At 61.6% G+C, this 115,343-nt stretch carries 99 protein-coding genes and 1 tRNA gene; 44 read left to right on the top strand and 56 right to left on the bottom strand.

Translation table 11 applies throughout. The features are described from left to right. Window positions 1-3 precede the first annotated feature (3 nt). Window positions 4-2,745, top strand: coding sequence for a TonB-dependent receptor (locus BUB62_RS08690; protein WP_159437427.1), 2,742 nt, complete (start codon window positions 4-6; stop codon window positions 2,743-2,745). Between the two features lie 254 nt (window positions 2,746-2,999). Here BUB62_RS08690 and BUB62_RS08685 read toward each other — a convergent pair whose 3' ends face one another. The 8 genes from BUB62_RS08685 to xseA form a co-directional block, all read right to left on the bottom strand. Further along, window positions 3,000-3,398, bottom strand: a complete 399-nt coding sequence (locus BUB62_RS08685) for a response regulator (protein ID WP_073108823.1) — start codon at window positions 3,396-3,398, stop codon at window positions 3,000-3,002. Next, window positions 3,395-4,210 (bottom strand): sensor histidine kinase, encoded by an 816-nt coding sequence (locus BUB62_RS08680; RefSeq protein ID WP_073108820.1) that lies wholly within the window; start codon window positions 4,208-4,210, stop codon window positions 3,395-3,397. The genes BUB62_RS08685 and BUB62_RS08680 overlap by 4 nt, the downstream gene beginning before the upstream one ends. Continuing rightward, window positions 4,207-4,896 carry a hypothetical protein gene (locus tag BUB62_RS08675; protein ID WP_143164091.1) on the bottom strand — a complete coding sequence of 230 codons (690 nt, stop codon included), beginning with the start codon at window positions 4,894-4,896 and terminating at the stop codon, window positions 4,207-4,209. The genes BUB62_RS08680 and BUB62_RS08675 overlap by 4 nt, the downstream gene beginning before the upstream one ends. A gap of 182 nt (window positions 4,897-5,078) precedes the next feature. Then, a complete protein-coding gene (locus BUB62_RS08670; protein WP_073108814.1) occupies window positions 5,079-5,771 on the bottom strand; it encodes a hypothetical protein in 693 nt (230 codons plus the stop codon). 103 nt (window positions 5,772-5,874) lie between these two features. Continuing rightward, window positions 5,875-6,579 (bottom strand): hypothetical protein, encoded by a 705-nt coding sequence (locus BUB62_RS18970; protein ID WP_143164090.1) that lies wholly within the window; start codon window positions 6,577-6,579, stop codon window positions 5,875-5,877. Window positions 6,580-6,596: 17 nt separating this feature from the next. Beyond that, window positions 6,597-6,914 carry a hypothetical protein gene (locus BUB62_RS08660; protein ID WP_073108809.1) on the bottom strand — a complete coding sequence of 106 codons (318 nt, stop codon included), beginning with the start codon at window positions 6,912-6,914 and terminating at the stop codon, window positions 6,597-6,599. A gap of 182 nt (window positions 6,915-7,096) precedes the next feature. Next, window positions 7,097-7,333 carry an exodeoxyribonuclease VII small subunit gene (gene xseB, locus BUB62_RS08655; protein ID WP_073108806.1) on the bottom strand — a complete coding sequence of 79 codons (237 nt, stop codon included), beginning with the start codon at window positions 7,331-7,333 and terminating at the stop codon, window positions 7,097-7,099. After that, the gene (gene xseA / locus BUB62_RS08650; RefSeq protein ID WP_159437426.1) at window positions 7,330-8,856 is read right to left on the bottom strand and encodes an exodeoxyribonuclease VII large subunit; all 1,527 of its coding nucleotides are present in this window, start codon (window positions 8,854-8,856) and stop codon (window positions 7,330-7,332) included. Before xseA ends, xseB begins: the two co-directional genes overlap by 4 nt. A gap of 186 nt (window positions 8,857-9,042) precedes the next feature. Here xseA and BUB62_RS08645 point away from each other — a divergent pair, with 186 nt between their 5' ends. Further along, window positions 9,043-11,151 carry a M13 family metallopeptidase gene (locus BUB62_RS08645; protein WP_073108800.1) on the top strand — a complete coding sequence of 703 codons (2,109 nt, stop codon included), beginning with the start codon at window positions 9,043-9,045 and terminating at the stop codon, window positions 11,149-11,151. 194 nt (window positions 11,152-11,345) lie between these two features. Next, on the top strand, window positions 11,346-11,777 hold the full coding sequence (locus tag BUB62_RS08640) for a hypothetical protein (RefSeq protein WP_073108797.1): 432 nt from the start codon (window positions 11,346-11,348) through the stop codon (window positions 11,775-11,777). A 33-nt stretch (window positions 11,778-11,810) separates the two neighbouring features. Here BUB62_RS08640 and BUB62_RS08635 read toward each other — a convergent pair whose 3' ends face one another. After that, entirely contained in the window at window positions 11,811-12,545 is a 735-nt protein-coding gene (locus BUB62_RS08635; RefSeq protein ID WP_073108794.1) for a peptidylprolyl isomerase, read from the bottom strand. A gap of 460 nt (window positions 12,546-13,005) precedes the next feature. Continuing rightward, the gene (locus BUB62_RS08630; protein WP_073108791.1) at window positions 13,006-14,214 is read right to left on the bottom strand and encodes a zinc dependent phospholipase C family protein; all 1,209 of its coding nucleotides are present in this window, start codon (window positions 14,212-14,214) and stop codon (window positions 13,006-13,008) included. Between the two features lie 229 nt (window positions 14,215-14,443). Between BUB62_RS08630 and BUB62_RS08625 the strand changes: the two genes are divergently transcribed. Continuing rightward, window positions 14,444-15,469 carry a hypothetical protein gene (locus tag BUB62_RS08625; protein WP_084538986.1) on the top strand — a complete coding sequence of 342 codons (1,026 nt, stop codon included), beginning with the start codon at window positions 14,444-14,446 and terminating at the stop codon, window positions 15,467-15,469. Between the two features lie 26 nt (window positions 15,470-15,495). Here BUB62_RS08625 and BUB62_RS08620 read toward each other — a convergent pair whose 3' ends face one another. Together BUB62_RS08620 and BUB62_RS08615 are read right to left on the bottom strand one after the other, a co-directional pair. Next, window positions 15,496-16,023 carry a CinA family protein gene (locus tag BUB62_RS08620; protein ID WP_073108785.1) on the bottom strand — a complete coding sequence of 176 codons (528 nt, stop codon included), beginning with the start codon at window positions 16,021-16,023 and terminating at the stop codon, window positions 15,496-15,498. Window positions 16,024-16,171: 148 nt separating this feature from the next. After that, the gene (locus BUB62_RS08615; RefSeq protein WP_073108781.1) at window positions 16,172-17,464 is read right to left on the bottom strand and encodes a metal-dependent hydrolase family protein; all 1,293 of its coding nucleotides are present in this window, start codon (window positions 17,462-17,464) and stop codon (window positions 16,172-16,174) included. Window positions 17,465-17,619: 155 nt separating this feature from the next. Here BUB62_RS08615 and BUB62_RS08610 point away from each other — a divergent pair, with 155 nt between their 5' ends. Further along, on the top strand, window positions 17,620-17,880 hold the full coding sequence (locus BUB62_RS08610; RefSeq protein WP_073108778.1) for an acyl-CoA-binding protein: 261 nt from the start codon (window positions 17,620-17,622) through the stop codon (window positions 17,878-17,880). A gap of 172 nt (window positions 17,881-18,052) precedes the next feature. Here the strand turns inward: BUB62_RS08610 and BUB62_RS08605 are convergent, their stop codons facing one another. The 3 genes from BUB62_RS08605 to BUB62_RS08595 form a co-directional block, all read right to left on the bottom strand. Beyond that, window positions 18,053-18,277: a CDGSH iron-sulfur domain-containing protein gene (locus tag BUB62_RS08605; RefSeq protein WP_073108775.1), complete on the bottom strand. Its 225-nt coding sequence runs from the start codon at window positions 18,275-18,277 to the stop codon at window positions 18,053-18,055. Between the two features lie 187 nt (window positions 18,278-18,464). Then, window positions 18,465-18,962, bottom strand: a complete 498-nt coding sequence (locus tag BUB62_RS08600) for a nuclear transport factor 2 family protein (RefSeq protein ID WP_073108772.1) — start codon at window positions 18,960-18,962, stop codon at window positions 18,465-18,467. A gap of 51 nt (window positions 18,963-19,013) precedes the next feature. Next, window positions 19,014-19,532 (bottom strand): GNAT family N-acetyltransferase, encoded by a 519-nt coding sequence (locus BUB62_RS08595; RefSeq protein WP_073108769.1) that lies wholly within the window; start codon window positions 19,530-19,532, stop codon window positions 19,014-19,016. 142 nt (window positions 19,533-19,674) lie between these two features. Between BUB62_RS08595 and BUB62_RS08590 the strand changes: the two genes are divergently transcribed. Next, window positions 19,675-20,406 carry a DUF6565 domain-containing protein gene (locus BUB62_RS08590; RefSeq protein WP_073108766.1) on the top strand — a complete coding sequence of 244 codons (732 nt, stop codon included), beginning with the start codon at window positions 19,675-19,677 and terminating at the stop codon, window positions 20,404-20,406. Between the two features lie 47 nt (window positions 20,407-20,453). Here BUB62_RS08590 and BUB62_RS08585 read toward each other — a convergent pair whose 3' ends face one another. Then, window positions 20,454-20,897: a hypothetical protein gene (locus BUB62_RS08585; RefSeq protein WP_073108763.1), complete on the bottom strand. Its 444-nt coding sequence runs from the start codon at window positions 20,895-20,897 to the stop codon at window positions 20,454-20,456. A 288-nt stretch (window positions 20,898-21,185) separates the two neighbouring features. Here BUB62_RS08585 and BUB62_RS08580 point away from each other — a divergent pair, with 288 nt between their 5' ends. Continuing rightward, window positions 21,186-21,809, top strand: a complete 624-nt coding sequence (locus BUB62_RS08580; protein WP_073108760.1) for a deoxynucleoside kinase — start codon at window positions 21,186-21,188, stop codon at window positions 21,807-21,809. A gap of 181 nt (window positions 21,810-21,990) precedes the next feature. Here the strand turns inward: BUB62_RS08580 and BUB62_RS08575 are convergent, their stop codons facing one another. The 4 genes from BUB62_RS08575 to BUB62_RS08560 form a co-directional block, all read right to left on the bottom strand. After that, window positions 21,991-22,656, bottom strand: a complete 666-nt coding sequence (locus BUB62_RS08575; protein WP_073108757.1) for a DUF2461 domain-containing protein — start codon at window positions 22,654-22,656, stop codon at window positions 21,991-21,993. A 112-nt stretch (window positions 22,657-22,768) separates the two neighbouring features. Further along, window positions 22,769-23,566 carry a DUF547 domain-containing protein gene (locus BUB62_RS08570; protein WP_073108754.1) on the bottom strand — a complete coding sequence of 266 codons (798 nt, stop codon included), beginning with the start codon at window positions 23,564-23,566 and terminating at the stop codon, window positions 22,769-22,771. Between the two features lie 221 nt (window positions 23,567-23,787). Beyond that, the gene (locus tag BUB62_RS08565; RefSeq protein ID WP_073108751.1) at window positions 23,788-24,600 is read right to left on the bottom strand and encodes an MOSC domain-containing protein; all 813 of its coding nucleotides are present in this window, start codon (window positions 24,598-24,600) and stop codon (window positions 23,788-23,790) included. Between the two features lie 50 nt (window positions 24,601-24,650). Next, a complete protein-coding gene (locus tag BUB62_RS08560; RefSeq protein WP_073108748.1) occupies window positions 24,651-25,673 on the bottom strand; it encodes an alkaline phosphatase D family protein in 1,023 nt (340 codons plus the stop codon). 310 nt (window positions 25,674-25,983) lie between these two features. On the opposite strand from BUB62_RS08560, the gene BUB62_RS08555 reads away from it, so the two are divergent. The 3 genes from BUB62_RS08555 to BUB62_RS08545 all read left to right on the top strand — a co-directional run bounded on the left by BUB62_RS08555 (window position 25,984) and on the right by BUB62_RS08545 (window position 32,223). Beyond that, a complete protein-coding gene (locus BUB62_RS08555) occupies window positions 25,984-27,246 on the top strand; it encodes a carboxypeptidase-like regulatory domain-containing protein (RefSeq protein ID WP_073108745.1) in 1,263 nt (420 codons plus the stop codon). Between the two features lie 83 nt (window positions 27,247-27,329). Continuing rightward, a complete protein-coding gene (locus BUB62_RS08550) occupies window positions 27,330-30,122 on the top strand; it encodes a cation-translocating P-type ATPase (protein WP_200799909.1) in 2,793 nt (930 codons plus the stop codon). A gap of 484 nt (window positions 30,123-30,606) precedes the next feature. Then, window positions 30,607-32,223 carry a T9SS type A sorting domain-containing protein gene (locus BUB62_RS08545; protein WP_073108743.1) on the top strand — a complete coding sequence of 539 codons (1,617 nt, stop codon included), beginning with the start codon at window positions 30,607-30,609 and terminating at the stop codon, window positions 32,221-32,223. Window positions 32,224-32,395: 172 nt separating this feature from the next. Here BUB62_RS08545 and BUB62_RS08540 read toward each other — a convergent pair whose 3' ends face one another. From BUB62_RS08540 to BUB62_RS08505, 8 genes are all read right to left on the bottom strand, one after another. Further along, a complete protein-coding gene (locus tag BUB62_RS08540) occupies window positions 32,396-32,602 on the bottom strand; it encodes a heavy-metal-associated domain-containing protein (RefSeq protein WP_073108740.1) in 207 nt (68 codons plus the stop codon). A 192-nt stretch (window positions 32,603-32,794) separates the two neighbouring features. Further along, on the bottom strand, window positions 32,795-36,070 hold the full coding sequence (locus tag BUB62_RS08535) for an efflux RND transporter permease subunit (RefSeq protein ID WP_073108737.1): 3,276 nt from the start codon (window positions 36,068-36,070) through the stop codon (window positions 32,795-32,797). A 127-nt stretch (window positions 36,071-36,197) separates the two neighbouring features. Continuing rightward, window positions 36,198-37,346 carry an efflux RND transporter periplasmic adaptor subunit gene (locus tag BUB62_RS08530; protein ID WP_073108734.1) on the bottom strand — a complete coding sequence of 383 codons (1,149 nt, stop codon included), beginning with the start codon at window positions 37,344-37,346 and terminating at the stop codon, window positions 36,198-36,200. Continuing rightward, entirely contained in the window at window positions 37,330-37,977 is a 648-nt protein-coding gene (locus BUB62_RS08525) for a hypothetical protein (RefSeq protein ID WP_073108731.1), read from the bottom strand. Before BUB62_RS08525 ends, BUB62_RS08530 begins: the two co-directional genes overlap by 17 nt. Continuing rightward, the gene (locus BUB62_RS08520; protein ID WP_073108728.1) at window positions 37,974-39,227 is read right to left on the bottom strand and encodes a TolC family protein; all 1,254 of its coding nucleotides are present in this window, start codon (window positions 39,225-39,227) and stop codon (window positions 37,974-37,976) included. The genes BUB62_RS08525 and BUB62_RS08520 overlap by 4 nt, the downstream gene beginning before the upstream one ends. 108 nt (window positions 39,228-39,335) lie before the next feature. Continuing rightward, window positions 39,336-40,166 carry a DUF305 domain-containing protein gene (locus tag BUB62_RS08515; RefSeq protein ID WP_073108725.1) on the bottom strand — a complete coding sequence of 277 codons (831 nt, stop codon included), beginning with the start codon at window positions 40,164-40,166 and terminating at the stop codon, window positions 39,336-39,338. A 50-nt stretch (window positions 40,167-40,216) separates the two neighbouring features. Continuing rightward, the gene (locus BUB62_RS08510; protein WP_073108723.1) at window positions 40,217-41,161 is read right to left on the bottom strand and encodes a heavy metal-binding domain-containing protein; all 945 of its coding nucleotides are present in this window, start codon (window positions 41,159-41,161) and stop codon (window positions 40,217-40,219) included. A 195-nt stretch (window positions 41,162-41,356) separates the two neighbouring features. Next, on the bottom strand, window positions 41,357-41,812 hold the full coding sequence (locus tag BUB62_RS08505; protein WP_073108720.1) for a hypothetical protein: 456 nt from the start codon (window positions 41,810-41,812) through the stop codon (window positions 41,357-41,359). 402 nt (window positions 41,813-42,214) lie between these two features. Between BUB62_RS08505 and BUB62_RS08500 the strand changes: the two genes are divergently transcribed. Together BUB62_RS08500 and BUB62_RS08495 are read left to right on the top strand one after the other, a co-directional pair. After that, window positions 42,215-44,488 carry a heavy metal translocating P-type ATPase gene (locus tag BUB62_RS08500; RefSeq protein ID WP_073108718.1) on the top strand — a complete coding sequence of 758 codons (2,274 nt, stop codon included), beginning with the start codon at window positions 42,215-42,217 and terminating at the stop codon, window positions 44,486-44,488. Between the two features lie 260 nt (window positions 44,489-44,748). Beyond that, on the top strand, window positions 44,749-45,126 hold the full coding sequence (locus tag BUB62_RS08495; protein WP_073108716.1) for a cupredoxin domain-containing protein: 378 nt from the start codon (window positions 44,749-44,751) through the stop codon (window positions 45,124-45,126). Between the two features lie 246 nt (window positions 45,127-45,372). Here the strand turns inward: BUB62_RS08495 and BUB62_RS08490 are convergent, their stop codons facing one another. The 8 genes from BUB62_RS08490 to BUB62_RS08455 form a co-directional block, all read right to left on the bottom strand. Next, entirely contained in the window at window positions 45,373-46,446 is a 1,074-nt protein-coding gene (locus tag BUB62_RS08490) for an AI-2E family transporter (RefSeq protein WP_073108713.1), read from the bottom strand. Window positions 46,447-46,592: 146 nt separating this feature from the next. Further along, window positions 46,593-47,642: a response regulator gene (locus BUB62_RS08485; RefSeq protein WP_073108711.1), complete on the bottom strand. Its 1,050-nt coding sequence runs from the start codon at window positions 47,640-47,642 to the stop codon at window positions 46,593-46,595. A gap of 457 nt (window positions 47,643-48,099) precedes the next feature. Beyond that, window positions 48,100-48,510 (bottom strand): DUF6691 family protein, encoded by a 411-nt coding sequence (locus BUB62_RS08480; protein ID WP_073108709.1) that lies wholly within the window; start codon window positions 48,508-48,510, stop codon window positions 48,100-48,102. Window positions 48,511-48,523: 13 nt separating this feature from the next. Further along, window positions 48,524-49,084, bottom strand: coding sequence for a YeeE/YedE family protein (locus tag BUB62_RS08475; RefSeq protein ID WP_073108706.1), 561 nt, complete (start codon window positions 49,082-49,084; stop codon window positions 48,524-48,526). A 263-nt stretch (window positions 49,085-49,347) separates the two neighbouring features. Continuing rightward, a tRNA-Leu gene (locus tag BUB62_RS08470) sits at window positions 49,348-49,429 on the bottom strand. An 18-nt stretch (window positions 49,430-49,447) separates the two neighbouring features. Continuing rightward, a complete protein-coding gene (locus BUB62_RS08465; RefSeq protein ID WP_073108704.1) occupies window positions 49,448-49,984 on the bottom strand; it encodes an iron-sulfur cluster co-chaperone HscB C-terminal domain-containing protein in 537 nt (178 codons plus the stop codon). 27 nt (window positions 49,985-50,011) lie between these two features. Beyond that, the gene (locus tag BUB62_RS08460; RefSeq protein ID WP_073108702.1) at window positions 50,012-50,317 is read right to left on the bottom strand and encodes a putative quinol monooxygenase; all 306 of its coding nucleotides are present in this window, start codon (window positions 50,315-50,317) and stop codon (window positions 50,012-50,014) included. Between the two features lie 152 nt (window positions 50,318-50,469). Continuing rightward, window positions 50,470-51,231, bottom strand: a complete 762-nt coding sequence (locus tag BUB62_RS08455) for an SAM hydrolase/SAM-dependent halogenase family protein (protein WP_073108700.1) — start codon at window positions 51,229-51,231, stop codon at window positions 50,470-50,472. Window positions 51,232-51,369: 138 nt separating this feature from the next. Here BUB62_RS08455 and BUB62_RS08450 point away from each other — a divergent pair, with 138 nt between their 5' ends. The 13 genes from BUB62_RS08450 (at window position 51,370) to BUB62_RS08390 (ending at window position 66,427) form a co-directional block, all read left to right on the top strand. Next, window positions 51,370-52,476, top strand: a complete 1,107-nt coding sequence (locus BUB62_RS08450; RefSeq protein ID WP_084538937.1) for a PhoH family protein — start codon at window positions 51,370-51,372, stop codon at window positions 52,474-52,476. 120 nt (window positions 52,477-52,596) lie between these two features. Then, window positions 52,597-53,037: a GNAT family N-acetyltransferase gene (locus BUB62_RS08445; RefSeq protein WP_073108698.1), complete on the top strand. Its 441-nt coding sequence runs from the start codon at window positions 52,597-52,599 to the stop codon at window positions 53,035-53,037. Window positions 53,038-53,305: 268 nt separating this feature from the next. Beyond that, window positions 53,306-55,540, top strand: a complete 2,235-nt coding sequence (locus BUB62_RS08440) for a ComEC/Rec2 family competence protein (protein ID WP_073108696.1) — start codon at window positions 53,306-53,308, stop codon at window positions 55,538-55,540. Between the two features lie 176 nt (window positions 55,541-55,716). Then, window positions 55,717-56,526, top strand: coding sequence for an enoyl-CoA hydratase/isomerase family protein (locus tag BUB62_RS08435; RefSeq protein ID WP_084538936.1), 810 nt, complete (start codon window positions 55,717-55,719; stop codon window positions 56,524-56,526). 117 nt (window positions 56,527-56,643) lie between these two features. Beyond that, a complete protein-coding gene (locus tag BUB62_RS08430) occupies window positions 56,644-57,138 on the top strand; it encodes a sterol desaturase family protein (protein ID WP_073108695.1) in 495 nt (164 codons plus the stop codon). A gap of 12 nt (window positions 57,139-57,150) precedes the next feature. Continuing rightward, complete coding sequence (locus tag BUB62_RS08425) at window positions 57,151-58,053, top strand: MerR family transcriptional regulator (protein WP_073108692.1); 903 nt, start codon at window positions 57,151-57,153, stop codon at window positions 58,051-58,053. Window positions 58,054-58,384: 331 nt separating this feature from the next. Next, window positions 58,385-58,900 (top strand): sigma-70 family RNA polymerase sigma factor, encoded by a 516-nt coding sequence (locus tag BUB62_RS08420; protein ID WP_073108691.1) that lies wholly within the window; start codon window positions 58,385-58,387, stop codon window positions 58,898-58,900. 178 nt (window positions 58,901-59,078) lie between these two features. Beyond that, the gene (locus BUB62_RS08415) at window positions 59,079-60,572 is read left to right on the top strand and encodes a phytoene desaturase family protein (RefSeq protein ID WP_234988658.1); all 1,494 of its coding nucleotides are present in this window, start codon (window positions 59,079-59,081) and stop codon (window positions 60,570-60,572) included. Window positions 60,573-60,675: 103 nt separating this feature from the next. Then, window positions 60,676-61,518: a phytoene/squalene synthase family protein gene (locus BUB62_RS08410; protein WP_073108689.1), complete on the top strand. Its 843-nt coding sequence runs from the start codon at window positions 60,676-60,678 to the stop codon at window positions 61,516-61,518. Window positions 61,519-61,662: 144 nt separating this feature from the next. Further along, on the top strand, window positions 61,663-62,127 hold the full coding sequence (locus tag BUB62_RS08405) for a hypothetical protein (protein ID WP_073108688.1): 465 nt from the start codon (window positions 61,663-61,665) through the stop codon (window positions 62,125-62,127). A gap of 291 nt (window positions 62,128-62,418) precedes the next feature. Further along, window positions 62,419-63,267 (top strand): 4-hydroxy-3-methylbut-2-enyl diphosphate reductase, encoded by an 849-nt coding sequence (locus BUB62_RS08400; protein WP_073108686.1) that lies wholly within the window; start codon window positions 62,419-62,421, stop codon window positions 63,265-63,267. A gap of 77 nt (window positions 63,268-63,344) precedes the next feature. Then, complete coding sequence (locus BUB62_RS08395) at window positions 63,345-64,097, top strand: fatty acid desaturase (RefSeq protein ID WP_073108684.1); 753 nt, start codon at window positions 63,345-63,347, stop codon at window positions 64,095-64,097. 383 nt (window positions 64,098-64,480) lie between these two features. Continuing rightward, window positions 64,481-66,427, top strand: coding sequence for an ATP-binding protein (locus BUB62_RS08390; protein WP_073108683.1), 1,947 nt, complete (start codon window positions 64,481-64,483; stop codon window positions 66,425-66,427). Here the strand turns inward: BUB62_RS08390 and BUB62_RS08385 are convergent. Then, complete coding sequence (locus BUB62_RS08385; protein WP_073108681.1) at window positions 66,378-67,118, bottom strand: LytR/AlgR family response regulator transcription factor; 741 nt, start codon at window positions 67,116-67,118, stop codon at window positions 66,378-66,380. The two genes, BUB62_RS08390 and BUB62_RS08385, sit on opposite strands and share 50 nt — an antisense overlap. 280 nt (window positions 67,119-67,398) lie before the next feature. On the opposite strand from BUB62_RS08385, the gene BUB62_RS08380 reads away from it, so the two are divergent. Beyond that, window positions 67,399-67,974, top strand: a complete 576-nt coding sequence (locus tag BUB62_RS08380) for a hypothetical protein (RefSeq protein ID WP_143164088.1) — start codon at window positions 67,399-67,401, stop codon at window positions 67,972-67,974. A gap of 69 nt (window positions 67,975-68,043) precedes the next feature. On the opposite strand, the gene BUB62_RS08375 is transcribed toward BUB62_RS08380, so the two are convergent. Continuing rightward, window positions 68,044-68,433, bottom strand: coding sequence for a heavy-metal-associated domain-containing protein (locus BUB62_RS08375; RefSeq protein ID WP_073108678.1), 390 nt, complete (start codon window positions 68,431-68,433; stop codon window positions 68,044-68,046). Between the two features lie 82 nt (window positions 68,434-68,515). Beyond that, complete coding sequence (locus BUB62_RS08370; protein ID WP_073108676.1) at window positions 68,516-70,819, bottom strand: TonB-dependent receptor; 2,304 nt, start codon at window positions 70,817-70,819, stop codon at window positions 68,516-68,518. A gap of 306 nt (window positions 70,820-71,125) precedes the next feature. Between BUB62_RS08370 and mraZ the strand changes: the two genes are divergently transcribed. The 13 genes from mraZ (at window position 71,126) to ftsZ (ending at window position 87,989) form a co-directional block, all read left to right on the top strand. After that, entirely contained in the window at window positions 71,126-71,602 is a 477-nt protein-coding gene (gene mraZ / locus BUB62_RS08365; RefSeq protein WP_073109664.1) for a division/cell wall cluster transcriptional repressor MraZ, read from the top strand. Beyond that, window positions 71,599-72,522 carry a 16S rRNA (cytosine(1402)-N(4))-methyltransferase RsmH gene (gene rsmH / locus BUB62_RS08360; protein WP_073108675.1) on the top strand — a complete coding sequence of 308 codons (924 nt, stop codon included), beginning with the start codon at window positions 71,599-71,601 and terminating at the stop codon, window positions 72,520-72,522. Before mraZ ends, rsmH begins: the two co-directional genes overlap by 4 nt. A gap of 119 nt (window positions 72,523-72,641) precedes the next feature. Further along, window positions 72,642-73,358 (top strand): FtsL-like putative cell division protein, encoded by a 717-nt coding sequence (locus tag BUB62_RS18730; protein WP_073108673.1) that lies wholly within the window; start codon window positions 72,642-72,644, stop codon window positions 73,356-73,358. Then, on the top strand, window positions 73,358-75,667 hold the full coding sequence (locus BUB62_RS08350; protein WP_084538933.1) for a penicillin-binding protein: 2,310 nt from the start codon (window positions 73,358-73,360) through the stop codon (window positions 75,665-75,667). The genes BUB62_RS18730 and BUB62_RS08350 overlap by 1 nt, the downstream gene beginning before the upstream one ends. 24 nt (window positions 75,668-75,691) lie before the next feature. Continuing rightward, window positions 75,692-77,194, top strand: a complete 1,503-nt coding sequence (locus BUB62_RS08345; protein ID WP_394333419.1) for a UDP-N-acetylmuramoyl-L-alanyl-D-glutamate--2,6-diaminopimelate ligase — start codon at window positions 75,692-75,694, stop codon at window positions 77,192-77,194. A 217-nt stretch (window positions 77,195-77,411) separates the two neighbouring features. Then, complete coding sequence (mraY, locus tag BUB62_RS08340; protein WP_073108670.1) at window positions 77,412-78,632, top strand: phospho-N-acetylmuramoyl-pentapeptide-transferase; 1,221 nt, start codon at window positions 77,412-77,414, stop codon at window positions 78,630-78,632. Between the two features lie 115 nt (window positions 78,633-78,747). Continuing rightward, entirely contained in the window at window positions 78,748-80,106 is a 1,359-nt protein-coding gene (murD, locus tag BUB62_RS08335; RefSeq protein WP_073108668.1) for a UDP-N-acetylmuramoyl-L-alanine--D-glutamate ligase, read from the top strand. A 126-nt stretch (window positions 80,107-80,232) separates the two neighbouring features. Further along, complete coding sequence (locus BUB62_RS08330; RefSeq protein ID WP_200799908.1) at window positions 80,233-81,414, top strand: FtsW/RodA/SpoVE family cell cycle protein; 1,182 nt, start codon at window positions 80,233-80,235, stop codon at window positions 81,412-81,414. 120 nt (window positions 81,415-81,534) lie between these two features. Then, window positions 81,535-82,680 carry an undecaprenyldiphospho-muramoylpentapeptide beta-N-acetylglucosaminyltransferase gene (gene murG, locus BUB62_RS08325; RefSeq protein WP_073108667.1) on the top strand — a complete coding sequence of 382 codons (1,146 nt, stop codon included), beginning with the start codon at window positions 81,535-81,537 and terminating at the stop codon, window positions 82,678-82,680. Window positions 82,681-82,750: 70 nt separating this feature from the next. Next, window positions 82,751-84,199, top strand: coding sequence for a UDP-N-acetylmuramate--L-alanine ligase (gene murC / locus BUB62_RS08320; RefSeq protein WP_073108664.1), 1,449 nt, complete (start codon window positions 82,751-82,753; stop codon window positions 84,197-84,199). Next, on the top strand, window positions 84,183-84,947 hold the full coding sequence (locus BUB62_RS08315; RefSeq protein WP_073108662.1) for a cell division protein FtsQ/DivIB: 765 nt from the start codon (window positions 84,183-84,185) through the stop codon (window positions 84,945-84,947). Before murC ends, BUB62_RS08315 begins: the two co-directional genes overlap by 17 nt. A gap of 85 nt (window positions 84,948-85,032) precedes the next feature. Beyond that, window positions 85,033-86,400 (top strand): cell division protein FtsA, encoded by a 1,368-nt coding sequence (gene ftsA / locus BUB62_RS08310; RefSeq protein WP_073108660.1) that lies wholly within the window; start codon window positions 85,033-85,035, stop codon window positions 86,398-86,400. Window positions 86,401-86,504: 104 nt separating this feature from the next. Then, complete coding sequence (ftsZ, locus tag BUB62_RS08305) at window positions 86,505-87,989, top strand: cell division protein FtsZ (RefSeq protein ID WP_073108657.1); 1,485 nt, start codon at window positions 86,505-86,507, stop codon at window positions 87,987-87,989. Between the two features lie 241 nt (window positions 87,990-88,230). On the opposite strand, the gene BUB62_RS19285 is transcribed toward ftsZ, so the two are convergent. The 11 genes from BUB62_RS19285 to BUB62_RS08255 form a co-directional block, all read right to left on the bottom strand. Continuing rightward, window positions 88,231-88,404, bottom strand: coding sequence for a hypothetical protein (locus BUB62_RS19285; protein ID WP_159437425.1), 174 nt, complete (start codon window positions 88,402-88,404; stop codon window positions 88,231-88,233). A 93-nt stretch (window positions 88,405-88,497) separates the two neighbouring features. Next, complete coding sequence (locus BUB62_RS08300) at window positions 88,498-89,382, bottom strand: acyltransferase family protein (protein ID WP_073108655.1); 885 nt, start codon at window positions 89,380-89,382, stop codon at window positions 88,498-88,500. Between the two features lie 87 nt (window positions 89,383-89,469). Beyond that, a complete protein-coding gene (locus BUB62_RS08295) occupies window positions 89,470-90,615 on the bottom strand; it encodes a cytochrome-c peroxidase (RefSeq protein WP_073108653.1) in 1,146 nt (381 codons plus the stop codon). Window positions 90,616-90,742: 127 nt separating this feature from the next. Then, window positions 90,743-91,738, bottom strand: a complete 996-nt coding sequence (locus BUB62_RS08290; protein WP_073108650.1) for a transporter — start codon at window positions 91,736-91,738, stop codon at window positions 90,743-90,745. A gap of 49 nt (window positions 91,739-91,787) precedes the next feature. Continuing rightward, window positions 91,788-92,843, bottom strand: coding sequence for a cytochrome-c peroxidase (locus BUB62_RS08285; protein WP_073108648.1), 1,056 nt, complete (start codon window positions 92,841-92,843; stop codon window positions 91,788-91,790). Window positions 92,844-92,856: 13 nt separating this feature from the next. Beyond that, the gene (locus BUB62_RS08280; RefSeq protein WP_073108647.1) at window positions 92,857-93,636 is read right to left on the bottom strand and encodes an MbnP family protein; all 780 of its coding nucleotides are present in this window, start codon (window positions 93,634-93,636) and stop codon (window positions 92,857-92,859) included. A gap of 107 nt (window positions 93,637-93,743) precedes the next feature. Further along, on the bottom strand, window positions 93,744-94,124 hold the full coding sequence (locus BUB62_RS08275; protein WP_073108645.1) for a hypothetical protein: 381 nt from the start codon (window positions 94,122-94,124) through the stop codon (window positions 93,744-93,746). A gap of 82 nt (window positions 94,125-94,206) precedes the next feature. Then, a complete protein-coding gene (locus BUB62_RS08270; RefSeq protein ID WP_073108643.1) occupies window positions 94,207-94,734 on the bottom strand; it encodes an NADPH-dependent FMN reductase in 528 nt (175 codons plus the stop codon). A 186-nt stretch (window positions 94,735-94,920) separates the two neighbouring features. Next, on the bottom strand, window positions 94,921-95,676 hold the full coding sequence (locus BUB62_RS08265; RefSeq protein ID WP_073109657.1) for a succinate dehydrogenase/fumarate reductase iron-sulfur subunit: 756 nt from the start codon (window positions 95,674-95,676) through the stop codon (window positions 94,921-94,923). A 140-nt stretch (window positions 95,677-95,816) separates the two neighbouring features. Beyond that, window positions 95,817-97,751 (bottom strand): fumarate reductase/succinate dehydrogenase flavoprotein subunit, encoded by a 1,935-nt coding sequence (locus BUB62_RS08260; RefSeq protein WP_073108640.1) that lies wholly within the window; start codon window positions 97,749-97,751, stop codon window positions 95,817-95,819. Window positions 97,752-97,772: 21 nt separating this feature from the next. Then, window positions 97,773-98,444, bottom strand: coding sequence for a succinate dehydrogenase cytochrome b subunit (locus BUB62_RS08255; protein ID WP_073108638.1), 672 nt, complete (start codon window positions 98,442-98,444; stop codon window positions 97,773-97,775). A 234-nt stretch (window positions 98,445-98,678) separates the two neighbouring features. Between BUB62_RS08255 and BUB62_RS08250 the strand changes: the two genes are divergently transcribed. Continuing rightward, window positions 98,679-101,543 carry a T9SS type B sorting domain-containing protein gene (locus BUB62_RS08250; RefSeq protein ID WP_073108635.1) on the top strand — a complete coding sequence of 955 codons (2,865 nt, stop codon included), beginning with the start codon at window positions 98,679-98,681 and terminating at the stop codon, window positions 101,541-101,543. 221 nt (window positions 101,544-101,764) lie between these two features. Continuing rightward, a complete protein-coding gene (gene fabD / locus BUB62_RS08245; protein WP_073108633.1) occupies window positions 101,765-102,649 on the top strand; it encodes an ACP S-malonyltransferase in 885 nt (294 codons plus the stop codon). Between the two features lie 473 nt (window positions 102,650-103,122). On the opposite strand, the gene folK is transcribed toward fabD, so the two are convergent. Next, window positions 103,123-103,608 (bottom strand): 2-amino-4-hydroxy-6-hydroxymethyldihydropteridine diphosphokinase, encoded by a 486-nt coding sequence (gene folK / locus BUB62_RS08235; protein WP_073108627.1) that lies wholly within the window; start codon window positions 103,606-103,608, stop codon window positions 103,123-103,125. A 248-nt stretch (window positions 103,609-103,856) separates the two neighbouring features. Beyond that, window positions 103,857-104,735, bottom strand: a complete 879-nt coding sequence (locus BUB62_RS08230; protein WP_073109655.1) for an alpha/beta hydrolase family protein — start codon at window positions 104,733-104,735, stop codon at window positions 103,857-103,859. A gap of 164 nt (window positions 104,736-104,899) precedes the next feature. Here BUB62_RS08230 and BUB62_RS08225 point away from each other — a divergent pair, with 164 nt between their 5' ends. Then, window positions 104,900-105,880 carry a polyprenyl synthetase family protein gene (locus BUB62_RS08225; RefSeq protein WP_073108624.1) on the top strand — a complete coding sequence of 327 codons (981 nt, stop codon included), beginning with the start codon at window positions 104,900-104,902 and terminating at the stop codon, window positions 105,878-105,880. A gap of 28 nt (window positions 105,881-105,908) precedes the next feature. Here BUB62_RS08225 and BUB62_RS08220 read toward each other — a convergent pair whose 3' ends face one another. After that, window positions 105,909-106,676 carry a TerC family protein gene (locus BUB62_RS08220; RefSeq protein ID WP_073108621.1) on the bottom strand — a complete coding sequence of 256 codons (768 nt, stop codon included), beginning with the start codon at window positions 106,674-106,676 and terminating at the stop codon, window positions 105,909-105,911. Window positions 106,677-106,771: 95 nt separating this feature from the next. Next, window positions 106,772-107,083, bottom strand: a complete 312-nt coding sequence (locus tag BUB62_RS08215; RefSeq protein WP_073108619.1) for a hypothetical protein — start codon at window positions 107,081-107,083, stop codon at window positions 106,772-106,774. Between the two features lie 168 nt (window positions 107,084-107,251). Between BUB62_RS08215 and BUB62_RS08210 the strand changes: the two genes are divergently transcribed. Next, a complete protein-coding gene (locus BUB62_RS08210) occupies window positions 107,252-108,676 on the top strand; it encodes a cytochrome P450 (protein ID WP_073108616.1) in 1,425 nt (474 codons plus the stop codon). A 6-nt stretch (window positions 108,677-108,682) separates the two neighbouring features. On the opposite strand, the gene BUB62_RS08205 is transcribed toward BUB62_RS08210, so the two are convergent. Further along, window positions 108,683-110,008: a TlpA disulfide reductase family protein gene (locus BUB62_RS08205; protein WP_073108613.1), complete on the bottom strand. Its 1,326-nt coding sequence runs from the start codon at window positions 110,006-110,008 to the stop codon at window positions 108,683-108,685. A 159-nt stretch (window positions 110,009-110,167) separates the two neighbouring features. On the opposite strand from BUB62_RS08205, the gene BUB62_RS08200 reads away from it, so the two are divergent. Continuing rightward, complete coding sequence (locus BUB62_RS08200) at window positions 110,168-112,450, top strand: aconitate hydratase (protein WP_073108611.1); 2,283 nt, start codon at window positions 110,168-110,170, stop codon at window positions 112,448-112,450. A gap of 88 nt (window positions 112,451-112,538) precedes the next feature. Here BUB62_RS08200 and BUB62_RS08195 read toward each other — a convergent pair whose 3' ends face one another. After that, complete coding sequence (locus BUB62_RS08195; RefSeq protein WP_073108608.1) at window positions 112,539-115,124, bottom strand: T9SS type A sorting domain-containing protein; 2,586 nt, start codon at window positions 115,122-115,124, stop codon at window positions 112,539-112,541. Window positions 115,125-115,343 lie beyond the last annotated feature (219 nt).

The following is a 115,343-nucleotide window of genomic DNA, read 5'->3' as shown; positions in this document are numbered from 1 at the left end:
CGCATGAAACACACCTTACTCACCTTTTTGCTTACCTGTCTGGTCGTGCTGAGCGCGACGGCCCAGGGCACATTCTCCATCAAAGGCCGGGTGCTCGATAAGCTCAGCGGCGAAACCCTGCCCGGCGCCACGGTGCAAGTGACTGGCAACGGCGTGAACACCGGAGCCGGCGCCGACGGCAACGGCACCTACGTGGTGCCCAACCTGCAGCCCGGCACCTACTCGGTGAAGGCCTCCTTCATTGGCTATAAGCTCACCGAGCAGCGCGTCACCATCGGCACCCAGAATGCCACCGCTACCTTCTCGCTGGCCGCCGACAATGCCACCCTGAACGAAGTGCAGGTGGTAGGCTCGCTGGGCATTGCCGTGGAGCGCGAAACACCCGTGGCCTACTCGGCCGTGAACGAGGTGAAGCTGCGCGAAACTCTCTCCAACCGCGACCTGCCCCTGATTCTGAACGAAACCCCCGGCGTGTATGCCACCCAGCAGGGCGGCGGCAGCGGCGACTCCCGCATCAGCATCCGCGGCTTCGACCAGCGCAATGTGGCCGTGATGGTGAACGGCGTGCCCGTGAACGACATGGAAAACGGCAACGTGTTCTGGTCCAACTGGGACCTGGGCGACGTGACCAAATCCATGCAGGTGCAGCGCGGCCTGTCGGCCTCGCGTATTGCGGTGCCCTCGGTAGGCGGCACCATCAACGTGCTGACCCGCGGCATCGACGACAAGAAAAGCGTGCTGGGCCGCATCGAAGGCGGTTCCAATGGCTTCCGCAAAGCTTCGCTCATGCTCAGCAGCGGCACGCTGAAGGGCGACTGGGCTTTCGTGGGCTACGGCTCGCGCCGTGTATCCGATGGCTGGGTAGATCAGGCGTTTGACGATGCCTGGACGTATTTTGGCAACGTGAGCAAGAAAATGGGTGCGCACCGCTTCTCCCTCACCGCTATGGGCTCGCCGCAGAGCCACGGTCAGCGCAGCTTCGCCAGCAAGATTGGGGTGTATAGCAATAAAAAAGCGCGGGAAATGGGGGCTGACCCCGTATCCAACGGTGACCGGGGCTTCCAGTACAACCCGAACTGGGGCTACCTGCGCCGCTACCGCCTCGAAGGCACGGAGCGCGTGTATGAAACCGCAGAAAGCGAAGTGGTGAATGACCGGCTGAACTACTACCATAAGCCGCAGATCAACTTGAACCACTACTGGAATGCTTCCGACCGGCTGTTCTTTTCCACGGTGGTATATGCTTCTTTCGGCTCAGGGGGCGGGGCGTCGCCTTTCAGCACCATTAACCCGGACCCCAACACTGGCCAGTCCAACATCCAGGCGGTGTTCGACCTGAACAGCAACGCCGTTGCCGCTTCGCCCAACCCGACCCGCCAGTCGACCAACTTCCTGCGCAACAACGTGAACAACCACCGCTGGTATGGTTTTATCACCGGGGCCGACTACAAGCTGACCGACAAGCTGACGCTGGCCGCCGGCATTGATGGCCGCACGTACTACGGCGAGCATTACTCCGAAATCCGGGACCTGCTGGGCGGCGAGTATGCCTTGAACACGAGTGCCACCACCCGCAACTTCAACCGGGATGTGAATACCCGCCTGAAAGTAGGCGACAAGCTTAGCTTCAACTACGACGGCAAAACCAACTGGGTGGGCGGCTACGGCCAGCTTGAGTACAAAACTCCGGTCATATCGGCTGTGCTCAGCGGCACCGTATCGCAGATTGCCTACAAGCGCATCGACCACTTCAAGGCCCGCGAGGTAGACGTGGACGGCCAGATCCGGCCCATTGCCTTTGGCCAGGTATACAAAGCCGCCGATGGCCGCGAATACACCAACGCCGATGGCAAACGGGTGGAAACCGACTGGGCCCGCCTGACGGGCTACAGCCTCAAAGGCGGCCTCAACTACAACCTGACGGAGCACAACAACCTGTTCGCCAATGTGGGCTACATCAGCAAGGTGCCGTTCTTTAACTTCGTTTTCGATCAGAATACGGGTCGCAAGCTGAAGGACATCCGCAACGAGGGCATTGCCTCGCTGGAGCTGGGCTACGGCGTTTCGTACTCTTCGCTGAAAGCCAACCTGAACGGCTACATCACCAACTGGACCAACAAAAGCAGCTCCAGCACGGGTATCGTTGATGGAACTCCCGTGTACAACAACGTGCGCAATGTGAATGCCCGCCACATGGGCATCGAGCTGGATGTGGCCCAGGAAATCAGCCGCCGTGTGCAGCTGAATGCGGCCATCTCCATTGGCGACTGGCGCTGGAGCTCTACCGGCAGCCTCACGCAGGTGAATGAAAACAACGACGTGCTGATTGACGATAAACCCATTTACATCAAAGGCGTGCACGTGGGCGACGCGGCCCAGAATCAGTTCCAGATGGGCCTGCGTTACGAGCCCTTCACGGGCTTCTATGTGCGCCCATCGTTCCTGCTGTTCTCCAAGTACTACGCGGGCTTCGACCCAACCACGCTGCTCTCGGAAGAAAACCGCACCGACTCCTACCGCATTCCTACCAGCCGCAACCTCGACCTGCACTTCGGCTACGATGCCCGGCCCATCCGCGACCGGTATCGGATTTCCTTCAAAGCCTCGGTGCTGAATGTGTTTGACCAGTACTTCATCACCGATGTACCGGCCCGTAGTGTAGTTGACCCCACCAAAGTCAACTCGCTGGAGGCTTTCTTCAACCGCGGCCGCACGTTCACCATGGGCATGTCGCTGGCGCTGTAAGCCGCCCGGCCTCTGCAAAATCCCCCACGCAAAAGCGCCGGCCTCCCGAGGGAAGCCGGCGCTTTTGCGTGGGGACGAGCGTCACCTCAATTACTAACATATTACCCTGCCGGGGCCACTATGCCATAGTTTACAACTTACTATGGTTTTAAGGTTGATGAAAAGATCGTCTGGCTCCCCTCTCCCCAAGGAGAGGGGCCGGGGGTGAGGTCAGGCAGCAGCGACTGGTACAACCGGAGAATGGCCCTGGTTATTTAAAGCGAAGCTACTTTGGCGCTTGGCGCGGCGGCCATGATGGCTCCGCGGACTTCTTCGGGGTTGGCGTTTTTGAGCAGGTAGCCGTGGGCTCCTTCCGTGTGCAGGCTGTCAATCAGCTCGGGCTCATCGTGCATGGAGATGATGACCACGCGCACGCTGGGGTACTGCGCCCGCAGCAGGCGTACGGTTTGCAGGCCGTCGAGCACGGGCATCTGCAGGTCCATTAGTATCACGTCGGGCACGGTGCCCTGGTCGAGGTGTTCGAGCAGTTCCTGCCCGTCGCCAGCCTCGAAAAGCACTTCCATGCCCGCGAAGCCGCTGATAAGCGCCCGTAGGCCCTTGCGGAACAAAATGTGGTCATCAACCACGGCCAGACGGATAGTTGGGTTACTCATAAGGCGGAAACTGAGGTAGGAGCCTGATCGGCAGGAATATACGGAATTGGGAAAGAAATCCAGATGCGGCTGCCGGCCCCTGGGGCCGACTCGTGGCGGAGCGTGCCGCGCAGCACGGCCACGCGGCTGCGCAGGTTGGTGAGGCCCAGCCCGGTGCGGCCGCCCGGCGCGGGCTGCACGTCGCTGGTTTCGGGGTCGAAGCCCACGCCGTTGTCGAGGTAGTGCAGCGAAAGGTAGTCGGGGCCAAAATCGACGCTGACGTTGATGGTTTCGGCGTGGGCGTGGCGCAGGCCGTTGCCCAGCAGCTCCTGCACTACGCGGTACACAATCAGCTCCCGCTTGGGGTCGAGGCGGCGGGGGTGGCCGTGCTGCTCAATGAGCACCTGCGTGGGGCCATCGGCGGGCACGGTGCGGGCCAGCGCATCCAGCGCGAAGGGCAGCCCGAATTTCTGCAGGGCCGCCGGTAGCAGATTGCGCGAGATGCGCCGCACCTCACTGATGGCCTGATCGAGCAGGGCGGTGGCTTCCTGGGTGAGGGCGGGCTGGTTGAGCGTGCTCAGGTGCAGCTTCACAATGGCCAGGGTGGTGCCCACGCCATCGTGCAGGTCGGCGGCAATGCGGCGGCGCTCTTCTTCCTGGGCCAGCAGCGCGGCTTCCAGGGCCTGCTGCTGGGAAGCATCGCGCACCTGCCGCAGCTGTTCCTGCTGGCGCAGCAGCCGGCGCTGGTAGCGCAGCACGAAGGCCACAATGCCCAGAGCCAGCAAGAGCAGAACCGGCGTGGCCAGCATCACGGGAAGGAGCCAGCCGCTCATATCCGCGGCGAAACCTGGGGCGTGCGGCCGGTATACCAGAAAGCCAGCGCGAAAAGGAAATACTTAATCAGATTGACCACGGCATTAAGCGTATTAATCACTTGCTGGCTGGCCTGATCGGCGGGGGTAGCAAGCTTATTCATAAACACGTACAACAAGACGGTACCCGAAAAATACAACACTACCGCGGCACTTACCAAAAAAAGTGGGTCGCGCTCCAGGCGCGTCACGTGCAAATCGTTGAGCAGCTGCTCGAAATACAAAAGCGCCAGGCCAATCAGCAAGGCGCTCTGGGCTACGTGGGTGTACGAATTCACCTGGTGCAGCCCCTCCAGGTACAGCGAATCGAGCAGGGCGAAGGCCGTGAAGGCCACGGCGACGGCCACAATGCCGCGGCGGATGGCCCGCGAGCTGAGCGTGAGGTAGTAGAGGCGAAAGAACAGCAGCGTCTGTACTATGGTGAAAAAGTGCCACAGGCCATACATCCAGCCGGGCCGGTAGAGGCTGATCAGGCTGGAAGTCAGCAGTACCAGCTCCGTGAAAATCAGCGAGGCCGCCAGCACCCGCAGCGGGGCCGACAGCCAGCGCCAGCGCCAGAAAGCCAGCCCCAATGGCAGCAGCACTACCAGGCTGGCCAGGTGTTCCATGTAAGCACAGATCGTAATGAGCCACGAAGGGATGTGCATAGCGGAGTGGTGGCGAGGGCGCGGGACAGAGCAGAATTCGGATGCGAGTGAATGATACGAATTTAACGCGAAACGCGGGGCGGCCTTCGGTTGTCTTGCGCGCCGGCGCACTCCGAAAACCCGACCGGCAGCTGGTGGGCGCGACTCCCGCGCCGGCTCAGCCCAAGGCCCTACAGCGCTGCTCACGAAGCCGGCCTGGCAGGCCGGTTCGCATTCCAGAGAGCCAGCGTGAGGAAGCCGTTGAAAACCATAAGCAGCACGGCTTGAATAATATACATCGTCCAGATTTCATCTATCTGGTGGAGGCGCTGCATACTGTTTTCCAGCAGAAAGATCATCAGCGTGCCGGCGTAGTACAGCATCACGCCCACGCTGATGAGAAACATCGGGTCGTGCTCCAGCCGGATGGTGTGCAGCTCGCGCAGCAGGTGCTCAAAATACAGCAGTGCAAAGCTCAGCAGCACAAAGGTTTGAACGGTATGCGCGTAGGCGTTTTCGCCCCGCCAGAAGCCGTGCCAGTACACCGACTCGGCCACGAACACGAGCCCGAATACGCCCAGCGCCCCCAGCAGAAACAGGCGCGTACGCGGCGAATCCAGCGCGTACCAATAGGCCCAGCCCAGCACCAGGGTTTCGGCCAGCACGGTGAGGCGTAGGGGCGCAATGTTGTTGCGAAACACATAGCGGCCTATTTCGGAGGCCAGGCCCAGCACGCAGCCCGGCCCCAGGGCAAACCACACCAGCGGCCGGTGCGCTACCGCCAGCCGCCGCCACCGCCAGAGTCCCACGGCCAGCGGCACCAGAAACGTGAGCAGCGCCAGAATATTCAGCTTCTTCGCCAAATTCGCCCACCACACGATGTCGGCTGCTGGCATAAAATAGGAGGGAGGGAAAACAAAATAAGCCGGCCTGGCCCCACATGCTGAGGCGGCCGACATGAAAAGTGACGAACGAAACGAAAACTACAAAATAGTCGGCTCAGTAGGTTGCCGAGCGTATCACGGGATTTTCCTTCTTGCTGGCCCGATATAAGGCCAGCGCCAGCAGCGCGTTGAAACCAATAAGCAAAACCGACTGGATCATGTACATCGTCCAGATCTGATTGGTCTGTTGGTGCTTGTGCATAGAATCCTCCATGACAAAAACCATGAGTGTGCCGGAATAGTAAAGCGTAACTCCGACGCTAACCAGAAACATGGGGTCACGTTCCAGCCGGATGTTGCGCAATTCTTGTAGCACTTGCTCGAAGTACATCAGAGCAGCTCCTAAAAGTAAGATGCTCTGCGCTATGCGAGTGTATGTTTTGGTCCAGTATAAACCACTCCAATTTAAAAACTCGACCAAAGCTATAAGGACAAAAAGTAGAACAGCTGCGATAATTATCCGTTGGCTGCGTCGATTATGAAAAGCTTTAAAGTAAGTATAAACGAGAAAAAGCGTTTCTGTCCATATAATAAGATAATTATATACAAGGTTGTTGTGCCATACCTGCCGTCCTACTTCTGATAATGTATTGAGTAACAAAGTAGTGGAAAGCGCAAAAAGGAGGAGCGTACGGTAAGGGGAGGAAAGAAAATGCCAACGCCAGATGCACGCTAGTACTGGAACACTATAGGAAACAACTGAAATAGTATTCAATTGCTTCGCTATACTGACCAGACTCGCGCTATCTAGTGTTGGCATATCCAAGAGAGTGGCTATTATTCGTTCAATGGGCTGTTTGCTGCACAGCACGTAGGGCAATCTGGCCCATTGGCCAGCAGCTTCCCTTCATACAGGTCACTCTCATCGGCCACGGCACCCACGAGGATGAAGCCTTTGTTGCCGTCGGCATCAACGGAGTTGTAAATGCGCACCCCCAGGCAGTCGGGGTCTTCGTTGAATATCGCCTGGATGTTGTCTTTGCCGAAAAACTGGGCTTTGAAGGCCATAGCGCCGGGCTCGGCGCGGTAGCGGGCCGTGTCTGCCTTGGCGGTTTCGAGGTCGATGAATTCTCCGTCGGTAGCGTGTAGTGGCATGTAATGGGTGTGAGAGAGTTGGAAAAGAAAGAAGAAAGAATTGGACAAATCTACCTCATTATTGAGGCATTCAAATATAGCGCAATCAGTTCCGGATGCAAGCATCCTGGTTGAGCATATGCTTAAAAGGAGTGTCCGGGGGCAAAATCGGAAGTGGCCCCGCGGCCGCCCCAATCGGGCTACTAAGTCACGTTTTCCTCAAATTCATCTGTCTCCTCATCGTCCTCCAGGCTTTCAAATACCTGGTCAATAGTGGCTTCCGCGTTGCGCAGCTTCTGGCGGCACAGCCGGATCAGCTCGGCGGAGCGCTGCACGCGGGCCGTCAGGTCGTCCACGTCCACGGTGTCGGTTTCGAGGGCGCGCAGAATGGTTTCCAGCTCTTCAATGGCCTGGCGGTAGGTGGTGTCGTTGGTGGTCATGCGGGGAAAAGGGGAGAAGCGGGAGCGGAAAGCGGGGAAACCGGCACACTGGCCGTAATCTGAGCCGTGAGGGTGGTAGCGGGCAGCACCAGGCGCACCGTGTCGCCGGGGCGCGGCACGGCGGTATGGGAAGGCGTGAGCAGCTGCACGTAGCCGTGGCGGGCCAGCGTGGCGGACTCGGGCAGGGCGCGGGCATCCAGCGTGAGCAGGTGCAGCTGGGCGCGGTGCAGGCGGCGCTCAGTGGCCAGCTGCAGCTGGTAGCGCTGGCGCAGCAGCTGCTCGCGCCGCCGCCGGTGCAGCCGCCGAAACCGCTGGCTGAGCCCTTGCCCCAGCGTGCGTAGCCGCGTCTGATGGCCTAGCAGCTGGCGGCGGGCGGCGCGAGGCAGCGCGTGGGCCAGGCGGGCCAGCTGCCGCTGCTGCTCGCGCACGCGCTGCCGGGGCACCACGGCCGCGGCCCGCAGCTGCTGCCGTAGCGCGGACTGGTGAGCGGCCAGCTGAGTCTCGGCGGCCTGCCGGGTGAAGCGGCCCAGGCGGCTGAGCTGCCCGGCACGGTCCGCCAGCTGTTGCGCGGCCACTTCCCGGATGCGTTCGGCGTAGCCGCCGAATACGGCGTCGAGGCGGCCCAGGCGCTCGGCCAGGAAAGCGGCCACGGCCGTGGGCGTTTTCAGGGCCGTGTGAGCGGCCAGGTCGAGCACGGCCTCGTCGCGCTCGTGCCCGATACCGGTGATGACGGGCAGCGGAAACGCGCCCACGGCCGCGGCCAGGCCGTAGTCGTCGAAGGCGAGCAGGTCGGTTTTGGAGCCGCCGCCGCGGATGATGATAACGGCATCGAAGGCGCGGCGGCGGGGCCGGATCTGGTCGAGGGCGGCGCGGATGCTGGCCGGCGACTCGGTGCCCTGCATGGCGGCCGGAAACAGGCTCACGGCAAAATCATAGGCCGACTCGCTGAGCTGCTGCACGAAATCCTGGAACCCGGCCGCCGTGGGCGACGAAACGACCGCCAGCCGCTGCGGACCCAGCGCCAGGGCCAGCTTTTTCTGCCGCTCCAGCAAGCCCTGCGCTTCCAGTCGGCGCACCGTTTCGAGGCGCTGCCGGGCCAGCTCGCCCACGGTGTAGGTGGGGTCGATGGTGAGTACATCCAGGCTCAGGCCGTACTGCTCGTGAAACTTGACCTGCACGCGCAGCATCAGCTTGAGGCCCACGCGCAGCTCTTGGCCAGTTTGCTCGGCGAAGGCCGGAGCCAGCTGCTGGTAGCGCTGGCTCCAGATGGTGGCCCGCGCCTGGGCCTTGAGCTGCGCCCCGCGCCCGGTGGTGTGCTGATCGGTAAGCACGAGGTAGCAGTGGGCACCGTCGAAGCGGGGCAGGGTGAGGTCGGCAATTTCGGCCAATACCCAGTAGGAGTCGGCGAAGCGGGTTTCCAGGGTCTGGCGCACGCGCACCAGCAGCTCGGCCAGCGGCAGCGCTACCGGGGGCAGCGACGAAGGCAGGCCCGGCTCGGGGCGACGATTGAACAGCGGCGGCATGGGCGGCAAGGTACGGAATTCGGGGGGGCAGCGCCAGCAAAGCGGGTGGCGGTGGTCGAACAACCCGCGGCGCGGCGCCTTGTTCAGCTTCGGGTGCTGCGCTCCGGATTTTCCCGGTGGGCAGCACGGAACAGCCATTTTCGCTTACCTTTCCGGCCGAAAACCTTCCCATTCAACCTGCTTCCTATGAAAAACCGAAACCAGCTGACGCTGGCCACGCTGGCCGCCGCGGGGCTCACGCTGGCGGGCTGCGCTTCCAGTAAAACGCCCGCCGCCACCACCGATGCTCCGGCCGCCATGACTACCGCCGCCGTGTCTGCCCCGGAGCAGTCCACCCCGAAAGGTATCGGGCTGGACGTAGCCCACATCGACCAGTCGGTGCAGCCCTGCGACAACTTCTTTCAGTATGCCTCGGGCAACTGGCTGAAAAACAACCCGATTCCGGCCTCGGAAGCCAGCTGGGGGAGCTTCAACGAGCTGATCAATAAGAACCAGGCCGTGCAGCGCCAGATTCTGGAAGAAACCGCCGCCAACACCGGCGCCGCCAAGGGCTCCAACGCCCAGAAAGTAGGCGACTACTACGCCTCGGCCATGGACTCGATGGCCATTGAGAAGGCCGGAATTGAGCCGTTGCGACCGGAACTGGCCCGCATTGAGGCCATCAAGGACCTGAAGGGCCTGCAGCTGGCGCTGGCGCATCAGCAGAATATTGGCACCGGCTCGGTATTCAGTATGGGCGTGGGGCAGGATGAGAAAAACAGCTCCCAATACGCGGTTCAGATTTATCAGGGCGGCCTGCGCCTGCCCAACCGCGACTATTACCTGAAGGACGACGCCCGCTCGAAAACCATTCAGGCGGCCTACGTGACGTACATCACGAACATGTTTAAGCTGATGGGCGACGCGCCGGCCGTGGCGGCCAAAAACGCGGCGGCCGTCATGCGCATCGAAACGCGGCTGGCCCGGGCCTCCAAGAGCCCCGTGGACCTGCGCGACCCGTACGCCAACTACAACAAGATGACCACGGCGGACCTGCAGAAGCAGTATCCGAACCTGGGCATTCCGGTTATTCTGGCCCAAAACCAGCTGGGCGCGGCCAAATCGGTGATTGTGGGGCAGCCGGCCTTTCTGAAGGAAGCCAACACGATGCTGAAAGCCGAGCCGCTCGGCGACTGGAAAACCTATTTGCGCTGGCACCTGGTGTCGTCGGTGGCGGGGGCGTTGCCGAAGGCGTACGTGGAGGAAAACTTCCGCTTTTCGCAGGTGCTCAGCGGGGCCAAGCAGATGCAGCCGCGCTGGAAGCGCATGCTGCGCTCGACGGACGGCGCGCTGGGCGAAGCCTTCGGCCAAGTGTACGTAGACAAGGCTTTCACGCCGGAGGCCAAGCGGAAGGCGCTGGAACTGGTGAACAACTTGAAAGCGGCCTTTGCCGAGCACATTCAGCAGAACACTTGGATGAGCGCTGCCACCAAGCAGGAAGCCCTGAAAAAGCTGAACGCCTTCGTGGTGAAAATCGGCTACCCGAATAAGTGGAAAGACTATTCAGCCTTGAGCATCTCGCGCGAGTCGTACCTGAAAAACGTGCTGGCGGCCCGCGAATGGGCTTCCGCCGACGAAAACAAGAAATTCGGCAAGCCGATTGACCGCAACGAATGGGGCATGACGCCGCCCACGGTGAATGCCTACTACAACCCGCCGATGAACGAAATCGTCTTCCCGGCCGGCATTCTGCAGCCGCCCTTCTACGACCCCAAGGCCGATGATGCGGTAAACTACGGCGGCATCGGGGCCGTTATCGGTCACGAAATGACCCACGGCTTCGACGACGAGGGCCGGCAGTACGACTCCGAAGGCAACCTGCGCGACTGGTGGACTAAGGAAGACGCGGCCAACTTCACCAAGCGCGCCGACGTGGTGGGTGCCCAGTATTCGGCCTTCGCGCCCCTGGATTCGGTGTATGTGAACGGCAAGCTCACGATGGGCGAAAACCTGGCCGACCTCGGCGGCCTCACCATTGCCTACACGGCCCTGCAAAAGACGCTGGCCGGCAAGCCGAAGACCAAAATCGACGGTTTCACGCCCGAGCAACGCTTTTTCCTGTCGTATGCGCAGGTGTGGCGCACCAATTCCCGGCCCGAATTCCTGCGTCAGCAGGTGCTCTCCGACCCGCACTCCCCGGCCCAGTTCCGCACCAACGGCCCGCTGATGAACATGCCCGAGTTCTTCGAGGCCTTCGGCTGTAAGGACGACGCCAAGATGGTGCGCGCCCAGGAGTCCCGCGCCAAGATCTGGTAGCCGCCTGTCATTGCGAGCAACGCGAAGCAATCCGTCCTCTGAAATGTAAAAAGCTCCTTTTCAGCAGAAAGCCCTGACGCAAGCATACGTCAGGGCTTTTTTGTTTACAAAGCTTGGCTCATTGTCCAGGACGGATTGCTTCGCTTCGCTCGCAATGACAAACGTACCTTTGCCACGAACTATACGCCTGACTTATGCGCCACCTGCTTCCTCTTTCCTCCGCTCTGTTTCTGCTGCTGGCCGCAGGCTGCAATAAGTCGAAGCCCGACGGCGGGCAGGAGCAGGCTGCCCCGGCTTCCGCCGCCGCTCCCGACTCGGCGGCGGCCTTGCGGGCGCAGGTGGCCGCGCCCCAGGCCGGCGACGTGTACGTAGTGCAGTTTCAGCCGCCGGGCGCGGCGCAACGGCGGTATTTCTTCTACCACGTGTTCCGCGTCACGCCCGACAGTGCCTACCTGCACCCGGCCCGCAAAGACGCGGCCGACGCAGCAGCCGACCTAGCCCAGCCGGACTTTCAGGCTTCCGCCAACACCATGGCCTACTCGCGGGCCGAGCTGGCCGAGCTGCTGCAGGAGCAGCCCGGCGACGTGAACAAGGCGCGGCTGGTGCAAGTGCGTCGGGCGCAGTAAGCGTGCTTGCGGCTTCAGACTTCCGCCAAGGCTTTATTTCAGCACCTCCACTTTTATCTCAACATCCTTTTTCGGCCATTTGTCGGTGCCGACGGGCTCGGCGGCAATCTTGTCGATAACGTCGAGGCCTTCCACCACTTCGCCGAACACGGTGTATTTGCCATCCAAGGAAGGCGCGCCGCCCTGGGTGGCATACACCTGCTGCTGCGCCGGCGTGAGCGGTCGGCCCGCCATCGCCGCCGACTGCGCGGGCGTGAGCTTTTCGCCCTGCACGATATAGAAATCGGAGTTGGAGGAGAGCTTGCCGGGGTTCTGGTCGTCGTCGTAGCGGGCCATGCCCAGGGCGCCGCGCTTGTGGAAGTGCTGGGGCACGATTTCGGGCGGCAGGTGGTAGCGGTTGATGCGAATGGTGCGGTGGTCGGAGCGGCCGCCCTGAATGGCGAAGCCTTTCACCACGCGGTTGAACACGGTTTCATCGAACACGCCTTTACGGGCCAGCAGCAGGAAGTTGGCTTTGTGCACCGGCACGTCGTCGTAGAGCTTCACGCGCATATCGCCCAGGCGGGTGTGCACGATGACTTCGGAAGCCGGAAACTCCCGGCCGTACTGCGTGAGCAGGGCCGTGGCGTTGGTATCGGTGAGGGCCGAAAGGCTGGGGCCGGGTACGGGCGGTGGGGGCGCGGGGGCAGTAGCCGCCGGCTTTTCGGGCTGGCCACAGCTGGCCAACAGTCCGGCCAGTAGGAGCGAAAACAACAAGGACGCTTTCATACCGCAAAAAACAAGGAAAAAAGCGGAGTTGTGCAGCATAACCTTTATGCCTAACCAACTCAAGGTGCGGAGTATCGAACAACAGCCCCAGCGGGGCGAAATATTGGTAGTCATAACCGGCACAATGCAGCCGGAGCCCCAGCGGGGCGGCACCAATCGTTGAACAAGGTGTCGCCCCGCTGGGGCTGTGGTGCTACTTGCAGCTCGTTTTGCTACCGATATTTCGCCCCGCTGGGGCTGCTGGGCCGTCTTGGGTTTGTATACCCTTACCACTGCTCCTTCAAATGGGCCGAACAGCCGCAACGCGGCGACAGGTTTGTAGCATGAAAGGTAACGGCACGAAAAAGCCGCGTAGCGGTGGCAGAAACGCTCGAACGGCTCTGTCACCGCTACGCGGCTTGTTGTTCTTCGGGACGTTGATGCTACAAACCTGACGCCGCGCTGCGGCTAGTCAAGGCCGTTAGTTCCAGCCATCGTTTTCCTTCTTCTCCTCCTTCTTCTTCTTCTCCTTGCGCTTGCTGGTGCCTTCCTCGGTTTTGGTTTTCACCTTCACTTTCTCCGGGCTGGCGGCCGGCGCGGCGGGCGTAGCGGCGGGGGCAGGGGTGGGTGCCGGAGCGGCGGCGGCTTCTTCCACTACGGGGGCCATATCCTTGGCCGAGTTGATCTGGTCGGCTTTTTCTACTCTTTTCTCCTTATGCGAGGCCAGGAGCAGATCCTGGGTAATCAGCTCGTTTTTGTCCCAGGCTTTCAGCTCGGCGGCCAGCTTTTCCTTTTCCTCCTTGCTGGGTTTGCGGCCCAGCAGCGCGTCCAGGTCGGGCTTGCCGGCATCTTGCCAGGCCGTGAGCCACAAAGAGGCCACCATGGTGGGGGCCTGCTTGAGGCGATAGGCTACCTGCGCGCCCACTTCCTTGTTGTAGGCATCGGCGAAGGCGTCGGAGTAGGAGCGGCGGGTTTTGCCGTATTTGTGCGAGAAAACGTACTTGGTTTCCGGCGTGAAGGTGCGGGTCACTTTCTCCTCCATATCGAAGGTGGCGCCCAAAAAGCCGTATGACTCCTGCACCACCTGCCAGATGGCGCGCTGCGGGTCTTTTAGGTAGTCGCCCTTCTCTGAGTCCAGCTTCCACTCAGCCATATGGCGCTCCGGAATCTTCGATTCCCAGAGGCTGTGCAGGCCCTGCTGGTTGGTGAGCTGCCCATCGTAGTTGATGGTGGTGTGCAAGGGCACATAAGCATCGGCCATGTAGTGGCCCAGGTCGGCGGAGAGGGTGATGATGGCCGTGGAGTCGCGCTGGCGGAAGGCTTCGGTGAGCTTTTCCTTCACGTCCATAATCACCCACGGCACGGTGCCGTACTTGCGCAGCGTGTCGGCCGAGTATTTGGCCTGGGCCTTTTCCCACAGCTTGGGCATCATCCCGAAGGGGTCGTCGCCGTAGTGGTCCATGTCGATGAAGTGCTTGTTGGCTTCCGTGGGGTCGTCTTCGCGGCGCTCATCGGGGGCAGTGGCCAGGCGTACTATCTCGGGCATGTGCCGAAAGTAGAAGCCCTGCATGGCTTTGGGCAAAGCATACACCGCTACCTGATTGATGGTGCGGTGCGCCAGAAAGCCCCAGCCGGGCGACATAATGGGGCACAAAAGCACCAAAGCCAGTAGAATTACCTGTTTTTTCATGACGAAGAGATAAGCAGCCGTTTGTGGCCCCGCGAAGTTCGGGATTTTTTTCGCTGCTTGGTAGCGCCCGTTTGTTATGCGCCAGCTGTCACCCTGCGCCACCTGTCATCCTGAGCAGAGCGAAGGACCTTATTCCGAAAGAACGACAAGCGTAGCAATGACTCGTTTCCATCCTACAAGGTCCTTCGCTCTGCTCAGGATGACAGAAGATTTAACACCCAATACCTTGATGATATCCAAAAAGAAGCTGCACTACCCCATTCAACCGCCCTTGCGCGACTACCTGCGGCACTACGACCGCGAAACACCGCTGCCGGTCAGCTACCGCGACCTGCGCCAGATCAGCGGCGCGTTTCCGCTCATCGACCGGCAGGGGCGCGATACGCTCTGGGAAACCGTGTTTTATGAGCCCCAGGCCCTGCGCGAGCTGAGCGCGGGCCTCACGCAGGTGTACGCGCTGCTCAAAACCGGCAGCGACCTGTCCTTTACCGACCACCTGCAGGCCGACCGCATTGACTACTGCCGCTTCGGCAACTCCAACCCGTTTCGGGTGCGCATCGTGAACCTGCTCAACGACAACTACGACTACTTCTACGTGAAGCAGGCCGATGCCTCGCGGGTGTACGGCCTGGAGCTGGAGCACCTGCTTTCGCCCAATCGCCTGAGCTACCTAGTGAGCGGCGACACGCTGGTGGAAGAGCACATTGCCGGCATCCCCGGCGACGATTTTATCCGCACGCGCATGCCCCAGCAGCACTTCAACCAGGTGCGCATTGCCAAGGAGTTCGTCAAGTTCAATGAGCGCTGCTTTGCCCGCCTGCTCGGCGATATGCGCTCCTATAACTACGTCATTGTCGTCACGCCCGACTTCGAGGACGACCAGTACCGCGTGCGGGCCATCGACTTCGACCAGCAGAGCTACGAGGGCCGCAAAACGATGTACCTGCCGCAGTATTTCAAGGACAATCTGCCCGTGATTGAGATGTGCAGCAAGTTTCTGAAGCCCGAGGCCATCCGCCAGTACCAGACCGAGGAGCGCGTGCTGATGATGCGCCGCGTGCGCCTGGAGCGCTACCGCCTCAAGGCCCTGCTCGACTGCATGCGCCGCGACGAGCTGGCTCCCGCCGCCAAAACCGACCAGCTAAAGGCCGAGCTGAACCAGCACCACTGCACCACCGCCTTCAGCCGCTGCCACAGCATGGGCGACGTGGTGCGCCTGAACCTGCGCCTGATGCTGGGCCCGCCCCCGCGCTAGTAGGCCGCGCGGCAGCTGGCCCGGGCTCAGGCTTTGGCGGTAGAAAGCGGGGTGTTCAGCGCTAGCTCCTGGCGCTGCCGGAGCAGGTGCGCGAGCTGGCCGTAGATGAAATCGGCAGCCAGGGCGCCGAATTTTTCGGGGCTGCCCTTCAGCTCCTCGCGGTATTCGTGGGCGCGGCCCTCGAAGAGAATGGTGACGAAAATGGTGCCCACGGGCTTCTGCTGCTGCTCCGAGGCGCCCGCCCCAAACAGCCCCGTCACGGCCACGCACACATCGGCGGTGGGCAGCAGCCGGTGCAGGCCCTGCACCATCTCGTTGGTGGTCTGCTGGCTTTCGGCCGAGTATTCGAGCAGGGTTTTCTTCTTCACGCCCAGCAGCCGCTGCTTGGCTTCGGCCTGATACGTGACCACCGAGCCCAGCAGCACTTCGCCGATGCCCTCGGTGGGGGCCAGCTGGGCCGCTACCAGCCCGCAGGTGCAGCTTTCGGCCAGGGCCAGGGAAAGTTTCTGCTGAAGAAATTGCTTGATCAGCGCGTTCAGATCCGTTGTTTTCATAGCGTAGCACCGAACAGGAGAAAGAAAAACAGCCTTTCCATACGCCGGAGCGCTAGGCCCGGGTTGCAGTCGAGCTGCGCGGGCAGTGGCGCGGGGCCCTATTTTGGTAGGGACCGGGCAGCCTGATTTCTATCCGCATCAACTGCCGCTACTCCTGCCGGTATACCACGCCCTGCTTCATCACGAAGCGCACCCGCTGCATGATTTTGATGTCCTGGAGCGGGTCGCCGTCTACGGCCACCAGGTCGGCCAGCTTGCCGGGCTCCAGCGTGCCCAGGTTCTCCGATTCGCCCAGCAGCTCGGCGGCCGATACGGTGGCCGCCCGCAAGGCTTCGTAAGCGGGCATTCCGGCCTCCACCATGTACTGAAACTCCAGCGCATTCACGCCGTGCCGGTACACGGCCGCATCGGTGCCGAAGGCAATGCGGACGCCCGCCTTGTAGGCCCGCCCGAAATTGGCCTGCAGCTTGGGACCAATGGCCAGGGCCTTGGGCGTAACCAGTGGCGGGTAGTAGCCCGGAATCCGGGCTGAGTCGGCCACCGATTTGCCGGCCGTGATGGTGGGCACGTACCAGGTGCCGTATTTTTTCATCAGCTGCATAGTTTCATCATCCATCAGCGTACCGTGCTCGATGCTCTGCACGCCAGCCCGGATGGCGCGCTTCATGCCCTCGGCCCCGTGGGCGTGGCAGGCCACGCGCAGGCCCAGGTCGCGGGCGGTTTCCACCACGGCCCTTATTTCCACCTCCGTCATCTGGGCGCTGCTGCCGTCTTTGGCCACGCTCAGCACGCCGCCGGTGCTGGCAATCTTGATCAGATCCACGCCGCGCTTGTACTGCTCGCGCACGGCCTGCCGACACTGGTCGGGGCCGTTGGCCACGCCCTCGGCCGGGCCGGGCACGCCCATCAGGTCCTCGCGGTAGCCGTTGGTGGGGTCCATGTGGCCGCCGGTGCCCGATATGGCCTTGCCCGCCGTGAAGATGCGCGGCCCCACTACCTGCCCGGCATTCACAGCGTTGCGCAGGGCTACGTTCACGCCCGAGCCGCCCAGGTCGCGCACGGTGGTGAAGCCCGCCAGCAGGGTTTTGCGGGCGTAGCCCAGGGCACTGAAGGCTACGTCGGCGGGGTTCTGGGTGAACTCCTGCAGGAACGCGGCCTTGCTGGTTTCATGCTCCAGGTGCACGTGGCAGTCAATCAGGCCGGGCAGCACGGTGCGGCTTTGCAGGTCGATAACTTTATCGGCGGCGGTGCCGGTGGTGTAGCCCGGCTGCACGGCCGTCACGCGGCCTTTTTCCAGCACCAGCGTCACTTCGGTCTGGGCTTTGGCTGAGCGCATATCCAGCAGGCGGCCGCATTGCACGTACGTTTTCTGAGCCACGGCCAGCGGGGCCGTAAGCAGGGTAGCGGCCAGCAAGGCCAGCGTGGGTAGCGGTTTGATCATGAGGGGAAAGTGGGAGCGTGGGCGCTCAAGATACAACATAGCGGCGCGCGCCCCGCGCGGGCGTATCGGCCGGAATATGTACCTTCCCGCGCTGGCCGGGCCTGTTTCGGCCGGCATTCCATACTCTTCTCACCCCAAACTACTCCTTCTTTCGCATGGCTACCCCCGAAGAATTTGAAGCTGCCGCCGTTCGCGCTCAGCAATTGCCCTCCAAGCCCAGCAACATGGTGCTGCTCCAGATGTACGCCCTCTACAAGCAAGCCTCCGAAGGCGACGTAACCGGCGACCGGCCCGGCGGCTTCGACTTCAAAGGCATTGCCAAATACGATGCCTGGGCCAGCCTGAGCGGCAAAAGCCAGGAAGCCGCCCGCCAGGAATACGTCGACCTGATCAGCTCCCTGTTCGAAAGCGCGTAGCTGAACAAACTGTCATTGCGAGCAACGCGAAGCAATCCGTCCTCTGAGATGTAGAAACCTCCTTTTCAGCAGAAAGCCCTGACGCAAGCATACGTCAGGGCTTTTCTGTTTACAAAGCTTAGCGCATTGTCCAGGACGGATTGCTTTGCTTCGCTCGCAATGACAGCTTGCGCTATACTTTCGGGGCCGGCAGGTCGAAGGCTTCGGCGTTGTGCTCGAAGTGGCCTTTGTGCGAGCCGTCGCAGAAGGGCTTGTTTTTGGAAAGGCCACAGCGGCAGATGCTGATTCGCTCGCGGCCGGCCAGGCCGTAGGGCTGGCCCTGGGCATCCACGAGTTCGAAATCACCCTCTACGCGGAGGGACCCGTTGCTGAGCACGGTAAGTTTGGTAGCAGCCATGGAAAGGGGGTTTGGGAAGATGAGGGTTAGTTGAAGTGGGGCGTCATGCTGAGCGAAGTCGCATGCAATATGCTTGTCATCCTGAGCAGAGCGAAGGACCTTATGGGATAAGAACGATAATCGTAACAACGACTCGTTCTACCGTAACAAGGTCCTCCGCTCTGCTCAGGATGACAGGTCGGAGAGCCTACCGGCACGAATTGCCCGAGCAGGACATGGGCGTGTAAATGGCCGAAAACATCAGCCAGGCGTTGTTTTCGTATTTCCACATCAGCCAGTATTTGCCGATGACGCGGTTTTTGGTCTGGTCCTGGGTGTCGGTCCAAGCTTCGGCCCACTCGCCAGTTTCGTAGGCCACGTTGCCCAGGCTGCTGACTTCGGTGGTCAGGCCGCGGTTCATCCAGGTAATATCGGGGCGCTGGCGAAACAGCTGGCGGAAGCTCTGGCGCACGGCGGCGGCCCCGCTCTGGCTGCCCTGGGTCTGGCTGAGCGTGAAGCCGGGGTGCAGCAGGCCGCCCAGCGCCGTGGTGTCGCGGCTGTTGAAGGCCTTGTTCCAGGTGGCGCTGCGGGCCTGAATCAGCTCCAGATGCTTTTGCTTCATAATTTGCCCGAAGCTGAGCTGGCTCAGCAGCAGCAGGGCCACCGCGCCCACGCGGGCCACGGCAAAAGGAGTAGAGAAACGCATACGCGGGAAAATCAGGGAAAAAGGAGGCGCGGCGAACCAACCGCTCCGCAATTACGCGAGTTCTTTGCGCATCACGTAATCATTCATCCAGTAGGGGCCAATGGCAATGTCGACTTCCTGGTGGCGCTGGAAGCCCAGGCGCTCATAAAATGCCAGGGCGGGGTTGTGGCGGTTCACGTTCAGCTCCAGCACGGTGCCGCCGGCTTCGCGCACGGCGCTTTCCACGGCTTCCAGCAGGTGCTGGCCCAGCCCCTGGCCCTGGTGCGAGGGCAGCAGGTAGATCTTGTTCAGGTGGTAGGTGCCGGCGGGCTCTTTGGCCGAGTAGGAGGCAAACCCGCAGGCGTGGCCCTCGGCCGAGAGCAGCAGAAACCGGTGGCCGTTGTCCACCATCTGCCGCCGCAGCGAGGCCGGCGTGTAGATGACGCGGTACATATACTCCAGCTGCTCCCGCGAGATGATGAAGCGGTAGGTAGGCTCCCAGGTAGCCTCGGCCAGGGCCACGATGGTCGGAATATCGGCCAGGGTGGCGGGCTGAACGGCAATGGGGGCGGTAGCAGAGGAAGGCGGCATAAGCTACAAAAGTGCGGTTTTTTGGCTATAAAACGAACCCTGCCGGCCAGTGGCTACGTTTTGGGCCATAATTTGCCAGGCTGCCGCCATACGCCCGGCACCGGGCCCGGCGTTGTCTGCTCATCCCTCTCGCCCCAAACCCATGAAAAACCTCCTGCTTCCCCTGAGTTTTGTGGCTTTCAGCCTGCTGAACACCCCGCTGGCGGCTACCGCCCAGATGGCTCCGGCCCCCAAAGCGCCGGTCAAAACGCCCACGCCCGCTGCGAAGGCCCCGGCCGCCAAAACCCCGCCGGCCCGTTCGCAGGAGCCCATCCTGACTACGCCCAAATCCTTGGAGCGCGACCTGGACGTGTTCAGCAGCTGGGTCAATGAAAGAATCAGCCAGGCCGAAAGCACCGTGCGCCGCGAGCTGCCGCGGATCAAAGAGGACTTCGACCGCCAGAGCAAGCGCATCGATGCGGCCGTGGACAGCCTTTCGGGCCAGAGCAAGCGCGAGTACACCACCCAGAAAGTGCGCTACGAAAAGTGGGCTTCCAAGCAGGATAGCCTCGATGCCGTGGCCCGCCGCCCCGAAACGGCCGCCGAAACCCAGCGCCGCCTGCTGAACGAAACCGTGGTGATAAGCACCGCCCGCGCCACCGAGCTGCCCGACCTCTACGGCCGCCTGCTGGAGCACACCCGCGACAACCGCCGCCAGTGGAGCCAGGCCGACTGGAGCGCCGCCAGCGCCGTGCTCGAGCGCCTGAATGCCCGCTACGAAGTGGTGCGCGAGCAGCTCAGCCTCGACGACCGGATTCGGGTACGCTCGCTGCAAACCGAGTTTCGCACACTGGAAAAAGCCCGCGATGTGAAGGACCTAGTGAACGACAAGTAGCCTCTCGGGCCTGCTTTCCTCATCTGCGCCGCCAGCCCGCCGCTCGCTCAGGCGGCGGCGTGCTGGCGGCGCAGCCATTCCCAGGCCGTGCTCACGTCATAAAACAGCTGGATGGGAAGCTGCTTGCTCACGCGCTCCGCAAATTCCAGGCTGATAATCTGGTTCTGCATATCGGGCGAAAACACGTAGGCAAATGCCCGCAGCCCTTCTGCCAGCGCCTGCGGCAGCCACTCATACTCCAGCCACGGCAGCGCCTCCGACCAGTCGCCGGTGGCATCGGTCTTGTCGTTGAGCAGCAGCGGGCAGTGCAGCTCCTGCTGAATGGCTCCGCCCGCCATGGCCACCCGAATCACCTCTTTGCCGGTCAGGTTGCCGCTCCAGCGAATGTAGAGCAGCTGCTCGTTGGGGTAGTGGCGGAACGACGCAATCAGGCGGCCGTGCTCATCCAGCACGGTTTGCAGGTCGGTGTAGGAAGTAGACAGGGCAGCCATCAGCAGCAAAAAATGCCCGCCGCGGCACCAATGGCCGGCTTCAGGCTTGAAAAAAGCAATAAGCTGCTAAAGCCGGGAAGAAGGAAATCTGCCGGGGGAAGAAGCCTGATTGTAACATACAAATTAACGAATATACCGTGCCGAGTCAATTTATTGTTGACCTTATTTTGCTGGTAGCGCCCCAGCTGCCGCGCGGCGGGGCGCGGGCATTTTAGCGGCCGAGGTTCCGCTGGTTTCCCTTACTTTTGCGGGCACTTTTTTCGTATCGTCCCTTCCCGCACCTCACTCATGCATATTGCAATCGTCGGCAACATTGGTGCTGGCAAAACCACGCTGGCCAACAAGCTGGCCCATCATTTCAACTGGGAAGTTTTTCTGGAAGACGTGGACCACAATCCGTATCTGAAGGATTTCTACGACGACATGCCCCGCTGGTCGTTTCATTTGCAGGTGTATTTCCTGAACAGCCGCTTCCGCCAGACCCAGCACATCAAAAAGCTGCAGCAGGCCAGCAAAGGCGTTATTCAGGACCGCACGATCTACGAAGATGCCCACATCTTCGCCGCCAACCTGCACGACTCGGGCCTGATGACCGAGCGTGACCACCAGAACTACCTGAACCTGTTCGAGTCGATGATCAGCATGGTGGATGCGCCCGACCTGCTGCTCTACCTGCGCGCCGACCTGCCCAAGCTCATCCAGCAAATCGACAAGCGCAACCGCGACTACGAGAACAACATCAAGATTGAGTACCTCAAAAATCTCAACGAAAACTACGAGCGCTGGATCAGCAACTACAAATCCGGCAAGCTGCTCATCGTGGACGTGAACAATCTCGACTACGTGAACAACCCGGAAGACCTGGGCATCATCATCGAAAAGATTAATAGCACGCTTTTCGGCCTGTTTTAAGGAAATGCGGCCCTGTCATTGCGAGGACGAAGGACGAAGCAATCCGTCCCGGACAATGAGCTGAGCCTTGATTAAGCACAAAGCCCTGACGTAGCGCATACGTCAGGGCTTTTCTGTTTACAAAGTTTGGCGCATTGTCCAGGACGGATTGCTTCGTCCTTCGTCCTCGCAATGACAGGCGTTACTCCTCCATTGCTTCATTCAGAAACCGCACAAACGGCTGCGCGGCCTGAAACGTCTCGGTGACGCGGGCCACGAAATCTGCGTGCCGCACCTCGGCATCGGTGAAGGATTTGGTGACCACGAAGTCCTTGAATTTGAGCAGCTCGATGTCCGGGTCATCCTTTTCGTAGCCTTTCGGTGGGCGCAGCAGCCGGTCGCCCTCTAGGCCGGCGGGGAAGTGGCGGCGGAAGTCGTCGGTGGCGCGCAGGGCGTGGAAAGCCGGGCCGCTGTAATGAATTTCCTGGCGGATGCGGGCCAGCGCGGCGGGCTCGGGGTGCCATTTGCCGGCGCCCACCCAGGTTTCACCGCCGGGCTGCACGGCCAAGAAGTAGCCAGCCCGCGGCGCGTGCCGGCCGCCCTGCGTGAGGCTGGCCCCCATGTGGCGCTTGTAGGGCTCCTGGCTCTGCTGAAAACGGTCGTTTTTGTTGATGCGAAACATGGTTTCGGGCACCGTGAGGCCCAGCAGCGCGGGCTCGAAGCGCTGGGTGCCTTCGAGCACGGCCTGCACCAGCCCGCTGAAAACGGCGCGGGCACGGTGGTAGTCGGCGCGGTGCTCATCCATCCATGCTTTGTGATTGTTGGCGGCGAGGTCGCGCAGAAAATCCAGCAGAAATTTAGAATCCATAAGAGAGTTAGCGGCGAAGAAAAAGGCCGGGCCCGACCCAAGCGGGCACGAAAAAGCCCCGGCTGCTACTAACAGCGCCGGGGCCGATTTGATGCCCGCCAAAGGTGAAAGCCTAACGCAGCGCCTGGTTTTCGGCCTGCCGCGAACGGTCGTTCAGGGCCCAGTCGAAGGGCAGAAAGTCTACTTTGGCCGTGGGCGCAATCTTGACGGTGGCGTAGCGGTTTAGCCAGGCAATCAGGGCGTTGCCTTCGCCAAACTCGGCCGAGTACCAGTCGAATACGCTGGAAAGCCGCACGTGGTCGGGAGCCAGCTGGTTGAACCGGACGGTATTGAGAAAGCGCCGCGCCTGATCGTCGAGCTGCTGGTTGAGGCGGGCCCCGTCGTAGGCCTCGTTGAGCAGGGGCGGACAGGTTTCGGCGGCGCACACCAGGGCAAAATGCACCCGCGGGTCCTGAAACTTAGTGCGTAGCACCTCGCGCTCAATCTGGTTGAGCGAGTACTGGCGGGTGCCCACCGTCACGCTGGGCGCTTCCCACGCCGACTTGCTGCCTTTCAGGGTTTTAACCTTGATTTCGTTCATGCTCGTCACCGGGTAGTATTGCAATACCATGTACACGGTGGCGGCATTGTACACGTTCAGCCAGTAGGCCTGCTGGTCGTTGCGGCTCCAGGCTTGCTCATCGGGCGGCGTTTTGCGGATGGTTTGCAGGTAGGCATCCAGCTTGTCCTCGTCGTCCAGGAAACCAGCGTAGTCTACGTGACCATCGTTGGTTATATGCTTGGCCAGAAGCTCATTCCAGGTATGGTGCAGCTGCCGGCTGCTGACATTGGCGGCCCGGAGCCGTTGCGGTACAAGCAGCCCCAGACAAACTATCAGCAACAGCCAACGCAAAGGAGAGAACAGACGCATGAGCAACAGGTAGGGAGGGCGGGATGAGAATAAGAGCAGAAAACCAGGCTGCTGCCAGGCAAGAATCCGGGAAGCAGATAAAGAGAGATTTGTACTATTTGTGTTTAAATTTATTTTTCAAATCTACTATAAATTTACGGTGTGAGCAAAATGCAACATGCCGGATTCGTTAGTAACGGCTGCGGCGCAGATGGTATAATCAGGCGACGGGTAACCCGGTTCTAGCTTCGGCTCAAAACCGTCACTGCGTCGCCTACGCGCACTATTCCCCGGCCCGGCCCGGTCACGTTCTGGCCGAACATGACCTTGTTGCCGCTGGTGCGGTAGGTGGCCAGCGTGCGCAGCGGCTCGGCACTCTTCTGGGCCGTGTGCTGGTCGATGGTGGTGACCACGCACCGGCCGCAGGGGCGCACACCCACGAAAGGCTGCCCGGCCACGGCAAAATCGCGCCATGTTTCTTCCTCATAAGGAGTGCCGCCGCTGAAGACCAGATTGGGCCGGAAGCGGTTCATGGGCACGGGCTCAGCCAGGCGCGTATTCAGATCATCGAGCGAGGCCTGGCCGATAACCAAAAAAGGGTAGGCATCAGCGAAACTCACGTCACCGTCGGCCGCGCCGCCGTCGGTGGCCCGCATCACCATATCCGACATATATACCAGCCGGCAGACGCGGCCCAGCGCCTCACTCAGCCACTCGTCGGCGGCGGGGGTGCCGCGCCAGGCAAACACCATATCGTCCCAGACGGTGACGAACAGCGTGCGCTCGGGCGTGGCCTCGAAGGGCACGTAGAGCGGCAGCAGCTCGGGGCGGGCAGCGTGGCTGAGCAGGAAGCCATTGTAGGCGGGCGCTACTTTCAGATGGGCCATCTCGGCGGTCTGCCGCTGGGTCATGAACTGGTTGCGCTCATCCACAATCAGCCAGCGGCGGTCGTGGCGCAGGCCGCGGGGCTCCACCACGGCCTCCGTCACGCGGATGCCGCCCAGAGACTTGACGGGGTAAATGTAGAGGTCGGTGAGAAGGAGAGGTGCAGCCATGTGGCAAAGATACTCGGCGGCGAGGGTGAATCGGCCCGCCCGCGCCTCGTTCACTTCTTTACCGCAATTTCCTGTGAATAAAATACCTGGTCGTATTCGCCCTTGAGCTGGGCCGTGACCAGCAGCCGGCCCCGCTGCTCGCGGAAGCGGAACAGGCCGTAGTGCTTCTCATTCACGAGCGGCCCCACGCGCAGGTCGTTGGGCTCGCCGCTATTTTGGGAGGACGGGTGCGTGAGGCCGCTCGACGTGACCTCGTAGACCGGATACGGCACGCCCGGCACGCTGGCCCGGGAAATCTCGCCGATGTGCCGGTCGCCGCTGATGAGCAGCACACCTTTGGCGTGGGTGGCGGCCAGCAGCCGGAGCAGGCGCCGGCGGGCGGCCGGAAAGTTGCTCCACTTCTCGTAGGCGTGCTGCTGGGGCAAAAACTGAATGCCCGAGGCAATGATGTGGGCATCGGCGCGGCTGGTGCGCAGCTGCTGCTCCAGCCACTGCCACTGGGCCTCGCCGAGCAGGTCGCCACTCAGGTTAGGCTGATACACTTTCTGCGCGTCGCGGTAGAGCGAATCCTGAAAATACCGGTCGTCGAGCAGCAGCACCTTCACTGTTTTGGTGTTCACGGCATAGTCGTAGGCGGCGTAGATGCCCTCCTGGCGGCGGCGCGGGCTGTCGGCGGGCTCCTGCAGAAAGTCGAGGGCCGCCTGCTGGCTCTGACGCTTGAAGGGGTAGGATTTGTTGCCGTCGTTGCGGCCGTAGTCGTGGTCGTCCCAGGTGCCGATGATGGCGGGCACCTGCTGGCGGAACTGGCGGTAGTCGGGCTGGTTGAGCTGGTCGTCGTACTTCTGGCGCAGCACCGTCATATCGTTCGTGTCGCCGTAGATATTGTCGCCGAGCCAGATCCAGACATCGGGCCGTTGGGCCGCAATGTCGTCCCAGAGCGGCTGGGCCATATCCTGACGGTTGCAGGAGCCGAAGGCAATGGTCAGCTCCCGGTCGGATGCCTCGTGAATCACGGTGGCCGGGTGACACTGCTGCAGCCCTAGGGCCAGCGCGCAAAGCAGATACTTGTTCATGGGGGTGAAGGTAGCGGATGGGCGCGGGCAGGCTGGCATTAAATGTGTCTGGCGCACCGAGCCGTCTGTCACTTTAAGCCGTCTGTCATCCTGAGCAAAGCGAAGGACCTTATGGGATGAGAACGAGTCGTTGGTACGATAGTCGTTCGGCCGTAATAAGGTCCTTCGCAAGCTCAGGATGACAGATGGCGTAAGAGGACAGCTACCCCGCCGCACTTCCAATTTGGCTATTTTTGCGGCGCGTATATCCTCCGGCGGCTTCGCGCCGTTATCCGGCTTTGCTCGACCGCTCACTTCACGTTCTACTGCTTTGGCTTTTCCGACCTTCTTTTCCGCCCGCTTCCGCCGCCCGGCCGGCCTGCTGCTGCTGCTGGCGCTGCTCACGCTTTCGGCCCGGGCTCAGGTGCAGCTGCGCGGCACCGTCATCGACAAAGACACGAAGGAAGTGCTGCCGTTTGCCAGCGTTTCGGTAAACAAAACCACCATCGGCACCACTACCAACGTGGAGGGCGAGTTCACGCTGAGCGTGCCTAAGCTGCCCGTCACGCTGATTTTGTCGGAGCTGGGGCACCTGCGCGACACGCTGCGCGTGACCAGCAACGCCGAGCTGCTGCGCATTCCGCTGGCCGCCGCCGTGGTGGCCCTGCCCGAGGTGAAAGTGGGCAGCTACCCGTTTCAGCTGGTGGGGCAGGCTTACCGGCAAATGGAGCGCAACTACGGCCATAAATACTACGGCAAGGCTTTTTACCGCCAGATTACGCGCATTGCCAACGAGCCCACGGAGCTGCAGGAAGTGGTCTGGAACGTGAAATCCAGCAATGCCCGCATCGAGGGCACCACCATGGCGCAGGGCCGCTACGCCGCCAAAACCAGCCTGACCAGCTTCGCCAACTTCTCCCTCTACACCAAATCCTACGGTCTGTATGATGCCAATGGCGACACCACCAAATCGTTGGCGCTGCTGAGCCCGAGCGTGGTGAAAAACTACCTGCTGGAGCTGAAAGGCGTGCTTTCCGGGGCCGACTCGACCAAGGGCGGCATTGCCGAAATTGCCTTCGAAACCCGCCCCGAGCTGACCAAGTACCGCGCCGAGGGCACCATCTGGATTGACATCGACTCGTACCGTGTGGTGCGCTACCACATGAGCACGCCCAACTTCACGGCCTCCACCAACAACGTGAACCAAAAATTCCGCAACACGAAGCTGGCCATCGAAATGGCGTTTCAGAGCACCGAGGCCCCGGTGGCGCCGCTCGAATACGTGAAGGTGAGCCTGAACGCGGAGCTGCTCACGCCGGGCAAGCCCGTGGCCCCGCTCAGCGTGTCGTCGTTCACGTTCTTCTACGACACCAGCACCACGCCTACCAACCTGCCCTACGCCCGCGTGAGCGTGCGCGACCGGGACTTGGAGGCCATTAAAAGCGTGAAGTACGACCCCGAATTCTGGGCCAATAACCCCGTGGTGAAGCGCACGCCGGTGGAAGACGAGGTGATTCAGTCCTTCGAGAAAAAAGGCGCTTTTGGCACTATGGTGAAGCCTGCGGAGAAAAAGCCTGCCCAGCGGCGGCGGTAGCGCGGGCCCGCCGCCGCTGGCCAAATGGGCTGGGAGCCTTGGTCAGGATATCGTATATTGACTATGATATCCCGAGCGGCGGGATGTGCAGATCGTGCGGCCGGCCCTCCGGATCGGCTTTTCGGGGCCCGGAGGGTGAAGTGGTGCCGGCAGGCCTGCCGGCTTCGGGTGGCATCGGTGGTCTGCTCACGAATGCGGAAGCCCCAGCCATGACGAAGCACGCGCCTCAAGACCCCGCCTGGTACAGCCTTAGCCCCCAGGAATGCCTGCAGCGGCTGGCCACCACTGCCGAGCAGGGCCTGAGCCCGGCCGAGGCGGCGCGCCGACTGCGCGAATACGGCCCCAACCAACTGACCGCCCGGCCGCCGCGCCCGGTGTGGCGGAAGTTTCTGGATCAGTTCAAAAATGTGCTGGTGCTGGTGCTGCTGGCCACCACGGTCCTGGCCGCCGCCGTCGGCGACGTGAAAGACGTGGTGGTAATTCTGGTGGTGGTTGTGTTCAATGCTACGCTGGGCTTCTACCAGGAGCACCGCGCCGAGGCCACGCTGGCCGCCCTCAGCAAAATGCTGGCCCAGCACGCCCGCGTACGGCGTGAGGGCCGGCCCCAGGAAATAGCGGCCGAGCAGCTGGTGCCGGGCGATGTGGTGCTGCTGGAAGCCGGCGACCGGGTGCCGGCCGATGGGCGCGTGCTGGTAGCGCACAACGCGGAAGTGGCTGAGGCGGCCCTCACCGGCGAGTCGCAGGCGGTGGGCAAGCAGGTCGGGACGCTGCCGCCCGGCACGCCCGCGCTGGCCGAGCGCGTAAACATGGCCTTCATGAACACGGTGGTGACGCGGGGCCGCCTGGAGCTGGTGGTCACGGCCACGGGCATGACCACCGAGATGGGCCGCATCAGTGGGCTGCTGGCCGCGGCCCCCGAGCACCCCACGCCCCTGCAGGCGCAGCTCGACGGGCTGGGCAAGCGCCTGGCCCTCATTGCGGGCGTGGTAGTGGCCCTGATTTTCGGGCTGGGCATATTGCGCGGCGCGCCGCTGCTCCAAACCGTTATGACCTCCATTGCCCTGGCCGTGGCCGCCATCCCGGAGGGGCTGCCAGCGGTGGTGACGGTAATTCTGGCCATCGGCATGAAGCGCATTATGAAGAACCGAGCCATTGTGAAGAAGCTCTCGGCAGTCGAGACGCTGGGCTCCACTACGGTCATCTGCTCCGACAAAACCGGCACGCTTACCCTGAACCAGATGACGGCCTGCCGGCTGTTTTACCAGGGCCGGCACTTTGCCGTGAGCGGCGAAGGCTACTCCGGCCAGGGAGCTATCCATGCCGAAAACAACGCCGCGCTGCCTGATTTTCAGCCCCTGCTGTTGCCCGCCGCCCTTTGTGCCGACTCCCGCATTCACGAAGGCCAGCTGCTGGGCGACCCCACCGAGGGCGCTTTGCTGGCGCTGGCGGCCAAGGGCGGCATAGCCCAGGATGCCGCCACCGCGCAGCACCCGCGCCGAGCCGAAATTCCCTTCGACTCGGCCCACAAGTTTATGGCCACCTTTCACCCCGCTGGCGGGCAGGTGCACATGCTGGTGAAAGGGGCTCCCGATGTGCTGCTGGCCCGAGCCGGCAGCGTGCTGGGCGCTACGGGCGAGGTAGTGCTGGATGAAGCGGCCCGCGCCGGTTTCGAGGCCGCCAACACGGCGTTTGCCGGGCAGGCGCTGCGCGTGCTGGCCGTGGCCCGGCGCACCATTCCGGCCGCCGAATTCGACCCCGCCGCCCCGCTTATGCCCTGGGCCGATAGCCTGTGCCTGGTCGGGCTGGTCGGCCTCATCGACCCGCCCCGGCCCGAGGCCCGGGAGGCCATCCGGCAGTGCCGCGAGGCCGGCGTTCAGGTCAAGATGATTACCGGCGACCATAGCGCCACCGCCACCGCCATTGCCCGCGAGCTGGGCCTGACCGGGGCCATGCTCACCGGAGCCGACCTGGACCGCCTCGGCGTAGAGGAGCTGGCCGGGCGCATCGAGCAAACGGGCGTTTTTGCCCGCGTCGCGCCCGAGCACAAGGTAAAGATCGTGCAGGCCCTCAAGGCCCGCGGCCACATCGTGGCCATGACCGGCGACGGTGTGAACGACGCGCCGGCGCTGAAAAACGCCGATATCGGGGTAGCAATGGGCATCACCGGCACCGAAGTGACCCGCGAGGCCGCCACCATGGTGCTCACCGACGACAACTTCGCCACTATCGTGGGGGCCGTGCGGGAGGGCCGCACCATCTACGACAACATCGTCAAGTTCGTGCGCTTTCAGCTTTCCACCAACATCGGGGCCATTCTCACGGTGCTGGGGGCGCAGCTGCTGGGGTTGCCCACGCCGTTCACGGCCATTCAGCTGCTCTGGATCAACATTATTATGGATGGCCCGCCGGCCATGACGCTGGGTCTGGAAGCGGCGCGGCCGGGCATCATGCAGGAGCCGCCGCGCCGCGCCGGGGCCCGCATTCTGTCCCTGAGCCGCTTCTGGCGGCTGCTGCTGTATGGGCTGATCATGGCTGCTGGCACGCTGGGCGTGTTTCACTACGCTCAGCCGTACGGCGAGGTGTACGCCCTCACGCTGGCCTTTACCACCTTCGTGCTGTTCCAGTTTTTCAACGTGTTCAATGCCCGCGCCGAGCACGGCTCCACCTTCAACAGGCTGTTTTTCAGTAATGGCCGGCTGTGGCTGGCGCTGGCGGCTGTGGCCGGCTTGCAGGTGCTGGTGGTGCAGTGGCCCGCGGCCCAGCTCATCTTCCACACCACCGCCCTCACAGCCCAGGACTGGGCCCTGGCGCTGGCCGTGGCTTTTTCCATTCTGCTGCTCGATGAAGGATGTAAGCTGATGCTGAGACTGTTATAAAGTCCGGCTGCAACTGCACCCACTTGCGCAGCCCTGGCTGTTATTTTTTTCGATTCCTGAGTCGCGCCGCCCCGCCGCCGCAGCCATCCACGGCCTTTTCGTGCTGGCGGGTAGCCTGTTGCGCTGCGCCGCTCCGGCGGTTTCTACGCCGTTGGGTTAGGGTTGGTACTGGCTGAAAGGAGCGGTAGGCTACTGCCGGGCTGGCGTGGGAATGTCCTAAATCGATATAATGTATTTCGGATAATGTATCATTTTTATTGTATGCATTTTCAAATTATACCTATATATTCGGATGGTAGGATCCTGTTCATCATCCGTTGGCCGGTTGTAAGGCAAAGATGGTCGGCTCCCGGGGAGGCTGTGGCCCCGGCAGCACTGTGTTGTGAGCGTGTGTTTGTGTCGTGGGTACGTGTTTAGCGCCATTGCGAGCGTGGTAGTGCACATTTTCTTTCCAATCCATTCATCTTCCTTTCCTCCAACTTTTATGAAAGCATTCTTTTCTTTGCTCATCTTGACTTTTATTGCTACCAGCAGCCTGGCACAATCCGCGTGGCAGGGGGCTCAGCAGACGGCGTTTACCTTCAATGGGTTAGCCACCGACGCAACGGGCAACGTGTACGCCACCGGCAGCTTCAGCGGCACCGTTGGGATGGGCGGCACTTCGCTCACCAGCCGGGGCAGCACCGATTTGTGCATTGCCAAATTTCGGCCCGACGGTACGCTGCTGTGGGCCAAGCAGGTAGCCGGTGCCGGCGCTACGGCCTACGGTGCCGCGCTGGCCCTGGATGCCGCCGGCAACTGCTACGTCACGGGCAGTTTCACGGGTACGCTCGACTATAATACCGGCGGCAGCCCGCTGGTTAACTCTTCCTTCTGGCCCCAGATACTGGTGCTCAAGTGCGGGCCCGATGGCGCGGTGCGCTGGTCGCGCCAGGGCGGCGGCAGCGGCTACGCCAACGAGGCCCGCGCTATTGCGGCCGATGCCGCCGGCAACTGCGTGGTGACCGGCAACCTGAGCGGCACCACCGTCACGTTCGGACACCTCACCTTCCCGTTTTCGCTACGCCGCCAGCTGTTTGTGGTGCGGTATAATGCCGTCGGCACGCCCCAGTGGGTCAAAACCACCGAGTCGTCGCTGTTCACCGCCGGCAACGGCATTGGCCTCGACGCGACCGGGGACTGCTACGTAACCGGCATGGCCAATGGCCCCATGACCATTGACGGGGTAACGTATTCCGGACCCAGCACCAGCCCCATCAGCACGTCGCCGTCCGATATCATCGTGGCCAAATTCGGCCGCGGCCAGGGCGAAACCCGCTGGGTGCGCATTGCCGGGGGCGTCGGCAACGATTCGGGCTCCAGCCTGAGCGTAGATGCCAGCGGCAACTGCTTCGTGAGCGGCTACAATACCGGTGCCGCTACGCTGGGTGCTGTTGCGCTGCCCGGCAGTGCCGAGCAGCAGGCGTTTGTGGCCCGCTACACCAGCGGTGGCGCGGTGGTGTGGGCCCAGCAGCTGCACGCGGCCGAAGCCCGCAGCCAAATCCGCCTCTCGCCCGATGCCCGCCAGCTGGTGGTGATGACTACGCCGCTGATGACGACCCAGGCGCGGGTTGCGGCCATGAAAGTGAACGGCACGGACCTGTGGCGGGCCGCGGCCGGTGGCTCTGGCCAGAGCTGGGGGCAAAGCCTGGCCTATGGTCCCGGCCAGCGCGTGTACCTCACCGGCTCCCTGATGAACACCTGCGAGTTTGGCGCTTATAGCCTCACGGGTACGCCCGGCGGCTCCTTCTTGGCACACCTGGGCCCCGATGCCCGCCGCGCCGCACCCCTGGCTTCCACCGCGCCGGCTGCGTCGTTGGAGCTATACCCGAATCCGGCCCACGAGCGGGTTACGCTCAGCCTGCCAGACGACCTGACGGGGCAGCCAGTGCAGGCCACACTTTATAACCGCTACGGCCGCATCGTGCTGGAGCGCCGCCTGGCCGCCAGCGCGCCCCGGCAGGCCATCAATTTTGAGCTGCTGGGCCTGCCCGCCGGCCTTTATACTTTGCAGCTAACCTCGCCGGAGCATACCATCAGCCACCGGGTGGCTATTGAGTAATTATCGGCACGATGTAGAGACGCATACTTGCGTCTCGTCGTTGAACGAACCCGTTGAACGGCGCGGACGACGAGACGCAAGTATGCGTCTCTACATTGGGCTTTACAAGTATAAAAGGCCTTCTACAAACTGTAGAAGGCCTTTTTCTAACCTTTGGTGAATGAAAAGTACGTCAGGCAACCTGGGCCTGAAAGCCTGCTTCTTCAACCAGCGCCACCACCTGGGCCTCGCTCAGCTCGCCGCTGATGGTGAGAATCTTGTCGGGGCTGGCGGTATCGACCTGCCAGGAATGGATGGCTTTTTCGCCGTTCAGGGCGGGAGTTACGGCTTTGATGCAGCCGCCGCAATTGATGTTGGTCTTGAAGCGCAGGGTTTTCATAAGCGAAGAGTTGAAGCCGCCCGGAAGGGGGCGGAGTTGAGAAAGCAACGCGCAAAAGTAGCGCCGCGTGCGCCGGAAGTAGTACAGAATTGCGCCGCCGACCAGCATGATTTATGCCCTGCTCATCTTCAGAAAGCGCAAGTGGCGCAAGGTCGGATACTCGCTTCGCTCGTCGCGAAACGGATTTTCGCGCTACGGGCCAGCCGGCTCCGCCGGGTGCTCATCGAGGCTGACTTCATGGTGGCCGCGGCGGTACTGGGCCAGGGCTTTTTCGCCCAGCAGCCAGAAGGCTACGGGCGTTACGATGATGTCGAGGAAGGTGGAGGAAAGCAGGCCGCCGAGGATGACGGTGGCCACCGGGTAGAGGATTTCCTTGCCCGGCGCGTCCTTAGCCAGCGTGAGCGGCACCAGGGCCAGGGCAGCCACCAGGGCCGTCATCAGTACCGGCACCAGGCGCTCCAGTGAGCCGCGGATAATCATGGCCGGCCCGAACTTCTCGCCCTCGTGCTCCACCAGATGAATGTAGTGCGAAATCATCATGATGCCGTTGCGCGAGGCAATGCCGGTGAGGGTGATGAAGCCCACCAGCGAGGCAATGCTGAATGTGCCGCCCGTGAGCAGCACCGCCACCACCGAGCCGATGAGGGCCAGCGGAATGTTGAGCATGATCTGCGCCACCAGCCAGCCCGACCGGAAGTGGGAAAACAGCACCAGGAAAATGCCGGTTAGGGAGAACAAGCTCAGCCACAGAATCTTGCGCGAGGCCGCCTGCTGGCTCTCAAACTGCCCGCCGTAGGTGAGGTAGTAGCCCGCCGGCAGCTTCACCTGCTGCCCGACTTTGGCCTGAATCTCCCTGACGGTGCTGCCCAGGTCGCGGCCGGCCACGTTCAGCGAGAGGATGATGCGGCGCTGGCTGTTTTCGTGGTTGATGGTGTTCGGGCCGGGCTCGTAGCGCACGTCGGCCACCTGGCTCACCGGAATCAGGGCCCCGGCGGGCGTTTCGATGCGGGTCTGGGCGATGGTGGCAATGTCGTTGCGCTGATTTTCGGGCAGCTTCACCAGCAGGTCGAAGCGCTGCTGCCCGTCGAGCATCTGCGACACGACTTCGCCCTGAAACAGCGTTTGCAGCGTGGCCACCACGCGGCCGCGGTCGAGGCCGTAGGCCTGCAGGGCCGCGTCGCGGGGGCGCACCAGCAGCTGCGGAATCTGCACCTGCTTTTCCACCTGCAAATCGACCACGCCCGGCACCCCGGCCGCGGCGGCCCTGATTTCACCCGCGTAGCGGCGCAGCGCCAGCAAATCGTTGCCGAATACCTTAATGGCCACCTGCGCCCGCACGCCGCTCAGCAGGTGGTCGAGGCGGTGGGAAATGGGCTGGCCGATGTTCACGTTCACGCCCGTAATCAGGCTGAGCTTCTGGCGCAGGTCGGTCAGTATTTCGTCGCGGCTGCGCATTTTCAGGCCCTGCTTTTCCAGCTCATCTTCGGTTTTGAAGGCCACTTCGATTTCGGAGTTGTTCACCGATTCGGCGTGCTCGTCCAGCTCGGCGCGGCCGGTGCGGCGGGCAGTGTAGGCCACCTCGGGCAGCTTCAGCATCTGCTGCTCGCCCAGCGTGCCCAGCTTGTTGCTTTCGGCGAGGGAAGTGCCGGCCGGGGCCGAAAAGTTGACGGTGAGCGAGCCTTCGTTGAAGGGCGGCAGAAACTCGGTTCCGAAAAACGGCACCAGCGCCACCGCCAGCCCAAAAAGCGCTGCCGCCGTGCCCAGCACCAGCCGGGGCCGGGCCAGGCCCCAATGCAGCAGCCGCGTATCCTGGCGCTTCAGCCAGCGCACCAGCCCGCCATCCTGCCCAGCCTGCCGGATCTGCTTCATGCCGGGCAGCAGATAGTAGCACAGCACCGGCGTGATAGTGAGCGACACAAACAGCGAGGCCACGATGCTGGTGATGTAGGCAATGCCCAGGGGCGCGAAAATGCGGCCTTCCATGCCCTCCAGCGCAAACAGCGGCAAAAACACCAGCACCACGATGATGGTGGCGTACACAATAGAGTTGCGCACCTCCGAGGAGGCCGCGTAAATCACCTGCAAGGCGGGCCGGGGCCGGGCCAGCTGCTGATTTTCGCGCAGCCGCCGGAACACGTTTTCCACGTCCACGATGGCATCATCCACCAGCTCGCCGATGGCAATGGCCAGCCCGCCCAGCGTCATGGTGTTGATAGAAATGCCCGCAAAGCGAAACACCAGCGCCGTGACGAGCAATGACAACGGAATGGCCACCAGGGAGATAAACGTGGTGCGCACGTTCAGAAGAAACGCAAACAGCACGATGACCACCAGAATGGCCCCGTCGCGCAGGGCTTCTTCCACGTTGGTAATGCTCGACTCGATGAAGTCCGATTGCTTGAACAGGCGCGTATTTACCTGCACATCCGGGGGCAGGGCGGGCTTCAGCTCGGCCAGGGCTTTTTCCACGGCTTCTGTGAGGCCCACGGTAGCCGCGCCCGGCTGCTTCTCGATGCTCAGAATCACGGCCGGGCGGCCGTTCACGCTGCCGTCGCCGCGCTTGAAGCGGGCCCCGAACGCCACCGTAGCCACCTGCTTCACCGTAACGGGCGAGGCCTCGCGGTAGCCCACGATGATGTTCTCAATGTCCTCGACCGAGCGCAGCCGGCCCAGGTTACGAATGAGCACTTCGGAACCGTTGCGGTCGAAGAAATTGCCGGTGGTGTTCAGGTTGGAGCGGCGCAGCGCGTCTTCCACCTGCGTGATGGTGAGGCCCACCGCGTTCAGGCGGGGCATATCGAGCAGCACCTGATACTGCAGGTTTTCGCCGCCGATGGGGATGACCTGGGCCACGCCCGGAATGCTGAGCAGGCGCTGGCGCACGGTGTAGTTGGCCAGCGTGCGCAGGCCCGCGGCCGTGGTAACCTCACGGGACCCCTCCGGGGCCGGTCCCCTCTCCATAGGAGAGGGGGAGCCTGACGATTTGGGGGGGCTCAGCGAGTCATTTTTAATTTTTAACTCTTCATTCTCAATTGACAAGCCCACCAGCATAATCTGGCCCATGACGGAGGAAATGGGGCCCAGCACGGGCGTGATGCCGGCGGGGAGCTGCTCGCCCACGGTTTGCAGCTTCTCGGCCACTATCTGGCGGGCCGTGAAAATGTCGGTGCCGTAGTCGAACTCCACGAACACCATGCCCAGGCCGATGGCGGAGTTGGAGCGCACGGCGGATACGCCGGTGGCGCCGTTCAGGGCGGTTTCCACGGGCAGCGTCACCAGGGCTTCCACTTCCTCGGGAGCCATGCCGGCGGCCTCCAGAAACACCGTCACGCGGGGCCGGTCCAGGTCGGGCAGCACATCAACGGGCAGCTGGCGGGCCGTATAGGCGCCGGCCACCAGCAGCGCCGCCGCAAAAGCCAGCATCAGCAGCCGGTTCTGCAAAGCGAAACGAATGATTTTATCGAGCATGGTGGGGAGATAGTGAAATAGTGAGATGGTGAAATAGTGAGTTTTCTGTTCGGCTTGCGCAATCCGCGCAAATGGCGCATTAGGCGCAAACCGAACAGAAAACTCACCATTTCACCATTTCACCATCTCACTGATTGAGGTAGATGGATTTGAGCTGGTAGGTGCCCACGGTTACTACCCGGTCGTTTTCGTGCACGTCGCCGCCGAGCAGCACGGTTTGCTGGCCGTTGGCGGGGCCGGGCTGCACGTAGCGGATTTTGAACTCTTCGGGCGTGGTGTGCACGAACACCACCGGCTTGCCGCTCAGGTCGGTGAGGGCGGCGGTGGGCACCACCAGCTGCCGGGGGCCGCCGCCGGGCTGGCCCAGCACCTGCACGCTCACGGCCTGCCCGGCCCGAAACTGCGGTTTAGCCGCCGCATCCAGCTCCAGAATGAGCTGCCGGGCCTGGTTCACGGGGTTCACCACGTTGGAAAACACCACCAGCCGGGCCGGCACGCCCTCGGCCTGGCCCTGCAGCCCCTCCACCCAAAACGCCGCGCCGGGCGTGATTTTGGCCAGATCCGGGGCAAAAACCTGGGCCTCCACCCGCAGCTTGCCGGGGTTGATAACCCGAAACAGCTCGTCGCCCTGGCTCACCTGCTGCCCCACGGCCAGGCTGAACACATCCACGGTGCCGCTGATGGGAGACGTGATGCTGACGCGCCGCTGGCTGGCCTGGCCGTTCAGGATGGCCGCGTTCTGCCGGGCCTGGCGCAGGCGCAGCTCGGCGGCCACCACATCTTTGCGGGCGGCTATGTCGGCAATGGTTTGCAGCCGGGCGTAGTCCTGCTGGGCGGCGCGCAGCTCGGCCTGAGCGTTGGCCCGCTCGGTGCTAAGGCCGATTTGCTGGGTCGCGTCCAGCGTCTGATCGACCACGGCCAGCACCTGTCCAGCCCGCACCGGCTGGCCCACCTGCGCCGCCAGCCGCACGATGCGCCCGGTCTGGGGCACCACTACGCGCCCCTCGCCCCCCGCCGCCGCCGACACGGTGCCGTAGAGCGTGAGGCGATTATACGTATCGGAGTAGCTAGCCAGGGCCGTGCGGACGCCAAACAGGAACTGGCTTTCCTTGGGCAGATCCACGGCATCGGTTTTGGCGAGGCCTGTGCCGGGCTGGGCGGCCGCGCCGTGGTCTTCGCCGCCGTGGGCCAGCAGCGCCGTGGGCGGGGGCAGCAGCCCACTCAGCAGCAGGCCGGCGGCAGCGGTGGCGGCCAGTAGTTTATGCCTGGTTTTCATACGCGGAAGCAGCAGAAGTGGAAGAAGCGCCCCCCGCCAACCGGCGGCGACGCAGAAAAAAGGCCGTGAGGGCCATGCCCAGGCCAAAAGCGCCGACCAGCGGCAGCAGCGTTTTCCAGGAAGAGAATATCGATGGGTTTTCCGCAGCGGGCGCGGCGGCCACGGGCAGCTTTTTGCCCACCGCAATGCCCTGGAGCAGCAGCAGATCAGCCCGCTTGCCTTCCACAATGTTCACGGCAAAGCTGTAAGTGCGGTTGGCCGGAAAAGCCCCTTCTACCAGATACGCGCCCGAATCCTGCGGCGCTACCGTCCATTTCAGGCTCTTGTCTTCAGGCGAGGTAATAGTAATGGTGCCCCGCACCGGCGCGTTGGTCACGTAGTCGGCCACAAACAGGCGCAGGTGGGCGGGGCGGCCCTTTTCCAGCGGCTCGTAGCGCAGCAGCAGCTCGAATTTCTCCGACAGCGCCGCCACCGAAAACGTGGTAGCGGCCGGCCCCGCGGTTGCCGCCGCCGCGCCGTGGTCTTCGCCGCCGTGGGCCCAGGAGGTCGCGGCCGCCAATAGCAGCCACAGCAGCAGGAGGAGGGTTTTTCTCCGCAAAGTCAGCATCATGGTCTTCTGCTTTATGCTCATTGGCCGCGCAAGTAGGTAAGCTCCACGAGGGCCTGCCGGTAGTCGCGGATGGTGGTCAGGTAGGTGCTCTGAATGGTAAAGGCCTGGTTCAGGCTCTGAATCAGCACCAGGTAGCTGATTTCGCCGGCTCGGAACAGCCGCTGCGACTGGCTGATGATGGCCGTAGCCTGGGGTAGGCCGGTTTGCTCATAATACGTGAGTGAAGCCGCAAACTTGCGCGTGTCGGCCAGGGCCTGCTGATACTGAGTGCCCAGCTCCAGGCGCTGGTCCTGCAGGCGGGCCTGGGCGGCCTGCCCGCGGGCCGTGGCCGCCTGCAGCTGCGAGCGGTAGGTCCAGAACCAGATGGGCACCGACACCCCAAACTGCAGCCGATACCGCAGCGCCGAATTAGCAAACGCCTGATTCTGATAGCCCACCGTGAGAGCCGGCGTGCGCCGCGCCCGCACCAGACTGATACCCGACTGGCTCAAGGCGACATTCTGGGTGTAGTAGGCCAGCGTGGGGCTTTCGGCCACGGCGGCGCTGTCCTGGGTCGGCAGGGCCGCCAGCAGCTCGGCTCCGGCGCGGGCCAGCGCGGGGCCGGTCTGGCGCAGGTCGTCGGCGGTGGTCAGGTCGGTTTCGGGGCGGCCCAGCAGCAGGCCCAGGCGGCGCTGGCCCGCCCGCCGGTCCAGCAGGGCTTGCTCGCGCTGGTTGCGCACCTGCCGGGCCTCGGCCTCGGTGCTGATGCGCTGCAGCGATGTGACTTCGCCGGCGGCAAACAGCCGGTCGGTTGTGGTTTGAAGTACCCGAAACAGGCTGTCCTGGTACGTGAGCTGGCGCACCTGGACCTCCGCGAACTGCAGCGCAAGGTAGGCCAGGCGCACGTCGCGGCGCACGGTGGCGCGGCTCACGGCCAGGCCGCGCTCGGCCAGCACCACGCCGGCCTGTGCCGCCTGGGCCTGCCGGCGGTACACGTTGGGCAAATCCAGGGTTTGCACCACGCCGGGCGCCCACCGTTCGCCGGTGGGCGCTGAGACCAGAAAGTCGGGGTTGGCGGGGGCAAAGCTGCCGCGCTTCAGGGCCCGCTGCTCTTCAATGTCGGCTCCCGCCTGCCGCAGCCGCGGGTGCCGACGCAGCACCTGGGCCTCGGCGCTATCCAGCCGCACCACCTGCTGGGCGCGGATGTAGCCCGGCAGCAGCACCAGCAGTAGCCCCGCCAGCCGCTTGTGCCCGAGGCGGAAAGGAGGCACGAGAAAAGCGGGCTTGGTCATGATAAGAGACAAGAGAAATGGGCTTCGGCCATTTTCAGGGGCGTATTCATAATGTTTTGTAGCGTGTATTTCGGGTCGACGGCTTCACTAGCCGCCGGGCCAACTTTGCTACGCCTTTTTCACCAGATCCATCCCGCACTTGGGGCATTGGCCGGGCTTGGCGCCCTGGCTGCCCTCGCAGCCCATGGGGCACTCATACACGGCCGCGGCAGGTTTCGCCTTGCCGCCGTTTTTGGCCTGCCAGGCTTTGAATTGCTGGATTTCCTGCTGCTGGGCCGCTATCATCTGGCGGGCCATTTCCTTCAGCTTGGTGTCGCGGCCGTGGGTCAGCTCGGCCTGGGCCATGTCGATGGCGCTCTGGTGGTGCGGAATCATCAGGGCGGCGTAGTCCTGGTCCACGTTGCCGCTGGCAGGGGCCATGTCCTTCATCATGCCGTCCATCGAAGCTTGCATTTTGGCGGTGAAGGGGTCGTTGGCATCCTGGGGCTTGTAGTTGGTGGGGGCCGCGTCGAGGCGGGTGGCAATGGCCTCCAGCGCCTGCATTTCCTGCTGCTGATCGGTGCTGATTTTCTCCGCCATGGCCCGCAACGTGGCATCCTTGCCCTCCTTCAGCAGCAGCGCCGACATAGCCACCGCGCCCTGGTGGTGGGCCATCATCATGTGGGCAAAGTCGTGGTCGGTGTTGCCCATCGGCTTAAAATTCTCCATCTGCTGCATCATTGTGTGCATCAGGCCCATCATGCCGGGCGCGGCGGCGCTGCCGGTGTGGCCGGCATGGTCGGCGTGGGCCGGGTCCTTGACCGAGGCAGTGCCGGCCGAATCGGCGGCAGCTTCGGTGGCTTCGGTGGTCGTGGCGTTGTCAGTGGTGGTGCTGTTGCAGCTGCCGAGCAGCAGGGAGCCGGCGCACAGGGCGGCGAGGAAGAAAGCGGGCTTTTTCATGGGAATGGGGTAGAGAAAATGAGGGCGCAAACCGGGGCTGCGCCCGTTAATCAGGCTTTTACGTTGATGGTGAAGTCGCTGGTATGAATGCGGCCGGCGTGGTTGAACTGCAAAAACACGCGGTACAGGCCGGGCTTTTCGAAGCTCGTATTGAAGCCGATGGCGGGGCCTTTATCGGCCTGCGCGGTGGGGTGCACGTGCAGATACTGCTCCGTGTCTTCGCTGATGACCACTACGTGACCCAGCGCCCCGAGGTAGTTTTCGAGGTCAGTGACGGGCTGGCCGCTTTTGGTAATGTTGATTTTCATGGCCAGCGGCTGGCCCACGGCCGGGGCTTTGTCGAAGGCCAGCGTGGCCGCGTAGCCGTCCTTTTTCCAGGTCATATTGTCGGTGCGGAACTTCACCGGCGCGTAGGCCGGGCCCTGCACCGTGAGCGGCTGGCGGCCCAGCTGGTGGCCGGCCCCGGTGGGCGTGTAGTCCTGAAACAGCACGTACTCGCCGCCCTTGGCAAAGGTGTACTGTGCCTCATAGCTGCCCTGGGCCGTGTATTCGGGGTGCTCGTGGTAGAACTGCGAAAGGTCTTTAGAGACGATAATCAGGTGGATTTTCTTCTCGTGCACCACATCCAGCGGCACGGGCACGGCCGCATCATCGGCCTGCTGGGGCGTGAAGGCGAGCCGTGTCGGCTGGCCGGCTCGGGGCTGCCGGGGCGCGGCCTCAAACTGCATCCGGTAGGATTTGCCATTGGCCACCTGGTCGGTGTGCTCCAGCTTCATGCCGCACTTGGGGCACGTTTCACCGTCCTTGGTGCTGGTCACTTCGGGGTGCATGGGGCAGGAATACGTGTGGCCCCCGGCGTGCTCAGCGGTGCCGGCGGCCGGGCCGGCGGTGGGCGTAGTGACGGCGGCGGTAGTGTCGGAAGCAGAATCAGAAGAGCAGCTACTGGCGGCCAACAAGCTGGCAGCGGCCAGCAGCGGAAGGGAAAATCGGAACATGGCAGAATGGAAATGGGAGGGGAAAGCGCGGACTGCGCAGCGGCCCGCAGGGCCGGCCTATCAGGCCCGGAACACGCTTTTTATCAGCAGGAAAAATGCCTGATCAAAGCCAGGCGCGGGCCGAAACGCCAACGAAAAGGCCCGCCCCGGACATAGCACAGCTATGCCGGCGCGAGCCTGGGCGCTACCATCCAATCAGACCGTGAGGGACTGAATGAAGATGCGGATATCGGGGATTTTAGGCGGCAGATACCGCGGCGGCACCAGGCACACGGGGCCGGTGCGGCTCCAGCGGCCGGCCGTGGGCCGGGGCTGAAGGGTGAAATTGGTGGGCAGCAGGGCCGGCGCGGGTACGAGTAGCTGCTTCTGCGCCGGCGCGCTGAGCGCGGAGAGTAGCGAGGCCGACTTTTCGCGGCAGCAGCTGTGCTTGCCCGACTTGTGCGCGCCGGCTTTGGCCTTCAGCGCCCTGGCGGTGGCTCCGCCTTTGCTTTTGCAGCAGCCGTGCGCCGATTTAGCGGCCAGAGCGGCGCGGGGTGGCACGGCCGCCTTCGGCAGCGTCGCGCACCAGCACTGCCCCACAAACACGTTGACGAAGACGACCAGGAAGGTCGTCGCCAGCAAGCGGCGGAAAGGGAACAGGCTACGGATCATAAACTGCGGAAAGCAACGGCAAAAGTAACAGGCTTTCGTCGGACCTACGCCGCGGCGGTACTACTGTGGCGGCGGGCTCAGGGTGGTGGCCGGGCCGGGCAGCGGCCCGAAGCGGCGGCGCTAAGCCCGCCGGAAAGCGCCGCGTGGCCCATTTGCGGCCGGTTTTGTTCCTGCGCCTCCGCCCCGCGGCGGGCCGAATTATGCAACCGGGCGGCGGGATTTTATGCGCAGCGCCGGGACAGCTGAGTTGGGCGCAACACCTGTCTGAGACAAATTCTGAAGGTTTTGGTGCGGATTTCGCACCACCGCCGGCCGGCAATGTGCGTTCCTTTGCAGGGCGCGGGCCGCTCCGGCCATCAGGGCCTACCGGCTCCGCCTCACTTATTCTGCCTCATTTTCCGTATGGAACCCACCACGAAAACCGAAACCCTCGACATCGAAGGCATGACGTGCGCCTCGTGCGCCGCCGCCGTCGAGAAGTCGCTTAGCCGCACACCCGGCGTGCAGCGGGCCGTGGTCAACTTCGCCACCGAAAAGGCCACCATCGACTACGTGCCCACCCAAGCCACGCCGGCCACGCTGACGGCCGCCGTGGTGCAGGCCGGCTACGGCGTGCTGGCCCGCGCCCCCGATACCAGCGCCGCCGAGCGCAGCGCCGAGCTGGACCGCCAGAAAGCCCTGGCCTACCGCCAGCTCAAGCGCCGCTTCGGGGTAGCCGCCGGGCTGGCCGCCATCATTATGCCTCTGAGTATGCTCATGCTCTGGCCGGCGCTGATGGCCCGAATTAACATGCAGGTGCTCAACTACATTCTGCTGCTGCTCACGCTGCCCGTGCTGCTCTACAGCGGCCGCGAGTTCTACACCTCGGCCTGGAATGGCTTACGCCACCGCGCCGCCAACATGGATACGCTCATTGCCGTGGGCACTGGCGCGGCCTTTCTGTATAGCCTGGCCGCCACCGTGGCCCCCGGCTTTTTCACCCGTCGCGGGCTCATGCCGGAGGTATATTACGATACCACGGCCACCATCATTGCCCTGATTTTGCTGGGCAAAGTGTTGGAAATGCGGGCCAAAACCCAGACCTCGGCTGCCATTCGCACCCTGATGGGCCTGCAGGCCAAAACCGCCCGCGTGCTGCGCCCCGACGACCAGGAAGCAGACGTGCCCATCGAACAGGTGCAGCTCGACGACGTGGTAGTGGTGCGCCCCGGCGAGAAGGTAGCCACCGATGGGATTATTCTGGTGGGCCAGTCGGCGCTGGATGAGGCCATGCTGACGGGCGAAAGCCTGCCCGTGGAGAAGCGCCCCGGCGACGCGGTGTTCGGGGCCACGCTGAATAAAACCGGCTCCTTCCGCTTCCGCGTGACCAAAGTAGGGGCCGATACCATGCTTTCCCAGATTGTGAAGCTGGTGGAAGATGCCCAAGGCAGCCGCGCCCCCATTCAGCGACTGGCCGATAAGGTCAGCACCGTTTTCGTGCCCACGGTGGTTGTTATCGCCATTCTCACCTTCGTGCTCTGGTTCGATTTTGCCCCGCCGGCCACCCGCCTGCCGCTGGCGCTGGTCAATTTCGTGGCCGTGCTCATCATTGCCTGTCCCTGCGCCCTGGGGCTGGCCACGCCCACGGCCATCATGGTGAGTACCGGCAAAGGAGCCGAGCATGGCGTGCTCATTCGCAATGCCGAGGCGCTGGAAAAAGCGTATCAGGTGAACACCGTTTTATTGGATAAAACCGGCACCATCACCCGCGGCGAGCCGGCCGTGACGGACTTCCGGCCCGCCGCTGGCCAAGATGCCCCGGCGCTGCTGGCGCTGGTGGCGGCTGTGGAGCGGCAGAGTGAGCACCCGCTGGCCGCGGCCGTGGTGCGCCACGCCGAAGCGCAGGGCGCGGCAACCGTGCCGGCCACCGATTTTCGGGCTGTGGAAGGCAAAGGGGCCACCGCCACCGTGGCGGGCCAGGTCGTGCTGATCGGCAACCAGCGCCTGCTCGCTGAGGCTGGTATTAGTCTGCCAGCCGACCTCACGGCCCAGGCCGGCCAGCTGCTAGCGCAGGCCAAAACCGTGCTCTATGTGGCCGTGGCGGGCCAGGCGGCCGGCCTCGTCGGCGTGGCCGATACCGTGCGCGACACGTCGGCGGCGGCTATCCGGCAGCTGCAGGGCCTGGGCCTGGAGGTGGTGATGATGACCGGCGACAACCCCCAGACGGCCGCTCAGGTGGCCGGGCAGGTGGGCATCACACGCTACTTTGCCGAGGTGCTGCCCGCCGACAAAGCCGGCCAAGTGAAGGTCCTGCAGGCCGAAGGCCGGGTGGTGGCCATGGTGGGCGACGGCATAAACGACGCGCCCGCGCTGGCCCAGGCCGACATCGGGCTGGCCATGGGTGCGGGCACCGACGTGGCGATGGAAGCCGCCGGCATCACCCTGATGCGCTCCGACCTGCAGGGCGTGGTCACGGCCATTGCGCTGTCGCGGCAGACCATTCGCACCATCCGGCAAAACTTGTTTTTCGCGTTTTTCTACAACGTGCTGGGCATTCCGGTGGCGGCTGGGCTGTTGTATCCGTTCTTCGGCATTCTGCTTTCGCCCATGCTGGCCGCCGCCGCTATGGCGCTCAGCTCCGTGTCGGTGCTTACTAACTCGCTGCGGCTAAAGGGCTTTGCGGTAGGGGAAAAGTAGCGCCGTGGCAGTAGCACAGACCTGTGACGTTCAGGATAGCAGCAGCGCGGCGGCGGGTTTGTAGCAAACGGTCGTGAAGAACGTCAAAGCCGCGTAGCGTTGACAGGGTCGTGCGGGCGTTCCTGTCGCCGCTATGCGGCTTTTGATTCACTTCTGCGTGATTCTCTACAAACCTGTCGCCGCTACGCGGCTGCTTTGGGTGGGCTTTCGGCAAGCGCGGCATGAGCGTTTTTAGCAACTCAAAAAAATTTCTTGTACAAATGGACTTCATCGAAATCATTGTTACGCTGAGCGGGCTGGGCCTGGCGGCATTCGTTATCTGGTATTTCTTCTTTTCGGCCCGCCGGATGGTCAGCGCGGTATCGTCGTCCGGGGGCGTGCAGCAGGTCAGCATTACCGTGAAGGGCGGCTACTCGCCGGATGTGGTGGAGGTGGAGCGCGGCAAGCCCGTGCAGCTGAGCTTCTACCGCGACGAGGAAAACAGCTGCTCCGAGGAGCTGCTCTTTCCCGATTTCAGCATCCGCCGCGCGCTGCCGGCCTTCCAGACCACGCTCGTGGAGCTGCTGCCCCAGCAGGCCGGCACGTTTGCCTTCACCTGCGGTATGGGCATGCTGCGCGGCCGCCTGGTGGTGCGCTAAGGGCGCCGCCCAATGTTTCTACCACGGTTGAGTTTGTTGGGTAGCGCCTGCGTCCATCCAGCTGCGTGCAATGCCCGGCATCCGGTGTCTATCGGGCTGCAAGTGGGAAGCTGCGCCCGCCGATTCTTCAGGTCATCGGAACGGCGTAGGGCCGTGCTACTTCGCGTCTCGTCGTTGAACGATAGATGCTAATCTGAATAAACAACGAAACAACGTCAGCAACGCCGAGACGCGAAGTAGCGCATTTCACACCTTTTCAGCGGGTTGATTTTCCACCGCCGCCGGGCCTTCCGTGGCCCGCGCCCGCTGGTTTTCCTGGGCAAATACATGCAGCAGCACGCCCATATAGGAGAGCAGCAGCGGACCGATAACCAGTCCCAGAATGCCGAACAGGATGATGCCCAGCGTGGCCCCGGCCAGCGTCACGAGCGGATGAATGTTGCCCATGCGTCGGGCCAGCAGGATGCGCAGCAGGTTGTCCACGTTCATCACTACTAGGCCGCCCACCAGCAGAATGCCCGCGCCCTGCCCGATGGCCCCGTGCGCAAACTGGTAGAGCGCCGCCGGCCCCCACACCAGCGGCGTGCCCAGCACCGGAATGAAGGCCACGAAAAAGCCAATTGCGCCCCAGAAAAACGGATCGGGCACCCCGAACACCCACAGCAGCAACCCCGTAAGCACGCCCTGCACGATGGAAATGAGCACCTGGGCCACCACGTTGGCCCGCACGTTGTTCTGCAGGGCCTCGCGCAGCTTGTCGAGCGTATCGGGGCGGAAGGGCAGGTAGCGGCGCAGGTTGTGCAGAAAGGCTTCTTCCTGCACAAACAGATAGTAGAGCGTGAACAGCAGCAGCGCCATCACAAAAACCAAATGCAGCACGCCACCGGCCAGCGTGGGCAGCCACCGGCTGATGGCGCTGGCCAGCTGCCCGAGCAGCGTGCGCACGGTTTGCTCGCTGGTAAGCGAATAGCCGGTGAGGCGCTCCAGCCGCCGCACCACGGCCAGCGCCTGATCGGTGTATTGCCCGATGTTGCGCAGCCGCTCAAACAGCATGGTGCTCAGGGCATAAAACGGCACCATGAGCGTCACCACCGTGAACAGCAGCAGCAGCCCCGCCACCAGCTGCCGGTTCCAGCCGCGCCGATGCACCAGCGCGGCATACCACGGCCGCAGCGCCACATACAGAATGCCCGCCCCCAGAAACGCCGAAAGGTAGCTGCCCAGCCCGTACAGAATAAGGCTGCCCAGCGCCACCAGCACCACAATCAGCAGCACATGGCGCTGGTAGGGCGTGTAGATGGTATGGGTGGGGTGCGACATGGCCGACGGGAGGGCAGAAAGGAAGCCTAGGGGCGCCGCGTTGCCAGAAAGAAACGCTGGGGCTGGCTTCGGTGCGCCACGGGGAAATTCGGAAAGTCAGCCGAATAACCGGCAAGAGCCGGCCTGATTTCGAGAAAAAATGCCGGCTACCAGTGTGCCCGCCGCAGCTTTTCGGGCTGCAATACGCGAATGTTCTTGGGCGTCAGCTCGATCAGGCCATCATGCTTGAACTCGCTCAGGGTGCGAATCAGCGACTCGGGCGCGGTGCCTACCACGGCGGCCATATCGTCGCGCGAGAGCTGAATGCTGCCATCCGGGGCCGCGCCGGCCTGCTCGTGCAGGCGCAGCAGCGTGTCGGCCACGCGCCGCCGGATGGAGCTGTAGGCCATGGCCAGCAGCTGCTGCTCCCGCTCGCTCACGCGGCCCGCCAGCAGCCGGATAAACTGCTGGCCCACCTCGGGGTTGCGCAGCAGCTGGGCAAAATCATCCCGCGGAATGTACACCAGCTCCGAGTCGTCGACGGCCACGCCCGAGTCGCTGTGCGAGGCGTGCTCCAGCAGGGGCAGGTAGCCGAAAAACTCGCCCGGCCCGTAGAGGCCCGTAATCAATTCTTTGCCGGCGGCGGTGGTCTTCACCGTTTTCACCCGCCCCGATTTCACAAAGTACAGCCGCGTGGGCTCGTCGCCTTCGAGGTACACATCCTGCTTTTTGCGCACCAGGTGCACTTTGCGGTCCAGGGTAAGGCTTTCCAGATTGGCAGCCACGCGGGCATCGCTCAAAAACTCGTGCAGGCCATCGGCGTGCAGGTCGTAGTCGGGCCGCAGGTGCTGGAAGCGGTGGAGGCGGCCGCTGACGGCGCTCAGCAGCTCGCTTTCCTCGAAGGGCTTGGTTAGGTAGCTGCCGGCCTCCAGGGCCATGCCGCGGCGCAGGTCGGTGCGCTCGGTATCGGCTGTCAGAAAGATGAACGGCACGCCCGTAAGCTGTGGGTTCTGGTTGAAGATCTGCCGCACGCCGTAGCCATCGAGCACGGGCATCATAATGTCGCACACCACCAGGTCGGGCTTGGTGGTCAGGGCCAGGCTCACGCCCATTTTGCCGTTTTCGGCCGTGAGCACAGTGTAGCCGGCCAGCATGAGAATCTCGGCCGTGTTTTCGCGGATCGTCTCGTTGTCTTCAATCAGCAGAATCGTTTTCATAGCGCAGGTGCGGGTAGTAACGAGCGGGCGGCGGGCAGGCGGGCGGGGGTAAAAGCAATTTCCGCAAAAATCGGGGAATGAGTAGCGTCAGGCTTTCCCGCTGATGTTCGTCATGCCGCCGCGCGGGGCGGGGGCGTAGCTGTGGCTTCCACTGCTTTTTTCCTGCCATGTCTGGTCTGCTGTCTTTGGCCTCCGAAGCGTTATCGGGCGGAGCCGTGCTGCTGGCGCCAGGGCCTAGGTGAGCCGGCAGCCGGGCTGGCCCGCGGCCGAGGAAACAACGGCCGCCCTGCGCGCCCAGGCAACGGCCGGCTAGCGGCGATGAGCCGTTAGATGCTGCAAAATCCAGGGGCCGCTGCGCGTTGTTTCAGTCTCAATTCTTTGCTGCCTCATTGCCTGCCTGGGCAACTTGAGGGCTCAGGCTGCACAGGTCGTAGCTATTCTCCTCTCGCAGTATTACTTAATGCGGCAGCTTTTCGCGCAGGGCGCTGTAGGTCCAGGTGCCGGCCAGAGCAGCCAGAATCAGCACGGCCGCCGCGCCCACGCCGCTGCCCAGCTGCGCGAACATCGGGCCGGGGCAGGCCCCCGTGAGTGCCCAGCCCAGCCCGAAAATAATGCCCCCGATCCAGACGCCGTGGCTGAACCGCTTATCGGCCAACACAATCGGCTGCCCGCTTAGGCTGCGCAGGTGGCGGCGCTTGATGAGTTGAATAGACAGCATCCCGACCAGCATAGCCGAGCCGATAACGCCGTACATGTGAAACGCCTGAAACCGGAACATCTCCTGGATCCGGAACCAGCTGACGACTTCACTTTTGGTCAGAACAATGCCGAAAAGTGTCCCAAGTAGCAGGTATTTGAGGCCTTTCATGGTAAAGCGGAGTTTAAAACAGCAACGGATAGATAATCCACGTCATGAGCAGGCCACCGGCGAAAAAGCCGATGACGGCCACCAGCGACACCCATTGCAGGTTGGAAAGGCCCGAAATAGCATGACCCGAAGTGCAGCCCCCGGCGTAGCGTGTGCCAAAGCCCACCAGAAAGCCGCCCAGCACCAGAAATACCCAGCCCCGCCAGTTAGCCAAGTTTTCCAGCGCAAACAGCTCACGCGGCAGCAGCCCCGTGAAGTCCGTCAGGTGCAGCTGGGCCCGCAGGTCGCGCACCGTTTCAGCTGATATGGCAATGGTTTCGGGGTGGCCCAGCACGCGGTAGCCCACAAAGCCGCCCACTACAATACCCAGCACAAACCACAGATTCCAGCTTTCGGACCGCCAGTTATACTGCAGAAAAGGAATGCCCGCCGGCACGCAGGCCGCGCATATCTGCCGTAGCGCACTGCTAATACCCAGTGCTTTGTTGTCGAGAAGCAACAGCGCTGGCACCATCAGCCCGATGAGCGGGCCGGCTACGTACCAGGGCCAGGGTTGTCGGAGGAGTTCAAGCATACGATTCAGAAAAAGTAGGTTGCACTACGCAGCGAAAAGCGGGCTGGAAAGTTCTGAGAAATACGGAAAAGGAAGCTATTGTTCCACTGGCGGCCTTTAGCAGAATTCATCATTACCAGCCAGCCTACGGCTACATAGCTCCAGCCTAACTCGGCATGCAGGCCGCTGGGCCCGCGGGTTGTGGCTGATAGCCTACGCTAGAGGATTGGCGCTGGCCTAAAACAAAAAAAGGCCTTCAACACTGCTGCTGAAGGCCTTTTTTGTACCCGGAGCCGGAATCGAACCGGCATATCTCTCGATATCGGTGTTTGAGACCGACGCGTCTACCAGTTCCGCCATCCGGGCAAAACTCGTTCCCACAACTCAGGAACGGGCTGCAAACTTAGCCAGACTTTCGCGAATGCGCAACAGGTAGCGCCGTTTCAGGTAGTAAGTTCTTACCTGGTGCAGGGCCTGCGGGCGCACGTCGGCGGGCAGGCCGGCGTAGCCGGCCAGCACGGGCTCAATGCCCGCATCCAGCCCCTCCGATAGGCTATCGACCTCATGCTCAACGCGGGCCACAATAGCCGGGTCGGGCTCAAACTCCAGCTCCATCAGTTGCTCGTTCAGATCCATTACCTCCATCAGAAAATCGGCGGGCAACTCCTGCTTGCCTTCTTCCAGCAGCCCATGCTGGCCCAGAATGTAGGCCATGCGCTGCTCGGGGTGGGAGAGGGTGCGGTAGGCGTTGGTATTGAGCGTGGCCAGCTGCAGAATCTCCTGCTGCCGCTCGGGCGGGGCCGTAGCATGAAAATCAGGATGATATTCGCGGCTAAGAGCGTAGTACTTGCTTTTCAGCGCGGCCTCATCGGGTCGGAAGGTTTCGGGTAGCTCGTAGAACTCGAAGTAGTTGGTGGTCATGGCAGGGCGCTGGGGAGGGGAACCGTATTACGGCTGGCTAATGGGGAGACTGACCTGGTGTACGGAGAAAGCCTGCGCCGGAACGGCAAACAGCGCCTTAGTGGCCGGCCACACCTGCCCGAACAGCGCCGAGCGGCGGTAGGCATTCAGCGCCTCGGCCGAGGCCCAATGGCTGTGGGTGCAGTAAATATTTGGCTGGTCGGCATCCTGCCAAAGCTCCAACCGCAGGCAGCCGGGCATCTGCCGGATCAGAGCGTCGGAGTCCTGAAATATTCGCAGAAATTCGGCGGTGCGCTCCGGCTGGAAAGTCATGCGCACAATTCGGATCAGCATAGGAAAGAAGAGAAGTTTTGGTGCGGAAAATACTAGCCTGACAAGTTGGCTATTTTACTTAACATAATATAAAAATAAATAAAAAACTGCTTCAACAGGCTAGAATCAGGCTTTTTGGCGAGTGGGAATAGGTTGTGGCAACCGCCGTTTCGCTAGCCGGCAAACCGAATATCAACCTGCGAGTCGAAGTGCAGGCCCAGCAGCTCGGAGGCATTGCCCTGGTTGACTCCGATGCAGAGGCGGTCCTGACTGTTGAAAATACAGACCGCCTCGCCGGGGTCGGCGGCCTGGAAATGGGGCACAATGTCGCGCACGGTTTCGCGGGCAAAGTGAATAGTGCCGGGCCGGCCCCGCGCAATGACCTCCATAGCCGTGCGGCTGATGTTGGTGACGAGGTTGCCGTAATGATCGACGTGGATAATGTGGCCGGTGATGCGGTTATCCTGCAGGCGCAGCTGGCGGTTCATGAGCTGATACAGCTCCGTGGTGGGTTGGCCCAGCTCGGCGAGTGGTGCGCCCTGGGCCAGCTGCACGGCAGCGGGGGCCAGCACGTCGCGGGTGGGGGAGGCGGTGGCTTCGGCTGCCAGCCGGACCATGGCTTCGGGCTGCCCGTCGGTGAGCAGGGCTAGCAGGCCATTGTCGGCGGCCACGAAGAAGTGCCCGGCAAACTGCAGCGCGTGCCAGCTGCCCTTGGTGCCATGGTCGCTCACGCCCACCAGATGCACCGTGCCGAGGGGAAAATCGCGGAATACGGCGTCGAGCACGTGCACGGCGTGGGCAATGTTGAAGGGCTCGATGCCGTGGCTGAGGTCGAGCACGGATTGAGTGGGAGCCAGCTGCATGATCCGGGCTTTCACCGCCGCCACGTAATGGTCTCGGTAGCCAAAATCGGAGAGAAACGTAATCAGCCCCATGCCGGAAATCCTCAGTTCTTCGTACTATTGTTTACCCCGTGTGGGGGCGGCAAAAGTAGGCTATTTGGCCGGATGGAACCAATGCCGGCCCTCCTGGTTACCATTTAAAACTTCCCTTCGCTTAAACCCACCCACAGTTTGGTCGAGAAAATCATCACGCTCGAAAACGTTTCTCTTGTCGACTTCCTCGGACCCGACAACCAGAACATCCGCCAGCTGGCCGCGGCCTTTCCCGGCAGCAAAATCATTTCGCGAGGCAACGAGATTAAGATTCAGGGACAAACGCCCATTATTGCCAGGATCAATGAAATCCTGTCGTCTCTGATCGAGCATTATCATCAATTCGGGCAAATCACCGACCGCACCGTGGCCGAGCACATTGCCGCCGCCGACGATGAGCAGGAAGAGCGGGTAATTGCCAGCACGCCACCTTCCGATGTTATTATTTTCGGGGCCAAAGGCGGCGTAATCAAGGCCAAAACTCCCAACCAGCAGAAGCTGGTGGATGCCGTGATGAAGCACGACCTGGTGTTTGCGCTGGGGCCGGCCGGCACGGGCAAAACCTACGTTTCGGTGGCGCTGGCCGTGCGGGCGCTCAAAAACAAGGAGGTCAAGAAGATCATCATTTCGCGGCCCGTGGTGGAAGCGGGCGAGAATCTGGGCTTCTTGCCCGGCGACATGAAGGAGAAGGTAGACCCGTATCTGCGTCCGATTTATGATGCCCTGGAAGACATGATTCCGGCCGAAAAGCTGAAATTCTACCAGGAAAATAAGATCATCGAAATTGCCCCGCTGGCCTACATGCGCGGCCGTACCCTCAACAACGCCTTCGTGCTGCTCGATGAGGCCCAGAACACCACGCCCTCGCAGCTGAAGATGTTTCTGACCCGCATGGGCCCGATGGCGAAGGTGATGGTGAACGGCGACCGGAGCCAGATTGACCTGCCCACCAAGCAGAAGTCCGGCCTGATTCAGGCGCTGGACATCCTGAAGGATGTGCGCGGCATTGGCTTCGTGGAAATGACAGCCGAGGACGTGGTGCGCCACCGCCTGGTGAAGGAAATTGTGGTAGCCTACGACCGGTTCGACGAGCAGCAGCAGCGCGACCAGGCCAGTCGGCCCGTGCGCCCGGCCCGCCCGTATCAGCCCAACTCCACGGCCAAGCCCGATGCCAGCCACCACCCCGATGCCCGCCCCGAAGACGACGGCATGCGGGAGCTGCCGGTGAATAACGAAAACTTGTAACGGCTTTTGAGGTCGTTGTTTTTAAGGCAAAAGGCCCGTTCCCGCCCCGGAAAGGGCCTTTTGCTTTGCCGAACGGCGGCAAAGTCAATTGGAACCTGAATCTGTCAGAAATTTGAGTCTATGCTAACCATTCAATCCGTATCCGCGCCCCAGGAGCTGGCGGCCGCGCTGGCCATTCGGCACAAAGTATTCGTGGAGGGCCAGGGCGTGCCCGCCGACGCTGAAAACGACGAGCACGACCACACCGATGCCCGCCACTACCTGGCCCGCACCACCGACGGCACGCCCTGCGGCGCCGCCCGCTGGCGGCGCACCGAAGGCGGGGTGAAGCTGGAGCGCTTCGCCGTGCTGGAAGAATACCGCAACCAAGCTGTGGGCGCGGCCCTGCTCCGGCGCGTGCTGGCCGATGTAGCCGCCGCTTACCCCGGCCAGCCGGTGTACCTGAACGCCCAGCTGCGGGCCATTCCATTCTATGAGCGTCACGGCTTTGCGAAGGTGGGCGAGCAGTTCACGGAGTGCGACATTGAGCACTTCAAGATGAAGTTACATAAGGCAGAATGAGGCGGCGCGCTGTTGGAGCTATCTGTCATCCTGAGCCCTGCGAAGGACCTTCCTCGTAGTTTAATGCCGCCTTAGCCCAACGTACAAAGCCCTTTACCGCGCTAACGGTAAGGGGCTTTGCTCATTCCAAATGGCTTCTTACTTTACCGAGGAAGGTCCTTCGCAGGGCTCAGGATGACAAATGATTGGAATTCAGCAGCAAACTATGCCGGATTTTTAGCAGCTTACCCGCTCGATTATTTCCGGCGCTACCTATTTCTATTCCGCTATGATTCACTGGGCTCCGGTTGCCTTTGTCCGGCTGTTTCTGGCCCTGGCGGCTGGCATTCTGTCTTACCTTTATTTTGGTGCGATGCTGCCGGATCTGCGCTGGGCGCTGGCCGGCAGCATGGCTCTATATATTCTGCTGCAGCAATGGGCCCGCCGCCGGCCTACGCCCGGCGCTACCGACGGCACCGGGCTGCTGGCTATGACTTGCCTGTATCTGGCCGGCCTCACGCTCACCCAGCAGGCCACCGAAAGCCGTCGGGCCGGGCACCTGAGCCGCTTGCGCGGCCCCGTCGAGTTTTACCGCGCTGTGGTGGACGACTACACCGTGACGCGCCCGGCCACTTTCGCTACCACCGTGCGCGTGTCGGCGGTGCGGATAGCGGGGCGGTGGCAGCCGGCGCTGGGCGGCATCCGGGTATCCATTCCGCGCGATTCGGGCGTGGCCGCGCCCCGCTACGGCGACGTGTGGCTGGTGCGCGGCGGCCCGGCCCCGAGCAAAGCCCCGCTCAATCCCGGCGAGTTCGACTACCGCCGCTACCTGCAGTACCATCAGGTGTATCATCAGCAGTTCATTCACGCCGACCAGTACCGCCGCATCGGCTTCCGGCCGCCCAACTACCTGAAGGCCGTGAGTATGCGCGCCGCACGGGTGCTCGATGGCGTATTCCGGCACTATGTGAAGGCAAAGCGCGAGTATGCGCTGGCCTCGGCGCTGGTGCTGGGCATTAAAGATGATGTGGATCAGGACACCAAGCAGGCCTACGCCAACACGGGCACCACCCACATCATGGCCGTGTCGGGGCTGCAGGTGGGGCTGCTGTTTGGGGCCGTTACGTGGCTGCTGGGGCTGCTGCCGGGGCGGCGCGGCTGGCTGTTCCGGCTGGTAGCGGCGGCGCTGGGGCTGGCCACCATCTGGGCCTACGCCTTCCTGACGGGCCTTTCGGCCTCGGTGCTGCGGGCGGCGGTCATGTTCACGTTCATCATTGTGGCCCGCGCCACTGGCCGCCAGAGCACCATGTACAACACGCTGGCCGTGGCCGCCTTCGCGCTGCTTTGCTACGACCCCTATTTGCTGGCCGACGTCGGGTTTCAACTCTCGTTTCTGGCCGTGCTCAGCATCGTATACCTGCAGCCGCGCATTGCCGCCTGGCTCGATTTTCGGGACCTGGCCGCCGCCCGCCGCCGGCCCTGGCAGCCCCGGCCCGTGCGCGGCCTCTGGACGGCGGCAGGCTGGACGCTGGACAAAATCTGGCAGGCCACGGCGCTTTCCCTCGCTGCCCAGGTAGCCACGTTTCCGCTGGGGCTGTTCTATTTTCATCAGTTTCCGCTCAGCTTTTTGGCTTCCAATCTGGTAGCCGTGCCCATTTCCTCGGGCGCCGTGTATGTGGGGTTGGGGCTGCTGCTGGCCAAAGGGCTAGTGGCCCTGGCCGGACTGGTGGTGCCCGCGCCGGTATTAGCCGGCCTCGATTATTTGCCCCAGGGCATTGCTTTGGTGTTTGAAACCCTGATCCGCTGGTTTAATCAGTACATCTTCTGGATTGGCCGCCAGCTGCCTGGAGCCCTCATTTCCGGCATCCACGTCACCACGCTGCAGGTGTGGCTGATTGGGGGCATTATTCTGGCCCTGCTCACGCTGGTGGCGGCCCGCCGGCTGGTGTGGCTGGGCGTGGCGTGCGGGCTGGCGGCCGGCTACGGCGGCAGCCGCGTGTGGGCCGCCCGCGCCCTCACTACTGACGAACAGCTCCTTATCTACAGCATTCCGCGCCGCTCGGTGGTGGGCTTCTGGCAGGGCGCGGCGGCCCATATCGTCACCCCCGATTCATTGCCGCTCTCCGAAACCGAGCGTACCTACCGCATCGTGCCGGGCATTATTCAGCGCGAAGCCCGCCTGGTGCGCTACCACGTGGGCTGGCAGCAGGCACCCGTGCCCACGGCCCGGCCCGCGCCGGGCGTGGTGCTGGCCGTGTGGCGCGGGCAGCGGCTGGGTTTCGTCTCGGGCCGGCTCGATGGCGCGCGGCAGCCGCAGCCCGTCGATCTGGTAGTGCTGCGGCGCAACGCACGGGTATATCCGGAGGATCTGGCGGCCGTGTTCGGGCCCCGGCCGCTGATTATTTTCGATTCTTCCTGCAAATCCTGGTACGTGGCGCGACAGGATTCGGCGCTGCAAAAAGCTGGTTTTCAAACCTATGATGTAACCGCGCGGGGTGCCTTCAGCGTGCGGCCGCGGCCGTAGAGCGAGGGCCGGCCTGTGCTCATCGAAACCGAACACATCGGGGATACGCTATATACTTTCTTTAGCGCATCATTTTTGTTAGGTTTGGTCAGCGCCCTATCCTAAGCTTTTGCACCGGCCCGGGGCCTTGCCGCCCGCTGCCGCCCGAGAGCCTCACCGCCTTTTGCCCTACTCTCATGGATAATATGCCCACTCAGGAGCTGGAAGCCCTTCGCTACATCCGCTACGAGGCCCACGAGGCCATCGGCTACATCACTCTGAACCGCCCCGACAAGCGCAATGCGCTCAGCTTCGACATGGTTTCGGAGCTGAAGCAAGCCTTCGAGTTTGCCGAAGACGACGAAGCCTGCAAGGTCATCGTGCTGCGCGCCGAAGGGGCCGCGTTCTGCGCCGGGGCCGATCTGGCCTACATTCAGGAGCTGCAGGGCTTCGGCTACACCGATAACCTGGCCGACTCGACCCACCTGATGCAGCTCTTCCACCAGATCTATACCCTCAAAAAAGTGGTCATCGGGCAGGTGCAGGGCCACGCGCTGGCTGGCGGCTGCGGCCTGGCTACCGTCTGCGACTTTGCCTTTGCCGTGCCGGAAGCCAAATTCGGCTACACGGAAGTGAAAATCGGCTTTCTGCCCGCCATCGTGAGCGTGTTTTTGCTGCGCAAGATCGGGGAGGCCCGCACCAAGCAGCTGCTGCTCACCGGCGAAATCATCTCGGCGCAGGCCGCCGCCGATTTCGGCCTGGTCAATTTCCTGGTTCCCAAAGAGGAGCTGGCCGCGAAGGTATACGAGTTTGCCCGCCGCCTCTGCGTCGAAAATTCCGGCCAGAGCATGGAGCTGACGAAGGAAATGCTGGCCCGCATTCCGGAAATGCCCCTGGAAGACAGCCTGCGCTACGCCGCCCAGATGAACGCGGCGGCCCGCGGCTCCGCCGACTGCCGTCGTGGTATCGCGGCGTTTCTCAACAAGGAAAAAATAGTCTGGAACTAGCCGGAAAGCACGGCTGTATGTCGGGAGGGCCAAAAGTAGAGGCAGAGCGGTAGCTTTGTTTCGGCTTTTGGCCTTCCCGCTTTTTTAACTTTCCCCGTCCAATTCGGTTTGGCTCCTATGACAACGCTAGCTGCCGTAGGCATCACTACGGCCACTTTTCTGGGAATGGAGTTCGTGGCGTGGTTCATGCACAAATTTGTGCTGCACGGGGCGCTGTGGTTTCTGCACCGCTCGCACCACGTGCGCCACCCGCACCACTTCGAGCGCAACGACTTCTTTTTTCTGTTCTACGGGGCGCTGTCCATGCTGTGCATTATTTACGGCTCGCCCACCAAAGACTGGCGCTTCTGGGTCGGCATTGGCATTGCGGCCTACGGCAGCGTGTATTTCTTCGTGCACGATGTGCTGATTCATGGCCGGCTGCGCTTCTGGCGCAAATCGGGCAATGCGTATCTGCGGGCGCTGAACATGGCCCACAAGATGCACCACAAAACCACCGGCCGCGACGGCTCCCAGGAGTTTGGGATGCTGTGGGTATCGCCGCGCTATTTTGCGCTGGCCTGGCGCAAACCGGCCCCCAAAGTGCGGGGCCGCATATCATCACATCAGTAGGGGGGCGGCATTTTGGGACAATTTTCGATCAGCGACCTGGAAAACCTCTCCGGAATCAAGGCGCACACCATCCGTATCTGGGAGCAGCGCTACGGCATTCTGCGGCCCGAGCGCACCCCCACCAACATTCGCCTCTACCGCGACGACGACCTGCGCCGCCTGCTGAATGTGGCCACGCTCTGCGGTCAGGGCCACCGCATCTCGAAAGTGGCCCGCCTCAGCGACCAGGAAATAGCCGCCGCCGTCATTTCCTGCTCCGACGACGCGCACGACTACGCCCGGCAGGTAAACTCGCTGCTGGCTGCTATGCTGGAGCTGGATGAGCCCCGGCTGTACCAGCTGCTCAGCGAGGCTGTGCGGCAGCTGGGCTTTGAGGCGGCCATTTTGCACGTGGCCTACCCATTTTTACAGCGCATTGGCATTCTGTGGCAAACGGGCAGTGTGAACCCCGCCCAGGAGCACCTGGTGGCCAATATTCTGCGGCAGAAAATGCTGGCTGCCACCGATGCGCTGCCGCCCGTGGCACCGGCCGCGGCGCGGCGCTGGGTGCTGTTTTTGCCCGAAGGCGAAATGCACGAGCTGGCGCTGCTGTTTATGAACCATGCGCTGCGGGCGCGCGGGCACCACGTGCTCTACCTGGGGCAGAATCTGCCCGCGGCCGAGCTGGCAGCCGTGTGCCGCGCCTATCAGCCCTACGCCGTGTGCACCGTGCTGACGGCTGTGCCCGAGCGCGACCAGGTGCAGGATTTTGTGAACCAGCTGGCCCGCAACTGCCCGGATGTGGCACTGATCCTGTATGGGCCATTGGTGCAGGCCCAAACCAGCCTGACGCTGCCGCCCAAAGCTATTCGGCCCGCGCTGATGACCGAATTCCTGGCCCTGGCCGATCAGTTGGACGCACGTTCCAACCAGTAGCACGCTCGTTCCATAAAGTTGCCCATTTCATCTGGCGGCTGCAATAGCGGCCGGGAAGCCGGGCCGGTAGTAGCGGCGGCTTGATAGGGAAGCAAAATTACGCGCTGCTGTTCGTCGTGCAGAAACCCTGTTTCGTCTCCCCGAATAGGATGCAAGCCGAATAAGTGGGGCTAATGAAGGCGCCAAGTTGTGCGGTTCGTACCTTGTCGCCGTATTCATGTACCAACATACGAGCCGGCCGGGAGCGAGGAATATTTTCCCTCTTTTGCTAGTTGATATCTAAACCGTCTCGTATATTTGTTTAACCTTCTGCCACGAAACGCTAAACAGTATGACCTCTTTGGAATTCACCGATCAAGTACAGAAGATTTCCTACTCCCTGAAGCCCGTGGCGATGAACCTGACGCGCGATGCCGACGATGCCAAGGATTTGGTGCAGGAAACACTGCTGAAAGCCATGCTGAACCAGGACAAGTTCAAGGCAGGGACCAATTTGAAGGCGTGGTTGTACACCATCATGCGCAACACCTTCATCAACAACTACAACAAAATCACCAAGCGCAATAGCAATATTGACAGCACGGAGTACTTCCAGTACTTCAACACCGACGAAAACTACATTACGCACAACGGTGCCACTTCCGATTTCGTAGTAACCGATATCAACGAAGCCATTGCCAGCCTCTCGGCCGACTACCGGACTCCGTTTATGATGTACTACATCGGCTACAAGTACCTCGAAATAGCCGAGAAGCTGCAGATTCCAATTGGTACTGTCAAGAACCGTATCCACATTGCCCGCAAGGAGCTGAAGGATGCGCTGAAGGTCTATGCCCCCGGCGTGTAGGGAATAGGGAGAGAGTACAACTTGCGCCCTGGGTGTAGAGCGGGCCGCGAATGACACAGCCGAAAGGTGGTGCCGCTCGCGGCCCGTTTTTTTGAGCATAATCTGGGCCGCCGCCCGCCAGTTGGCGCTAATTGCGCCGCCGGTGGTAGCTTGCAGGCTTCACAACACAACTGTTCTTTTGGCTATTTCCACTTCCAAACAAGTTCTTGTTATCGGGGCCGGCTTTGCCGGGCTTTCGGCGGCCACCGCGCTGGCCCAGCGCGGCTACCGCGTCACGGTGCTGGAAAAAAACGAGGGGCCGGGCGGCCGGGCGCGGGTGTTCCGGGCGGCGGGCTTCACGTTCGATATGGGTCCAAGCTGGTACTGGATGCCGGGCGTGTTTGAGCAGTATTTCGCCCGTTTCGGCAAAAAAGTGGCCGACTACTACGACTTGGTGCGCCTGGACCCGTCGTACCAGGTGGTTTTTCCCGGCGACGACGCGGTGGATATTCCGGCCCGGATGGCGGATATCCGGCAGCTGTTTGAAAGCATTGAGCCCGGCAGCGCGGCCCAGTTGGACGAGTTTCTGCGGCAGGCGCAGTATAAGTACGAAGTCGGCATCAATAAATTCGTGCACATGCCCGGTCGCTCCGTACTGGAGTTTGCCGATCCGCGCCTGCTGGTAGATGCCGTGCGGCTGGATATTCTGCAGAGTATGCACAAGCACGTCCGGCGCTTTTTCCGCCACCCGAAGCTGCTACAGCTGGTCGAGTTTCCGATTCTGTTTCTGGGGGCTACTTCTCAGAATACGCCCGCGCTGTATTCTTTGATGAACTACGCTGATCTGGCGCTGGGCACCTGGTACCCGAAGGGTGGGATGCACAAGATAGTAGAGGGCATGGTGCAGCTGGCCCAGGAGCAGGGCGTAACGCTGGAATACAACCAGGAAGTGCAGGAAATCCGGGTCGAGAAGGGCCGCGCCACCGGCGTGCAGACCGCCGCCGGCTTCCGCCCCGCCGATGTAGTAATTGCCGGGGCCGACTACCACCACGCCGAGCAGCAGCTGCTGAAGCCCGAGTGGCGGCACTACGATGAGGCCTACTGGAACTCGCGCACGATGGCCCCGTCGTCGCTGCTGTTTTATCTGGGCGTGAGCAAGCGCCTGCCCAAGCTGCGCCACCACAACCTGTTTTTCGATGAGGACTTTGAGCAGCACGCCCACGAGATATACGAGGAGCCGCAGTGGCCCAGCAAGCCGCTGTTCTACGTGTCGGCCCCTTCCCAAACCGACCCCACAGTAGCACCCGCCGGCCACGAAAACCTGTTCCTGCTCATGCCCGTGGCCCCCGACCTAGCCGACCCGGAAGAAACCCGTGAGCGGTATTACCACCAGATGATGGACCGTCTGGAGCGCCACGTGGGCGAGAATATCCGCGACTTCGTAGTGTTCAAGCGCAGTTACGCCCACCAGGATTTCGGGGCCGACTACCACAGCTACAAGGGCAACGCCTATGGCCTGGCCAACACCTTGCGCCAGACGGCCATCCTGAAGCCCACGCTCAAAAGCAAGAAAGTGAGCAACTTGTACTTCACGGGCCAGCTCACTGTGCCCGGCCCCGGCGTGCCACCCTCGCTCATCTCGGGTCAGGTAGTGGCGAAGGAAGTGGAAAAGGAGTTTTCAATTAAAAATTGAGAATTAAGAATTGAAAATTGCGGGCGTTTGGAATCTGGAAAGAAGAATTGGCGGCAGCAGCCAATTTTTAATTCTTAGTTCTCAATTTTTTAATTGACTCAAAGTGGACCACGTTGCTCTTTTTGACCAGACCAGTCTGGCCTGCAGTAAGCTGATTACCAAACGGTATAGCACTTCTTTCACGCTGGGTATCCGCACGCTCGACCGGCGGTTTCACCTGCCGGTGTATGCCGTGTATGGCTTTGTGCGCTGGGCCGATGAAATCGTGGATACCTTCCACGACCGCGACAAGGCGGCGCTGTTTGCCGATTTCCGCCGCCAGACCTACGAGGCCCTCGAAACTGGCTTCAGCCTGAATCCGGTGCTGCACTCGTTTCAGCTGATGGTGCGCCGGTACGGCATCGACACCGAGTTTATCGAGGCCTTTCTGAAGAGCATGGAAATGGACCTGGAAGACCGCAGCTACCACCAGGGCATGTACGAGGAATACATCTACGGTTCGGCCGAAGTGGTGGGGCTTATGTGCCTGCGCATCTTCTGCGAGGGCGACGCGGCCCTGTTTGAGCACCTGCGCGAGCCGGCCCGGCGGCTGGGCTCGGCCTTCCAAAAGGTCAATTTCCTGCGCGACATCCGCTCCGACTACGAGGAGCGGGGCCGCGTGTACTTTCCCGGCGTGCGCTACGAGCAGTTCGATGATGCCGTGAAGCGCGAAATTGAGGCCGATATCCGGGCTGATTTTGAGGCCGGCTACGCGGGCATCGTGCAGCTGCCGCGGGCGGCACGGCTTGGCGTGTATCTGGCCTACGTGTATTATCTGAAGCTTTTTCACAAGATCCGGCAGCTGCCGGCGGCACGAATATTGGGTGAGCGGGTGCGCGTGCCCGACAATACCAAGCTGCTTTTATTGATGGGTTCGTACTTTCGCTACCGCCTGCGGGCCATTTGATCCACGAACTTTTGCCGCGTGAAGCTGCCCTTTCGCTGTTGCCTTTTCGTTTTAACTGGCTGCCTGACCGTTGCCGATCCGCAAGCTGGTTCGGCGTCCGCCCGTCAATTCAAGATTCAAGATTCAAAATTCAGAACTCCCAAAGTGTCCTACGCCGTTTCCAACCTGCGCCGCCAGTACCAGCAAGCCGCCACCGACAAGCAGGCCGGCGAGAAGTTTTACCAGTTGATGGCCGCCTACACCGAGCAGGATGCCGTGGTACTGGCCTACAAAGCCGCCGCCGAAGCTATTCGGGCCCGCGACGCTTCTATGTTCAACAAGCTGACCTACGTGCAGAATGCCAGCAAGCAGTTTGACCAGGCCGTGAAGCTGGATGCCGACAACGCCGAAATCCGCTTTCTGCGCCTGAGCGTGGAAAGCAACCTGCCCGCCTTTCTGGGCCTGAGCCAGCACGTGGACGAAGACCGGCAATTCCTGGTAAAAACCCTGCTGACGCACCCCAAGTCGGGCCTCGATGCCGAATCGTTTGCCCTGGTGCGCTCCTTTATGGTAGAACGCGGCCATGTGAGCGAGGCCGATGCCCGCAAGCTGGAAGGGATGGCGGGCTAGCTGGCCAGCCGCATTTCAGTTGTGCCAAAAAGCCGCGCTGGTTAGCTACGCGGCTTTTTTGGGTGGGTTTTTGGGCGTGGCGGCGAAACAAAGTAAGCGCCGGGGAGTATTGCCAGGGCACGGCCGTAAGCTTGGCATTAGTTCGGCACTAGACAGACGGAGCACAGGTTTCGCGCCTGCCGGCGGGAATCCTGCCGGGCTGCCCGGAACCGCATCTGCTGCGCATGGCGTATCTTCTGCAGCCGTGGAGCCCAACCATAACTTTCTGCCCGCTTCCTTGGTTTCCGAGACATGCCGCACCACCTGAGCGTCCGCATCGACCCCAACTCCGGCTTCTGTTTCGGTGTCATCTATGCCATTCAGATGGCGGAGGACATTCTCGACGAGCAGGGCTACCTGTATTGCCTCGGCGACATTGTGCACAATGACGAGGAAGTGCAGCGCCTGGAACAGCGCGGTCTGCGCATCATCGGCCACGACGAGTTTGTGCAGCTGCGCGGCGAGGCCGTGCTGATTCGGGCCCACGGCGAACCGCCCAGCACCTATCAAACGGCGCTGCAAAACAACCTGACGCTGATTGATGCTTCGTGCCCGGTGGTGCTCAAGCTCCAGAACCGCATCAAAACCAGCTACGACAAGCAGGACAAGATCTTTATTTATGGTAAGCACGGCCACGCCGAAGTGCTGGGTCTGCTGGGCCAGACTGGTGGTGATGCCGTGGTGTTTGAGAACCTGGCTGAGCTGCTGAGCCACGAGCTGCCCCCGAACATCACGCTCTACAGCCAGACCACCAAGAGCACCGACAGCTTCTACCGCATCAAGGGCGAGCTGGAGCAGCGCGGCTACCAGATAAACGCCAACGACACTATCTGTCGGCAGGTAAGCAACCGTGATAAGGATCTGCGCCGCTTCGCCGCCCAGTTCGACCAGATTGTGTTCGTGTCGGGCACCAAAAGCTCCAATGGCAAAGTGCTGTACCAGGTCTGCAAAGACACCAACGCCAGCACGCACTTCATCTCCAAAGTGGAAGAGCTGCGGGCCGAGTGGTTTCAGCCGGGCCAGTCGGTAGGCATCTGCGGGGCCACCAGCACGCCGCTGTGGCTGATGGAAAACGTGCGCGACGCGCTGCTGGCCTTGTGAGGAGCGGGGGCTGAGTTGGTAAAATTGTGAAATTTTGCGGCCGGCCACGCTGTTGGCCTGGCTCTGTAGCTCTTCGTATGCCTCTTGCCCAAACTTATACTTCCGTCCCTGCTGCGCTTGCCCGCCGCGTGCAGCCCGCGCCGCTGGGCCACCGGGGCGTAGCTATGGCGCTGCTGATTATCGGCAGCTGGGCGGCGCTGCTCACGTTTCTGCTGGCTTTCTACCGTCCCGACTGGGCCACGCCCTGGCCCTACCTGTTGGTGCTGGCTCAAACCCACCTCTACACTGGCCTGTTCATCACCGCCCACGATGCCATGCACGGCGTGGTGAGCCCCAGAAAATGGCTGAATAATGCTCTGGGGATGGTCACGGCGCTGCTTTTTGCCTTCAACTGGTTCCCACGGATGCTGCCCAAGCACCACCAGCACCACCGCCACGTAGGCACCGCCGCCGACCCCGACTTTCACAACGGCCGTCACCCCGGCTTCCTGTTCTGGTTTGCCCGCTTCGCCTGGAACTACGTGACGTGGTGGCAGATAGCCTTGATGGCCCTGACTTACAACCTGCTCAAGCTGGCTTTCCCGATGGCCAATGTCATTGCCTTCTGGATGGTGCCGGCCGTGCTGGCCACGCTGCAGCTGTTCTTTTTTGGCACCTACCTGCCCCACCGCGGCGAGCATGCCCCCGACAACGCGCACAAGTCGCGGAGCCAGCTGCGCCAGCACGTCTGGGCCTTCGTGAGCTGCTACTTTTTCGGGTATCATTACGAGCACCACGACCAGCCCTACCTGCCCTGGTGGCGGCTGTGGCAGGCCAAAGAAGCGGGGTAGTGCTTCGGGTTGACTATAAAAATAACCAGTTGGAACAGGATCTTATATCAGCTGTTTTTTCGGCGCGCGAGTCAAAAAATCGGTTCAGGCTTGCCTTATTTTATAATAGAGAATTTATATATTACGCAGAATAAGGAAAGTCTTTGTTGAAACCTGACTATGGTAGGTCGGGTGGTGCGAGTCCTGTTGGTACACTGGCCATGAAGTTATTTTCGTCGGCGCGTACAGGGCTTGCTTGGCGGACGGTGGTGCCGTGGCGAGCTGTGTGGGTGTTATTTGCAGCCAGCATAAGGCCCTCTTTGGCGGCTGATATGCCGTTTTTGGCAGCTTCCGGCATTCTGGCAACTGTATTTTCTGCCGCGCTTTCAGGTTCACAAAGCTCGGTGCCCCTGGCAGCCATTGGGCTGCAAAGCCCACTGCTACGGGCCCAGCAGACCCTGCGGCAGGCCCGGCTGCACGGCCAGCCATCGGCCATAGCTGCCGCCCACTTGGCGCTGGCGTACGCCCAGCAGCGCTTGCACAACTACGACCAGGCGCTGCGCCACTTCCGGGCGGCGCGGCGGCTCTACCAAAGCCGGCACCGTTATTTGCGCAGCACCGAAGTCCTGCGCCAGATTGGCTACGTGCAACACACCCAGGGCGACACCGGGCAGGCCCGCCTCAGCTACCAGGGGGCGCTGGCGGGCTTCACACGCCTGCACAGCTCTGCCGGCACGGCCTTGGTTTACCAAAACATGGGGCGGCTCTACGGCCAGCAGCAAAAGTGGCCCCAGGCCCTGCGCAGCTACGAGCGGGCTCTGGTGGCCTGGCAGCAGCTGGGCCGCCGGTCGGAAACGGCCGGTGCCCTGGCGGCTATTGGCTTGGTGCATAAGCAGCAGCAGCAATACAGCCGGGCGCTGTACTATCTGCGGCGGGCCCTAGGCCAGGGGCAGCAGGGCCCGGATAGTATGCGGGTAGGGGAGGCGCTGGGGGGCATTGCCGAAGTATATCAGGCCCTGGGCAATCAGGAGCTGACGGATCAGTTTTATACCCAGGCACTGCAAAACCTGCCCCGTGCTACTTCGCCCGAAACCCAGGCCCGGATGCTGCAGGCGCAGGCTCTGGCGAAGGAAGCCCTGGGCCAACGCGGAGCCGCGGAGTTGCTGCTGCGCCGGGCGTTGCCGCTGGCTGACTCCTCCAAGCTGCTGCTTAGCGGCCTCTATCAGCATTTGGCCGCGCTGTATCGGCGCGCCGGCAACTATCCGCAGGCGCTGGCTGCCCTCACGCGCTATGCCGGCCTGCAGGACACCGCGTTTGCCGAGGAGCGCCGCGCGCAGGTGGCTGAGCTGCAGACGCGCTACGAAACCGAGCGCAAGGAGCGGGCCATTCAGCTGCTCACCAAAGACCAGCTTATTCAGCAGGCCAACCTGCGGCGGCAGCTGCTGCTGCGCAACGGGCTGGCGGCCGGTGCGCTGGTGCTGCTGGGGCTGGCCGTGGTGCTCTACCGAAGCCGGCGGCAGCAAGCCCGCGCCAATCTGCTACTGGAGCGCAAGAATGCCGCCATCAGCCGGCAGAAGGAGGAGCTAAGCCGCTTGAACACAACCAAAGACACGCTCTTTTCCATCATCTCGCACGACCTGCGCAGCCCGCTCAGCTCGCTGTATTCGCTGTTGTCGTTGCTGAATATGGGGAATCTGCCGCCCGCGCGGCTGGCCGCGCATTCTGAGCGGCTTTCCCGCACCCTCGACAGCACGTTGCGCCTGCTCGATAATCTGCTCAACTGGTCGGCGGCGCAGATGCAGGGCCGTGGCGTACGGCCCGAGCCCATCCGCCTCGATGCGCTGGTGGAAGAGGGTCTGACCTTGCTGCTGGGCGATGCGGAACGCAAGAAAATACTGCTGCTGAACCAAATGCCCAGCCCAGCCCTGGCGCGGGCCGACCTGAACATGACGCGCCTGGTGATACGCAATCTGCTCAGCAATGCCATCAAATTCACGCCCGAAAACGGCACCGTCACGGTATCGGCGGCCCGGGTTGGCACGTGGTGGGAGGTGTCGGTGGCCGATACCGGCATCGGCATTGCGGCCGCCGACTATGAGAAAGTTTTCGGCGCGGGCGGGCTGCACTCCACGCCCGGCACGGCCCGCGAAAAGGGCACCGGCCTGGGCCTGCTGCTCTGCAAAGATTTTGTGGAGCGCAATGGCGGCCGGATTTCGTTTGAAAGCCAGCCCGGCGCGGGCACCACATTCCGCTTCACGCTGCTCACCGCCCGCACCAAGCCCGCCCGGCCCGAAAATCAGCTTACAAGTGCTGCCGCCGAATCAGTGAGTGATTCACGATTCGCTCCGTGACCCGCTCGCGGTAGGTCTGGCCCAGGGGCAGCGCGTGGCCGCCCACCCGCACTTCCTGGGTGCTGACGGCTTCAATCTGGGCCGCATTGACCAGATAGGAGCGGTGCGTGCGCACAAACAGGCCCGGCGGCAGCTGCTCTTCCAGGTTTTTCAGGTTCACCAGCGTGAGGTGGGTCCGGCCGTCGGCCGTGTTTATTTTGGTGAAATCCTTCAGGGCTTCAATGTAGAGCACTTCGCGGTAGTGCAGGCGCACGAACTGCGCATCGGTGCGAATAAAAAAGGAGCCCCAACCCGCCAGCGCCTCCTGGCTGTCATCGCCGTTGGGATGGGCGGTCCGTAGGATGCTCGAAACCTTGTTGACGGCTTTTAGGAACCGGTCGAGGGATATAGGCTTGAGTAAAAAGTCGATGACATCCAGATTGAAGCCTTCCATGGCATACTGCGGATAGGAGGTCATGAGCACTACCAGCGGGGGCTGCTGCAGCGAGCGGACCAGATCCAGGCCGCTGAGGTGGGGCATGGTCACATCGGAGAAGAGTACCTGCACGTCGTTGTTCAACAGATAGCTGTGGGCTTCGAGCGGGTCGCTGAACACTGCCTTCACATCCAGCACGCCGGTCATGGCCACGTAAGCCTGCAGCAGGTCCAGCACCAGCGGATCGTCGTCGAGTAGAAGGCAAGTAATCTTCATAGCGGAAAATAGGGCAGATGACCGGGGGTGAATATAAAGAAAGTCAAATTGATTCGTGCTATTGTTTAGAATAAGAAAGCGGCTGTGGTCCAGCTTGGGGGTGGTGCTGGTATACTTCTGACGGGGGTTGCTATACTTTATCAGATGATTGTCAAGGGCTTTGAGTATATTAAAACTGGTATATATGCTAGGCGAGCTCAGAGCCGTCATCAGGCATTTTGCGCCTTTTGCCCGGTTTTCCGCCTGGCGCAGCATCAGAGCAGGCTCACTTTTCGCGGCCATGAATACGAATACTTACTCCAGAACTTCGCTCACGGCCGTGCCACCCGTCATACTAGGGGTCGACCTTACTATTGCCAATCAGGAGAGCGTGCGGCGGTCGTTGCGCTCGGCTTTTGGCCTGAGTGCGCGGGCCATCAACCTGCGCATTGATCCCAGCATGGAGCTTATTTATCTGTGCGAAACCACTTTGCCCAACACGCTGCCCTGCCTAGCCACACTCACCGGCCCCGGCGTGACGGCCGTGACCCTGCGCACCGCCCGCCTGGAATGGCAGCCCGATGCGGATCATGCCATCGGGCGCGGCACCTCCACGCTGGCGGCGCTGGAAACCGGCACCTGCTTTCTGACCGCCAGCAGCCGTAAAATCGCCGTGGCCTCGTTCACCAGCCCCATGGTGCACGCCACGCACATCGACATGGACGTGCTGGGCCACCCTAATCTGCTGGAATATCTGCGTACGGAGTGGTTTACGCTGGAGCTTTCCGGCACCAACCGCCGCCGCCTCAGCCGGCCGCTGGCCTTCAAAACCGTGCTGGAGTTTGACGTGCAAATGGCCCGCGCCGCGCAGGCCTGAGAGTCGGCTTTTCACAAAAAGAGCCCCGTACGGTTGGTACGGGGCTCTTTTTATTGGGAACAAACCGGTTTACTCGGTGCCGGTATGAATGGCGTTGGTTTTCTTGCAGCAGTCGGGCAGGCGGTCGTAGGCGCGGGGCTCGGCGGGCTGGTCGTCGGCATCGTAGCCGGTGCGCTGCACGGCGGTGCGCAGCGCGGCGGGCGAGGTTTTGTCGGGGCGGTAAGCCACCGTGAGCATCTGGGTGGGCACGTCGAGGGTGGCCTGCTGCACGCCTTTTTCGTAGGCCAACGCTTTTTCCAGGCGGGCTTTGCACATGTCGCACACGGCCGAGGTTTTTAGCTGCAGCTGCTCGGTGGCGGGGCCTTTGGCTTTCACTTTTACTTTGGCCTGCGCCTGGGCGGCCTGGGCCGTGCAGAGCAGCAGCAGGGCAGCAAAAAGGCTTTTGAGAGAAGAAGACATATCGTTGGGAAAAGAGGAGAAAAATGAAGGCATAAGGCCGGATGAAAGCCTAACAACGCCGCAGCCGGAAGATTCCCGCTGCTCAGTCAAGTTTGAAGCGCAGGCCGGCGTAGGTAAGGCGGCCGAAAACCGGCCCCCACACCATCGCCGCATCGAAACCCGGCCCGAACGGCGTACTGGCCCCCAGGATAGGGTCGCGCTGGCGGTAGTTGGTGAAGTTTTCGGCCCCCAGATACACCTCAAAGCGCTTGAAGGCGCGGGTGGCCTGGGCATTGAACAGCGCGTAGCGGGGCGTGTAGGGCAGGGTGGTTTCGCCGGTGCCGTGCTGGTGGCCACCACTGCCGGGCGGGTGGGCCATGGGGCGGCGACCAAACCACTGGCCCGTCAGGTCGAAGCGCCATTTGTCGAACGCCGTGGCGTAGCCCAGGTTGGCGAACAGGCGGTGGCGCGGCGTTAAGGGCTTGGGCAGCAGCTGGCCGTCGTAGGTGGTGCGCACGTCGAGCAGCTTGTAGGCCGCCTTGGCCTGCAGTCCTTTCAGGGGCTCCACCTGCACTTCGGCCTGAAAGCTGCGCGAAAAAGAGCGCCCGCCGGGCTCCAGATTGTCGATAAGCAGCGCCGTGGGGGCCGTGTAGGGGTCGGCTACTACCTGGTTTTGGAACTCGGTGTGGTAGTAGTCGGCCACGAGGGTGGCGGAGCGGCCGGCTACGGTGAAGTACTGCGTGAAGCTGCCGCCCACGTTCCAGGCCCGCTCGGGCCGCAGCTGGTCGGAAACTACAAAGTCGCGGGCGCTGACCAGCATTCCGGTATTTTCGGCCAGGGGGTTGGCCGTGCGGAACCCGCGGCCGGCGGCCAGCCGCACGATGCTGGTGGGCGTGACGTCATACTTCACGTTGAGGCGCGGGGTCAGAAACCAGCCGTAGAGATTGTGGCGGTCGAGGCGCAGGCCGGCTACTACGGTCAGGTTGCGGGCATTCTGGTAGGTGTACTCGCCAAATGTGCCCGGCACCCGCTCGAAGCGGCGGCGGTTTTCGCGCCGATACCGCTCTTCAGGCGTTTCTATAGGGTAAATAAATCCATCCTGGTACAGCTCGCGGTAGTCGTCGTGCAGGTAGCTCAGGCCGGCGCGGTAGGTGTGGGCGGTAGTCCCGATGATGCTCTGAAACAGCAGCGTGGCCAGCCCGGTGCGCTGCGTGCCGTCGTAGGTGCGCCTGCCGTAGGCCGACTCGAAGGCGTGGCTGGTGCCGCTCAGCAGCAGCCCCAGGCTCTGGTAGGGGCGCCCGGGCCAGGTGTAAGAGGTTTTGGCGAAGCCGGTGTAGCGGTTGGTGGCCAGCGTGGTGCCGTAGCCGGAACCCGGTGTACGCTCGCGGAACGAAACCTGCCCGCCCTGCCGGGTTTCGCGCAGCGCTCCGAGCCCTGCTTCGCTCACCAGCCCCGAGCCCGACTTATATTTCCACTTGTTGAACAGATTGTACTGCGTGGCCAGCGGCAAATCCAGAAAGTTGTCGTCGTTGCGGTCGGCGCGGCGGCCCAGGTGGTCGGAGTGGAGCAGCAGGGCGGTGCTGATCTTTTTGCTGAGCGGCGTGGCCAGGTTCAGATTCAGGTCAAATTTGCCAAGGTCGTTGCCGTAGGCATTGAAGAGCAGCCGCTCGGTTTTGTCGGGCTCCTTCAGGCGCACGTTCACCTGGCCCGAAATGCTTTCGTAGCCATTCACCACCGAGCCCATGCCCTTGATGATGTCGATACTCTCAATCCAGGTGCCCGAGAGGTAGCTCAGGCGGTAGAGCGTGCTCAGGCCGCGCAGGGCCGGCAGGTTGTCTACGGTGAGCAGAGAATAGGCCCCATCGAGCCCCAGCAGCTGAATCTGCTTGGCCCCGGACACGGCATCGGTGGTCGAAACCTCCACGGAGGCGTTGGTTTCAAAGCTCTCGGCTAAGTTGCAGCACGCCGATTTGGTCAGGTCGCGGCTGCTGATGACCTGCGAATTGGTGGGCGTGAGAGCGGAATAGGCGAGGGCGCGGCCTTCTATCTGCACCCCGCCCAGCTCCTGCGAGCGGCGCAGCCGCACGCGCACGTAGGCATTGCCGGCGGCCAGAGCCAGCGTATCGGCGCGGTAGCCCAGGGCACTGACCACCAGGCGGGCTCCGGCCTGCGCGGGCCGCACCAGCGAAAACGTACCCGCATTGTCGGTGGTGGCGGCGGCGGCGGGAAGGGCGGCAGTGGCCGATAGCCAGCGCACCACCGCGCCAGGCACCGGAGTGGCCGCTGCCGCGTCGGTCACCTGGCCGCGCACGGGCGCGGCCAGCTCGGCCTGCGCCCACGCCACCGACGGGCCCAGCGCGCCCAGGCTGAGCAGGCAGAAAAAGCGGCGGCGGAGGCAGAGAGTCATAGCATCGGCAAAGATACGCCGCTGCCGCTCAGGTGCGAACGGGCTTAGGCGTTTACCGGGGCAAACGCTCAGGCAAGGGAGAAGGAAGGCTAAGACTGCCATTTTGGCAAACTGTACTTTCCACCTGCTCATCTGCGGCCCCCGGCACGCTGAGAAAGCAATTCAGAAGCTAAAAAATGCTGTTTCCAGCCTTTAAAAGCACTATTGGCGTAGTGGTAGAAAATGGTAAATCGTGGTTGCCTTTTCAGAGGTATTGTGTACTTTTGCTATCATCCGTTACCTGAGCTTCGCTCGCAGCCCTTGTCCATGCACCTTCTCTCCGGCGAATATGAATGCAAGCTGGACCCGAAAGGGCGGCTGGTGCTGCCGGCCAAGGTGAAGGCTAACCTGCCGGAAGCTTCCGGCAACCAGCTGGTGCTGGTGCGCGGCTTCGAGCCCTGCCTGGTGCTCTATCCGCGCGAGTCGTGGCGCGTGATTCATGACAAGGTGATGGCGCTGGACGAGTTCAACGAGGAGTACCGGCAGTTTCAGCGCAACTTTTTCCGGGGCATGACGGAGGTGGAACTGGACAACATCGGCCGCTTTATGCTGCCGCGCACCATGCTGCGCTACTCGGGCATCGAGAAGGAGGCCATCATCGTGGGGCTGGGCAACCGCTGCGAAATCTGGGAGCCGGAGAAGTATGAGGAGTACCTCATTAAGGATCAGCAGAGCTTCTCGAAGCTGGCTCAGAAATTTTTGACCCATGAAACCCCGCCCCTCGGCGGCACCCTGGCCGCATGAGTGAGCTTGAAAACGATACCGCCTACCACCGGCCCGTGATGCTGGCCGAGTGCCTCGAAGCACTGGCCATGCGCCCCGACGGCCGCTACGTAGACGTGACCTTCGGCGGCGGCGGCCACTCGGCCCGGATGCTGGAGCGCCTGAGCACCGGCCACCTCTACAGCTTCGACCAGGATGCCGATGCGGAAGCCGAGGCGGCGCAGCTGGCCCGGCCGCAGTTTACCTTCATCCGCGCCAATTTCCGCGACCTGCACGCCGAGCTGGCCCGCCACGGCGCGCTGCCCGTCGATGGGCTGCTGGCCGACCTGGGCGTGTCGTCGCACCAGTTCGATACGCCGGCACGCGGCTTCAGCACCCGCTTCGACGGCCCATTGGACATGCGCATGGACCCCGAGGGCCCGCGCACCGCCGCCGACATCGTGAACGACTACCCGGCCGCCGACCTGCACCGCATCTTCGGCATGTATGGCGAGGTGACCAACGCCCGCACCCTGGCCAACACCCTGGCCACGGCCCGGCGCGGCAACGCCATTCAGACCATTGGCGAGCTGAAAAAAGCCATCCAGAGCTGCATGCCCAGGGGTAAGGAAAACAAATACCTGGCCCAGGTTTTTCAGGCGCTGCGCATCGAGGTGAACGACGAAATGACGGCTTTGCAGCAGATGCTGGAGCAAACGGCACAAGTATTGCGCCCCGGCGGCCGGCTGGTGGTCATGTCGTATCACTCGCTGGAAGACCGGCTGGTGAAGAACTTTATGGCGAAGGGCAAATTCTTTGGTGAGGCTGAAAAAGACTTCTACGGCCACACGCATACGCCCTTCGAGGTGCTCACGCGCAAGCCGGTGGAGGCCTCGGCCGAAGAAGTAGCCCTGAACAGCCGCGCCCGGAGTGCGAAGCTCCGCGTCGCAATTAAAAATTGAGAAGTAAGAATTAAAAATGAATCGTTGGAACGCTCCTTTTCTTGGCTGCTATGCCCCGGCAACTCTTGGCGGCGTGCCAGCTGCTTTTTAATTTTTAATTCCTAATTCTTACTTGAGTCATGGCTACCAACACCATCAAACCCACCGCTGCCACGCCGCCCCGGCAGAATGTGCCCCGGGAAGCAGCGCCGCCGCTGCCGGTGGCTGAGCCGGTGGCCATGCCGGAGCCCGCGCCGGAACCCCGGCCCCGCGCCCCCAAGGCCGAAAAGGCGGCTCCGCGCAGCGCCTGGAGCGTATTTACGGTGCTGGAGCGCTTCACCCGGATGGACGACCTGTTTCGGGAGGGGCTGCCGGTGCGCTACCTGCCGCACGTGCTGTTCATTATGGGGCTCACGCTGGTGTACATCGGCAATACGCACTGGGGCAACCGCATGAACCGCAGCATTCAGAAGCTGCGCCTCGAAACCGAAGACCTGCGCGCCGACTACACCACCCTGAAATCGGACTACATGGAGGCCAGCAAGCAGAGCGAGGTGGCCCGCAAAGTGGCGGCCTACGGACTGGTGGAAAGCTCGTCGCCGCCATTCCGCATCAGCGTGCCCGCCGGCCGCCTCGATGAGGCCGAGCTGGACCGGATGCCCGTCATCAACGCCGACTCGCTGGCCGTGCTGGCCGCCCGCGACTCGGCCGCCACCGCCGATTCGGCGCGGGCACTGCTGCCCGCCCGCCGGGCCCGCACGGTGGAAGCGCCGCACACGGCCCCTAAAAAAGCAGCCAAGAAAGCCCCGGCCCGTTCGGCGGCAAAAACCCAAACCACTTCCAATCGGCCCCGCTAATGAAAGGAAGCGTTAAGAAATCCATTGTTACCCGCGTTCGGCTGGCCTTTTTGGGCGTGTGCCTGTTCTCGTGCGCCATTGTCTGGAAGGTGTCACGCATCCAGTTTAATGAGGGCGCGCGGTGGAAGGCGCTGGAGCAGGAGCGGCGCGTGGTGTACCAGCCCGTGTTTGCCACCCGCGGCATGCTGCTCTCCGACAACGGCAGTATCATGGCCACCTCGCTGCCCTTCTACCGCGTGGCCTGGGACCCAAGCGTGGTGGACGACAAGACCTTCCGCGCTGGCAGCGACTCGCTGGCGCTGATGCTTTCGCGCTTCTTCGGCGACCGGAGCCCGCAGGAATACCTGCGCAAGCTCAAGAATGCCCACAACCCCAAAGCCCCGGTGCGCTACGTGCGCCTGAACTCGCGGCAGATTAATTACCAGGAGAAAAAGCAGCTGGCGCAGTGGCCCATTTTCCGGGGCGGCAAAAACAAGGGCGGCGTCATTTTCGAGAAGGTGGACAAGCGCTTCCGGCCATTTGGCGGGCTGGCCCAGCGCACCATCGGCTTCCTGAACGAAGACAAAAACGGCGCGGGCCTGGAATTTACCTACAACCGCCACCTGGCCGGCAAAGACGGCGAGGCGCTATTTGAGCGCCTGCCCGGCGGCAACAAGCCCATCTACGACGGCACCGAAATCAAGCCCCAGCCCGGCTTCGACGTGAAAACCACGCTCGACATCAACCTGCAGGACGTGGCCGAAAACGCGCTGCTTAAGTCGCTGGTCGAGAACCGGGCGGCCTACGGCTGCGTGATTCTGATGGAAGTGCAGACCGGCGAAATCAAAGCCGTAGCCAACCTGGGCAAGGTAGCCGACGGCGTGTACCGCGAGGACTACAACTACGCCATTGCCGACCAGGGCCGCACCGAGCCGGGTTCCACCTTCAAGCTGGCCTCGATGATGGCGCTGCTGGAAGAGTTTCCGGAAATCTCGCTCGATGATACCGTGAATACCGGCCGCACCGGCTCCATGCGCATCGCGGGGGCCGTGAAAACCGACACCCACGCCTACGGGCGGCTGTCGGTGAAGCAGGTAATTGAGAATTCTTCCAACATCGGGGTGGCCAAGCTTATCAACGACCACTTCAGCACCAAGCCCGACAAATACACCGACTACCTGAAGAAGTTCGGGCTCGACAAGCCGCTGGGCTTCCAGATGGCGGGCGAGGCGCGGCCCTACGTGAAGGACCCCACGGACCGCTCCTGGAGCCGCACTTCGCTCAGCACCATGTGCATCGGCTACGAATTGAAGCTGGCTCCGCTCCAGACGCTGGCCTTCTACAACGCCATTGCCAACAACGGCGTGAAGGTGCAGCCCATGATTGTGAAGGAAATCCGGCAGGCCGACAAGGTGGTGGAGCAGTTTGAGCCGCAGGTGCTCATTCCCAAAATCTGCTCGGATGCCACGCTGGGCAAGCTGCGCCAGATGCTGGAAGGCGTGGTGCTGGAAGGCACCGCTAAGGCCATTAAAACGACGGATTTTTCCATTGCGGGTAAAACCGGCACGGCTTGGAAATTCAAGAACGGCCGCTACACGAAGATGTATTCGACCAGCTTCTGCGGCTATTTTCCGGCCGATAAGCCCAAGTACAGCTGCATTGTGGTGGTCGATTCACCGATTGGGGCCAACTGGTCGGGGGCGCAGACGGCCGCGCCGATTTTCCGCGAAGTGGCCGACAAGGCCATGGCCCGCGATAATGCCAGCCAGCGCCCGCTGCTGGCCCGCGCCCCGCTGAACAAGTCGCGCGTGCCCTCGGTGCGCGCCGGCCTGCAGGATGAGCTGACGCTGGTATGCCAGAAAATGGGCGTGTCGAGCCAGAGCCAAGCTTCCGGCGACGACTGGGTACGCGCCGCCACCACCACCGACTCCAACGCCAAGGCCGTGGAATGGCAGCCCGTGGCCGTGCGCCCCGGCCGCGTGCCCGACGTGACGGGCCTGACCCTGCGCGACGCGCTGTTTCTGCTCGAAAACCGCGGACTGCGCGTGCGGGCCGTAGGCAACGGCCGCGTGCGGCAGCAATCGGTGGAGGCAGGCAGCGCCATCCGGCGCGGGGCGGTGGTGGTGCTGGCCCTGGAAGCCATTGGCACCAAGCCCGCGGCCCCGGCCCCGGTGGCCATGCCGGCCTCGACCAAGCTGGCCGAAAACCGCCTGCTGCTGCCCGTGGAGGCTGATCCGACCCAGGCTAAGCCTAAGCCAGCCGTAAAGCCCAAGCCCAAACAGCTCACTCAGCAAGCCGGCCGACCGGCCGAGCCGCGGCCCCGGGCCTAGCCTTAGTACCCGATTTCCTTTTTTTTGACTGACTCCGCTTTGACCAACGCCGCTTCCCCTACGCATCCTCTTTCCGCCCTGCTGGCCGATGTGGCCGTGCGCCGGCAGCACGGCGCCACCAACCCGATTATCCAGGCCCTCACGCTGGATTCGCGGCAGGCTGGCCCCGGCACGGTGTTTTTTGCCCTGCGCGGCGCCCAGACGGACGGCCACCAGTTCATCGGCAAAGCCGTGGCGCTGGGCGCGGCGGCCGTGGTGTGCGAGGAAATGCCGGCCGAACAGCAGGCCGACACCTTATATATAGAGGTGGCCGACAGCGCTACGGCTATGGCCCGCATGGCGGCCACGTTCTACGGGCACCCGTCGCGGCAGCTCAAGCTGGTCGGCATCACGGGCACCAATGGCAAAACCACCTGCGCCACGCTGCTGCACAAGCTGTTTCGGGAGCTGGGCTACCATGTGGGGTTGCTGAGCACGGTGCAGAACCAGATTGATGAGGAAGTTATTCCGGCCACCCACACCACACCCGACGCCATCCGGCTGAACGAGCTGCTGGCCCGGATGGTGCGGGCCGGCTGCACCCACACCTTTATGGAGGTCAGCTCGCACGCCGTGGTGCAGCACCGCGTGACGGGGCTGCGCTTCGCGGGTGGGATTTTTACCAACCTGAGCCACGACCACCTCGACTACCACGGCACCTTCGACAACTACCTGAGGGCCAAAAAGGGCTTTTTCGACGCGCTGGATAAGAACGCCTTTGCCCTCACCAACGCCGACGACAAGCGCGGTCCGGTGATGCTGCAGAACACAGCCGCCGCCCGCGAAACCTACTCCCTGCGCGGCCCCGCCACCTTCCGCGCCCGCCTGATCGAAAACGCCGTGCATGGCCTGCACCTCGATGTGGATGGCCGCGACGCGCAGTTTCGCCTCATTGGGGTGTTCAATGCTTACAACCTGCTGGCCGTGTATGGCGCGGCAGTGCTGCTGGGCGAAGATGCTACCGAGGTGCTCACCGTGCTTTCGGGCCTCACTTCAGCCCCAGGCCGCTTCGAGCCGCTGCTGGCCCCCAAGTCGCGCATCACCGGTATCGTGGACTATGCCCACACGCCCGACGCGCTGGAAAACGTGCTTTCGACCATCGCCGACATTCGCCAGCCCAGCCAGCAGGTCATTACCGTGGTGGGCTGCGGCGGCAACCGCGACGCGGCCAAGCGCCCCGTGATGGCCAATCTGGCCTGTCAGGGCTCCGCCCGCGTGGTGCTGACTTCGGACAATCCGCGCTTCGAAGACCCTAATGAGATTCTGCGGCAGATGCAGGCCGGCGTGCAAGCGCCGGACCTGGGCAAGGTGCTCACCATTCCGGACCGCCGCGAGGCCATCAAAACCGCCGTAGCCCTGGCCCAGCCCGGCGATATTGTGCTGGTAGCCGGCAAGGGCCATGAAACGTACCAGGAAATTCAGGGTGTGCGCGCCGAGTTTGACGACCGGAAAGTATTGGCAGAAATGTTTGATCTATTGGGAAAATGAAATGGAAACGTCATTCCGAGCGCAGCCGAGGAATCTTGCGTGCTGACGGCTGAGTAGTAATTCAACGAAGCGGGCGAGATTCCTCGGCTGCGCTCGGAATGACGTTCTAGTGTCCTACGCCAAAATCCGCACAAACGCAACGCTTGCCGAAACCTGAAAAACCCGAACCTTTGCAGCTTGCCGAAATTCTGACCGCTCGCCGCTGAACCCCGCGCCAATGCTTTATTACCTCTTCGACTACCTCGACAAACACTACCACCTGCCCGGCGCGGGCGTGTTCCAGTTTATCTCGTTCCGAGCCGCCATGGCGGTTATCACCTCGCTCATCATCGCGCAGCTGTTTGGTGCGCGGCTCATTCGGCTGCTGCAGAAAAAGCAGGTGGGCGAAAGTATCCGCGACCTGGGTTTGCAGGGCCAGATGGAGAAAAAAGGTACGCCGACTATGGGCGGGCTGATTATTCTGCTGGCCATTCTGGTGCCCGTGCTGCTGTTTGCCAAGCTCCACAACATCTACATCGTGCTCATGCTGCTGAGCACGGTCTGGCTGGGGCTGATTGGCTTTATTGACGACTACATCAAGGTTTTTCAGAAGAACAAGGAGGGCCTGAGCGGACGCTTCAAGGTGCTGGGCCAGATTGGGTTGGGCATCACCGTGGGCTGGGTGCTGTTTTTCTCCGACGACGTGACCGTGCGCCAGTACCTGCTGCCCAACGGCGAAACCTCGGCCGTAGATGCCAGCAGCGTGTATCAGGACGTGAAGCTGATGATTACGACCATTCCCTTCGCCAAAAACAACGAGCTGAACTACGGCAACCTGTTCAGCTACGCCGGCCCGTTTTTCAACGGCCTGTACAGCTTCCTCTACATTCCCATCGTCATCGTCATCATCACGGCCGTCAGCAACGGGGCCAACATCACCGATGGCCTCGACGGGCTGGCGGCCGGCACCTCGGCCATCATCGGCATCACGCTGGCTATTTTCTGCTTCGTAAGCGGCAACGCTTTCCTGGCCGATTACCTCGACATCATGTTCATTCCGAACTCCGGCGAGCTGGTGATTTTCTGCACCGCCTTCGTGGGGGCCTGCGTGGGCTTTCTGTGGTATAATTCGTATCCGGCCCAGGTATTCATGGGCGACACGGGCTCCCTGGCCATCGGCGGCATCATTGCCGTGCTGGCCCTCATCGTGCGCAAAGAGCTGCTGATTCCGGTGCTCTGCGGCGTGTTTCTGATTGAGAACCTTTCGGTGATGGTGCAAGTGGGCTACTTTAAATACACCCGCAAAAAGTACGGCGAAGGCCGCCGGCTGCTGCGCATGTCGCCGCTGCACCACCACTACCAGAAGCTGGGCTACCACGAATCCAAAATCGTGTCGCGGTTCTGGATTGTGGGCATTATGCTGGCGATATTGACTTTGGTTACTTTGAAATTGCGCTAATGAAATTTCACGCAGTGTCTCGCAGTGGCCGGCGCAGTGTCTCGCAGTGAACGACCACCCCGAAACACTGCGCCGACCACTGCGAGACACTGCGTGAAAATTAAGCTGAACAACTATGAAAATCGTCATTCTCGGAGCAGCGGAAAGTGGGGTAGGGGCGGCGTTGCTGGCCCAGGCCAAAGGCCATGAAGTATTCGTGTCCGACAAAAGCCCGATTCAGCCTATCTATAAGGAGAAGCTCGCGCAGGCCGGCATCCGTTTCGAGGAAAACCAGCACACGCTGGACGAGATTCTGACCGCCGATGAGGTCGTCAAGAGCCCCGGCATTCCGGAAAAGGCCCCCGTCATTCAGGCACTGCGCGAGAAGAAGATTCCGGTGGTTTCGGAAATTGAGTTTGCCGGCCGCTACACCAAGGCCCGCAGCATCTGCATCACGGGCACCAACGGCAAAACCACCACCACGCTGCTCACCTACCACTTGCTTAAGGCAGCGGGCTACAGCGTGGGCCTGGCCGGCAATGTGGGTTTCAGCTTCGCCGAGCAGATAATTGAGGATAAGTTCGACTACTACGTCATCGAGCTGAGCAGCTTCCAGCTCGACGATACGTACTCGTTTCAGCCCTGGGTGGCGGTGCTGCTCAACATCACTCCCGACCACCTCGACCGCTACGACTACTCGCTGGAGAAATACGCCCAAGCTAAGTTGCGCATCACCCGCAGCCTCGACAGCAGCGACTGGTTCGTTTACAATGCCGACGACGAGGTGATTCAGCGCGAGTTTCAGGCCGTATTCTGCGAGGCCAACCAGCTGCCCTTCAGCCTGCACCACCGCCCCGACTACCACTTGGCCGCCTACTACACCGCCGAAGACCGGGTGTGCACCAATCTGGCGCCGGGCCTAGACGAGGGCGGCAACGAAATCAGCGTGGCCAGCTCGTCGCTCATCGGGCAGCACAACCGCCAGAATACGATGGCCGCCGTGCTCTGCGCCCGCGTGGCCGGCTTGTCGGAGGAGCAGATTGAGGCCGGGCTGGGCACGTTCCGCAACGCCGACCACCGCCTGCAGCTGGTGGGCGAGCTGAACGGCGTGCGCTTCATCAACGACAGCAAGGCCACCAACGTGGAAGCCGCCTGGTACGCCCTCGACGGCATCAAGCAGCCCATCATCTGGATTGCCGGCGGCACCGACAAGGGCAACGACTACACCTCCCTGATTCCGCTGGCCCGCCACCGCGCCAAGGCCCTCATCTGCCTTGGCGTAGACAACGAGAAGCTGAAAACGACTTTTGGCGGCGTGGTGCCGCATCTGGAAGAAGCCCAGAGCATGACCGAGGCTGTGCGCCGCGCCGCCGCCCTGGCCCAGCCCGGCGACGTGGTGCTGCTCTCCCCGGCCTGCGCCAGCTTCGACCTGTTCAAAAACTACGAAGACCGCGGCCGGCAGTTCGTGGCCGCAGTAGGTGATTTAGTGAGTTAGTGACTTAGCGAGTTGGATGTTCGGCTTGCGCCATTTGCACCAAATACGCTACATGCGCCAACTGCGCAAACCGAATATCCAACTCGCTAAGTTACTAACTCACTAAATCACCATCTCCCTACCACTATGGAAATCATCAAAAACTGGCTGCAGCGCAATCTGAAGGGTGACCCGATTCTGTGGGCCATTGTGATTCTGTTTTCGCTCATCAGCATTGCCGTGGTGTATTCGGCCACCGGCACGCTGGCGTATAAGAAAATGAGCGGCAACACCGAGTATTTTCTCTTCAAGCACACCAGCCTGATTGTGGTGGGGCTGGCCTTTATGTGGCTGGCGCACCGCATTGATTACCGCTACTATTCGCGCCTGTCGTTGTATGCGCTGCTGCTGTCGGTGCCGCTGCTGCTGTTCACGTTCTTTCTGGGCGGCACCACGCTGAACGAAGCTTCGCGCTGGCTCACCATCCCGGTCATCAACCAGACCTTCCAGCCCTCCGATCTGGCCAAGCTGGCCCTCATTGCCCACGTGGCCTCCATGCTGAGCCGCCGCCAGCAAAACGTGCAGGACTTTCGCACCACGCTGCTGCCCGTAATGCTGTGGGTGGGTTTGATCTGCGGCATCATCATTATGAGTAATGCCTCCACGGCCCTGCTGCTGTTCGGCACCTGCCTGCTGCTGATGTTCATTGGCCGGGTGCCGCTGAAGCAGATGGCGGTGATGGTGGCCATTGGGGCCGTGGTGGGCGGCATCGGCCTTTCCACCGGCCAACGCCTCAAAACGGTACAGTCGCGCCTGGAGAGCTTCACCGATAAGAGCAAGCCCGTGCCGTTTCAGCTGGAACACAGCTACATAGCCATTGCCACCGGCGGCATCACCGGCAAAGGCCCCGGCCAGAGTACCGAACGCAACATCTTGCCTCACCCGTATTCCGACTTCATCTACGCCGTCATCATCGAGGAATATGGTCTGATGGGCGGCGTAGTGGTGCTGTTTCTGTACCTGGCATTTCTGTATCGGGGGCTGAAGACGGTGATGAATAGCTACGGAGCCTTCGGCGGCCTGCTGTCGGCGGGGCTCAGCTTTAGTCTGGTGCTGCAGGCTATGGTAAATATGGGCGTAGCCGTGGGCCTGGGCCCCATCACGGGCCTGCCGCTGCCGCTGCTGAGCATGGGCGGCACCTCCCTGATTTTCACCGGCATCAGCATCGGCATTATCCTGAGCGTGAGCCGCGGCGAACGGGAAGTGCGCCCCATGACCGGCGAACCCGCCGAAACCATGCGTATTCCCAAGAAAACCGCATACGCGTAGGCTGCGCCAATTCTGAATTATGAATGTTGAATTCTGAATTGATTCTCCCGTTCGTCATTCCTTTAAGCAGTCGTTTCCAGCCTTCAGCATCCAACCCTCAAAATTCAAGATCCAGTATTCATGGCCAATTCAGAATTCAGCATTCATAATTCAGAATTGGCGCAGCCGCAGCCGCGGCCTTACCGCATCATCATCAGCGGTGGGGGCACGGGGGGGCACATCTTTCCTGCGGTAGCCATTGCCAACGAGTTGCGCCGCCGCCAGCCCGACGCTGAAATCCTGTTTGTGGGCGCCAACGGCCGCATGGAAATGACCCGCGTGCCCGAGGCCGGCTACCGCATTGTGGGGCTCGATATTGCCGGGCTGCAGCGTCGCCTCACGCCCCAGAACCTGCTGTTTCCGATGAAGGTATTTCGCTCGGTGCGCAAGGCGGGCAAGCTGCTGGAAGAGTTTCGGCCCGATGCCGTGGTGGGCGTGGGCGGCTACGCCTCCGCGCCGGTGCTGCTGGCCGCCACCTCGCGCAATATTCCCTGCCTGATTCAGGAGCAGAACTCCTACGCCGGCTTGGTCAATAAGCTGCTTAGCCGCCGCGTCGACCGCATCTGCGTGGCCTACGAGGGCATGAGTAAGTTTTTTCCCGCCGATAAGCTGGTCGTGACCGGCAACCCCGTGCGCACCGAAATTGCCAGCGGCAGCCGCGCCGAGGCCCTGCAGTTTTTCGGCCTGAACCCCGCCAAAAAGGTGCTGCTCGTGATAGGCGGCAGCTTGGGGGCCCGCACCCTGAACGAGGCTACCGCCGCCGCGCTGCCCCTGCTGCGGGCGGCCGGGGTGCAGTTGCTCTGGCAAACCGGCAAGCTCTACTATTCGCAGGCTGCCCAGCAAGCTGCGCCCTTCCGCGCCGACAACCTGCAAGCCCTGGAGTTTGTGCAGCGCATGGATCTGGCCTACGCCGCCGCCGATGTGGTGGTGTCGCGGGCCGGGGCGCTGTCGGTGTCGGAGCTGTGCCTCACGGGCAAGCCCAGCATCTTGGTGCCCTCGCCTAATGTGGCCGAAGACCATCAGACCAAGAATGCGCAGGCGCTGGTGAATAACGATGCCGCCCTGTTGATTTCGGACGCCGAGGCTCCCGCCCGGCTCTACGACGAAGCCCTGCGCCTGCTCGCCGACGAGGCCCGCCAGCAGCAGCTGCGGGAGCATATTCGCACGCTCGCCCACCCCAATGCCACCACGACCATCGTAGACGAGTTGCTCAAACTCATTAAATAGTCTCAGTCTTCAACGCCCCGTAACTGCCCGCCGCCGGTCCATTTTTTAATTTTTCATTCTCAATTCTTAATTGAAAAAGATCGTCTATTTCCTCGGTATCGGCGGCATTGGTATGTCGGCGCTGGCCCGCTGGTTTCAGGCCAACGGCCACAGCGTGAGCGGCTACGACAAAACCGCCACGCCCCTGACCCAGGCGCTGGAAGCCGAAGGCATCCGGGTGCACTACGACGATGCGGTGGCCAGCATTCCGGCCGAAGTGCGCGCGCACAAAGACCAGACGCTGGTCGTGCTCACGCCCGCCATTCCGCCGGACCATCAGGAATGGGCCTGGCTGCGCGGGCAGGGCTACGACATTCGCAAGCGCAGCCAAGTGCTGGGCGTGCTGACGGCGGGCCGACGCACGCTTGCCGTGGCCGGCACCCACGGCAAAACCACCACCAGCAGCATGGTGGCCCACCTGCTGCACCACGCCGGTGTGCCCTGCGCCGCGTTTCTGGGCGGCATCAGCGTCAATCTGGGCTCCAACTTACTCCTGCCGGAGTCAATCAAGAACGGGCTGACGGACTCTGAAATCCAGTCACTAACAACCGAAGATATTCCGGTAGTAGTGGAGGCCGATGAATACGACCGGTCTTTCCTCACGCTGTACCCCGACATTGCCATCGTGACCAGCACCGATGCCGACCACCTCGATATTTATGGGGACAAGGAGTCGTTGGTGGAATCGTTCCGGCAGTTTGTGGGCCAGATCAAGCCCGGCGGCACGCTCATTCTCAACCATACCGCCGACCAGAGCGTGGCTGCGGCCGTGCCGGCCGGCGTGCGCGTCATCCGCTACGGCCTCTCGCCCGAGCAGGGCCCCGAGCTGTATGCCGACCAAATCAGCGCCCACGGCCACCAGTTCCGCTTTCATCTGCACGGGCCCCAGGGCACGGTAGCGGGGCTGGAGCTGGCCGTGCCGGGCTTTCACAACGTGGAAAACATGCTGGCCGCCTGCTGTGTAGCGCAGCTGGAAGGCGTGGGCGAAGAGGCCCTGAAAGCCGCCGTGGCGGCCTACCGGGGCGTAAAGCGGCGGTTTGAGTTTGTGCTGACGGCCGGGGAGAAGGTGTACGTAGACGATTATGCTCACCATCCACGTGAAATTGAAGCCTTCCTGCGTTCCATGCGGGCGCTGTATCCGGGCAAGCGGCTGCGGGTGGTGTTTCAGCCCCATCTTTTTTCCCGCACCCGCGACTTTGCCGAAGGCTTTGCCCAGAGCCTGAGTCTGGCCGATGAGGTGGTACTGCTTGATATCTATCCGGCGCGGGAGCTGCCCATGCCGGGCGTGACGTCCGAAATGATTTTGTCGCGGATTACGGCCCCGAAAAAGTCGTTGCAGACCAAAGCCCAGGTATTGGCTGCGGCCGAAACCGACCTGGATTTCGATGTGCTGGCCACCGTGGGGGCCGGCGACATCGACCAGCTGGTGCCGCGTTTAAAGAATATTCTAGATATTCGTTGGAATGGAGTTGAAGCGTAAAGTAAACAACCTGATTTTTGCCACCGGCTGTCTGGTGCTGCTGTCGGCGCTGGCCGTGTTTGCCGGCGTGCGCCAGGCCAGCCGCCCCGTGGGCAGCGTCATCGTCGACATTAGCAACGAGTTCAACAACTTCTTCATCAGTGAGCGGGAAGTGACGCAGCTGCTTACCCGCAACGGCAGCCAGCGCCTGGAAGGCGCGCACCCCGACGACCTGAACCTGAAGGCCCTGGAGGCCCGTCTCAAAGCCCACAGCTTCGTAAAAGAAGCCCAGGTGTACCGCGACTTGGCCGGGAATCTGCACGCCGACGTGCGCCAGAACCGCCCCATCGCCCGCCTCACCCACCCCGATACCCGCCTCGACTGCTACTTGGATGCCGAGGGCAAAAAGTTGCCGCTCTCACCGTTGTTCACGGCCCGCGTGGTGCCGGTTTCGCGCCTGAGCGGCCAGCCGCTGCCAGCCCAGTTCTTCCAGGATTCTACGGGCCGCCGCTACCTCGAAATGTTGCGTTACATTGATGAGCACCCGTTCTGGCGGGCCCAGGTAGCGGAGGTATTTGTGGGGCCGAATGGCAAAGTTTCCTTCACCCAGCAGGTAGGAGACCAACGAATAGAATTTGGACTTCCGGAGAACATTTCAGAAAAATTTGCGAAACTAATGGTATTTTACCGTCAAATACCACCTGCGCTGGGTTGGGACACGTATCACCGCGTCAATGTTGAGTTTAAGGATCAGATTATCTGTGAATAGCCCAACCCTTGTTTAAACGCTTAAAAACAGCGTTTTTTGCCTTTACATCACCTTGCTCCAACCGCATCCTCGCCCTTCCTTTCCCATGCAAAACGATAAGATTGTAGTCGGCCTCGACATTGGTACCACCAAAATTTGCGTGCTGGTTGGGCGCAAAAATGAATTTGGCAAGCTCGAAATTCTGGGCTTAGGCAAAGCCGTGTCGGAAGGCGTGGTGCGCGGTATCGTGTCGAACATCGACAAAACCGTGGATGCCATCAAGAAGGCCATCCGCATGGCCGAGGAGCAGTCCGGCATCAACATCGGCGTGGTGAACGTGGGCATTGCCGGGCAGCACATTAAGAGCCTGCAGCACAACGGCAGCATCACCCGCAACTCGGCCGAAACGGAAATCACCGTCGACGACGTGAATCGCCTTACCAACGATATGTACCGGCTGGTAACTCCGCCCGGCTCCGAAATCATCCACGTAATGCCCCAGGACTACAAGGTGGATTACGAGGAAGGTATCTTGGACCCCGTGGGAATGTCGGGCGTGCGCCTGGAGGGCAACTTCCACATCATCACGGCTCAGAGCACGGCCATCAACAACATCAACAAGTGCGTCACGAAGGCGGGCCTGGAAATCGATAACCTGATTCTGGAGCCGCTGGCGTCGAGCATGTCGGTGCTGAGCGAAGAGGAGAAGGAAGCCGGCGTGGCCCTCATCGACATCGGCGGCGGCACCACCGACCTAGCCATCTTCAAGGACGGCATCATCCGGCACGCGGCCGTGCTGCCCTTCGGCGGCAATATCGTCACGTCCGACATCAAGCAGGGCTGCCTAGTGATGCAGAACCAGGCCGAGCAGCTGAAAGTGAAGTTCGGCAAAGCCATTTCCGAGGAAGCCTCCGACTACGAAATCGTGAGCATCCCCGGCCTGCGCGACCGGGCCCCGAAGGAGATTTCGCTCAAAAACTTGGCCCACATCATTGAGGCCCGGATGGAGGAAATCATCGAGCTGGTGTATGCCGAAATCCAGCGCACCGGCCACGCCGACAAGCTGGCCGCCGGCATCGTGCTGACGGGTGGCGGCTCGCAACTGCAGAATCTGGTGCAGCTCACGGAGTACGTTACGGGCCTCGATACCCGCATCGGCTACCCCAACGAGCACCTCGGCAAGAGCCGCATCGAGGCCGTGAAGTCGCCGATGTACGCTACCACTGTGGGTCTCGTGCTGGCCGGCTACCGCTCCATCGATGAGCGCATCAACCGGCCGTACGAGGAGGAAGAGGAAACCGCGAAGCCCGTGGCCGCCTACTACCAGGCTCCCGCGCACGTGCCAGCCGCCAAAGCTGAAGCGCCCAAGAGCGCGGAGCCCAAAAAGCCCTCCGCCACCAGCGACTTTTTCCGCAACATCATCAGCCGCACGAAAGGGCTGCTGATTGATGATTTCGACGATAAGCAGTACTAAATGGTAATGTTGAGTTTTAAATGTTGGATGTTGAATTGACGCAACGCAAACCAGCTTTCCAATCCTCATTTAACATTCAACCTTCAACATTTAACATTTCTGAAATGAATTATAAGTTTGATATTCCGGCCCAGTCCAACTCCATCATCAAGGTGATTGGGGTAGGCGGCGGGGGCTCCAATGCCGTGAACCACATGTTCAGTCAGGGCATTAAGGACGTGGAATTCGTCATTTGCAACACCGATAAGCAGGCCCTGCACAGCAGCACCGTGCCCAACAAGCTGCAGATCGGCGTGGACCTGACCGAGGGCCTCGGAGCCGGCGCGAACCCCGAGCGGGGCAAGCAGGCCGCCATCGAGAGCCGCGAGCAGATCCGCGAGCTGCTCAGCAACGGCACCAAGATGGTGTTCATCACGGCCGGTATGGGCGGCGGCACGGGCACGGGCGCAGCCCCGGTCATTGCCAAAGTGGCCAAGGAATTGGGCATTCTCACCGTGGGCATTGTCACGGCACCGTTCCTGTTTGAGGGCAAAAAGAAGCGCCAGCAGGCCGAGCAGGGCATCAAGGAGCTGAGCGAGAACTGCGACACGGTCCTGGTGATTCTCAACGATAAGCTGCGCGAAATTTTCGGCAATCTGCCCATTCGCGCGGCCTTTGCCAAGGCCGACAACGTGCTGAGCACGGCCGCCAAATCTATTGCCGAAATCATTACTGTAACGAGTGAAGTCAACGTGGACTTTGAAGACGTGAAAACGGTGATGAAGGACTCGGGTGCGGCCGTGATGGGCAGCAGCATTACCGAAGGCGAAAACCGCGCCCGCCGCTCAGCGGAAGAAGCGTTGTCGTCGCCGCTGCTGAACAACACCGACATTCACGGAGCGCAGAAAATCCTGCTCTCCATTATGTCGGGCGACCAGGCCGAGCTGGAAATGGACGAGCTGACCGAGATTACGGAGTATATCCAGAACAAGGCCGGCCAGGACGCGGAGGTTATCTTCGGCCACGGCATCGACTCGACGCTGGGCCAGAGCATCCGCGTAACGGTTATTGCCACCGGCTTCGCCCGCGACGCGCACAACATCAGCACGGCGTATGGGGTGGAGAAATCAGAGCCCGAGCCGGTGATGCCCGATCCGCAGATCAACATCTTCGACAAAGAGCGGCAGGATTCAGCCCCTTCGTTTGTGCCCACTTTCGGCACTCCCGTACCCGCCGCGCCCGAGCCGCCGAAGGTTACCTACGGTCTCGATGATCCGGCATACGTAGCGCCCGCGCTGCCCGTGACGGCCCCGATGGCCGCCGCGCCCGAGCCGGTGATGGTGCAGCAGGCCCAGCCCGCCGCCCCCATTGCCCCGCGCCCCACGCTGGATGCCCGGGCCGAGGAGCGCCGCCGCCGCCTGGAGTCGCTGAGCAACGGCCTGACCAACGATGCCATCAAGGACCAGCTGGAAACGCCCGCCTATCTGCGCCGGCAGGTGAAGCTGGAAAACGTGGTGCCTTCCAGCGAGCGGAACATCTCGCGCTTCAACCTCTCCGACGATAACGAGCTGCTGGGCGACAACCGCTTCCTGCACGATAACGTGGACTAATCCGTCATTCAGCCCCCAAAGAAAAAGCCGCTCAGATACTCTGAGCGGCTTTTTCTTTGGGGTATATTTTCAACTAGGCTGAAGATGAGGCTTGATTACTGCTGAGGTATGGCAACTGAATCACTGGCTTCGGCCCGGTGCCGGGGGGCGGCTTGTTCCCGGTCGGGACTGAGCGCGCGGGGCGAGGAGGCCGTGGTGCAAGCGGTAGCTGCCAGTAGTAGAAGCCAGGAAAGCAGGTATTTCATACGGGTTGAGCGGAATGTAGGGATGCTGGGGTGAAGGCGGGCCGTTGGCGCAGGAAGTTGTTGAGCGGCTGCTCTACCAGATAGTGGAGGGCAATGGCTAGCAGATTCAGAAGCAAAAATACCACTAGGAAGCTCAGCAAATCATTGTCAAGTACAACGAGGCGGCGCATAAACTGCTGGATTGGACCTAGATGGATCAGATAGAAAACATAAGAGCTTCTGCCCAGCACCTGCACAATACGGTGGGAAAGCAGCTGCCGTAACTAGGTGGGCTCCGTGAGCAGTCCGGCGAAGAGCAGCACAATGGCACCGGGCAGGGCTACATTGTTCAGGGCCACGCCAAACGGGTGTTCCTGACCATATTCATATACACCTCGCGTCCAGACCATACCTATGATAACAGCCGCAATCAGCAGAATACCAATGCTGGTGAGCAGGCCGGGCACAGTATAGCGCCGCAGCCGCCCCTCACGATACCACAAGGCCAGCTGCAGACCCGCGAAAAACTCGAAGCAGCGCCCAAAAAAGGTGAACAGCAGCATGAATTTGAAATTGGCAAACAGGCCGTATAGCGTCAGTGGTCCAAAAACCAGCACCAGCCCGCAGCCTACTGCCAGCAACACGAAAGGCATGACCCAGAGCCGCATCTGCCGACGAGCCAGAAGCCAGAAAGCTGCCGGAGCCGCCAGATAGAAGCATTCCTCCACCGTGAGCGTCCAGCCCTGGGCGATGCCCGAATAAGCGATGCTTTCGAAGAAACCGCGCAGAAAAAGAACATTTGCCAGCCAGATTCCTGCATTGAACGTGCCTTCAATCTGGTATTGCCAGGCAAAGTAGAGGCACGTCAGCAGGAAATACATGGGATAGATGCGGGCTAGCCGGTTGCGCAGGTAGCTGCGCCACCAACGGCCGGTCCACTCAGTGCTGTGGGCGTAGCGCAGCGTAATCAGAAAGCCGCTTAGCACGAAAAAGATAGGCACGCCTACATGGAATTCCAGCAGCAGACTATGTAGGTGCCGGGTGACGCCGTCTTTATGAAACGGATTGAAGTGATGCAGAAAAACTAGGTAAGCCGCCACGGCGCGTATGCCGGTCAGGGCGGGTAGATAGGCAGCGGCTGCGGTGGTCGAGGCAGGGAGTGGCCGCATAGAATAAGAGCATACAAACCTGGCCAGCGGGCAGCTAGCCGTGGCTTCAATAGATTAGAAGAATTGATTTTTCTGACCGGCCACCACTCAGAACGGGTTGGAAAACCGCTTATCCTGGATAAAAGTCGAATCAGTAAGCGTGTGCAGGAAGGCAATGAGCTGCTGCTTCTGGAGCGCCGTCAGGTCAAGCTGGGTGCCGTTGTGGGTGTTGCTGGCCCCGAGCATGTTGATGTCGAGATTGGGGCTGCTTAGCTGCACATGGTCACTGTAGTGGTCGAGCACCTGCTGGAGCGTCTGGAAGCGGCCGTCGTGCATGTAGGGGGCCGTGAGGGCAATGTTGCGCAGGGTAGGGGCGCGGAACTTGCCGCGGTCGGCGGCCAGGCCCGTTACGCCGCCGCGGCCGGCATCGGCGGGGCTGGCATCGAGGCCGTTGTTGAAAAAGCTCGCTGCCGCACCGCGCGTATAATCGGTGGAGCTGAACAGCAGATTGCCTTCGTTGTGGCAGTGGAAGCAGTTGGCTCCCGCAAGGTTATCGGCCGGCGTGGGGTGAATCAGGAATAACTGCCGCCCGGCTTCTTCGGTGGGCGAAAGGCGGCTGATTTCGCGCCGCTTGAGCTTGTCGTACTTGGAGTTGGCCGAAATCAGGGTGCGCTCAAACTGGGCCAGCGCTTTCAGCACGTTTTCCTCCGTAATGGTCGAGGTGCCGAAGGCCTTGCGGAACAGCGGTGGGTACAGCTCCGTCTGCTGCAGCTTGCGCACTCCCTCGGCCAGCGGCTGGTGCATTTCCACAGGGTTCTCAATCGGCTTGCGAGCCTGCTTTTCGAGGCCGTCGGCGGCGCCGTCCCAGTTTAGGCTGGGCTCCCAGAGCATATTGGCCAATGACATGGAGCCGCGGCTGTGTGTTGCCCCATCCGCACCGATTGCCCGTGCTCGGCCATCGGTGAAGGCCTTGCTCTGCACGTGGCAGCTGCCGCAAGAAAGGGCATTGTTACGCGAGAGGCGCACTTCATAAAACAGGCTCCGCCCCAGCGCTACGCCTTCCTCCGTCAGCGGATTGTCGGCCGGCAGCCGAACGGCCTGCGGAAACCCGGCGGGCAAGGTCAGCTGGTAGGGCGTGGTTACTACGGGCTCTTCCTGGGGCTGCTCTTCAGGGCCAGACTGGCAACCGGCCGCCAGTAGAAGCAGCGCCGCCGGGGCTAAAAGCAACGAACGCAGACGGATAGAAAGGAGCACGGGCAGAAGTGCAAATAACGGTGAACGGTCAAGTTATGGATTTCAGGACAGAAAGGCTACACCGGCCGGCTTGGTTCCTCCGGGCTGCTGCAACATTCGTCATCTGCCTGATTGCCGCGTCTCAAGCTTATTTAAGCAGATATTTGCTTTGCTTGAAGCTGTAGCCCAGGGCCACCACCATACGTCCCGCCCCGGCCGGATGGTTGGTAGCTGCCGTGTATACCGGGAGCTGAAAGCTGGTGTTCAGCGAGAGGTTTTTGTAGTATATATCCAGGCCAGGACCCAGCAGGGCATCTTGCAGAGCGTGCTCCTGGATGAGCTGGCCGTCCAGCATCTCGCCTTTAGTATGCTCATAATACAGCTGCGCCGACGGGTACACTTGCCAGTTGGCTCCCAGCGGCACGCGGTAAAACAGATTGGCGAAAGTGCTGGTGCTGGGGGCCAGGCTGCTGCCGAAAGCATTGCGGGAGGTGCGCCGATAGCTGCTGTTCAGGCTCAGGCCCACGCTATGCAAGCTGCCGATGTAGTTGGCGTACAAGAAGCCATCGGTGGTGCCGGTGCCGGGCTGATTGAGCATGGGGTAGCGCCGCCCCTCTGCGTTGGTGCGCCGGTAGTCGCCGGTGGGTAGCTTCACGCCACCTCCCACTATTAACCGGCTCTGCACGCCGGCCGTCTCGATGGCCCGAATGAGGTGGTAGCCCGCAAATACCGTCACGTCGCCCAGGCCGGCCGTATTCAGCTGCTGGCCGCTGCTTTGCGCCGTGTTCATCACATAGGGCAGAAAAGCATTCAGTTCCAGGCGCTTGGCCAGGAAGTACTTCGCCCGGAATTCCGCAACGCGGTAGGCCTCATAGTCGGTTGGGTCACTCTGGTGGTTGTGCCGGTAGCCCGTATCCTGATTGGGCCGGGAGGGAAGAAACGGCTGCACGCCCTTAGGGAAAAAACGGTGACGCTGCCCCAGCTGCTGGTAGCCATTGAACACCCGGTAGCGGTGCATGAGCGAAATACCGCTTTGGTTGTCGTAGGGGGTGATGCCCATGAAGCACCCGCAGATGTCGCAGGCGCTGCCAACCGCGGGCAGCAGTAGAAAGGCCAGCAAGAAGGCTGAATATGGCTTTTTCATAAAGTTGAGTTTGATTCGAAACCAGCTCGGCAAGGCGCTGTGAGGGCGCTCAGCGCTGTTCGGCCAGGCGCTTGTCGGTCAGGAAGGCCGCATCGGTGAGCGTATTGAGGAAGGCAAGCAGGTCGTTCTTTTCCTGCGGCGTAAGCGGGAGGCCCAGTCTGCCACCCGGCTGGCGCAAAATCGGGTCGAGCGTGGCCGATTCAACTACGCCGTGGTCGTAGTGGTCGAGCACCTGCCGCAGCGTCTGGAAGCGGCCATCGTGCATGTAGGGAGCCGTGAGGGCCACATTGCGCAGTGAAGGCACTTTGAATTTGCCCTGGTCGGCGGCCAGTCCGGTGATGTGCGCCCGGCCCGAATCGGCGGCAAACGACCGATCCAGGCCGTTGTTGCGGAACGACTCATCGGTGAACAGATCCGTGGCGTGGCAGCTGGCGCACTGCTGCACCAGCACTGCCCTTCCGCGCAGCTCGGGTTCCGTGAGCGTGCCGCCAGCCTCGCCGCGCACGAAATGGTCGTAGCGCGAATTGGCCGAAGTCAGGGCCGCCATGAACTGCGCCAGCGCCTTCAGTAGCTGATAAGAGTCGATGGGCTGCTTGCTGAAAACCACCTGAAAGCGCTGCTGGTAACTGAGGTCGGCGTTGAGCTTGCGCAGCACGTTGTCGAGCGTCTCATCCATTTCCAGCGGATTGGTGAGCGGGGCCAGCGGGATCACCTCCAGGTGGTTGGGGCCGCCGTCCCACATGAAGCCCCGCCGCCAGCGCAGATTTTGCAGCGGCGGGGCATTGCGCGTGCCCAGCCGGCCCTCAATACCATGACTAACGGTGTGGCCTGCGTGGGCAAACGCCACAAACTGCTGGTGGCAGCTGCCGCACGAAATGGTGCCGTCGCGCGACAGGCGCGGGTCGTAGAACAGGCTGCGGCCCAGCTCGAAGGCTTCTTTGGTCGGTGGGTTCTGCTCCGGGCCATATACCGGGGCCGGGAAATTGACCGGCAGGACCGCGCCGGGCACCGCCTGCTCCGGTGCCATATCGGCATCGGGTGCGCAGCCCGTCATCCATACGGCCGCCAGCCCGAAGGCCAGCGGCAGTAGTAGCGTGCGTCTCATGGGTGGGCAGCGGCTAATTGGCGTGCACGTGGTCTATTTCAAACATGCCGGCCGCATAGTTATCGGCAATTTTCATGGCATTGGCCCCTGGCATGTGCGGAATAGCGAAGCTGCCGAATTTCACCGTGGTTGGTCCCACAAACAGCTTCATCAGATCAGCCTTCATGTGAATTTCGGGCGCGTGGTCGGGGCGCACCAGCAGCTTCACGCCGCTGGGGAGGGCCGGCGAGATGGTGCGCAACGCATTATTAGGATCCTCAAAGCCACCAATGTGGAACTGGAGCACCTTGCTGCCGGGAGCCGCCGGCGAATAGCCTTCCATCTTCAGGAAGATGTAGCCGCTCTTCCAGCTCCAGAACATGTCGCCGGGCGCTAACACACCTTCCTGGGCTCCGGTCGTGTTGCGGGGTGCGTCGACGCCCACCAGAAAGCTCAGGCCGGTGTAGTCGCCTGCGGGCACGTCCTTCAGCTCCAGAACCTTCGTGGCCGGCATGGCCGCATCAACCAAGTAGTAGCTGTTTGGCTGGGCATACTCGGTGCCGTCGGCTCGCCGGAGCTTGATGTTGGAAACGTAGTAGCGGAATGTCGTCACGTTGAACCACTCGTCGCTGGGCGTGCGGTAGTCGAAAGCTGTCGTAGAGCTATTCAGCTTTAGGGCACTAGAGCCCACAACGTGCTCCATCTCAATGGATAGGCTGCCCGTTTCGGGAACAGGGTCGGCTTTTTTATTCTCGCAGCTGCTCAGGCCCAGAGCCAGCACGGCCAGGGCCAGAAATACGGATTGAATTTTCATCGTCTTAAACTTCGGGGTAAGCTGAATTGCACGGCTGCATGAAGCGCAACCGCCCAACGGAAAACAAACAGTACTACCCGCAGGCTATGCGGGCAGCCGGTCAGTAGTCAGACCCGAGGCGTCGGTGGATGAAAAACGCTATGCACCGGCGTAAAAGCGTAGTGCAGCTTTCTGAAGTGGGGGAAGCGGCCCGGTCTGGCCGGTTCGGCGGCGGGCCGGACAAAGACGGGCCGCAGCGGGAGCAGGGCTTCGTATTTAATTTTGGCAAAGCCCGCCGCCGGGGCTTTGCTTTGTGCATCAGCGGCTTTGCGCAGCTGCTTGCCCAAATGACACTGGCCGTTGCAGCGCAGTTGCGGGCGGGCCTTGTTCACGCAGAAAAGTCGGGTTATCCGCTCCTTGTGCACCTGGTAGTCCAGCACGACCAGCTCCCGGCTGAACGTCTGGAGCAGCAGGAGCACGGTAAGCAGATAAGCCAGGAAGCGGGCCACGGCAAGCAGGTGAAAGAAACAGGCGGGTAAATATAGCTTACTCGGCCCCAAAAGCGCTTGGGTTGCCTGCGTGGTGTGCCTGCTACGCTGCCAGCAACTGCGCAGCTTGCTCTTTCAGCAGTTGCAGATACAGCGAGTTGGTCAGCTCGCCGCTGCTGTTTAGGTGCTGGTCGATGGTGGGCAGGCGCACACGGGCCGGCACCACAGTAGTACCCAGATACATCAGAATATCGGTGAGGTGCGACAGGGCCAGCAGTCCGCCCTGCGTGCCCGAGGAGAGGCCCACCAGCGCCGCCTTCTTGCCCCGCACACCGCCGGGGTAGGGTAGGCCGTCGATGAAGCCCTTGAGCACGCCCGGCAGCGAGTTGTTGTATTCGGGCACAATGAAAACCAGCTTGTCGGCAGCCTCGGCCTGCTGCACCAGCTGGTTGAAATCCTCGTGCTTGCCTACGTTGTGGTAGAGGGCACTACTGCTGAAGTCGGCGGGCAAATCGGCCAGATCCAGGATCTGGTGCGGGGCATCTAGCCCTTCCAGCAGTTCCGCGTAGATGTTGGCAATGAGGCGGGCGCGGGAATGAGGGCGGTTGGTGCCGGCAATGATGGTAATCATGGTTTCGATGAGCGATGAGCAATGAAGAATGAGCAATGGCTGGCCGGGGACAGTGCCGCGCGAAGTCAGATGCCCGCGCGGCGCTGCCCCGCACACCACGAGCCGACAACTGCGAAAGGGCCATAAAAAAAGCGAAACGAGGACCGTTTCGCTTTTTTTGCGGATTCGCTTGCTGCAAACCAGCCGCTACGACAGATTGTTCGACGAGGCTTTGGCCGTCAGAAACTCGCGGTTCAGCAGGGCAATGTTTTCCAGCGAGATGCCCACCGGACACTCCGCCGCGCACGAGCCGATATTGGTGCAGGCCCCGAATCCTTCAATATCCATCTGCGCCACCATGTTTTCGACGCGGGTAGCACGCTCTACATGGCCCTGCGGCAATAGTGCCAGCTGCGACACCTTCGCCGACACGAACAGCATGGCCGAGGCATTTTTGCAGGCCGCCACGCACGCCCCGCACCCGATACAGGTAGCAGCCTCGAAAGCCCGGTCAGCAATTTCCTTCGGAATTGGAATTTCGTTGCCGTCGGGCGCGCCGCCGGTGTTCACGCTCACGTAGCCGCCGGCCTGAATGATGCGGTCGAAAGCGGAGCGGTCCACGCTCAGGTCTTTATTGACCGGAAACGAGTTGGCCCGCCACGGCTCGATGACGATGGTGTCGCCATCCGAAAACTTGCGCATGTGCAGCTGGCAGGTCGTGGTGCCCGACTCAGGGCCGTGGGCGCGGCCGTTGATAAACAGGTTGCACGAGCCGCAGATGCCTTCGCGGCAGTCGTGGTCGAAGGCTACCGGATCATCGCCCTTGCGCAGCAAATCCTCGTTGAGGACATCCAGCATTTCCAGAAACGACATATCGGGTGAAATGTCGCGCACATTATAATCTACCACCTGACCCGCGGCGGCGCGGTTTTTCTGCCGCCACACTTTCAGCGTCAGGTTCATTGGTTTGGCGTTGGGATTGGAGCCGGCCATATCTGGGAATTTTGAATTTTGAGTTTTAAATGTTGAATGGGTTTAGGAATATCGAATTGGCAGAGAAACGAGCCTCTGCCAATTCAACACCCAACATTCAAAATTCAACATTACTTATAGCTGCGCTGCGTAAGCTTGACGTTTTCGAACTGCAGCGGCTCCTTGTTCAGGATTTCCGGCTGGTTGTCGCCCGTATATTGCCAGGCGGCTACGTAGGCGAAGTTCTCGTCGTCGCGCAGGGCCTCGCCTTCGGGGGTCTGATACTCCTCGCGGAAGTGGCCGCCGCAGCTTTCGTTGCGGGCCAGGGCATCATCCACCATCAGCTCGCCCAGCTCGATGAAGTCGGCCACGCGGCCGGCTTTTTCGAGGGCCTGGTTCAACTCATCGTTCGAGCCGGTCAGCTTCAGGTCGCTCCAGAACTCGCGGCGCAGCTTCTGAATCTCGGCTTTGGCAAACTTCAGCCCTTCGGCGGTACGGGCCATACCGCAGTACTCCCACATCAGGTTGCCCAGGTGCTTGTGGAAGTCGTCGGGGGTGCGGGTGCCGTTGATGCTCATCAGCTTCTGCACGCGCCCACGCACGTCGGCCTCGGCCGTGGCAAAAGCCGCGTCATCAGTCGATACGGGCTTCGGTGGCGTCTGGGCCAGGTAGTCACCGATGGTGTAGGGAATCACGAAGTAGCCGTCGGCCAGGCCCTGCATCAGGGCAGAAGCGCCGAGGCGGTTGGCGCCGTGGTCGGAGAAGTTGCACTCGCCGGTGGCGTACAGGCCGGGCACCGTAGTTTGCAGGTTGTAGTCGACCCAGAGGCCGCCCATGGTATAGTGCACAGCCGGATAGATGCGCATCGGCTGCTTGTACGGGTCCTCGTCGGTGATTTTCTCGTACATGGCAAACAGGTTACCGTACTTCTGGCTCACCGCCTCCGCGCCAGTGCGCTTGATGATTTCCGAGAAATCGAGGTAGACGGCCAGACCGGTAGAGCCTACGCCACGGCCTTCGTCGCACATCTGCTTGGCATTGCGCGAAGCTACGTCGCGAGGCACCAAGTTACCGAAGGCGGGGTATTTGCGCTCCAGGAAGTAATCCCGGTCGTCTTCGGCAATATCCTGGGGCTTGATCTGGCCCTGGCGCACGCGCTCGGCCATTTCCACCGTCTTAGGCACCCACACGCGCCCGTCGTTGCGCAACGATTCCGACATCAGCGTCAGCTTCGACTGGTAGTCGCCCGATACGGGAATGCAGGTGGGGTGAATCTGGGTGAAGCAGGGGTTGGCGAAATACGCGCCCTTCTTGTGGGCCCGCCACGCGGCCGTGGCGTTGCAGTACATGGCGTTGGTGCTCAGGTAGAACACGTTGCCGTAGCCGCCGGTGGCCAGCACCACGGCGTGGGCCGCGTGCTTCTCAATCTCGCCCGTAATCAAGTTGCGGGTGATGATGCCCCGGGCCTGCCCGTCCACAATCACCACGTCCAGCATCTCGGAGCGGGTGTACATCTTCACCTTGCCGTAGGCAATCTGGCGCGAGAGGGCCGAGTAGGCTCCCAACAGCAGCTGCTGTCCGGTCTGGCCGCGGGCATAAAACGTGCGGCTTACCTGAGCCCCGCCAAAGGAGCGGTTAGCCAGCAGGCCGCCGTATTCGCGGGCGAAAGGCACGCCCTGCGCCACGCACTGGTCAATGATATTCACCGACACCTGGGCCAGACGATACACGTTGGCTTCGCGGGCGCGGTAGTCGCCACCCTTGATGGTGTCATAGAACAGCCGGAACACCGAGTCGCCGTCGTTCTGGTAGTTTTTAGCCGCGTTGATACCGCCCTGCGCCGCAATGGAGTGCGCCCGGCGCGGCGAATCATGGTAAGTAAAGGCTTTTACGTTGTAGCCCAACTCGGCCAGCGAGGCGGCGGCAGCGCCGCCGGCCAGGCCGGTTCCGACCACGATTACGTCGTATTTCCGCTTGTTGGCGGGGTTTACGAGCTTGACGTTAAACTTATGCTTCTCCCACTTCTCGGCCAAGGGCCCCTCGGGAATTTTGGAATCCAGAATCATCGGAATGAACGAGGTTAGGATTTATTTGAAAAAGTAGAAGTACAGCGGCATCGCGGCGAAGCCGGCGCACACCACCACCGAGAAAACGTAGCCGAAAATCTTGATGGCCGGCGTGTATTTGCGGTGGTTCAGGCCCACCGTCTGGAAGGCGCTGCGGAAGCCGTGGATGAGGTGATAGCAGAGCGCCACCTGCGCCAGCACGTAGAGCAGCACGTACCACCACTGATGGAACGAGCTAACGACCAGCGTGTACAGGTCGTCGTTGTTGTTGATGTCCGGGTCGAGGTCGCCGAAGCGGGCGCGCCAGAAGAAGTTGTAGAGGTGTACCAGCAGGAAAACCAGGATGATGGTGCCCAGCAGGCCCATGTTGCGCGACTGCCAGGAGCTGTTCTGGCTGGGGCGACTTTCCACGTAGCCAATGCCGCGGGCTGCCTGGTTGCGGCGGGTGAGGATCAGGGCCTCGTAGATGTGAAACCCAAACCCGAGCACCAAGCCCCATTCCAGGGTCCGGATAAGCGGGTTGGTGCCCATGAAATGGGAGTAAATGTTGAATGCCGCGCCGCCATCGTCCTTGAAAAGCTGCAGATTGCCGATGAGGTGAACAACCAGAAACGAGCAGAGAAACAGGCCAGTGAGGGCCATGATTATCTTGCGGCCGATGCTACTGGAAAACGTCTTACTAATCCAACTCATAGGAGCGATTGGTGGGTTTGAAGGGGTCGGTTATGTCGATCAAAGGTACATGCCAACTCCGTACTAAACAACGCAGCCGGGGCGTTTAGCCAGATGGTGAATCAATCTTCGGCCAGTCCCGTTCGGATTGCGTAGGGAAATGGTAACCCGCCCGATGGGATTTTTGTTAGGATTCCGGCTGGTTTTTACCGACCTTCTTTAGTTCTTGGTTCTGTACCTTAAATAAGTCAGTTTATGAATCTTTCGTTACTGTCCCGGTCCGGTAATGCGCTGCTGGTGCTGGTGCTGAGTATGGTGGTCCTGCTGGGGGTTAGCCCGGCAGCCTGGGCCACGCACATTCGCGCCGGCGACATTCAGGCCACCAGCGACCCCAACGATCCGCGCCGGTTCACCTTCAAGCTGGTGCTCTATACCGATGTGAACTCGCCGGCCGATACGCCGGAAGCCGACATTTTCTTCGGCGACGGCACCTACGCCAAAGTGCCCCGCCGCGACAAGACCCTGCTGACCGGAGCCGCCTCCGATAGCTACCTCAACACGTACTTTTTCGAGCACACCTACAACGCGCCGAAACCACTGTACGTCGTCAGCTTCATTGGCGAAAACCGGAAAACCGATCTGGTGAACATTCCCAATGCCCGGGACCAGACATTTTATATCTACACGTCAGTCACGGTCGATCCGGCCATTGCCTTCAACCAGTCGCCAATTCTGAACAACCCGGCGCTGAACAAAGCCTCGCGCCAGCAGGTGTTCGTGCACAACCCCGGCGCCTCTGATGCCGATGGCGACTCGTTGGCGTATGAGCTGCGTCCGAGCCAGCAGGCTAATCTGCAGGAAGCCATTCGCAACGGCAACAACCCCAATCCGACCAATTGCACTGGGTTCGTGTATCCGCATCTGGCGGCCGGTGGTGCGCAGGTGGCCTATAATGGGCCACCGGTGGGGGTGCCGGGCGCTCCGCCCATTTTCGTGCAGGACGGCCGCGGCACCATCGTCTGGAACTCGCCCGAGGCGCTGGGCGACTACAACGTGGCCTTTGTGGTGCGCGAATACCGGCGCACCGGCACGCGGATGCGGCTAATAGGTGAAGTGGTGCGCGACATGCAGATTACGGTGCGCAACGCTAACAACCTGCGCCCCATCCTGACAGTGCCCAAAGACATCTGCGTGGTGGCTGGCACGTCCATCACTAAAAGCATTACCGCCACCGACCCCAATAACGACCCCATCACGCTGACGGCGTTTGGCGGCATTCTGCCACCCGCCACGTTCACCATCACACCCTTCAGCCCGCCGCGCAACCCGCCGGTGACCCGCGGTATCTTCCGCTGGACTCCGACGTGCGCCAATATCGCGGCGCAGCCCTACCAGGTAGTGTTCAAAGCCACGGACGTACCGCCGTCGTCGGGCGCTACGCCGCTGGCCGACGAGCTTTCGTGGCGAATCAGGGTAGTGGGGCCGGCCCCGCAAAATGTGCGGGCCACGCAGGTGGGCACTACGGCGGTGCTGAATTGGGATGCGTATGCGTGCCAGAACCCAGGAGCCCGGCTGCACATTTACCGCAAGGAAGGCTGCACCATAACGCCGGTTGATACCTGCCAGACCGGCATTGTCGCGGGTTCAGGCTTCGTGAAAATCATTGATTTGCCCGTGGGCACCCGCACCTTCACCGACGACCGGAACGGGCTGGGGCTGGAGCGGGGCAAAACCTACTCGTACCGCCTGTATGTGGAGTTTGCGCTGCCAACGGGCGGGGCCAGCCTTGCCTCGCGCGAGGCCTGCCTAACGCTGGATGGCAAGCCGGCCCTGTTTACCAACGTAACCGTGGACCGCACCAGCCCTACCAACGGCCAGCTGACCGTGCGCTGGACGAAGCCCGTTGCCGGGGCCAGCGCCACCTTCAACTCGCCGCGCTACGACCTGTTCCGCTCGTCGGTTCGGCCGAATCCGGTGTTCCGCAAGATTACGGCCACGCCGCTGGCTTACCTCGATACCACCTTCATCGACCAGGGCCGCAACACGCAGGATAGCGCCTATGTGTACCGACTGGACTTTCTGAGCAATTCGCTGCCTACGCCCGGCTCGCCGGTGACGACGGAGGTAACCGGCCCGGCCTCCAGCGTGCGCCTGGAAGCCGTACCTGATCCGGCCACCTTGAGCATAAGCCTGAGCTGGACCCACAACGTGCCCTGGGACAACTCGACGCGCCCGGTCATCATCTATCGGCGCGACGGGACCGGCAGCTTCGTGCAGATAGCCACGGCGGCTACCACGCGCACCGGCGGCACCTATGTGGACCGCGGCACGACGGCCGCGCCGCTGCGCATCGGGGGCAATTATTGCTACTACATCCGCACCGATGGCACGTATGGCAGCCCCGATCAGCACCTGATCAACCTGAGCCAAGAACGGTGCGTGCGGCTGGTGGCGGTGCCCTGCACGCCGGTGCTCTCGCTGAAGCAGGTGAACTGTGACAGTCTGCAAACCCGGCTGTTTGACCTGGAGACTACCCCGACCAACGTAACGTACAGCAATTTCCTGTCGTGGACGCTGGGGAGTCTGCCGGCCAACTGCAGCCGCGGAATCCGGAATTACAACCTGTATTATAGCCCGAATGCCAATCCGGAAGCCAGCCTGGCCGATTACAGGCTGCTGGCCACCGTGAACGGGCAGCGCTACACGCACAACATCCCGGATCAGACCATCGGCGCGGCGGGCTGCTACTATGTGGTGGCCGTCGATTCGGCGGGAACGGCCAGTGCGCCGAGCAACATTGCCTGCAAAGACAATTGCCAGCTGTTCCTGATGCCGAACATCTTCACGCCGAACGCCGACGGCAAAAACGACAAGCTGCGGCCCAAGATCTACAGCCCGATCCGGAGCACGAAGTTTCAGGTGTTCAACCGCTGGGGTGTGAAAATCTACGAAAGCAGCGCCGACCCGCTCATCAACTGGGACGGCGGCGGCCCGACGGGCGAGAGCAGCAAAGGCCCCAAGGTGACGGAAGGCGTGTATTACTACCTGGCCGAGGTGGAGTTTGCCGATCTGGCGGGCACGAAGCGCACGTATAAAGGCTGGGTGGAAATAACCCGGTAGGCCACCGAGATTTTAAAGTCGTCTGTCATCCTGAGCTTGCGAAGGACCTTATGCCAGTTGGACAAGTCGTTGTTACGACAATCGTTCAACTGGCAAAAGGTCCTTCGCAAGCTCAGGATGACAGATGGTACATGAATAAAAACCCGCCTCCGGCCCCGGAAGCGGGTTTTTTAATTCCTGTATCTTGCCGCCCCAACTAATTCATCTTCCTCCCGCCACGTATGAAAGCAGTTATTTTTCCCGGTCAGGGCAGCCAGTTCAGCGGCATGGGCCGCGAGCTGTATGAGCAGCAGCCCGTTGCGCGCCAGCTGATGGAGCAGGCCAACGAAATCCTCGGTTTCCGCCTCACCGATGTCATGTTCACCGGCTCCGACGACGATTTGCGCCAGACCAACGTCACGCAGCCCGCCATTTTCCTGCACTCCGTGGCCCTGGCCGCCACCCTGCCCGACCTGCGCCCCGACATGGTGGCCGGCCACTCGCTGGGCGAATTCTCGGCGCTGGTAGCGGCCAACGTGCTCCGCTTCGATGATGCCCTGCGGCTGGTGGCCCAGCGCGCCCAGGCCATGCAGGCCGCCTGCCAGGAGCAGCCCGGCACCATGGCCGCCATCCTCGGCCTCGACGACGATACCACCGTGCGCATCTGCCAGGAAATAACCCAGGCTGGTAACGTGGTGGTGGCCGCTAACTTCAACTGTCCCGGCCAACTAGTCATTTCCGGCTCGCAGCGCGGCGTTGAGCTGGCCTGTGAGCAGCTGAAGACTGCCGGAGCCAAGCGCGCCCTGCCGCTGCCGGTGGGTGGCGCGTTTCACTCCCCGCTGATGCAGTCGGCGGAGGCGGCGCTGGCCGAGGCCATCGGGCGCACGCAGTTTGCGGCCGGCCGCTGCGCCGTGTACCAGAACGTGGATGCCGCCCCGCACCGCGACCCGGACGAAATTCGGCAGAACCTGGTGCGCCAGCTCACCGCTCCCGTGCGCTGGACCCAGAGCGTGCAGCGCATGGTGCAGGATGGTGCCACGGAATTTGTGGAGTGCGGTCCGGGCAAGGTATTGCAGGGTTTGGTGAAGAAGATTGCGCCGGAAGTGGCAGGCAGTTCGGCGGTTTAGCTGCCTTTAGTTTTAGTGGAAGCGCCCCGCCGGATATTTCCGGCGGGGCGCTTTTTTTGATTGATACGTATCTTCTTTGTTCGGGCGTTTGTCAATTAAAACATGTCCATGAAAAAATAAATGCCGATTGTCTTTTTAATTATGGTTAGCTAAAATTTAAAAAAAGTTTGTTTCTCGCAATGTATGTACTGAGTCCTTCAGATGCTAAAGCAAGCGACTTCATTTCTTCTATCATGATCTTGTTATTGTTTGAGCTCCTATAGGTATAGATTTTAGAGTTATTGAACTCAACTTTTATAAAATCTTTACCTATCTCATAAGCTGTAACACCCGATTTTTTGCCGCTTGCACTAACGTAGTCTGTCAAAATGATGGTCCTTAGAGAGTGATTTATGAGAATGTTTGCTTTTTCGAAAGTACTATAATTTGGTATTATTTCCTCGCACTCTGCTAGAGTAGAGTGCGAGGAAATACTACTTCCCAACCCGCCTAACCGCCAACTCATCCGCACACACCGCTAGCAACTCCGCCACGGTCTTACCCAATCCTGGGTGCATTACGTCGGCGGCAATTTCGGCCAGTGGCACCAGCGCAAACCGCCGCTCGGGCAGGCGCGGGTGGGGCACTTGCAGCTGCGGCGAATCAATGATTAAATCGTCGTAGAGCAGGATGTCTACGTCGAGGGTGCGGGCGTCCCAGCGGATGCGGCGGGTGCGGCCGGCCTGCTGCTCGGTGGCGAGGCAGGCGGCCAGGAGCTGCTCGGGGCTAAGGGCGGTTTGGAGTTGCACGGCCTGGTTGAGGTAGGCGGGCTGGTCGGGGAGGCCCCAGGCGGCGGTTTCGTAGCGGGCCGAAACGGCCTGGATGGGGCCGGCGGTAGCGGCCAGGGTTTGGATGGCGGCGTGCAGGATGGCAGCCCGGTCGCCGAGGTTGGAGCCGAGCAGGAGGTAAGCGGTTTTCAATTAAAAATTGAGAATTAAAAATGAAAAATCAGGATGGGCAGAGCGTGTCATGCTGAGCTTGTCGAAGCATCTCTACCGCTTCGTTGGACCCCTCCCCAACCCCTCCCCAAAAGGGAGGGGCTCAGATTGCTTTGGCAACATCAGCACGCGAGATGCTTCGACTTCACTCAGCATGACAATACCGTTGCACGCGTCAGCACGCGAGATTCCTCGGCTGCGCTCGGAATGACGTTCTAGTGAGCCCAGCGCTACGTCGAAAACACCCGCCGCAAAAACTCCACCGTGGCTTCGGCTGCCTGCTCCGACTCGGCGGGTAACTCTTCGGATTGCCAGGGGTGGGCACCGCCGAAATTGTGGGTGACGCCGGGCAGAATGAGCAGCTCGGCGTCGGGCTTGTGCTTTTTCAGCTCGTGGGCGCGGGCCAGGGGCACGGTTTCGTCCTGGTCGCCGTGGGCGATGAGTAGGGGCTGGCGCAGCTTGCGGCGCACGTTGTGCGGAATATCGAGGCGCAGGCGGTTGCGGTGGTAGTCTTCCACAATCTGGAAATAGAGCGGCAGCTGCTGGCCGGTGCGCGTATTTTCGACGTGAAACACGCCCTGCTGCTGCCAGTGCTGCATTAGCGCCTCGGGCCAGCCGGGGTTCACGTTACCAATGGCGGCCCACGTCACCACGGCCTTCACGCGCTTGTCTTCGGCGGCCTTGAGCAGCGCCAGGCCCCCGCCGCGGCTGTGCCCGATGAGGGCCAAGCAGTCGAGGCTCAGCTCGGCGGCGGGCAGCTCGGGGCGGCCCCGAAACAGCGCGTCGAGCAGGGCCCCGATGTCGTCCAGCTCCAGGCTGAAGTTGTTTTGGCCGAAGGCTTCCAGATCTTCCAAATCGCCGGTGCCGCCCACCACGAGGCCATTGTGCGACAGGTTCAGCTTTACGAACACGAAGCCCTGGCGGGCAAACCAGTCAGCCATGACGTTGAAATGACCCCAGTCTTTGAAGCCCTTAAAGCCGTGAATAAACACCAGCACGGGCTTGGGCCGACCGTTGGGCACGTAGCGGGCATCGATGGCGAAGGGCCGGTTGTGGTGTGGGGCAGTTAGCAGAAACTCAACCTTGGTAAGCGGGGCGGAGGCAGACATCGGCAGCAGGATGAGAAGGTGAAACGACCGAAGGTAAAAGTACATTGCAAAAACCGGCGGGGCGGCCTGCTGGTTAGGAAACGGCCGGACAGGCGCGTATCATTGCAGCGCTTTGAGCTGCCCGGCGCGGCCCCGAGGCCACTTTGAGTCGCGCAAGCCCCCGCATGAAAAGTACCCTGGATGTAATACAGGCCCCGATAGCGGCCGAAATGGAGGAATTTGAGCGCAAGTTCCGCGCCTCCATGCAAACCAAGGTGCTGCTGCTCGATAAGATAATGGGCTACATCGTGAAGCGCAAGGGCAAGCAGATTCGGCCCATGTTTGTGTTCTTCACGGCCAAAATCAGCGGCGGCGACCCGCTGCCGGAAGCTACGTTTCGCGGCGCGGCCCTCATCGAGTTGCTGCACACGGCCACGCTGGTGCACGACGATGTGGTGGACGAAAGCAACTACCGGCGCGGCTTTTTTTCCATCAATGCGCTCTGGAAAAACAAGATTGCCGTGCTCGTGGGCGACTATCTGCTCAGCAAGGGCCTGCTGCTGAGCCTGGAGCACGACGACTACGACCTGCTCAAGATAGTGAGCAACGCCGTGCGCGAGCTGAGCGAAGGCGAGCTGCTGCAGATCGAAAAAGCCCGCCGCCTCGACATCACCGAGGACGTGTATTTCGACATTATCCGCCAGAAAACGGCCTCCCTTATTGCCTCCTGCTGCGCCGTGGGCGCGGCCTCGGCCGGGGCCGACAAAGAAACCATTGAACGGGCGCGGCTTTTTGGCGAGAAGGTGGGCATGGCCTTCCAGATCAAAGACGACCTATTCGACTTCGGCACCGACGAAATCGGCAAGCCCGTGGGCATCGATATCAAGGAGAAAAAAATGACGCTGCCGCTGATTTATGCCCTGCAGCAGGCCGACTGGCTCACCAAGCGCCGCATCATCTACAACGTGAAAAACAACGACGGCCGCAAGGACCGCGTGCAAGCCGTGATTGAGTTCGTGAAGCAGTCCGGCGGGCTGGATTATGCCATCCGGACCATGAAAAACTACCGCGACGAGGCCCTCACGCTGCTACGCACGTTCCCGGAGTCGCCCTCGCGCCAGTCATTGGAGCAGCTGATTAACTACACGATAGAGCGGGAGAAGTAAGCTGGGGAGGCAGAGCGTTACGCCAAGTTCAGAAGCGGATATTCTGGTGGCGGGGCTTGTTGAAAAGGAGGGACGTGAGCAAAGGCACCAGGAAAACGGCCACGGTGATGCCCGTGAGGCCGACTTCGGCGGCATGGCTGCTCAGGAAGTGGCTGAACGGGTGATTTGGCAAGTAGTGCTCAAACAGCGAGAGCAGCAGCTTCAGCCCCAGAATGCCGATGACGATGAAGGCGGCCACTTCCAGGAACGGGTAGCGGGCCATGAGCAGCACGAAGCCCTGCGCCACCAGGCGCATGGCCAGAATACCGATAAACACGCCCACGCAGATCAGAATCATGTTGTCGGTGAAGGCGACGACGGCAAACACGTTGTCGATGGAGAAGGCCAGGTCCATCAGCTCGATGAGGGCCACGGTGGCCCAGAACTGCCCGAACAAACCCAGCGTGTGGCGGTAAATCCAGCTTTTTTCCTTGTTGATGTCGTCGGGCTCCGGGGCTTTGTGGGCTTTGAAATGGCTGTAAACCAGATACAGCAGATACAGGCCGCCCAGGGGCTTCAAAAACCAGAACTCGATGAGGAACGAGGCAAACAGGATGCAGAGGCCGCGAAACACGTAGGCCCCGATGATGCCGTAGCGCAGGGCTTTCTGGCGCTGCTCGCGGGGCAGGTCGCCCACCATGGTGGCCAGCACGGCCGCATTGTCCACGGAAAGCAGGCTTTCGATAATGATAAGGTTGCCCACGATGGCCAGCGAGGCGGCCGGGTTGTCGATGATCTGCTGAAGCGCTGGGTACATAGGGTGGGCCGGGAAACGAGGCTGCTGGCGAGCAGAAAAAAATGGGGTCAGTATGTGCTACCGACCCCAAAGATTACGAAGCAGTTCCGGACAATCTAATTTTCCTGTCCGGCAATCTGATACGCCACGCTGCCCTGCTTCACCTCCGATACCTTGAACGTAACGCCATCAAAGGTGCTGTCCACGGTGATTTCGTGGGTCATGTCGCAGCCGGGGCATTTCACTTCTTCGGTTTCGTACTGCTTGGTATGGTCCAGCGAGTCGGCCATCGGGTCGGGGGCCGGCACGCCGATCAGGTCCGTAAATACCTCGGTCTGGCACTTGTTGCACTCAAACTTCAGGCCGACGGTGCGGCCCTGCAACTCATCGAGGGGTGCGGGGGAGCTGGGTTGCTGCTGAATCCACATAGGAAAGAGGGGTTTTGGGGGTTGGAAGATGGCGGAACGAAAGGCGGCTGAGGCCGGAGCCCCAACCGCTTTACGAGGTGGTTTTGAAAAAAGATGAGCCCGGCCGTCGGGCAGGTTGGTGCGGTGGGCGTTACTTTTGAAGGCCGCCCCTCGCTACGCGCTTTTCCTATGGCTGATTCTTTTTCCAATCCCACTCCGGCCCGTCTGCCACAGGTGCCGCGCTGGCAGTCGGTGCTGCGCTCCTTTGCCCTGGCCAAAGACCCGCTGCCGGTGCTGGCCGCTACCTTGGCCCGCTTCGGCCCCACAGTACAGCTCTACATTGGTGGCGTGCAGAAATCCATCCTGACCCAAGACCCCGGCCTGATGCAGCACATTCTGCAAAAAAACCACCGCAACTACGCCAAGTCGAAGTTCACCCAAGGCTTTGCCCGCTACGTGGGCCACGGCCTGCTCACCAACGACGGCCCCGACTGGCTGCGGCAGCGCCGCCTCATTCAGCCCGGCTTCCACCGCCAACGCGTGGCCGGCCTCACGGGGCTGATGCAGGAAATAATAGCCGACACGCTGGCCCCGCTGACCACCCATGCCGCTAAAAATGGGGGCGAGGTGACCATTCAGACGCATGAGCTGATGACGCAGCTCACGTTCCACATCATTGCCCGCTCGGTGTTCAGCACCAATTTTGCCGCCGCCGAGCTGGACCGCGTGGCCGCGCTGATTACCGAGATTCAGTCGTTCTACGTACGCACCATTCGCCAGCCCTACCTCACGCCGTGGTTCCGGCTGCGGGGCCGCTTCCGCTACCACGACCAGCTCACAGCCGAGTTGCGCACGCTGCTGGGCGGCTACATCGCGCAGCGCCGCCAAGCCAACGCCGCCCCCAACGCCCCCGCCCCGCCCGACGACCTGCTCCAGATGCTGCTCGACGTGCGCTACGAGGACACCGGCCAGCCCATGACCACCGCCCAGGTGCTCGATGAAGCTCTAATCCTGCTCATCGCCGGCCACGAAACCAGCGCCAACGCCCTGACCTGGCTTTTGTATCTGCTGGCCCAAAACCCCGAGGAAGCCGCCGCCATCCGCGCCGAAACCGCCGCCGTGCGGGCCAGCCGCGCCCCAGGGCAGGCCGCTGCGCCGTTTGCTTTCGAGGAGCTGCCGCGCCTGCCCCGCGCCCTGTATGCCGTGCAGGAAGCCATGCGCCTCTACCCGCCCGCCTGGATGGTGGACCGCGTTTCCCTCGCCGATGACGAGTACCAGGGCCTGAAAATCCCGGCCGGCACGCTGTTTTCGCTCTATATCTACGGCCTGCATCACGCCCCCGCCTACTGGGAAGCGCCCACCGAGTTTCGGCCGCTACGCTTCGCGCCGGGCCAGGGGCCGCTGGTGCCGGCCGCCTATTTGCCTTTCGGCGGCGGCCCGCGCCTGTGCATCGGCATGCAGTTCGCCCTCACCGAAATGCAGCTCGTGACGCTGGAGCTGCTGCGGCAGTTCGACGTGGCGCTAGTGTCCGGCCAGCCGCCCGTGCCCACGCAGCCGCTCATTACATTGCGCCCAAAGGGGGATTTTGCGGTGATGCTGCGGCTCCGGGGGTGAGGCCCGCTACTCTTTCAGCAGCATATCCACCGTCTTGTTGAAGTCGGCTATTTCTTCCTGATAATACTTGCCGGTGCCGGGGCCCGAGAAGCCCGTGTGAATCTTGCGGACCTCGCCTTTTTTATCCAGGAAGATGGTGGTGGGGAAGGCCAGCACCTTCGCCAGCTGGGGCAATGATTTGGCGGCGGCATCCTTGTCGGCAATGCCGGCCACGGCCAGGTCGTAGCCAATATCCATGCGCTGCTTCATTTTGAGCAGCTTCTGCGCGGCTACTTTCTGGTCGGCGGTGCGCTCGTAGCCCAGGCCGATGATTTCTACGCCCCGGCTCTTGTTCTTTTCGTACCACGGGGCCAGAAAATTGGTCTCGTCCATGCAGTTGGGGCACCACGAGCCCAGAATCTGCAGTACTACTACTTTGCCTTTGTACTTGGGGTCGGTGGGGGAGATGCTGCCGCCCTCGTAGATACTCGGAAATTTAAAATCGAGCCGTTTCTGGCCGGGTTTCATGCCGGTGAGAGAATTAGCGTCGGGCAGCTTGGCGTTGGGGTCGGGGGTGGCAATCCAGGTTTCGTGGCCTTTCTTGCCGGAGTAGAAGTCGCCGAACAAGGTATTGGGGGCGTATTCCTTGGTAATATCGATAGGCTCTTTCGGGCCGTTGTGGGCCGTGAAGAGGAAGCCGTGGCTGCCATCGAACGTGCTGACTTTCAGCTCGGCGCCATCCACTTGGCCGGCCAGGTAGCGGTAGTCGCCGGTGGTGGTCAGAAACGTGCCGGTTACGTCGTTGCCGGTCTGCTTGAAGATGCCAACGGCCGGATAGGTTTCGCCATCGTCGCCCCGGAAAGTTACTTTCCAGGTGCCATCGAAGGAAACCGGCTTCTGGTTCGCAGTCACCTTAAACAGCTTCTGCTCGCCCCGCGTGGCCGCAAACGGCACCCGGTACGGCTCCTTGCCGTCGTATTTCACCCAGGCACCTTTAACTTTATCGGCCCCATCGGCCCGCACCACCAGCGCGGCATCGAACACGCCCAGCCGGATGGTGGTAGAGTCGCCGGCCGTGGTGATTTCGTCGAGTTTCAGGCGCTCCTCGCCGTTGCGCAACGTCACCGTGGGCTTACCATCGGCGTCGGCTACGTCGAACAAAAACGGGATTTCCTGGCCCTGGGCCGATAACACGCCGCGCCAGGGGCCCGCCGTCAGCACCATGTCAGCAGCGGCGGCGGCGGGGTTGCCGGTGGCGGCGGTTTCGGCTTTTTTATCAGACTGACAAGCGCCAACGGCCAGCGAAAGGCTAAGGCCAGCCAGCAGGGGGCGCACGGAAAGAGCGTGTTTCATACGGAAAGGAAAATGTAATTCGGGGCTAAACTACCACCACCGGCGCTTAGTTTAATCTGCAGGGGCCCGCAAGATAATTTTGGGTCGGGCAACGACTGCCGCCTATATTTGCGTACCTGCTCGCAAGAGCTTTCCTACTTCACTTTTTCCCTCCTGACTATGGCGTTTGACTTAGAAATGATTCAGGCCGTGTACGCCGGTATGGGCCAGCGGATTGAAGCTGCCCGCACCGCCGTTGGCCGCCCGCTCACGCTGACCGAGAAAATCCTGTACGCCCACCTCTACGGTGGCAACGTGACTCAGTCCTTCGAGCGGGGCGTTTCCTACGTCGATTTTGCCCCCGACCGGGTGGCCATGCAGGATGCCACCGCTCAGATGGCCCTGCTCCAGTTTATGCAGGCCGGCAAAACCCAGGCGGCCGTGCCCAGCACCGTGCACTGCGACCACCTCATTCAGGCCCGCGATGGTGCCACCGAAGACTTGGCCGTGGCCAACGACGAAAACCGCGAGGTATACGACTTCCTGGCCTCGGTTTCCAATAAATACGGCATCGGCTTCTGGAAGCCCGGCGCGGGTATCATTCACCAGGTGGTGCTCGAAAACTACGCCTTCCCCGGCGGCATGATGATCGGTACCGACTCGCACACGCCCAACGCCGGCGGCCTGGGCATGATTGCCATCGGCGTCGGTGGCGCCGATGCCGTGGACGTGATGGCCGGCATGGCCTGGGAGCTGAAATTCCCGAAAGTGATTGGCGTGAAGCTCACCGGCAAGCTCTCGGGCTGGACTTCGGCCAAAGACGTGATTCTGAAAGTGGCCGGTATCCTGACCGTGAAAGGCGGCACCGGCGCTATTGTAGAGTACTTCGGCGAAGGGGCCAACAGCCTCTCGGCCACCGGCAAAGGCACCATCTGCAACATGGGCGCGGAAATCGGGGCAACCACCTCGGTGTTCAGCTACGATGAGAAAATGGGCGATTACCTGCGCGGGACCAACCGCGCCGACATTGCCACCGCCGCCGCCGCCGTAGCCCAGCACCTGCGCGCCGACGATGAGGTATACGCCAACCCCGCCAACTTCTACGATCAGCTGATCGAAATCAACCTCTCCGAGCTGGAGCCCTACGTGAACGGCCCGTTTACGCCGGACGCGGCCTGGCCGATTTCGCAGTTTGCCGCCGCCGTAAAAGAGCACGGCTGGCCCGAGAAGCTGGAAGTAGGCCTGATCGGCTCCTGCACCAACTCGTCGTACGAGGACATCACCCGCGCCGCCTCCATCGCCGACCAGGCCGTGAAGAAAGGCCTGACCGTGAATGCTGAATTCACCGTGACGCCCGGCTCGGAGCTGGTGCGCTACACCGTGGAGCGCGACGGCCTGCTCGACACCTTCGCCCAGATGGGCGGCGTAGTGCTGGCCAACGCCTGCGGCCCCTGCATCGGCCAGTGGGCCCGCCACACCGACGACCCCAAGCGCAAGAACTCCATCATCACCTCGTTCAACCGCAACTTCGCCAAGCGCAACGACGGCAACCCGAACACCCACGCCTTCGTGGCCTCGCCCGAAATCGTGACGGCCTTCGCCATTGCCGGCAACCTGTCGTTCAACCCCCTCACTGATACGCTGACCGACAAAAACGGCCAGCAGGTGAAATTTGATGAGCCCCAGGGCGTGGAGATGCCGCCCCGCGGCTTTGCCGTGGAAGATGCCGGCTACCAAGCCCCGGCCGAAGACAGCAGCGCCGTGCAGGTGCTGGTGGCCGAAACCTCGGACCGCCTGCAGCTGCTGGACCCCTTCAAGCCGTGGGAAGGCACCGACCTGACGGGCTTGCGCCTGCTCATCAAGGCCCAGGGCAAATGCACCACCGACCACATTTCGATGGCCGGCCCGTGGCTGAAATACCGCGGCCACCTGGATAATATATCCAACAACATGCTCATCGGGGCCACCAATGCTTTTAATGGTGAGGCCAACTCGGTGAAGGATGGCATGACCCAGGGCACGCCCTACAGCACTGTGCCGCAGGTAGCCCGCAACTACAAGGCTCAGGGCATCGGCTCGGTGGTGGTAGGCGATGAGAACTACGGCGAGGGCTCGTCGCGGGAGCACGCTGCCATGGAGCCGCGCCACCTCGGCGTGCGCGCCATCATCGTGAAGAGCTTCGCCCGCATCCACGAAACCAACCTCAAGAAGCAGGGGATGCTCGGCCTCACGTTCGCCAACAAAAACGACTACGACCTGATCGAGGAGGACGACATCATCGACATCATCGGCCTGACCACGTTTGCCCCCGGCGTCCCGTTGCAGGCCCGCCTGCGCCACGCCGACGGCGACACGGACCTCATCACGCTCAACCACACCTACAACGAAGGTCAGATTGAGTGGTTTAAGGCCGGCTCGGCCCTGAATCTGATCCGGCTGAAGGAAGCTGGGCAGATGGTGTAGGTGCTGATTTGAACTTTAGCCTAAATAAAAACGGCCGCTCCAGTTTCTGGGGCGGCCGTTTTACTTAGGCTGAATACTTGCGAATTACTTACGGCGCAATTACTACGCGCTGTTGCACGGGGCCTTGGGTTGTGGTGGTACGGAGCACGTAAATGCCCGCCGTCACAGCATCAGTTGGGAAAGTGGCTTCCACCTGGCGGGCTGGCAGCGTCCAGCGGCGCACGATGCGGCCCTGCAGGTCGAGCAGTTCCACGGGCCGGGCCAGGGGCTGAGCGGCCGTGGCCGGCAGGCGAAGGGTGATTTGCTGATGCGCCGGGTTGGGAAATACGGCCAGTTCCGACACGGCGTGGGGCAGCCCGGTGGCCAGCAGCGTATTGGTGAAGCGGACCATGCTCATGCGCGGCTGCCCGTTAATGTAAACGAATTTACCCCACAACAGAAGATTTCCACTGTTGGGAAGCTGTGACAAACGTGGCCACGGCTCTGAGCTAATAAATTGGTGAGCAACAGAAATGTCACGTATCACAAAGGATGGGTCAGGGCTGCCATCGGCATTGAGCCGTCCCATATTGTAAAAGAAAGGGCGGGAACCCGACTCACCAATGATGAAGCGCCCATCCGTTTGCACCATATGTACGTTCGGGTTAGTGAGTGCAAATCCGGTATCTACGCTGCCATTCGGATTGAGGCGGACTATGCCGTTTGCAGAGTGTCCATTGAAGCTTATGAAGCTACCCTGAATAATAAGTTGCCCGTTGGACTGCATGAATACCGTGTAAAGATCCTGGGGAGAAGGGCCGCTGCCAATGGAGAAGGAGCCATCCACAGAACCATCGGTATTGAGGCGGACAAGGTAGGTCTGAATAAGGGTAGGGGAAGTGGAATACGTGTAATGGTGTTGGACGACAAGCTTGCCATTGGGCTGTGCCAGGCATCCATCAAGCGAATTGTCGTTGGGCACAACCGTAGATGCTACCGAAAAGGTGGGGTCTACACCTCCCGTGGGCAGTAGCCGGACCAAGTTCAGGTGGTTGGCAGTCTGCGCTACGCCATTGATGGAGATGAAATATCCACCTAATACAAAACGCCCGCTGCCGACGGGCAGGAACTCGTTTAGATACATACTGCTAGTAGCAATATATTCCGTGGAATAGCCCAGTGTAACGGGCGTGAAACTGCTGTCGTCGGCACCGGTGGGTAGCAGGCGGCTGAATACGTTGGTGGCCGTGCCGCTGGGGTGCCAGAGCACATAAATGCTGCCATCCGGCTGGGGGTGGTATGTCCCCGTCCTGGCCGTCGCAATGCGGGTATCGTAGTTGCCATCCGCGTGAAGGCGATGCACCCCGGCAGAGGTAGGGACTGCCTGGCCGTTGAACTCGGTGAAGCTCCCCTGAACCAGGAAGTTGCCCGAGGTCAGAGCCGTTACATTTTCCAGAATCCCCTGAAACTCCAGCTTTGGTGCGAAGGCCGGATCGAGGACACCGGCACTGCTAAGGCGAGCCAACCCGGTGCGGGGCGTAGTGACGAAGCTTTTGAACAGCCCACCGGCCAGCAACTGCCCATTCGGTAAATCAACCAGATTGTACACGATGTTATCGGCACCAGCGCCCGTCCCGAAACCGGCATTCAGACTGCCGGTGGCCGAAACGTGCGCAATCCGGCCGCGCGCAACCCCGTTGTACTGGGTGAAGGCTCCCATCACCAACAGGCTGCCGTCGGGGCGCAGGCGGATGCGCATTACCGCTTCATTTGCCCCCGAACCGGGCTGGAAGGTGTTGTCCAGCGTTCCACTGGGCTGCAGCCGCACCAAACGATTAGCAGTTTGCCCATTCAGCTGAGTGAAGTAGCCACCAACCAGAAGCCTGCCATCGGGCTGCTGCACTATCGTCCGAACGGTGTTATTGGCCCCCGTCCCAATGGCGAAAGTGGCATCGGTGCTGCCATCCGCGTTTAACCGAATGAGGTTGCTGGCCGGGGCCCCGTTGCTGAAGCCAAACGTACCCCCTACTACTATCTTGCCATCTGCTTGCAGGCAGATTGTCTCCACGATGCCGGCACCGGTAGAAGTCGAGTTTGCATAGATGTTGCCAGCAAAGCTGGGGTCGTAGCCACCATTGGGATTGAGACGCACGATACTGCTACGGGTGAAACCACTCTGGTCATGGAACTCTCCGCCGACCAGGATCTTACCGTCGGGCTGTAGGGCGAGGGCGCGGATGCGGGCAAGGATAGCTAGTGGGGGCGTCTGGAAAGTAGGATCCAGGCCACCACCTGCATTCAGGCGCGTCAGAGTGTTGATATAGGTCCCGTTGAAGCTATAGAGCGTGTTCTCGCCCCCGACTATGATTTTGCTGTCCGGCTGAACGGCTATGGCCGTGATGATACCGTCTGGTCCTGTGCCGTTGGCCGACGAAAAAGCTGCGTCGCGGGTGCCGTCGGCATTGAGGCGCATCAGCTTGCGGCACAGCATGCCGTCGACGAAGTCAAAATCGCCACCTACCAGGATTTTGCCATCAGGCTGGGATTCCAGTGCTCGCACTAGGAAGTTATTAGCGGCAGCGTTTTTCAGCACCGTAGGCGCAAAGTTGGGGTCCGGCGTTTGGCCGAGGACGGGAGACGTAAAAGTGATACAGCCAAAAAGGATGCAGGTAAGCCAAGCGTAAAAACGATGCATAGAGTGTTGTTAAAAAAGAAACTGCAATAAGAAAAAGCTCTTATACGCCGCAAGTTACCATACAAATGCGTGTTTGTTGCGGGCCACAAGACTGGCGTTATTTATTCAAATTATGCTTCGTAAACTAGAGCGTGAGGACAATTACCTTTCGGTAAACTACAAGGAGAAGATGCATCGTCATGAAATCACGGACCGGCAATGGGGGTTGGTCGCGCCGCT

This window comes from Hymenobacter daecheongensis DSM 21074 (assembly GCF_900141805.1).
GTDB lineage: Bacteria > Bacteroidota > Bacteroidia > Cytophagales > Hymenobacteraceae > Hymenobacter > Hymenobacter daecheongensis.
The sequence above is the reverse complement of the archived record's forward strand: the minus strand, read 5'-3'. Positions and strand labels throughout refer to the sequence as shown.

Coding starts and splice junctions, on each gene's coding strand:
- BUB62_RS08535 (WP_073108737.1), bottom strand. CDS start 36,070: ATGCTCGATAAAATCATTCGTTTCGCTTTGCAGAACCGGCTGCTGATG.
- BUB62_RS08540 (WP_073108740.1), bottom strand. CDS start 32,602: ATGAAAACCCTGCGCTTCAAGACCAACATCAATTGCGGCGGCTGCATC.
- BUB62_RS08290 (WP_073108650.1), bottom strand. CDS start 91,738: ATGAAAAAGCCATATTCAGCCTTCTTGCTGGCCTTTCTACTGCTGCCC.
- BUB62_RS08260 (WP_073108640.1), bottom strand. CDS start 97,751: ATGATTCTGGATTCCAAAATTCCCGAGGGGCCCTTGGCCGAGAAGTGG.
- BUB62_RS08490 (WP_073108713.1), bottom strand. CDS start 46,446: ATGTCGCACCCCACCCATACCATCTACACGCCCTACCAGCGCCATGTG.
- BUB62_RS08380 (WP_143164088.1), top strand. CDS start 67,399: ATGAATACGAATACTTACTCCAGAACTTCGCTCACGGCCGTGCCACCC.
- BUB62_RS08660 (WP_073108809.1), bottom strand. CDS start 6,914: ATGCCACTACACGCTACCGACGGAGAATTCATCGACCTCGAAACCGCC.
- BUB62_RS08480 (WP_073108709.1), bottom strand. CDS start 48,510: ATGAAAGGCCTCAAATACCTGCTACTTGGGACACTTTTCGGCATTGTT.
- BUB62_RS08250 (WP_073108635.1), top strand. CDS start 98,679: ATGAATCTTTCGTTACTGTCCCGGTCCGGTAATGCGCTGCTGGTGCTG.
- BUB62_RS08580 (WP_073108760.1), top strand. CDS start 21,186: ATGCATATTGCAATCGTCGGCAACATTGGTGCTGGCAAAACCACGCTG.
- BUB62_RS08560 (WP_073108748.1), bottom strand. CDS start 25,673: ATGAACAAGTATCTGCTTTGCGCGCTGGCCCTAGGGCTGCAGCAGTGT.
- BUB62_RS08640 (WP_073108797.1), top strand. CDS start 11,346: ATGCGCCACCTGCTTCCTCTTTCCTCCGCTCTGTTTCTGCTGCTGGCC.
- BUB62_RS08520 (WP_073108728.1), bottom strand. CDS start 39,227: ATGACCAAGCCCGCTTTTCTCGTGCCTCCTTTCCGCCTCGGGCACAAG.
- rsmH (WP_073108675.1), top strand. CDS start 71,599: ATGAGTGAGCTTGAAAACGATACCGCCTACCACCGGCCCGTGATGCTG.
- BUB62_RS08635 (WP_073108794.1), bottom strand. CDS start 12,545: ATGAAAGCGTCCTTGTTGTTTTCGCTCCTACTGGCCGGACTGTTGGCC.
- mraY (WP_073108670.1), top strand. CDS start 77,412: ATGCTTTATTACCTCTTCGACTACCTCGACAAACACTACCACCTGCCC.
- BUB62_RS08220 (WP_073108621.1), bottom strand. CDS start 106,676: ATGTACCCAGCGCTTCAGCAGATCATCGACAACCCGGCCGCCTCGCTG.
- BUB62_RS08370 (WP_073108676.1), bottom strand. CDS start 70,819: ATGACTCTCTGCCTCCGCCGCCGCTTTTTCTGCCTGCTCAGCCTGGGC.
- BUB62_RS08350 (WP_084538933.1), top strand. CDS start 73,358: ATGAAAGGAAGCGTTAAGAAATCCATTGTTACCCGCGTTCGGCTGGCC.
- BUB62_RS08465 (WP_073108704.1), bottom strand. CDS start 49,984: ATGACCACCAACTACTTCGAGTTCTACGAGCTACCCGAAACCTTCCGA.
- BUB62_RS08545 (WP_073108743.1), top strand. CDS start 30,607: ATGAAAGCATTCTTTTCTTTGCTCATCTTGACTTTTATTGCTACCAGC.
- BUB62_RS08270 (WP_073108643.1), bottom strand. CDS start 94,734: ATGATTACCATCATTGCCGGCACCAACCGCCCTCATTCCCGCGCCCGC.
- xseB (WP_073108806.1), bottom strand. CDS start 7,333: ATGACCACCAACGACACCACCTACCGCCAGGCCATTGAAGAGCTGGAA.
- ftsA (WP_073108660.1), top strand. CDS start 85,033: ATGCAAAACGATAAGATTGTAGTCGGCCTCGACATTGGTACCACCAAA.
- BUB62_RS08285 (WP_073108648.1), bottom strand. CDS start 92,843: ATGAGACGCACGCTACTACTGCCGCTGGCCTTCGGGCTGGCGGCCGTA.
- BUB62_RS08280 (WP_073108647.1), bottom strand. CDS start 93,636: ATGAAAATTCAATCCGTATTTCTGGCCCTGGCCGTGCTGGCTCTGGGC.
- fabD (WP_073108633.1), top strand. CDS start 101,765: ATGAAAGCAGTTATTTTTCCCGGTCAGGGCAGCCAGTTCAGCGGCATG.
- BUB62_RS08615 (WP_073108781.1), bottom strand. CDS start 17,464: ATGATCAAACCGCTACCCACGCTGGCCTTGCTGGCCGCTACCCTGCTT.
- BUB62_RS08515 (WP_073108725.1), bottom strand. CDS start 40,166: ATGAAAAAGCCCGCTTTCTTCCTCGCCGCCCTGTGCGCCGGCTCCCTG.
- BUB62_RS08485 (WP_073108711.1), bottom strand. CDS start 47,642: ATGAAAACGATTCTGCTGATTGAAGACAACGAGACGATCCGCGAAAAC.
- BUB62_RS08680 (WP_073108820.1), bottom strand. CDS start 4,210: ATGAGCGGCTGGCTCCTTCCCGTGATGCTGGCCACGCCGGTTCTGCTC.
- BUB62_RS08500 (WP_073108718.1), top strand. CDS start 42,215: ATGGAACCCACCACGAAAACCGAAACCCTCGACATCGAAGGCATGACG.
- BUB62_RS08565 (WP_073108751.1), bottom strand. CDS start 24,600: ATGGCTGCACCTCTCCTTCTCACCGACCTCTACATTTACCCCGTCAAG.
- BUB62_RS08645 (WP_073108800.1), top strand. CDS start 9,043: ATGAAAAACCGAAACCAGCTGACGCTGGCCACGCTGGCCGCCGCGGGG.
- BUB62_RS08600 (WP_073108772.1), bottom strand. CDS start 18,962: ATGCGTTTCTCTACTCCTTTTGCCGTGGCCCGCGTGGGCGCGGTGGCC.
- BUB62_RS08300 (WP_073108655.1), bottom strand. CDS start 89,382: ATGCGGCCACTCCCTGCCTCGACCACCGCAGCCGCTGCCTATCTACCC.
- BUB62_RS08420 (WP_073108691.1), top strand. CDS start 58,385: ATGACCTCTTTGGAATTCACCGATCAAGTACAGAAGATTTCCTACTCC.
- BUB62_RS08505 (WP_073108720.1), bottom strand. CDS start 41,812: ATGATCCGTAGCCTGTTCCCTTTCCGCCGCTTGCTGGCGACGACCTTC.
- BUB62_RS08205 (WP_073108613.1), bottom strand. CDS start 110,008: ATGAAACACGCTCTTTCCGTGCGCCCCCTGCTGGCTGGCCTTAGCCTT.
- BUB62_RS08430 (WP_073108695.1), top strand. CDS start 56,644: ATGACAACGCTAGCTGCCGTAGGCATCACTACGGCCACTTTTCTGGGA.
- BUB62_RS08395 (WP_073108684.1), top strand. CDS start 63,345: ATGCCTCTTGCCCAAACTTATACTTCCGTCCCTGCTGCGCTTGCCCGC.
- BUB62_RS08230 (WP_073109655.1), bottom strand. CDS start 104,735: ATGTCTGCCTCCGCCCCGCTTACCAAGGTTGAGTTTCTGCTAACTGCC.
- BUB62_RS08625 (WP_084538986.1), top strand. CDS start 14,444: ATGATATCCAAAAAGAAGCTGCACTACCCCATTCAACCGCCCTTGCGC.
- BUB62_RS08605 (WP_073108775.1), bottom strand. CDS start 18,277: ATGGCTGCTACCAAACTTACCGTGCTCAGCAACGGGTCCCTCCGCGTA.
- BUB62_RS08455 (WP_073108700.1), bottom strand. CDS start 51,231: ATGGGGCTGATTACGTTTCTCTCCGATTTTGGCTACCGAGACCATTAC.
- BUB62_RS18730 (WP_073108673.1), top strand. CDS start 72,642: ATGGCTACCAACACCATCAAACCCACCGCTGCCACGCCGCCCCGGCAG.
- BUB62_RS08225 (WP_073108624.1), top strand. CDS start 104,900: ATGAAAAGTACCCTGGATGTAATACAGGCCCCGATAGCGGCCGAAATG.
- BUB62_RS08690 (WP_159437427.1), top strand. CDS start 4: ATGAAACACACCTTACTCACCTTTTTGCTTACCTGTCTGGTCGTGCTG.
- BUB62_RS08315 (WP_073108662.1), top strand. CDS start 84,183: ATGGAGTTGAAGCGTAAAGTAAACAACCTGATTTTTGCCACCGGCTGT.
- BUB62_RS08215 (WP_073108619.1), bottom strand. CDS start 107,083: ATGTGGATTCAGCAGCAACCCAGCTCCCCCGCACCCCTCGATGAGTTG.
- murG (WP_073108667.1), top strand. CDS start 81,535: ATGGCCAATTCAGAATTCAGCATTCATAATTCAGAATTGGCGCAGCCG.
- murD (WP_073108668.1), top strand. CDS start 78,748: ATGAAAATCGTCATTCTCGGAGCAGCGGAAAGTGGGGTAGGGGCGGCG.
- BUB62_RS08195 (WP_073108608.1), bottom strand. CDS start 115,124: ATGCATCGTTTTTACGCTTGGCTTACCTGCATCCTTTTTGGCTGTATC.
- mraZ (WP_073109664.1), top strand. CDS start 71,126: ATGCACCTTCTCTCCGGCGAATATGAATGCAAGCTGGACCCGAAAGGG.
- BUB62_RS08570 (WP_073108754.1), bottom strand. CDS start 23,566: ATGCGTCTGTTCTCTCCTTTGCGTTGGCTGTTGCTGATAGTTTGTCTG.
- BUB62_RS19285 (WP_159437425.1), bottom strand. CDS start 88,404: ATGCGCCGCCTCGTTGTACTTGACAATGATTTGCTGAGCTTCCTAGTG.
- BUB62_RS08445 (WP_073108698.1), top strand. CDS start 52,597: ATGCTAACCATTCAATCCGTATCCGCGCCCCAGGAGCTGGCGGCCGCG.
- BUB62_RS08510 (WP_073108723.1), bottom strand. CDS start 41,161: ATGTTCCGATTTTCCCTTCCGCTGCTGGCCGCTGCCAGCTTGTTGGCC.
- BUB62_RS08460 (WP_073108702.1), bottom strand. CDS start 50,317: ATGCTGATCCGAATTGTGCGCATGACTTTCCAGCCGGAGCGCACCGCC.
- BUB62_RS08210 (WP_073108616.1), top strand. CDS start 107,252: ATGGCTGATTCTTTTTCCAATCCCACTCCGGCCCGTCTGCCACAGGTG.
- ftsZ (WP_073108657.1), top strand. CDS start 86,505: ATGAATTATAAGTTTGATATTCCGGCCCAGTCCAACTCCATCATCAAG.
- BUB62_RS08530 (WP_073108734.1), bottom strand. CDS start 37,346: ATGAAAACCAGGCATAAACTACTGGCCGCCACCGCTGCCGCCGGCCTG.
- xseA (WP_159437426.1), bottom strand. CDS start 8,856: ATGCCGCCGCTGTTCAATCGTCGCCCCGAGCCGGGCCTGCCTTCGTCG.
- BUB62_RS18970 (WP_143164090.1), bottom strand. CDS start 6,579: ATGCCAACACTAGATAGCGCGAGTCTGGTCAGTATAGCGAAGCAATTG.
- BUB62_RS08400 (WP_073108686.1), top strand. CDS start 62,419: ATGCCGCACCACCTGAGCGTCCGCATCGACCCCAACTCCGGCTTCTGT.
- BUB62_RS08630 (WP_073108791.1), bottom strand. CDS start 14,214: ATGAAAAAACAGGTAATTCTACTGGCTTTGGTGCTTTTGTGCCCCATT.
- BUB62_RS08585 (WP_073108763.1), bottom strand. CDS start 20,897: ATGGCTGCCCTGTCTACTTCCTACACCGACCTGCAAACCGTGCTGGAT.
- BUB62_RS08685 (WP_073108823.1), bottom strand. CDS start 3,398: ATGAGTAACCCAACTATCCGTCTGGCCGTGGTTGATGACCACATTTTG.
- BUB62_RS08575 (WP_073108757.1), bottom strand. CDS start 22,656: ATGGATTCTAAATTTCTGCTGGATTTTCTGCGCGACCTCGCCGCCAAC.
- BUB62_RS08265 (WP_073109657.1), bottom strand. CDS start 95,676: ATGAACCTGACGCTGAAAGTGTGGCGGCAGAAAAACCGCGCCGCCGCG.
- BUB62_RS08670 (WP_073108814.1), bottom strand. CDS start 5,771: ATGCCAGCAGCCGACATCGTGTGGTGGGCGAATTTGGCGAAGAAGCTG.
- BUB62_RS08435 (WP_084538936.1), top strand. CDS start 55,717: ATGGATAATATGCCCACTCAGGAGCTGGAAGCCCTTCGCTACATCCGC.
- BUB62_RS08200 (WP_073108611.1), top strand. CDS start 110,168: ATGGCGTTTGACTTAGAAATGATTCAGGCCGTGTACGCCGGTATGGGC.
- BUB62_RS08385 (WP_073108681.1), bottom strand. CDS start 67,118: ATGAAGATTACTTGCCTTCTACTCGACGACGATCCGCTGGTGCTGGAC.
- BUB62_RS08475 (WP_073108706.1), bottom strand. CDS start 49,084: ATGCTTGAACTCCTCCGACAACCCTGGCCCTGGTACGTAGCCGGCCCG.
- BUB62_RS08375 (WP_073108678.1), bottom strand. CDS start 68,433: ATGTCTTCTTCTCTCAAAAGCCTTTTTGCTGCCCTGCTGCTGCTCTGC.
- BUB62_RS08440 (WP_073108696.1), top strand. CDS start 53,306: ATGATTCACTGGGCTCCGGTTGCCTTTGTCCGGCTGTTTCTGGCCCTG.
- BUB62_RS08330 (WP_200799908.1), top strand. CDS start 80,233: ATGGAAATCATCAAAAACTGGCTGCAGCGCAATCTGAAGGGTGACCCG.
- BUB62_RS08525 (WP_073108731.1), bottom strand. CDS start 37,977: ATGAGCATAAAGCAGAAGACCATGATGCTGACTTTGCGGAGAAAAACC.
- BUB62_RS08610 (WP_073108778.1), top strand. CDS start 17,620: ATGGCTACCCCCGAAGAATTTGAAGCTGCCGCCGTTCGCGCTCAGCAA.
- BUB62_RS08590 (WP_073108766.1), top strand. CDS start 19,675: ATGAAAAACCTCCTGCTTCCCCTGAGTTTTGTGGCTTTCAGCCTGCTG.
- BUB62_RS08255 (WP_073108638.1), bottom strand. CDS start 98,444: ATGAGTTGGATTAGTAAGACGTTTTCCAGTAGCATCGGCCGCAAGATA.
- BUB62_RS08495 (WP_073108716.1), top strand. CDS start 44,749: ATGGACTTCATCGAAATCATTGTTACGCTGAGCGGGCTGGGCCTGGCG.
- BUB62_RS08675 (WP_143164091.1), bottom strand. CDS start 4,896: ATGCACATCCCTTCGTGGCTCATTACGATCTGTGCTTACATGGAACAC.
- BUB62_RS08620 (WP_073108785.1), bottom strand. CDS start 16,023: ATGAAAACAACGGATCTGAACGCGCTGATCAAGCAATTTCTTCAGCAG.
- BUB62_RS08595 (WP_073108769.1), bottom strand. CDS start 19,532: ATGCCGCCTTCCTCTGCTACCGCCCCCATTGCCGTTCAGCCCGCCACC.
- BUB62_RS08550 (WP_200799909.1), top strand. CDS start 27,330: ATGTGCAGATCGTGCGGCCGGCCCTCCGGATCGGCTTTTCGGGGCCCG.